The sequence below is a fragment of the Pantoea sp. X85 genome (genome assembly GCF_029623675.1).
Lineage (GTDB): Bacteria > Pseudomonadota > Gammaproteobacteria > Enterobacterales > Enterobacteriaceae > Pantoea > Pantoea leporis.
This window is the reverse complement of sequence record NZ_CP121108.1, coordinates 1,554,127-1,668,495: the sequence shown is the minus strand read 5'-3', so window position 1 is coordinate 1,668,495 and position 114,369 is coordinate 1,554,127. Positions and strand designations below refer to the sequence as shown.

Sequence of the window (114,369 nt, the reverse complement as noted above, 5' to 3'; positions counted from 1 at the left end):
CTACGACTTGGTGGTGCCTTCAACCTACTTCGTCGCCAAAATGCGTAATGAAGGCATGCTGCAAAAGATCGATAAAACCCAGCTCAGCAACTTCAAAAACCTCGATCCTAACCTGCTCAACAAGCCGTTTGATCCTAACAATGATTACTCGATCCCCTATATCTGGGGCGCGACCGCCATTGGCATCAACACTGACGAAGTGGATGCCAAAAGCATTACCCGCTGGGCCGATTTGTGGAAGCCTGAGTATAAGCAAAGCCTGCTGCTGACCGACGATGCGCGTGAAGTGTTCCAGATGGCGCTGCGTAAGCTGGGCTATTCGGGCAACACCCGCGATCCCAAGCAGATCGAAGCCGCTTATGAAGAGTTAAAAAAGCTGATGCCGAACGTGCTGGCGTTTAACTCCGATAATCCAGGAAATCCGTTTATGGAAGGCGAAGTGAACGTTGGGATGATCTGGAACGGTTCCGCCTACGTGGCGCGCCAGGCAGGTACGCCGCTGCAGATTATCTGGCCACAGGAAGGCGGGATTTTCTGGATGGATAACCTGGCGATTCCGGCCAATGCGAAAAACCGTGAAGGCGCGCTGAAGCTGATTAACTTCCTGCTGCGTCCGGATGTGGCGGCACAGGTGGCGGAAACCATCGGCTATCCCACGCCAAACCTGGCAGCGAAGAAGTTACTGCCACAGGAAGTGGCCAGCGATCCTTCGCTTTATCCTGCTGAGGATGTGATCAAAAACGGCGAGTGGCAGAACGATGTCGGTGACGCCAGCGTGCAGTATGAGACGTTGTTCCAGAAGCTGAAGGCGGGACGTTAACTCTCTGCGGCTTCCCCTCGCTCTGCCCTCTCTCGCAAGCGGGAGAGGGTTCCGTCTAGCCCCTTCTCCCTCTGGGAGAAGGTTGGGATGAGGTAAAGCGCGCACAAATCTACTTATACAACCCACGCAAAAACGTATGCACAAACTCCGGCACCACTTCGCTTGCTAAGCCGTAATGACGCTCGGCAAACTCATTGCCGACCTGGCTCGGTTCCAGATTCAGCTCCACAGTATGCGCGCCCTGCAGTTTCGCTTCGTGGACAAAACCGGCGGCGGGATAGACATGGCCCGACGTGCCAATGGCGATAAACAGATTCGCCTGCTCAATCGCCTGATAAATCTCTTCCATCCCCAGCGGCATTTCGCCGAACCACACGATGTGCGGGCGCAGCATGGCCGGGAACTGGCAGCAGGTGCAGCGATCGTCCGCGGTTAAATCTTCGGTCCAGTCCAGCACTTGTCCACTGCTGACGCAGCGCACTTTCAGCAGTTCACCGTGCATATGCAGCACGCGCTGGCTGCCGGCGCGTTCGTGCAGGTTATCGATATTCTGCGTCACCAGCAGGAAGTTATCGCCCAGCACCTGCTCCAGTTCCGCTAGCGCTTTGTGCGCGGCGTTGGGCTGAATTTCTGGCTGCTGCAGCTGTTGACGCCGCGCGTTGTAAAACGCCTGCACCAGCGCCGGATTGCGTTGAAAACCTTCCGGCGTGGCGACATCTTCTACGCGATGCTCTTCCCACAAGCCATCGGCGGCGCGGAACGTGCGAATACCGGATTCGGCGGAGATCCCCGCGCCAGTCAGCACCACCACGCGCGGTTGCGGATGCGCGGCCAGTTCAGCTTTGCGATCGCGCTCGAAGATGCGCTGGCGAAAGCGCTGATGCACCTTGCGGCGGTTTTTTTTGTCGCGGGCGAGTCGTAGGCGGCGGCGCGGTATGCGCATAAAAGCTCCTTATCTGCGGCGTTTATTGCCGCGCATCGGGGATTTTTCGGGCTACTCTGCCCGATAATAGCAGCCGCACAGCGGCTGCGTTTTATCTTTACTGACCGCTGAGTACGCGGGCCGGATCGATACGGCTGGCGCGTCGTGCCGGATACCAGCTGGCAATCAGGCTCAGGACAATCGCGGTGGCCAGCACCGAAATCACATCAATCCAGTGCAGTTCGGACGGCAGGAAATCGATAAAGTAGATATCGCCTGCCAGCAGCTGATGCCCGGTCAGGTGCTCAAACACGCGCATCACCGGCGTGAGATTGAGCGCCACCAGCACGCCGACCACCACGCCGCTGACGCTGCCGAGCAGGCCCGCCAGCAAGCCGTACCAGATAAAGATGGCGCGAATCAAACCATCTTTGGCGCCCAGCGTACGCAGCACCGCGATGTCGCTGCTCTTGTCTTTCACCGCCATCACCAGCGTCGAGACGATGTTAAAGCAGGCCACGCCAATCACCAGCACCATGGCTAAATACATAATGGCGCGAATCATCTGGATGTCACGGTACATGTAGCCGTAAGTGCCAATCCAGCTCTTGATGTAGACGTAAGAGTGCGTCACTTTACCGGCGTCATGTATCAGCTTCTGCGCCTGGAACGGGTCATTCATCTTCAGCGCAATACCGCTGACGCTGTCGCCCATATCCAGATATTTCTGCGCATCGGCCAGCGGCACCAGCGCCAGGCTGTGATCGAGCATGCCGCTCAGTTGCAGCACGCCGCTGACCTGCAGACGAATACGTTTCGGCTGCAGCAGCTTATTCTCGCCATCATTATTGGGGATCATGATGGTGATCCAGTCGCCCTGTTTCACGTTGAGCGATTTAGCGATGCCGCCACCCAGAATGATTTGCTGTTTACCAGCCGCGAACTGTGACCACGCATCTCCGGCCACAAAGCTCGGCAAGGCGCTGAGACGCGCTTCCTGCTGCGGATCGACGCCTTTCACCTGCAGCGCCTGCAGCTTTGCGCCGCTCTCAATCAGCCCGGTGAAGTTGATATAGGGCGCTGCGGCGGCAATGCCGGCCACCTGCTCAATCGGCGCGATCATCGGTTGCCAGTGACGGAACGGCTGATTCACCGGCTCGATTTCACCGTGCGGCACTACCGCCAGAATGCGGTTGTTGAGCTCACGCTCAAAGCCGTTCATGGCGCTCAGGCCGATGATCAGCACCGCCACGCCCAGCGCAATGCCGATGGTGGAGATGATGGAGATCAGCGAGACCATGCCACCACGCCGCCGACCGCGGCTAAAACGCAGCCCGAGCAGCAGGGATAATGACGAAGCCATCAGATCACTCCCAGCGTCAGTTGGTCGCTCAGCTCACCGTCGCGCATTTCCATCTGGCGGCTCAGGCGTTTCGCCAGCTGCAGATCGTGCGTCACTACCAGAAAAGCGGTGCCCTGTTTAACGTTCAGCTCGCCGAGCAGTTCAAAAATCGCGTCGGCGTTACGCGCATCTAGGTTACCGGTAGGTTCATCGGCCATCACCAGCCGCGGACGATTCACCAGCGCGCGGGCAATCGCCACACGCTGACGTTCACCGCCCGACAGCTCAGAAGGCCGATGCGCAGCACGTTTTTCCAGCCCGACCGCCGCCAGCATTTCACGCGCGCGTGATTCCGCTTCCGCTTTGCCAATTTTGCCAATCAGCAGCGGCATCGCCACGTTCTCCAGCGCACTAAAATCCGGCAGTAGATGGTGGAACTGATAGATAAAGCCCAGCTCGCGGTTGCGTAGCTCGGCTTTCGCGGCCGACGACATCGCATTCAGCGATTTACCATCAAAAATCACATCGCCTGACGTCGGCGCATCCAGACCGCCAAGCAGATGCAGTAAGGTACTTTTACCCGAACCGGAGCTGCCGACAATCGCCGTCAGTTCACCCGGCTGCAGGCTGAAAGCCACATTGCGCAGCACATCGGTCTGCACGCTGCCTTCCTGATAGCGTTTGCACAGGTCACGACACTGCAACAAAGGAGTATTACTCATAACGTAAAGCCTCAGCGGGTTGGACGGCGGCAGCGCGCCACGACGGATAAAGGGTAGAAAGCAGCGCGACGGCCATTGAGACCAGCGCAATGGTGATCACCTGCAACACGTTGATGTCGACCGGCAGCGCCGCGCCATCAAGGAACAGACCAATCACCGGCATCAAATTATTCAGCTGGCTGGCGAGCAGCACGCCAAGCACGGTGCCCAGCAGCGCGCCAATAATGCCCGCGCTGGCGCCCTGCACCATAAACACCGCAACAATCTGGCGGCGGGTTAACCCCAGCGTTTGCAAAATGGCCACTTCGCCCTGCTTCTCCATGATCAGCAGGCCCAGCGAGGTAATGATATTAAAAGCCGCCACCGCGATGATCAGGCTCAGCAGCAGCCCCATCATGTTTTTTTCCATACGTACCGCCTGGAACAAATCGCCTTTGCGTTCGCGCCAGTCTTTCCACGTCAGGCCCTCCGGCAGTTTCTGCTGGCTGAGCGCATCAACGCTTAACGGCTTATCCAGCCACAAACGCCAGCCGGTGATGTTGCCGAGCGGATAGCGCATCACGCGTGACGCATCCTGCTGATTGACCAGAATTTGATAGCCATCCACTTCGCTGTTGGCGGCATAGGTGCCAGCCACGGTGAAAATACGCTGGCTCGGCAAACGTCCTACCGGCGTGAACTGGCTGACCGATGGCACCATCAGACGCAGCTGATCGCCGCGCTTCACGCCCAGCTGTGCAGCCAGCTGTTCACCGAGGATGACGTTGTACTGGCCCGGCTGCAGCACGCTTTGTTGGGTGTTGACGAGGAATGGCGTTAGCGGATCCTGTTCGTCGGGATTGATGCCGAGCATCACGCCGACCGAGACGTTACGCGCGCTTTGTAGCACCACATCGGCGGTGGTCAGCGGTGCGATGCGCTTAACCCCTTGCAGTTGGAGATTATCGGCGGGCAACGCCTCCGGACTGATGCTGCCTTTTTCGCTGGTGATCAGCGCCTGCGGCATCAGGCCGAGTATATTGCCTTCCAGCTCGCGCTCAAAGCCATTCATCACCGACAACACGGTGACCAGCGCCAGCACGCCGAGCGTGATGCCGATAGTTGAGAGCCAGGAGACGAAGCGACCAAAGCGGTCTGAGGCACGTCCACGCATGTAGCGTAAACCGATGAATAACGCGACTGGTTGATACATGAGATCCGTCTTGGCAGTTGCCTGAAAATAAGTAGTGGGATGATAAAGGAGGCGTCCCCTTTATGAAACCTCTAACCCTCTGAGTCTGCGGCAAAGTTGTGTCAAAAACCGTCCCAGCCAACGCTTATGCATAAAATTGCGACAAATTAATGATGTTATTTGTACGTTTATTCGTCATTGGCTGGCGTAGACTTAAAGGTGAATTACCGCAGGCGACGAGGAGTACACCATGTTCAAATTCCCTAAGAACAGTATCGTGAAGCATAAATCGGGAGAAATCAGAGGCGAGATCGTCAACGTTTTTGAACAGGGAGATGCGCCAACCGGCTATTACGTGAAGTGGGACGATGGCAACCACAGCTACCATCTGGAGAAAGAGCTGTCCTGGGCCAATGTTGACCGCCCACGTATGCACTACACACAGCAATCGAGTAAGTAGCTCAACCGGCAAAAGTGTGAGAAATCGCACCACGACAGATGATCCTCAGGGCGGATTATGGAATGATGACGCCCTGTAATCCAAGGAGAGAATGTCGAGATCCCATGTCGGAACAGAGTCGTTATACCCTGCCAGTCAAAGCCGGCGACCATCGCCAGCTCGGCCAGCTCGTCGGCGCCGCGCAAGCGCTTGAGTGCGCCAGCATCACCGAACGCCACAGCGGTCCGGTGTTGATGATTACCCCGGATATGCAATCTGCCCTGCGTCTGCAGGAGGAGATTCGCCAGTTCACCGATCTGCCGGTCACCCATCTCGCTGACTGGGAAACGCTGCCCTACGACAGCTTCTCGCCGCATCAGGACATCATCTCAGCTCGCCTCTCCACGCTGTATCAACTGCCCAACTTAACGCGCGGGATGCTGATTATGCCGGTCAACACGCTGATGCAGCGCGTGTGTCCGCACAGCTTCCTGCACGGCCATGCGCTGGTGATGCAGCAAGGGCAAAAGCTGTCGCGCGATGCGCTGCGCGATCAGCTGGAGCAGGCCGGTTATCGTCACGTCGATCAGGTGATGGAGCACGGTGAATACGCCACGCGCGGTGCGCTGCTCGATCTGTTCCCGATGGGCAGCGACCAACCTTATCGCATCGACTTCTTTGACGATGAGATCGACAGCCTGCGTCTGTTTGACGTCGATACGCAGCGCACGCTGGAGGCGGTCAACGCCATCAACCTGTTGCCGGCGCATGAATTCCCCACGGATAAAGCCGCCATCGAGCTGTTCCGCAGCCGCTGGCGCGAAACCTTTGACGTACGGCGCGAGCCGGAGCATGTCTATCAGCAGGTGAGCAAAGGCACGCTGCCCGCCGGTATCGAATACTGGCAGCCGCTGTTCTTTGAGCAGGCGTTGCCGACGCTGTTCAGCTATCTGCCCGCCAATACGCTGCTGCTCAACAGCGGCGATTTGCTGGCCAGCGCCGAGCGCTTCTGGCTTGACGCCAACGCGCGCTTTGAGAATCGCCGTATCGATCCGATGCGCCCGCTGCTGGAGCCGGTCACGCTGTGGCTGCGTCCCGACACGCTGATGAGCGAACTGAAAGCCTGGCCGCGCATGCAGTTAAGCAGCGAGACGCTGCCGGAAAAAGCAGCGAATACCAATCTCGGTTATCAGCCGCTGCCGGAATTGACGGTGCAGGCGCAGGCCAAAGCGCCACTCGATCTGCTGCGTCAGTTCCTTGAACAATTCAGCGGTCAGGTGATTTTCTCGGTTGAGAGTGAAGGCCGCCGTGAAAGCCTGCAAGAGCTGTTGGCGCGCATTAAACTGCGTCCACAGGCTATCGATCACTTTGATCAGGCCGCCAATCAGCCGCTTAGCCTGATGATTGGCGCCAGCGAGCGCGGCTTTATCGATACGCAACGCCAGCTGGCGTTGATTTGCGAAAGCGATCTGCTTGGCGAGCGCGTCAGTCGTCGTCGCCAGGATAATCGCCGCACCATCAATCCTGATGTGCTGATCCGCAACCTCGCCGAGCTGCATCCTGGCCAGCCGGTGGTGCATCTGGAGCACGGCGTTGGGCGTTATATCGGCCTGACCACGCTGGAAGCCGGCGGCATCGTCGCTGAATATCTGATGCTCTCCTATGCGGGCGACGCTAAGCTATACGTGCCGGTTTCATCACTGCATCTGATTAGCCGCTATGCCGGTGGCGCGGATGAAAACGCGCCGCTGCATAAACTTGGCAGCGATGCCTGGTCACGCGCGCGGCAGAAAGCCGCTGAGAAAGTGCGCGACGTGGCGGCGGAGCTGCTGGATATTTACGCTCAGCGCGCAGCCAAAACCGGCTTTGCCTTTAAGCACGACCGCGATCAGTATCAGCTGTTCTGCGAAGGCTTCCCGTTTGAAACCACGCCGGATCAAGGCCAGGCGATCAACGCGGTGCTGAGCGACATGTGTCAGCCGCTGGCGATGGATCGTCTGGTGTGCGGCGACGTCGGCTTTGGTAAAACCGAAGTGGCGATGCGCGCTGCGTTTCTGGCGGTTGAGAACGCCAAACAGGTCGCGGTGCTGGTGCCCACCACGCTGCTGGCGCAGCAGCATTACGACAACTTCCGCGATCGTTTCGCTAACTGGCCGGTGCGCATTGAAATGCTGTCGCGCTTCCGCACCGCCAAAGAGCAGAGTCAGGTGCTGGAACAGGCGCGCGAGGGCAAAGTCGATATTCTGATTGGCACCCATAAGCTGCTGTCGAACGACCTGAAGTGGCACGATCTCGGCCTGCTGATTGTCGATGAAGAGCACCGCTTTGGCGTGCGTCATAAAGAGCGGATCAAGGCGATGCGCGCCGATGTCGATATCCTGACGCTCACCGCCACGCCGATTCCGCGCACCCTGAATATGGCGATGAGCGGCATGCGCGATCTGTCGATTATTGCCACGCCACCGGCACGACGCATGGCGGTGAAAACCTTTGTGCGTGAGTACGACAGCCTGGTGGTGCGCGAGGCAATCCTGCGTGAAGTGCTGCGCGGCGGCCAGGTTTACTATCTCTACAATGACGTAGAGAACATCGAGAAAGCGGCGCAGCGATTGGCCGATCTGGTGCCGGAAGCGCGCATTGCCATTGGTCACGGTCAGATGCGCGAACGCGATCTCGAGCGGGTGATGAATGATTTCCACCATCAGCGCTTTAACGTGCTGGTGTGTACCACCATCATCGAAACCGGTATCGACGTACCCAGCGCCAACACCATTATCATCGAACGCGCTGACCACTTTGGTCTGGCGCAGCTGCATCAGCTGCGTGGCCGCGTGGGACGTTCGCACCATCAGGCCTATGCGTGGCTGCTGACGCCGCATCCAAAAGCGATGACCACTGATGCGCAAAAACGTCTGGAAGCTATCGCGTCGCTGGAAGATCTTGGCGCCGGTTTTGCGCTGGCAACCCACGATCTGGAGATCCGCGGCGCGGGTGAGCTGCTCGGCGAGGATCAGAGCGGCCAAATGGAAACCATCGGCTTCACGCTGTATATGGAGCTGCTGGAGAACGCGGTCGATGCGCTGAAGGCGGGACGCGAGCCGTCGCTGGAAGATCTCACCAGCAATCAAACCGAAATTGAACTGCGTATGCCTGCCCTGCTGCCGGATGATTTTATCCCGGATGTGAATACCCGCTTGTCGCTCTACAAGCGCGTGGCCAGCGCCGCCGATGAGCAGGATTTGGCGGAACTGAAGGTTGAGATGATTGACCGCTTCGGCAAGCTGCCGGATGCCGCGCGTAATCTGCTGGATGTTGCCGGGCTGCGTTTAGTGGCGCGCGAGTTGGGGATTCGTAAGATTGAAGCCAGCGACAAAGGCGGATTCTTCGAGTTTGCGCCGCAGAATCAGGTTGATCCGGGCTGGCTGATTGGCCTGCTGCAGAAAGATCCTCAGCAATGGAAGCTGGATGGCCCAACGCGATTGAAGTTCACCCGCGATATGGCGGACCGGAAAATCCGTATGGAGTGGGTGCAGGGATTTGTTAGCGAGCTGGCGAAAAACCGGGTTTAGTGGATATCCGCATGGAATCGTAGCGGCGCGATTCATCGCGCGCCTTTGACTCCGTGCGCCATTGATGATGCGCAACAAATTGCGCCGCTACGAATCCGTGCGCGTTGAGGATCTCACACATAAAAAAAAGCGCCTTGCGGCGCTTTTTTCGTTACTGCTGCTGTGATGCATCTTTGCCCAATTAGGCCTGATTTGAATTGAGGATCAGCTGACCATTACGGTCGAGCGGAATGCGGGTACCAGGGTCGTTTTCCATGCGGATTTTGCCCTGCTGGTCGCCTATTTTATAGGTCACATCATAACCCAGCATTTTTTCCTGTTTGTCATATACCGTTTTGCAACGCTGCTCGTTGGTGGTGTACGTGTCGCGATCCTGCAACGCACCCTGCACCTGATTACCACCGTAACCGCCAGCTAACGCACCCGCTACCGTAGCCACATCGCGTCCGCGTCCACCACCAAACTGATGGCCCAACACGCCGCCGGCTACCGCGCCCAGCACCGAACCGGCAATGCGATTCTCATCCTGGACCGCACGACGATGGGTCAGCGTCACATTGCGACACTCCTGTCGCGGCTGCTTGATGCTCTCTTTAATCGGCGTCGCCGACAGGACTTGTGCAAACTGCGGGCCGCGATCGAAAACATCCATGCTGGCGACTGCGGCAACACCTAACGCTGCTGCCACGCCGATACCGATACCCGCTAACATTGATTTATTCACAGGAATATCCTCCTGAAGGTTGTTACCGCGCATTCCTGCCGCTACCAGATCCTGTGTAGCCGAGGCATAACCGGCGTGCGCGCCGCGCCGTGTTTGTTGGTGATAAGTTTTACAGATGGACCGTAATTGCAACATCAGATTAATGGAGGAAACGCAGCGGAAACCCATCAGGGCCAGCTTTTAGGAGAGTTCCGAGAGCGGATGAAATAGTGCCGTAACCTAAAGCTGAACGTGCAGTTTTCAGCGGGTTACGGCAGCTGGTGTGGCGTAGGGCGGCATTCACCGCCCGAAAATCATCAGTGCAGCTTGAGACGCGGACGCAGGACGCGGTTAAGACTGCCGACCAGCATCATAAGACCGGTCTTGAAGTATCCGTGGAGCGCAATCTGGTGCATACGATATAGAGAGATGTAGACGAAACGTGCAATGCGCCCTTCCACCATCATCGATCCGCGCATCAGGTTACCCATCAAACTGCCGACGGTGCTGAAGCGCGACAGCGACACCAGCGAACCGTGATCTTTATAAACATAGGCTTTCAACGGTTTGTCTTTACGCTGTGCAAGGATGTTCTCCAGCGCGCGCGACGCCATTTGATGTGCTGACTGCGCGCGCGGCGGTACAAATCCGCCCCCCGGCAGCGCACAGGAGGCGCAATCACCAATGGCGTAGATGTCGTCATCCAGCGTGGTTTGTAGCGTCTCTTTTACCACCAGTTGATTGATGCGGTTGGTTTCCAGACCGCCAATCTCTTTCAGGAAGTCTGGCGCCTTGATACCGGCCGCCCACACCATCAGATCGGCATCAATGAATTCGCCGCCTTTGGTATTCAAGCCATTTTCGGTGGCGCTGGTGACCATGGTTTGCGTCAACACGCGTACGCCAAGTTTGGTCAGCTCCTGATGCGCCGCCGCCGAGATACGCGCTGGCAGCGCCGGCAGAATGCGTTCACCGGCTTCCACCAGCGTGACGTTCAGCGAGCTGCTATCAAGACCTTTGTAGCCGTAGCTGTGCAGCTGTTTCACCGCGTTATACAGCTCTGCAGAGAGTTCCACGCCGGTGGCGCCGCCGCCGACAATGGCGATGTTGACTTTTTCCAGGCTGCCTTCGCTGGCCGAGAAACGCAGGAACAGGTTGAGCATTTCGTTGTGGAAACGACGCGCCTGATGCGGGTTGTCGAGAAAGATGCAGTGATCTTTTACGCCCGGCGTGCCGAAGTCATTTGAGGTGCTGCCAAGCGCGATGACCAGACGATCGTAGGCCAGCTCACGCTGCGGCACTAACAGTGCGCCTTCCGCATCGCGGATTTCGGCCAGCTCAAGGGTTTTGTTTTCACGATTGATTTGCGTCAGCGATCCCAGCTGGAACTGGAAGCCGTGATTACGCGCGTGCGCCAGATAGCTTAGCGCATCAATCCCTTCGTCCATCGAACCGGTTGCCACTTCATGCAGCAGCGGTTTCCACAGATGACTGTGGTTACGATCGACCAGGATGATCTCGGCTTTCTTCTTGCGTCCCAGCTTGTGACCGAGCTGCGTTGCCAGCTCTAAGCCGCCAGCACCACCGCCGATGATAACGATTTTTTCCATAGATGTAGTCAACAAGGACCCCCTCAAAGTTGTAAACCAATAGTTAATTAATGGTTAATAAAAACCTTAATAAACATAGGGTTGGCGACGTTAAATCGCGAGCTGAGGGCAGAATATCACGGCGTCAAAGACATAACATAAGAAAATTGATGTACATCAATCTTTCAGCTGCATTATCAGATTGTTACACATTTTATGCGCCGCATCACACGGCGCGCGGACGGTCAGGCGAGGAGTTTGAAGGCTTTGATGCGCTGCAAATGCGGCGCGATGTTCTTGAATTTGTGGCTGGCTGCGTCATCCCAGATGATTTCATAGAACGGCTGCAGGTACTTCGCGCTGCGCTGATTATCCAGCGCTTCATCTTGTCGAGACAAAATCGCCAGACACTTTTCGCGGTTCTTTTCGCGGAAATCGTTGACGCACTTAGTGGCGATATCGAGATACTCTTCCGGGCGATCGATTTTGCCTTCCATGTTCTCAAACGGGAACAGATTTGGATTGAAGATCACCTGACGCATGCCGCACAGGAAGCCAATGCGTTCGGCCCAATAACCCCCCAGCCCAACCCCGCAAATCAGCGGATGCGCATCGTCGCCCTGTTGCAGCAGCTTGTCGCACTCTTTCAGCAGAAACTGCATGTCGTGTTTGGGATGGCGGGTGCTGTAGCTGACTAATCTGACGTCCGGGTCAATAAACTGCAGCTGCAGCACCTTTTCATGGTTGCCCGGACTGTTGGAATCAAAACCGTGCAGATAGATGATCATGATTATCCTCAGCGTGGAGTGAAATCCGGGCAGCGATGCTTATCTGCCCGAGGCTTTGTGCGCCAGCCAGCGCTCTTGCAACGCGCTTAACTGACGCTGATTTTGCCGCCAGCGCTCGCTTGCCAGCAGGCTTTGACGGGTAAAACGCCCTTGATGGTATAACTGCGTCACGCGCTCTGCCCCGATCGGCGTCAAGTTATCCAGCACGCTCACCGCGCCCGCGCGTTGATTGCACACCAGGATCATATCGCAACCGGCATTCAGCGACTGCTGCGCGCGTTCGGCGTAGCTGCCCATCACCGCGGCACCTTCCATCGACAGATCGTCGGAGAAAATCACGCCGTTAAAGCTGAGCTCCTGGCGCAATACGGTTTGCAGCCAATACGGTGAACCGCTGGCAGGCAACGGATCCACCTCAGTATAGATAACGTGCGCCGGCATCACCGCATCAAGAAGCTGCTCGTCGATCAACTGCTTAAAGATCGCCATGTCATGCTGACGCAGCGTGGCGGCATCGCGGTTGTCGCGCGGCGTCTCTTTATGCGAATCGGCACTGACCGCACCGTGACCGGGGAAGTGTTTGCCGGTAGTTTTCATGCCGGCTTCATGCATGCCGTTGATAAAACGTCGCGCGACCTGTAGGGCGATGGCCGGATCTTCATGGAATGAACGATCGCCGATCGCCGCGCTGATGTGACCAATATCGAGCACCGGCGCGAAACTGATGTCGATGTCCATGGCGATCATTTCCGACGCCATCTGCCAGCCCGCCTGCTGCGCCAGTTCACCCGCGCTATTGAGATCGTGCAGCGCGGCGAAGGATTGCATCGCCGGCAGCTGCGTGAAGCCGTCGCGGAAACGCTGCACGCGACCGCCTTCCTGATCCACCGCCACCACCAGACGATGACGCGATGCCGCGCGAATCTGGCGCACCAGCTCTGCCAACTGCTCGACATCGTGGAAGTTGCGGGCAAACAGAATCAGTCCGCCCACCAGCGGATGCTGCAGAATTTCGCGTTCTTCGGCGTCCAGCTCATAGCTTTCGACGTCGAGCATCAGCGGTCCGGGTGTGTTCATGGTCATGATTAAAATCCTGAGTTAAAGGTCGTGCCAGCTAGCCTGCGCCAGCTGCAGTAAGGTGTCATCCTGGCTCTGCTCGGCACGCAGCTGATACCAGCTGGCCATCAACAGCTGCAGCCATGGTTGCCAGCGCTGCATCTGGCATGCCAGTGCTGGCTTATCCAGTTGCGCGCGCGCGGCGTAATCGGCAATCCACGCAGAACGCGTATCGCCATCAACCGCACACACCGCCGCCAGCTCCAGCGCCACATCGCCGTCGGCGGCATATTCCCAGTCGATCAAGCGTAAACCTTCCGGCGTGGCAATCAGGTTGCCGGCATGGACATCCATATGCAGCGGTGCCAGGCGCAGCGGCTGCGGTTCGCCCTGCTGTAATAAGCGTTGCAGACGACGCTGCCAGCGCCAGTGACGCTGCCGGCAAAGCTGCCAATAGCGCTGTAGCAGCGGGGCTAATTGTAAACGGTAGCCGGTGAGCGGCTGTTGATGCAGACGCTGCAGCAGCGCCACAATCGCCTGCCGCTGCGCGTTAAACTGCGCGGAGGTGAGCACCTCGCCCGGCAGCCAGCTTTGCAGCAGCCAGGGATGGCGCCACGCCAGCGGCTGCGGCCCCAGCTGTGCATGCCGGAACTGCTGCAGAATGCGGTATTCGCGCTGGCGATCGACAAACGGGATCGGCTGCGGCGGCGCTCGTCGCGCCAGCAATTCGCCCTGCGGCATCTGCACGCGCACGCTTTGCCCGCTCAGTCCCGGCAGCGCGAAAAAATGACCGGCAGCTTGCGCCGTCGGCCATTGTTGCTGAAGCAGGTTTTGCAGCTGTGGATCAGGGTTGAGCAACACCGTTTCCTGACCAGATGATTTCACCGGTTTGTACCAGCATCAGCTGCATTTGCAGCGTCGGTGATTTCACATCGCCCTGCGCATTGCTGTAGAGCACATACTGCGCGTTAACGTTGCGCGCCAGGCCAATCGCTTTACTGCGCGAGTTGAGGCTGTCATCCGGCGACAAGCCCAGCGTTTGCTTGGCCTGCGCCAGCTGTTCTGGGGTGATCAGCGTGAACTTGCCGTTGTTGGCCAGCGCATTCTGAATCGCATCGGTGGCTTTGTCGGTTTGCAGCGCGCCATTAGTACTGTTCTTGATGCGATCCACCAGCAGCACGCTGCCCGGATTCACGCCTGAAGATTGCACCATCTTGCCGACCAACGGCTGGACGCTGGCATCCCAGTTAATGGTTTTCAGCTTTGGTGGCTGCGGCACGGTTTGCGGCGGCGGCACTGGCTGCGGCGTAGGTTCAACCGGCTGAGTGGGCGTAGTCGGCTGCGTGGGTTCTACCGGTGCCGGCGTCTGTTGTTGCACCACACAACCGGTGAGCATTAGCGCAAATAACAACGCGCCCGAACGTTTTACACTGCGAATCACAGCTTACTCCTCAAAGATAAAGATAGAGACGCACCTTACTGGCGGTCGGATTGCCCATTTGTGAGGCCACTTCTACGCTGCCGTGCGCCGGAACGATTTGGCTTTGCGCCGGCTCTTCCGGCGTGATTTCCAATCCTTTGTCGTCGTACCAATAGAAACGATAGTGCACTTTCACCGGCGTTTCACGCTGGTTGTACAACATGCTCATGGCACGCTGCTGACCATCTTGTTCGGTCAACTTCGGATCATCGGTAATAATGCCCGCGGATAACACCGCCGATTCCATCACCAGCGACTGCGAGGTATTAATCATCGGCTTATCGCTGCTGCAACCTGCAAGGGTCAGCAACAGCAAGCCACTCAGCCATTGACGCATCACGTTGTCCGCCTGAGTTAGCTGGCCAGCATCGGGCCCAGCGGCTGACCGCCAACCAAATGCATATGGATGTGATAAACCTCCTGACCGCCATGGCTGTTGCAGTTGATGATCAGACGATAGCCATCTTCGGCAATGCCTTCTTCACGGGCAATTTTGGCGGCCACGATGATCATCCGGCCCAGCGCCTGCTCGTGTGCGGGCTGCGCATCATTGGCGGTGGGAATCAATACGTTGGGGATGATCAAGATATGGGTAGGCGCTTTGGGCGCGATATCACGGAAGGCGGTGACCAGTTCGTCCTGATAAACCACGTCGGCGGGAATCTCGCGACGGATGATTTTACTGAAAATGGTTTCTTCAGCCATGGTGCATTTCCTTAAGCCTGAGTTCAGTCAGGCAGTATGCGTGAGGAATTCCATTTCTTTCAACCTCAGGACCACAATTCCTGCATTAAATGGCTGCCTTTAAGCCGTTTTCTCACTTCGCCACGCATTGTGCTGCAGCTCGCATTTCTAACCTCTCATTAACCACAAAAATGAAACGCTGTTTTATAAATTAGAGATATCACGCCTTTTTCTTTGTGATTTTGCCACTCACCTGCAGGTCATTGCGAAATCACGAAGGTTTGCCAGCTTAAGCCGCTCTACTTTCAATCCAATCCGCGCAAGTTGTACGGAGTGATGAGGGATGTGTTTACCGACTAATTCAAGGAGAACCTGCCATGCGCTCTCGTAAGATTGGCCTGGGCCATTATCTGGCCTATGGGTCCGGGGATTTCCTCGGTGCAGGCACCACGGCGCTAACCGCCGCCTGGCTGCTCTACTTTTACACCACCTTTTGTGGGCTCTCGCCGATTCAGGCGACCTTCATTTTCGCCGCCGCCCGCGTACTGGATGCGGTGGTGAGCCCGCTGATGGGTTTCCTGACCGATAACTTCGGTTCGACCTGGCTCGGCAAGCGCTTTGGCCGCCGCAAATTTTTTATCCTGCTCGGTATTCCGTGCGTGTTCAGCTACAGCCTGATGTGGGTTGGCGACATGAGTTTTTGGTGGTATCTGCTGACTTATCTGCTGTTCGATATGGTCTACACCATGATTCTGGTGCCTTACGAAACGCTGGTACCGGAGATGACCGATGATTTCAAACAGAAAACCCGCTTCTCTGGCGCGCGTATTGGCCTGGCGCAGCTGTCGGCCATTCTGGCAGCGTTCCTGCCGGGCATACTGATTGGCTGGTTTGGCAAAGAGAATCCGATCTCCTTCTTCTACGCCAGCCTGGTGTTCTCGGTGATTTGTGCGCTGGTATTAACGTTGGTGTGGCTGTTTACCTGGGAACGCGATCCTGACGATTTCTCTGCCGAATCGCGCCGCGCCGAGCAGGAAAAATCACAGCTGACCTTGCTACAGAGCCTGAAGCGCCTCTACACCGAGCTGGCCTCAACGCTGCGCATTCGTATTTTCCGCCAGCATCTGGGCATGTATCTCGGCGGCTATATCGCGCAGGACGTTTTTAACGCGGTGTTCACCTGGTATGTGGTATTTGTGCTGATGCAAAGCGCGCAGATCGCCTCCAACCTGATGGGCACCATGGCGGTGATGCAGTTTATTGCGGTGATGGCGATGATTCCGCTGTGTATCCGCCTTGGGCCTGCGCCCGCATACCGTATGGTGGTGGTGCTGTTTGGGCTTAGCGCCCTCTCCTACGCCGGATTGTGGTACAGCGGCATGAACGACAACTTCGCTCTGCTGGTACTGATTTCCGGTCTTGCCGGTCTTGGTCGCGGCGGCATCAACTATGTGCCGTGGAATACTTACACCTATATCGCTGACGTCGATGAAGTGATTACCGGCCAACGTCGCGAAGGCATTTTTGCCGGCATCATGACGCTGACGCGCAAAGCCTCGCAAGCGGGTGCGGTGATGTTCGTCGGTATCGTGTTGCAGCTGGCGGGCTTCTCTTCCGGCCAGGCCACGCAGGTGCCGGCTGTCGGCCATACCATCCTGGCGATCCTCAGCGTGGGCACGCTCTGTGTGCTGGCCTGCGGCTTCATTATTTCACTGCGCTTTAAACTCAATCTGCAAACCCACACCGTGCTGCGCGAAGAGACGTTGAAAATGCGCGAAGCCGGACGCGTGGTGCCAGAGCGTATTTCGCCACAGGCGCGTGAAGTGGTCGAAATGCTGGCGGGCATGCCGTATGAAAATCTGTGGGGCAATAACAACGTCGGGTATCTCAACCGTCATAAGCCTGCCGCACCGCCGCTGCCGACGCAGCCACGATCTTTACCTTCTCTCTCTACCCTGATTAACGATAGGAATGAACCATGACTGTATTTCCTGTAAAGCACAGCGCGTTACTGCGCCAGCCTGAATATCTGTTGCCACGTACTGAGCTGGTGCAGTTGATTCAGCGGCTAACCCATAATCTGGTGAATATTACCGATCACAGCGGCGAGTTTTTGCTGCGCCTCGATGATGGCCGCGTGATCGATACCAAAGGCTGGGCCGGTTGGGAGTGGACGCATGGCATCGGCTTGTACGGCATGCTGCACTACTATCAGCAAACCGGCGATCAAGCGACGCTGAAGATTATCGATGACTGGTTCAGCACGCGCCTGGCGGAAGGTACGCCAACCAAGAACGTCAATACCGTTTGCCCGTTCCTGACGCTGGCGTATCGCTATGAAGAGACGCGAAATGCTGCGTGGCGGCCGGTGCTGGAGCGTTGGGCTGAATGGGTGATGTATGAGATGCCGCGCACCGAGCAAGGCGGCTTGCAGCACATCGTCTACAACAACGAAAATACCCAGCAGCTGTGGGATGACACCTTGATGATGAGCGTGATGGCGCTGGCAAAGATTGGTCAGCTGCTGGATCGTCCGGAGTTTGTCGAAGAAGCCAGTTATCAGTTCCTGATTCATACCCAATACTTAATGGATCGCCAAACCGGTTTGTGGTTCCACGGCTGGACGTTTGAGGGACGGCACAATTTTGCCAATGCACGTTGGGCACGCGGCAACAGCTGGTTGACTATAGTCATTCCTGATTTCATCGAGATGATGAACTGGCCGGAACAGCATGCCACGCGCCGTTTCCTGCAACAGGTGCTGGAAAGCCAGGTGAAGGCGCTGAGCGCCTGTCAGCACAGCAGCGGTTTGTGGCACACCTTGCTCGACGATCCCAACAGTTATCCGGAAGCCTCCGCCACCGCCGGTTTCGCCTATGGCATTCTTAAAGCGGTGCGCAAACATTATCTTTCGCCCGAATATTTGCCGCTGGCGGAGAAAGCGTTGCGCGGCGTGATCGGCAATATCGATGAGAATGGGGAATTGAAGCAGGTGTCGTTCGGAACAGCGATGGGCAGCGATCTGGCGTACTACCGCCAGATACCGCTCACCTCGATGCCGTATGGTCAGGCCATGGCGCTGCTGTGTTTGACGGAGTATTTGCGGGTTTATCTGTAAATAAAAAAATGCCCTCATTTGAGGGCATTTTTACGCACAGTAAGTAATGTGCGTTGAAGCGGCGGCAGAGGAGTAAAGCGTCCCAAGCCATGGATGGCTTGGGCCGAGCCCCAGGGATGGTTTATGGCGTCTTTACGATCTGACGCCGCTTCATCGCACCGGCTCTGCCCGCCTTTTTCCGTTACATGCTGCGGATATACTCATCCATTTCGGTTTTCAGGTTATCGGACTTGGTGCCGAAAATCGCCTGAACGCCTGAACCTGCTACCACCACACCACGCGCGCCGAGGCTTTTCAGTTCAGCCTGATCAACCTTGCCGACATCCGCCACGCTGACACGCAGACGCGTGATACAGGCATCAAGGTTAGTGATGTTCTCTTTACCACCAAACGCGGTAACCAGTTTACCTGCCATTTCGCTGCTGGTTGCGCTGCTCTGCTCCATCGCGGTCTCCTCACGGCCAGGGGTTTTCAGATTCAGTTTCACAATCAGGAAACGGAATACGGTGTAGTAAATCAGGCCGTAGATAATACCCACAATCGGGAACAACCAGATTTTGCTGCTGTTACCGCTCAGCACGATAAAGTCGATCAAACCGTGTGAGAAGCTGGTGCCATCACGCATCCCCAGCAGAATACAGATTGGGAAGGCCAGACCCGCCAGAATCGCGTGGATCACATACAGAATCGGCGCCACGAACATGAAGGCAAACTCGATTGGCTCGGTGATACCGGTCAGGAACGAGGTCAGCGCGGCGGAGATCATAATACCGCCCACTTTGGCGCGGTTTTCTGGTTTAGCCGTATGCCAAATCGCAATCGCTGCCGCTGGCAGACCATACATTTTGAACAGGAAGCCGCCAGACAATTTACCTGCGGTTGGGTCGCCTGCCATGTAACGTGGGATATCACCGTGGAATACCTGACCTGCGGCATTGGTGAACTCACCAATTTGCATCTGGAAAGGGACGTTCCAGATATGGTGCAGACCAAACGGCACCAGCGAACGCTCAATCAGACCGTACAGTCCAAAGGCGACGACTGGGTTTTGATAGGCTGCCCATTGTGAGAATTCCTGAATCGCCGTACCGATTGGCGGCCAAATGAATGACAGCACCACACCGGTGAAAATCGCCGCCAGACCGGAGATGATCGGCACAAAGCGCTTGCCGGCAAAAAAGCCGAGATACTCAGGCAGTTTGATGCGATAGAAGCGGTTAAACATATACGCCGCGATGGAACCGGCGATGATTCCGCCGAGCACACCGGTATCTGCAAGATGCTTAGCCTCAATTTCTCCGGCAGGCATATGCAGCACCAGCGGTGCAACCACCGCCATGGTTTTCACCATGATGCCATAGGCAACCACGGCCGCCAGCGCGGAAACACCGTCGTTATTGGTAAAGCCAAGCGCCACACCGATCGCAAAGATCAGCGGCATATTGGCAAACACCGAACCACCCGCTTCGGCCATGACGTGGGAAACCACTTCCGGCAGCCAGCTGAAGTTTGCAGAACCAACACCTAACAAAATACCGGCAATCGGCAGAACAGATACCGGCAACATCAGCGATTTACCTACTTTCTGCAGGTTCGCAAATGCGTTCTTGAACATAGAAACTCCTGAGTATGAGTGCAATTTTTTGCGCAGTGCGCATGGCTTAGGGGGAGGATCCTTCGCCGGGGTGACGCTGAGCGTCTTTTGATTTATTACGAAGAGTAAAATAAATCGCTAATTGTTAAATTGACGGCCATCACATTTCGCTAAGGACGTCCCTTTCCTTTCAGTCATTTCTTACTGACTTGCACTAATAAACAGCAATAAAACACTGCCTGCGTCCCGTAAGACGCAGTGCAGTAGAGTGATTTTTGATTAATTACAGCGTTTGAAATAAAGCGTTTAGCCGCCGAGGCGACTCATCGGGATGTGCAACAGGCGGGAGAAATTTTCGGTGGTGGCAGCGGCCAGCGTTTCGATATCAACGCCTTTTAACACCGCCATGTAATCCGCCACATCACGCGTATACGCCGGCTGATTCTCTTTACCACGGTGCGGTACCGGCGCCAGATACGGCGAATCGGTTTCCACCAGCATACGATCAAGCGGCACGTAGCGCGCCGCATCGCGGATCTGTTCGGCGTTGCGGAAGGTCAGAATGCCGGAGAAAGAGATGTAAAAACCGAGATCGAGCAATTTGGCGGCGGTCTCTTTATCTTCGGTAAAACAGTGCAGCACGCCGCCGCACTTCTCTACCTGCTCTTCGCGCAGAATCGCCAGCGTGTCTTCACGCGCATCACGCGTGTGCACGATGATCGGTTTATTTAACGCAATGCCGGTACGAATGTGCTCACGAAACGAAGCTTGTTGCTGCGCTTTGGTTTCCTGCTGATAGAAATAGTCCAGCCCGGTTTCACCCAGCGCGACCACGCGATCCTCTGCGGCCAGACGGCGGAACTCTTCGACGTCGTACGGCGCTTCCTGATTAAGCGGATGGACGCCACAAGCCAGCGCGACGTTTTCACGATCGCCCACCAGCTGTTTGATTTTGTAGTAATCCGGCAAGGTGGTGGCAATCGCCAGCATAAACTTCACATCGCGCGCCGCCGCTTTGGCGATGACATCATCCAGATCGCGATGGTGCTTTTCATAATCGAGGCCATCGAGATGGCAGTGGGAATCGACAATAAACATAGAGCTCTCTTTTCGCTTAGCCGACCGTTGCCGGAGCCAGTAAACGTCCCCAGGCGAGTAAACGATCGGTCAACATTAATTCTCGATTGAGTGCGGCGACATGTAACAGCTGTTCGCGACACTGCATCCATTGCTGCGCGCTGCTGTTGAGCGCACTGCTGTTCATTCTTTGCGCCAACTGTGTGACCACATCCGGATGATCACCGTTGCTTAGCCACTGACTTGCGTCCTGCTGCACTTTCATCGCATCCACCAGCAGTGAAATCAGCCAACTGAGACGTACGGCCACATCTTCGCTGTTTAGCGCGGGTAACAGCTGCAGCACATCGCCGTTGAGCGCTTTAATCAGCGTTTCACACAACGTTTCACGCGCCTGCCAGCGCTCGGGCTGCAACAGCGTCAAGGCGGCGGCGGGTGCGCCATTACTCAAACGCAAGGCAGCGCGCAGCTTCTCTTCCGGCTGCGGTTGCTGTTTCTGCAGCCATTGCAAACTATGCGCCTCTTCCGGCGGCGACAGATGCCACGTCATGCAGCGACTGCGCAACGTAGGCAGCAAGCGTGAAGGTTCGCGCACGCTGAGGAAAAACCAGCAATTGGCCGGTGGTTCTTCCAGCGTTTTCAATAATGCGTTGGCGGCGGCTTCCGTCAGCTGCGCCGCATCGGGCAACCAAACGATTTTTGCGCCGCCCTGCTGGGCAAAGTGATACAGCTTTTCAGTGACGTCACGCACAGCATCAATACCGAGCGAAGATTTCCCCTTTTCGGCTTCCAGGCGATACCAATCGGGATGCGTGTGCGCCTGCATTAACTGGCAACCGTGGCAATGGCCGCAACTTTTCAATCCTTCCGGCTGTAAACACATCAACCAACGGCTCACGCCCCAGATCAGCGCATCGTCACCCATGCCTGCAATGGCTTGTACCAGCAGCGCGTGATGCGCCTGGCCGCTTTGATGGCGGGCGATGATTTGTCGATAAGGCTGATTCAACCACGGATACCAATTCATGCGGATTGGCCTGCCAGCCAGCTACGCAAGGTGCGTTGAAGTGACGATGTCACGTTTGCAATGTTTTGCGTCGCATCAATGGTGAGTATCGAGGGATCCTGAGCAGCTAAGGTCAGATAGCGTTCACGCGTACGCTCGAAGAAGCGCAATGATTCCTGCTCAATGCGATCCAGCTCACCGCGTGCGCGGGCGCGTTGCAGTCCAATTTCTGGCGTGACGTCGAGATAGAGTGTGAGATCGGGACGGAAATCGCCCAGCACCGCATCACGTAGCGTGGTCATCAGTTGCGCATCCAGTCCGCGTCCGCCGCCCTGATAGGCTTGGGAAGAGAGATCGTGGCGATCGCCCACCACCCAGGCACCGCGTGCCAGCGCCGGTTTGATGACGTTCTCTACCAGCTGCACGCGCGCCGCGTACAGCATCAGCAGCTCGGCTTTATCGGTCACCTGCTCGCCGTCTATGCCCTGCTTGACCAATATACGCAATTGTTCCGCCAGCGGCGTACCGCCGGGCTCGCGCGTGAAGACGACATCATTAATCCCGTGCTCATGCAGCACGGCAACCAGCGCATCGCGTGCGGTGGTTTTGCCTGCACCTTCCAGGCCTTCAATGACGATAAACTTACTTTTCATTTTTTTCCTTCATTGCCAGCCGGTAAACCTGCACCGCTTTGTTGTGGCTGGCCAGATTGGTGGTAAAGGTGTGTCCACCTTTGCCATCCGCGACAAAATAGAGGTAATTGGTTTTTTCCGGATGCGCAGCCGCTTCCAGTGAAGCACGGCCCGGCATCGCGATCGGCCCCGGCGGTAAACCGCTAATGGTATAAGTGTTGTAGTCGGTCGGCGTTTCCAGATTTTTACGCGTTAGCGTGCCGGTGTAGCTGTCGCCCATGCCGTAAATCACTGTGGGATCGGTCTGCAGCTTCATTCCGGTCCGCAGTCGATTGATGAACACCGACGCCACGCGCGCGCGCTCTTCGCTCACGCCGGTCTCTTTCTCAATGATCGACGCCATGGTGACCATGTCCTGCGCTTTCTTATAAGGCAGATTTTCCATACGTCCCTGCCAAATCTCATCGACCAGCTTGTTCATGCGCGCGTGGGCACGCTCCAGCAGCGCCACATCGCTGGTATTGGCGGTATAGAGATAGGTATCCGGATAGAAACCGCCTTCCAGCTGGCCAACATCAAGCTTAAGCGCGGCGGCAACGGTGGCAAATTGATCGTCGCTCAGCGTATGTTTCAGGTATGGCGCTTTGCGCAGCTCGGCTAACCACTCGGTAAGACGCGACCCTTCAATAAAACGCACCGGGAACTGCGCTTCTTTACCGCTGGCCAACAGTTGCAGCAGCTGGCGCACCGTCATGCCGGTTTCCAGGCGATAGGTACCGGCTTTAAAACGTGCCAGTTCCGGTTCCAGTTTCAGCAGCGGCCCAAACCAGATACTTTGCGGAATGATCTTCTGACTTTCCAGTTGCGCTTCCAGTACCACGCGACCGCTGCCAGCGGGCAAGGTGTAAATGGTTTCTTGTTGCAGTGTTAAGGGCGTATCAGCTAAACGTTCAATCTGCCAATAGCCAAAGGCGGCGGTGAGTCCTGCGACAACGACAACGCCTGCGAGAATTTTTTTCATTCGAGTCATGATACTTCCATCGTCGGGCAACTGGCGCGCAGTTGCTGGTACAGCGAGCGTGCGGTAAATGAAACGTCGTCAATTTGTCGCACGGGTAAAACGGGCATCAGGGCGTTACATATCACCACTTCATCGGCGTTCAATACGTTGTCCCTGCTGCCATCAATCAGCTGACAAGTCTGGCCATTTGCGGCCATCTGCGCCATCAGATAACGACGCATAATGCCATCCACGCCAGCCTGCTCAAGCTGCGGCGTAAAAACATTGTTGCCCTTACGCCAGAACAAATTGGCCGCACAGCATTCCACCACCGTCCCGCCAGTGTCAAGCACCAGCGCCTCGTCACCGCCCGTCTGGTCAAGATGCTGGCGAATCAGCACTTGCTCAAGGCGATTTAGGTGTTTTACGCCGGCCAGCAACGGATTGCGCGCCAGACGTATTGGGCTGGTGTGGAGCACAGCGCCCTGCTGTTGCAACGTGGCGTAATGCTGCGGCCACGGCGAGAGCGAAAGAATGCGCGTAGGTGAGTGGCAGCCTGCGCGGCTGTAACCGCGTCCGCCTGCGCCCGGCGTCACGATCACCTTCAGCACCGCCTGTGTGTGTCCCGCAGCGGCATTATGCATTTCTGTAGCGAGCTGAACTAAATCCGGCGCATCCATCATTAGCCTTGCACAGCCCTCTTTGAGCCGCTGCAGATGCGCATCCAGCATCACAACATGGCCGTTAATCACCGCGGCGGTGGTGAAGCAGCCATCACCAAATTGCACTGCGCGATCGCGTGCTGAAAGCTCGGTTTGCGGTATGCCGTTTATCCACATGCTGTCCGCCTTGATTAGCCCGTTAAAAATATAAAAAAGGCCCGCATTGCGGGCCTCTGTATGGCTGAGGAGCGATTAAACCTTGCGGAAGATCAGCGAGCCGTTAGTGCCGCCAAATCCGAAGGAGTTACACAAGGTGTACTCCAGTCCGCTGACCTGGCGCGCCGTATGCGGCACGAAGTCCAGATCGCAACCTTCGTCAGGATTGTCGAGGTTGATGGTCGGTGGAATCGCCTGGTCGCGCAGCGCCAGAATCGAATAAATCGCTTCTACTGCACCCGCCGCACCCAACAGGTGGCCAGTCATCGACTTGGTAGAGCTGACCATCACACTGTGAGCTGCCGCACCAAACACCGATTTTACCGCCTGCGCTTCCGCTTTGTCACCGGCTGGCGTCGAGGTGCCATGCGCGTTGACATAACCGATCTGCTCAGCGTTCAGCTGCGCGTCACGTAGCGCGTTAACCATCGCCGCAGCTGCACCTGAACCGTCTTCCGGAGGTGACGTCATGTGGTAAGCATCGCTGCTCATGCCGAAACCAATGATCTCAGCATAAATCTTCGCACCACGTTTCTTAGCGTGTTCGTACTCTTCCAGTACGACAATGCCAGCACCGTCACCCAACACGAAACCGTCACGATCTTTATCCCACGGACGGCTTGCCGCCTGAGGATTGTCATTACGCGTGGAGAGCGCACGAGCAGCACCAAAACCACCGACACCAAGTGGCGTACTGGCTTTCTCCGCACCACCGGCCAACATCACATCAGCATCGTTATACGCAATGATACGCGCTGCATGACCAATGTTGTGCACACCAGACGTACAGGCAGTTGCGATAGAGATGCTTGGACCTTTCAGGCCGTACATGATGGTGAGATGACCAGCAACCATGTTGACGATGGTTGAAGGCACGAAGAATGGGCTGATTTTGCGCGGTCCACCGTTGACCAGCGAGCTGTGGTTATCTTCGATTAAACCCAGTCCGCCAATACCAGAACCGATTGCCGCACCAATGCGACCAGCATTCTCATCGGTTACGACCAGACCGGAGTCTGCCATAGCCTGAATACCAGCAACGATGCCGTATTGGATGAAGTCATCCATCTTGCGCTGATCTTTGCGCGAGATGAAATCATCGCAATTAAAATCTCTTACTAAGCCCGCAAAACGCGTTGCGTAGGCACTAGTATCAAAATGGTCGATCAGGCTAATGCCGCTCTGACCGGCAAGGAGAGCACTCCAGGTAGACTCTACGGTATTGCCGACAGGAGACAACATGCCAAGACCAGTCACAACTACACGACGCTTAGACACGCACGTCCTCCAGGGAGGGAAAAAATAACGCTATGTGGGGCAAACATAAAACTCAGGCGGTCGAGGTGACCGCCTGAAGATATTCATTAACCTTGATGGCTAGTGATGTAGTCGATCGCTGCCTGAACGGTAGTGATTTTCTCAGCTTCTTCGTCTGGAATTTCAGTATCAAACTCTTCTTCCAGAGCCATTACCAGCTCAACGGTGTCAAGAGAATCTGCACCAAGGTCTTCAACGAAAGAAGCAGTGTTAATCACTTCGTCTTCTTTAACACCCAGCTGCTCAGCTACGATTTTCTTAACGCGTTGTTCGATATCGCTCATACTATTTAATTTCCTATCAAAACTCGCTTTCGCGATGGTTTTCGTAGTGTATAAAATGTTGAAAAAGATGCAACAAAATCCCGGCTGGTCGAACCACGATTTTGCGTTATTCTGCGGTGTTTACCGTAGATAAAGCAAATGTTTTCGTGATTATCAGACCATGTACATGCCGCCATTGACATGAAGCGTTTCACCCGTGATATAGGCTGCTTCGTCAGAGGCTAAGAATGCAACAGCATTGGCAATCTCCTGCGGGTCACCTAAACGACCTGCGGGAACTTCTGCCAAAATACCCGAACGTTGATCTTCGTTCAGTGCACGCGTCATGTCCGTCTCGATAAAGCCCGGAGCCACGACGTTTACAGTAATGCCACGTGACGCAATTTCTCGCGCCAGTGATTTGCTAAAGCCAATCAAACCTGCTTTTGCAGCCGCATAGTTTGCCTGACCCGCGTTACCCATGGTCCCAACTACAGAACCGATGGTAATGATACGGCCCACGCGTTTTTTCATCATGGCACGCATAACCGCCTTAGAAAGACGGAAGACAGATGTCAGGTTGGTATCAAGGATATCCGCCCACTCATCGTCTTTCATGCGCATCAACAGATTGTCACGCGTAATGCCTGCATTATTGACTAAAATGTCCACTTCGCCAAATTCGGCGCGAACTTGTTCGAGGACGCTCTCAATTGAGGCGGCATCAGTAACGTTCAGCAGCAGGCCTTTGCCCTTGTCGCCGAGGTAAGCACTGATTGCTTCCGCACCGCTTGCACTGGTGGCGGTTCCCACCACTTTGGCACCGCGCGCAGCCAGCGTTTCCGCAATGGCGCGACCAATTCCACGGCTTGCACCGGTAACCAGCGCTACTTTACCTTCAAAGCTCATGTTTTTCCTCTTATTCCTGGGTAAGTGCAGCGCTCAGTGAAGCAGAATCGTTCACCGCAGCGGCACTCAGGCTATCCACAATACGTTTGGTCAGACCGGTCAGAACTTTACCTGGACCGACTTCCAGCAGCTGCTCAACGCCCTGCGCAGCAATAAATTCGACCGATTCGGTCCAGCGCACGGGGCTATACAGCTGACGGACCAGCGCACTTCGAATCGCAGCACCTTCAGTTTCACACTTCACGTCGACGTTATTCACCACCGGCACCGAAGGCGCACTAAAGGTGATCGCTTCGAGCGCTACTGCCAGCTTATCGGCAGCAGGTTTCATCAACGCACAGTGCGATGGCACGCTGACTGGCAGCGGCAATGCACGTTTGGCACCGGCAGCTTTACAGGCTGCACCCGCACGTTCAACCGCTTCTTTGTTGCCCGCGATAACCACCTGGCCCGGCGAGTTGAAGTTAACCGGTGAAACCACCTGGCCTTGAGCGCTCTCTTCACAGGCTTTACGGATGGATGCATCATCCAGGCCGATAATCGCCTGCATAGCGCCAGTACCTTCCGGTACCGCTTCCTGCATCAGTTTGCCGCGCAGCTCAACCAATTTAATGGCGTCAGCGAAATTCAGCACACCGGCACAAACCAGCGCTGAGTATTCACCAAGGCTGTGACCGGCCATCATGCTTGGCTGCACCGCATTTTTGCTCTGCAATACGCGATAGATGGCAACAGAAGCCGCCAGCAGCGCAGGCTGTGTCTGCCAGGTTTTATTCAATTCTTCAGCTGGTCCCTGCTGGACCAGCTGCCATAAGTCATAACCCAGTGCGTCAGAAGCTTCACGGAAAGTGGCTTCAACCTGCGGGTTTTCAGCGGCCAGCTCGGCTAACATGCCGACGGTCTGCGATCCCTGTCCTGGGAAAACATAAGCAAATTGCGTCATCTTTCGTTCCTGTCAATCAAAAGCGAACCAGCGCAGAACCCCAGGTGAAACCGCCACCAAAGGCTTCCAGCAGAATCAGTTGTCCCGGCTTGATACGGCCATCGCGCACCGCTTCGTCAAGTGCACTTGGCACTGACGCGGCCGAGGTATTACCGTGACGATCCAGCGTGACCACAACTTTCTCCATGCCCATACCGAGCTTTTTGGCGGTTGCGCTAATAATGCGCAGATTCGCCTGATGCGGCACCAGCCAGTCGAGCATTTCACGATCAAGATTGTTGGCTTGCAGAGTTTCATCCACAATGTGCGCCAGTTCAGTCACGGCCACTTTGAAGACTTCATTCCCCGCCATCGTCAGATAAGCAGGCTCATCCTGATGGGCACGATCCTGATACGGCAGCGTCAGCAGTTTGCTGTAACGGCCGTCGGCGTGCAGATGGGTAGAAAGGATGCCTGGCTCTTCGCTTTGACTCAGCACCACCGCGCCCGCGCCATCACCAAACAGAATGATGGTGCCGCGATCGTTAGGATCGAGCGTACGTGCCAGCACGTCTGCACCGATCACCAGCGCATGTTTTACCGCACCATTTTTAATGTATTGATCGGCAACGCTCAGTGCATAGGTGAAGCCCGCACAAGCAGCGGCCAAATCGAAGGCAGCGCAATCGTTAATCTCCAGCATTTGCTGGATCATGCATGCTGAACTTGGGAAGGCATGGCTGGAAGAGGTGGTCGCCACAATGATCAGGCCAATTTCGCTCGCATTCACACCCGCCATTTCCAACGCGCGCTGTGCTGCGGTGAAGCCCATAGTAGCAACGGTTTCTTCCGGAGCGGCAATACGACGCTCACGGATGCCGGTACGGGTGACAATCCACTCGTCCGTCGTCTCGACCATTTTTTCCAGATCCGCATTGGAGCGAATCTGCTCAGGCAAATAGCTGCCCGTACCGATAATTTTGGTAAACATCTACGCTTTGTCACTCCTGGCTAATACAGTGTCAAGGCGCGCCGCAATCCTTTCAGGGACTTGCTTTCGCACCGTCTGCTCTGCCTGCTCTATCGCCACGGCAAATGCACGTTGATTCGCCGCACCGTGGCTTTTGATCACTGTCCCGCGCAATCCTAACAGACAAGCGCCATTGTACTGGTCGGGGTTGAGATGGCCGAAACGCTTCGCCAGACGCTTTTGAATCCAGCGTCCCAGCAATGTTAGCCACCAGGCCCGTTTTTTTCCTTCCTCTGACGATTTAATCAGAGAGAGGAACATTCTTACCACGCCTTCCATGGTCTTCAACGTGACGTTACCAACGAAGCCATCACAAACCAGCACATCCGTCTTGCCGGTGAGGAGATCGTTCCCCTCAAGATATCCAATATAGTTGATTTGCGGTGACGCTCGCAGCACCGCAGATGCGGCGCGGATTGTTTCCAATCCTTTGGTCTCTTCCTGACCAATATTCAGCAGCGCAACACGCGGCTGGGCGATCTCCAATACTTCTTCGGCCATCACTGCGCCCATGATGGCAAACTGCACCAGCATGGCGCTGTCGGATTCAACGTTAGCGCCGAGATCCAGCACCACCGTTTTGCCATGCTGCTGATGCGGCAACACCGTCATCAACGCCGGACGCTCAATGCCATCCAGCGGTTTTAATAGCATTTTCGCCAGGCCCATCAGTGCGCCGGTATTTCCCGCACTGACACAGGCTTGTGCTTTCCCCTCTTTGACCAACTCTAACGCCACACGCATGGAACTGCCGCGGCTGTTACGAATCGCCTGAGAAGGTTTGGCATCACTTGCAATAACCGATTCGGCAGGAATAACCTGCACACGCCTCTGTAACGAGGAATCCGCTTTGGCAAGAAATGACGAGATGATGTCGGGATCGCCGACCAGAAGAAGAACCAGCTCCGAATGAGAGGCCAGTGCCTGCAAGGCTGCAGGCACTGTCACGCAAGGACCGAAGTCCCCGCCCATGGCATCAACTGCCAGGGTCAAACGTGTCAAGGTATCGCCTTGTGTAATCGCGAGGATTACTTGGTGATAACCTTGCGACCGCGGTAGTAACCATCCGCAGTGATATGGTGACGCAGATGAGTTTCGCCAGAAACTTTATCTACTGACAGAGCAGCAGTGGTCAGCGCATCGTGTGAACGACGCATACCACGCTTAGAACGGGTTGGTTTATTCTGTTGTACGGCCATGGACCTTACTCCTATTACTTACGCTTTAAACTGGCTAATACGGCAAAGGGATTTGGTTTTTCTGCCTCTGGAGGCAATTGACCAAATACCATGTCCGCGTCGGACACTTCACAGTGTTCAGAATCATGCACCGGAACCACGGGCAGCGCGAGGATGAGCTCATCTTCGATCACTGCCAGCAAGTCGATCTCACCAAAATCATTGACATCAACTGGCTCGTAGGCTTCCGGTAGTGCCTCGGCCTGTTCATCAGAAGAGACAGGACTGAAGCAATAGCTTACGTGAACATGACGTGGAAACGACTGGTTGCAGCGTTGACATGACAGAGTCACCTGCACTTCGGCTGTTCCTTGCAGAACGGCGAGGCGCTGGTTATCAACCGCAAACGACATATCGCATTCAACTTCACTGTCCACACTCACGACCGTTTCGGCCAAGCGCGCCACCAATTCAGGTGCATAAACACCATGATAATCAAGGCGTTTTTGCGCGGCGCGGACCGGATCGAGCGTCAGGGGTAATTTTACCTTTTGCATAGGGCGCGCATATTAACTTTGTAACGTCATAGAGTCAAAGAAAAAGGCCGGTTTACGGCATCTTTCACCCGTTAGTCGCATCCAGTGCGGCGCATAGTTTAAAATGACTGTCATCTTTACGCTATCTATTCTGAAAAAAAATGACGACACCTTTGGTTTTAGCTTCTACCTCCCCTTTTCGTCAGGCGCTGCTAAGCAAACTGGGCCTGCCTTTTATTACCGCCGCTCCCGATTGCGACGAATCCCCGCTGCCGCATGAATCAGCCTCCGAGCTGGTGCAGCGGCTGTCATTAGCCAAAGCGCAGGCGCTGGCCGCACGTTACCCGGACCGCTGGATTATCGGTTCCGATCAGGTTTGTGTATTGAATGGCGAAATAACCGGTAAACCGCATACCGTGGAGAAGGCCTGCCAGCAACTCGCGGCCGCCAGCGGTAACGCCATCACCTTTTATACCGGCCTGGCACTTCTGCAACCGCAGAGCGGCACCCAATCGGTCATTTGCGAACCCTTTACCGTGCATTTCCGCGAGTTGAGTGCCGAAGAGATTCGCGGCTATATCGAAAAGGAACAGCCGCTACAATGCGCCGGCAGTTTCAAAAGCGAAGGATTGGGGATTTGTTTATTTGACAAGCTAGAGGGTCGCGATCCTAATACCTTGATTGGCTTACCGCTGGTCGCGCTAAATGAGATGTTAAGAGCGGTGGGCATCAACGCATTGTGTTGATGCCCCTTCAATCAGTCTTTCTTCTGACGCAGCTGTGCGAGGCAGTGTTTCAGTGCGCCATCCAGTGGCGCTTCCATGCGCAGCACTTCTCCGGTGTTGGGATGGGTAAAGGTCAACGCAGCCGCATGCAGGAAAAGACGCGACAAGCCCGTCGAACCCAGCTGTGCATCAAAGTCGCGGTCGCCGTAACGATCGTCAAAAGCGATCGGATGGCCACCGTGCAGCGTATGCACACGAATCTGATGGGTACGGCCCGTTACCGGGCTGGCTTTCACCAAAGTCGCGAAACCAAAACGCTCTTCTACTTTAAAGCGCGTCTCGGAAGGTTTGCCCTCCGCACTCACGCGTACCACGCGTTCGCCGCTCTGCAAAATGTTCTTTAGCAGCGGAGCCTGCACCACTTTCAGATGCGACGGCCAGTCACCGCGCACCAGCGCCAGGTAATCCTTCTGCATGCCCTTTTCACGCAGTTGCTCGTGCAGCGAGCGCAAAGCAGAACGCTTCTTCGCCACCAGCAGAATGCCAGAAGTATCACGATCCAGACGATGTACTAACTCAAGGAAACGCGCTTCCGGACGCAACGCACGCAGCCCTTCAATCACGCCAAAACTCAATCCGCTGCCACCGTGCACCGCAGTGCCCGACGGTTTATTCAGCACCATCAGGTAATCATCTTCATACAGAATGGCATTGGTGAGCGCCGCCACTTTATCCAGTTTCGGTGAAACCGTGTTCTCTTCGCGTTCGGCAACCCGCACCGGCGGAATACGCAGCTCGTCGCCCTCCTCCAGCTTATATTCCGGTTTAACGCGCTTTTTATTTACCCGTACTTCGCCTTTACGCAAAATGCGATAAATCATGCTTTTCGGCACGCCCTTGAGCTGGGTGCGCAAAAAGTTATCAATTCGTTGTCCGGCATTTTCAGCCGTGATGGCGACATACTGTACGCCGGGATTCTCTGTTTTCATGGCGGCGATTCTAATTAGTGTCCCTGGATAGCGCCACCCCTTTTTCTGTGCTTAACTCTCTCTTTGTCGCGTATTGAAACGGTGAAAATGGCGACATTTTCAGCGATGCGATGATTAGCCCTGCAAATGAACAGGTTATGGATGAATAAACTTCTCAGCTTGGCAAAAGTCGCCTTGCTTAATGTGAGTTAGCAATGGAATAATGCAGGGGTTTCTGCCCTGGAAAGATTCAGGCAGGAAAAAGAGCGAAATAAGTCATTTTGCCGGATTTAACGGACACGCAGCAATGGCGTAAGACGTAATGTTAAATCAGGCACTTAGCGGGCTGCGGGTTGCGGCCTGGACGACAGACCAGGATGTGTGGATTTTTGAATACTCTGTAACATTTCCACCTTCAGGCGCTGGATTTCCTTATGAAAAACAGGCCACCGACAAGATTTGCGCCCCTTTAGCCGCCGACAACCGTGAGGTTGACGTCAGTGCATTAAGACACGGGGCCATCGGTTGATTCTCGTCCAGGGTAACGATGCCCGCAGCTAGATCACTCATGTGAGAATAACGAGTAAGTCACGATGAAAAGAATGTTAATTAACGCAACTCAGCAGGAGGAGTTGCGCGTTGCCCTGGTTGATGGACAACGTCTGTACGATCTGGATATTGAAAGTCCTGGACACGAACAGAAAAAAGCCAACATATACAAAGGTAAAATCACCCGCGTTGAACCCAGCCTTGAAGCTGCATTTGTCGATTATGGTGCAGAACGTCACGGTTTCCTCCCTCTGAAAGAAATTTCCCGCGAATACTTCCCCGCCAATTACAACGCACATGGTCGTCCGAATATCAAAGATGTGCTGCGTGAAGGCCAGGAAGTTATCGTTCAAATTGATAAAGAGGAACGCGGTAATAAAGGTGCAGCACTCACCACCTTTATTTCCCTGGCCGGTAGCTATCTGGTATTGATGCCGAACAACCCACGTGCCGGTGGTATTTCACGCCGCATTGAGGGCGACGACCGTACCGAATTAAAAGAAGCACTTTCCGCACTGGAACTTCCAGACGGCATGGGATTGATCGTCCGCACTGCGGGCGTGGGTAAATCTGCCGAATCACTGCAGTGGGATCTCAGCTTCCGTATGAAGCACTGGGAAGCCATTAAGAAAGCCGCAGACAGCCGCCCAGCGCCTTTCCTGATCCATCAGGAAAGCAACGTTATCGTGCGCGCCTTCCGCGACTATCTGCGTCAGGATATCGGTGAAATCCTTATCGATAATCCAAAAGTACTGGAACTGGCCCGTCAGCACATTGCTGCACTGGGTCGTCCGGACTTCAGCAGCAAAATCAAACTCTACACCGGTGAAATCCCGCTGTTCAGCCACTACCAAATCGAATCGCAGATTGAATCCGCCTTTCAGCGTGAAGTGCGTCTGCCATCAGGCGGATCGATTGTTATCGATAGCACCGAAGCCCTGACGGCGATTGATATCAACTCCGCACGCGCTACTCGCGGCGGTGATATCGAAGAAACCGCGTACAACACCAACCTGGAAGCGGCCGATGAGATTGCTCGCCAATTGCGTCTGCGCGATCTCGGCGGCCTGATTGTTATCGACTTCATCGACATGACGCCAGTGCGCCACCAGCGCGCGGTGGAAAATCGTCTGCGTGAGGCGGTACGTCAGGATCGTGCGCGTATTCAGATCAGCCACATTTCACGCTTCGGCTTGCTGGAGATGTCGCGTCAGCGTCTGAGCCCGTCACTGGGTGAATCCAGCCATCACGTCTGCCCACGCTGCAGCGGAACCGGCACCATCCGTGATAACGAATCGCTGTCGCTGTCTATTCTGCGTCTGATTGAAGAAGAAGCGCTGAAAGACAACACCAAAGAAGTGCATGCCATTGTTCCGGTTCAGGTCGCCTCTTACCTGCTGAACGAAAAGCGTGATGCCGTTAGCGCCATCGAAAAACGCCAGGGCGGTGTGCGTGCCATCATCGTGCCAAACGATCAGATGGAAACGCCACACTACTCGGTACTGCGTGTTCGTACTGGCGAAGAGACGCAAACGCTGAGCTATCACTTACCGAAACTGCACGAAGCGGAAATGGCGCTGCCTTCTGAAGAAGAGCACGCTGAGCGTCGTCGTCCGGAGCAGCCAGCTCTGGCCGCCTTCGCGATGCCTGATGCGCCGCCTGCGCCGGTTGAAGTGGTGAAAGAGTCTCAGCCAGCGGCAGAAGTGAAAACCAAACCAGCAGTTGCTGCGCCTGCGGTAACTCAAACTGGTTTCGTGGCTCGCCTGCTGAGTGGCTTGAAGAAACTGTTTGCCGGTGATGCACCTGCTGCGGCGCCTGCTGAAACTAAGCAGGAAACCCCAGCCGTTGTTGCCGCTGAATCTGAAAACACCCAGCAGCGTGGCGAACGTCGTAACAATAACAACCGTCGCAACAACCGTCGTGAACGTACGCCGCGTAATGGCGAGAACGGTCAGGTGCGCGAAGGTCGTGAACCGCGCGAGCCGCGTGAAGCACGTGAGCCACGTGAAGCCCGCGAACCGCGTGATAATCAGGACAACCGTCGTAACAAGCGTCAGAACGAGCCGCGTGAAGCGCGTCCAGTGCTGAGCGATGAAGCGCTTGAGCAACGTGACGAGCAGCAGCAACAGCGCCGCGAACAGCGTGCCGATCGCCAGCGTCGTCGTCAGGAAGAAAAACGTGCTCAGCAGCAGGATCAGAAAGCCGCTGAACCGGTTGTTCAGGCGCCTGCGGTTGACGAAAACGTTGAGCACGAAGAAGAACGCGTTCAGGTCATGCCGCGTCGTAAGCAGCGTCAGCTGTCACAGCGCGTGCGTGTTGGCGAAACGCCTGACATCACTGTCGAAGCGCCGGTGGTTCATGATGCTGCCGTTGAAACTGCGCCGCGTGCTCAGTACAAAGAGCATCCTGAAGCCAGCAATGACGAGCAAGATGATAGCGATAACCGTGATAGCGCCAATATGCCGCGCCGTTCACGTCGTTCACCGCGTCATCTGCGCGTAAGCGGTCAGCGTCGTCGTCGCTATCGTGACGAGCGTTACCCAACGCAGTCTGCAATGCCGCTGGAATCTGCTGCTGCTTCACCAGAAATGGCGTCAGGCAAAGTGTGGATCTCTTACCCGGTTGCGCAAGCGCAGGAAGAGTACAGCACGCAAGATGCGATGCATGAAGTGTCGGATTACGGTTACCAGCAAACACCGGATGCCGAGACTCAACCCGCTGCCGCTGTTGAACCGGCCGTTGAGCAGGTTGCCGCTGAAGAAGCCGTACATCAGGTTGAACCGCAGGCGCACACCGATGTGCCCGTGGTGAATACGGATGACGTCACGCCGATTGCCGCGCCCGTTAACGAAGAGCCATCAGTGATCTCTGCTGCTGACGAACAGGTTGCACAGGAAACCGCGGCTGAAGCGGAACCGGCTGCCGTGGCTGAAGAAGCGAAGCCTGAAGTAAGCGAAGTGGCTGCAGTTGCTGAACAGGCGCCGATCGATGTATCGCCAGCAGTTGAAGCTCAGGTTGAAGACGTGCTGGCTGCGCCAGTCGCCGCTGAAGCCGAAGTCACGCCAGTCACTGAACCTCATGCGCCGGTTGCGGCACGTGATACCGCAGTAACCACGGTTGAGACGCGCTTCAAGCATCACGCTACCGCACCGATGACCAAAGCACCGGCACCGGCGTGGGAACCTGAACCGGTTCGCAACAGCGACTGGGTCCGTCCAGCCTTTGGCTTCGAGGGCCGCGGCTCAGCCGGTGGTCACAGCGCGACGCATCAGGCAACCGCACCGGCAACCCGTCCGGAAAGCGCGTAACCTCTGGCAAGTCAGTCAACATCAAACCCCGGCCAGTCCGGGGTTTTTTATTGCCTGCAGGCGGCATTTATGGCGACCTGAATAACAGGCAAAAAAAATCCCACAGCCCCGAAAGGCGGTGGGAGAAACTAAGCGCACCCGGTTAAAGTACGCTCAAAGGTTCAGGTCAATTACGAATTAAGCTGGAACAGTGACAGCTTCGACATATCGGTGAAGGTCTTATACGAAGCTTGCAAGGCGGTTTGTTGCATGGTGTAGCTTGAAATGGCTTGGGTGTAATCAACCTGCACCAGATCCGTCATTTGCGATGCCATAATGGTGTCACGGTCATCACCCTGAGCGTCCAGCGTATCGAGTTCAGCCAGCTGTGAGCCCACGGCTGAACGCACTGCCAGCACGTTGTTCAAGGAGTTGCTCAAGCCACGGTTGGTTTTATCCATGGCATCCTGGAAAACCTGCTTGGTTGCATCATCAGCATCATCCTGCGGCGTTTTTAACGCTGCAATTGCACTATCGAGCATGTTAAACAGATTGGTCTCGCTGGCACTGCCGTCCGGCTCGGCTTTCGCGTTGCTGGTTATCGACATAAACACTGACGATCCTGTGCTACTCACCGCCATCGTGCGACCATCATCGACTTTCTGCGTAATGGCATCCGCGCCACCCACATAAGTGACACCGGCCGGCGCACCGGCATCGCTGAAAGGTGCGACATCAGTCTGATAGCCCGCAAAAATGTATCGTCCATTACCATCACGGCTATTGGCCTGGTTAAGTAATTGTGAGCGAATGCCTTCTAATTTGGTGGCAATGGAAGCACGGTCATCGTCGCTCAGCGTACCGGTAGAACCATACACAATCATGGTTTGCGCATCCTGGATGCTGCTGGTCACGCTGGAGAGTGCGTTCTCTTCCATCGACAAGCTCTGATCGGCAAAGCTGCGTGCCGTGGCATATTGGGTACTTTTCGCCTGCGATTGCGAAAGCACGACGGCACGTGAGGCGGCGATAGGATCATCTGAAGGATTGCTGACGCGCAGTCCGCTAGAGAGTTGCTCACCTACTTTTAACCAGGAAGCTTGCGAATCGGTGATCCCGCGCACCTGCTGGTTGAAAATCATATTGGTACTAAGACGCATGGTATTTATCCTCTATGCTTAGCCGCGGATGCCCATCAGCGCATTAAAAATGGTACTCGCTGTTTGCAGCACTTGCGCGTTCGCCATATAGAACTGCTGATACTTAGTCAGATTTGAATACTCTTCATCAAGGTTGACCCCCGATACTGACTGCTGGCGATCGCTGAGCTGTGTCACCACGTTCTCCTGGGTGGTGCTGGCGGTTTTTAATGTACTGGTTTTATTACCGACGGTGCTGACAATGCTGGCGTAAGCCTGGGCGATGGTCGCATTACCATTCACCAGCTTGCTATCCTGCAGATCCAACAATTTCTGCGCGTTACGGTTATCACTTTCACCGCTGGTTGCGCTGGATGCTGCAGCAATTTGCGACTCATCGGTGATCGCGACCGACATGCCCGCAATGACGTTCTGGACCGGTTTGACCAGGAAACTGTCTTTCGCGTTAGGCGCGGGTGAGGTGCTCACCGTCAGTTTCAGGCCATCAAAGTTGAGGGTGCCGTCGGTTGCATCTGGCGTAACGCTAAACTTCACGTTGTCAGACATGCGGGTCACCGACCAGTTGCTGCCATCATAACTTACGGTGTAGTTAGAGGCTTTCATCGCGCTGGTGTCCGACCATGCCGCCGTAACGGTAGCCGCTGAGGTATTTTTGCTGTTACCCACCACGGTTGGCGAACCGATATTAAAGAAGTTGCCCCCATGGTCGCCGTTGCTGTCATAACCTTCGCTGTGCACGGTATTAAAGCTGGTGGTGAACGCTGCCGCTAACTGGCCGAGCTGATTCTGCGCGGTATCCAGATCCTGGGTGCGGAACGCCAGCAAACCGCCGAGTGAACCGGTGGTTAGCGTCTTCTCAGGGATCTCAACGTTACCCGCCTGCTTATCGACATAACCGACAGTGGTACGTGTTGAATCGCTGCTGGACGGCATCGCCACTAAGCTGGTGGAGTTTTTACCATTCACCAACGTCACACTGCCCATCGAGACAATATAGCTGCCGTCCTGCTGGGATACGTTCACGCCCACCACATTGTTCAGGCTATTCACCAACTGATCGCGCTGATCCAGCAAATTGTTCGGCGCCGCGCCACCGCCGGTGGTCAGCTTGGCGATCTGGCTGTTCAGGTCGGCAATCTGGCTGGTGAAGGTGTTGATCTGATCGACGTTCGAGGCAATATCCGTGTTAACGCTATTTTGCATATTGTTGAGATATTGCGCGGTGGTCTGGAATTGGTTCACCAGGCCTTGGGCGTAGCTCAGCATTGACTGACGCGCCGACGGGTCGTTGGCGTTACTCACCACGTTCTGCACGTTGGTGAAGAAGCTTTGGATTGAGGTCGACAAGCTGGTGGTCGACGTCGACAGCAGATCGTCAATGTTGGAAATTTGGTTGTATTGCGTGTTCACCGCGCTGTAGTTGGCGCTGGAGCCACGCAGCTGGGCGGTGATGAACTCGTCATACTCACGCTGTACGCCGGAGAGCGTGACACCGTTGCCGTAATAGCTGTTGCCCTGCAAGGTGCTGTTCGACTGCGACAAAATCGCCGTCTGACGCGAATAGCCCGCTACCGTGTAATTACTGATGTTGTTACTGGTGGTGCTTAATGCAGCCTGTGCGGCGCTCAGCCCACTCATCGCTGAGTTAATTATGCTGGACATCTCGGTTCCTTAATTTCCCGTTAACCGGGCTGGCAGTCATCAGTGCGATTGCGCGGACGAGGACGCCCGCGGCATGTGATTGTTATCGGCGTGCTTAAGTGAAACTTGAGAGCAAAAATCAGAACAAATCGGTGATGTCGTTGCTGTACGCCTTCACCACTTTTTCGCCCATGTTTTTGAATTGCTGGATCATTCCCACCAGTTTCTGCGCATACTTTGGATCGGTAGCGTAACCGGCGGCCTGCAAGGCACGCGCGCCCTGCTCGGCACTCGGTGCGTTGGCAACGGCGGCATAACGAGGATTATTGGACAGCAGTTTGACGTAATCGCTGAGCGCTTCCATATAGGAACCATACACACGGAAACTGGCGCGCACTTTCTTCGCTGCCCCGCCTTCGTATTCGGTGGTCATGATATCGGTGGTTTCGCCCTTCCAGTCGCCGCTCGCCTTAATGCCAAACACGTTGTAACTCGGCTTGCCGTCGCGCGTCAGAATCTGTCGCTGGCCCCAGCCGGATTCCAGTGCGGCCTGCGCCAGAATCAGGTGATGCGGAATACCGCTCTGCTGGCTGGCGACCTGCGCCGGCTGCGCCAGCTGCGCGATAAAGTCGTTGCTGTCGCTCGGCAAACTGCTGGGCGAGACCGGCAAACGCGGCACCGCCTTACGCACCATCTGCTCCAGCTGATTCGACGGCAGGTTGCTATAGATGAAGCTGTTATCCAGCTTCATCGGCACCGTACCGGCGGTTTCGTCCGGCTCCTGAGCGGGCTGCATCTGCTTAACGATGATATCGGCCATGCCGAGACCACGTTTGCCTATGTCCTGTGCAATCTGCTGATCGTACATCGAGGTGAAAAGCCGCGTCTGATCGTTGCTCAGCAGGCCATCCTGCGGCAGCGCTGCACGCATGCTTTTCATCATCATCTGCACGAACATCCCTTCCACCTGTTTGGCCACCTGCATCGCCTTCCCTTTCGGGTCGGCGGCGGCTTCGCGTTTCAGGTCGTTCAGCGAGCGGCTGTCGTACGCCGCATTCACCAGCGATTGCGTATCGTTCATCAGATAATTTCCAGTTTGGCGCGCAAGCAGCCTGCGCTTTCCATCGATTGCAAAATCGACATCAGCTCAATCGGTGACGCACCCAGCGCATTCAGCGCACGCACCACGTTATTGAGGTTGGCGCTGGCGTTAACCCGTTGCAGCGCGCCGCCACTCTGACGCAGATCGATCTGGGTATTGTTGGTGGTCACAGTCTGCCCACCCGCCAACGGCGTATCCGGCTGACTGACGTTCTGCTGCTGATTGACGGTAACCGACAGATTGCCCTGCGCCACCGCACAGGTGTTCAGCGTCACTTCGCGGTTCATCACCACCGAACCGGTACGTGAGTTGATAATCACCTTGGCATCTTCGAGCGGCACCGCAACATCAAGGTTCTGAATTTCGGCCAGCAGACGCACCTGAGAACTGTTATTAGGCGAGACGCGAATCTGCACGGTACGGGCATCCAGCGGCTGCGCCGAACCAATCCCACGGCTGTTGATGGCGTCGGCAATGCGCTGCGCCATGCTGAAGTCTTCGTTATTCAGCTGCAGGTTAATGGTGTTCTGGCTACCAAAGTTGCTCTGCAGTTCACGCTCTACCGTGGCACCGCCGGTAATGCGGCCACCGTTCAGCTGGTTAACCTGCACGCTGCTGCCACCGGCAGAAGCGCCGGCACCGCCGACCAGAATGTTACCCTGCGCCAGCGCATAAACCTGGTTATCGACGCCTTTCATCGGCGTCATCAGCAGCGTACCGCCGCGCAAACTCTTGGCGTTACCCAGCGAAGAAACCACCACATCAACGGTTTGCCCCTGACGCGCAAAGGTTGGCAGCTTAGCGGTCACCATCACGGCCGCCACGTTTTTCAGCTGCATATTGGTGCCAGCCGGCACAGTAATGCCGAGCTGGGAGAGCATATTGCTCACGGTTTGGGTGGTGAACGGCGTTTGCGTGGTCTGGTCACCGGTACCATCAAGGCCCACCACCAAACCGTAACCGATCAGCTGGTTGTCGCGCACGCCCTGCACGGAGGTTAGATCGCGGATGCGGTCAGCATGCGCCAGTAAGCTGAAACCGAGCAGCATGCCAAGGCTCAGGCGGAGCAGAGTCGTCATATTCATTGTTACTACCTCTTACATCGGCGAGACGTTCAGGAAGAAACGCTGGAACCAGCCCATCGTCTGCGCTTCATTGATATAACCATTTCCGACGTACTCAATACGTGCATCGGCCACCTGCGTTGACAGCACCGCGTTGCTGGCGCTGATGGTGCGTGGGTTAACCACGCCCGAGAACCGGATAAATTCGGTGCCCTGGTTAATTTCGATCTGTTTCTCACCCACCACGCGCAGGTTGCCGTTCGACAACACCTGATTGACGGTGACGGTGATGGTGCCCGTAAAGGTGTTGTTGGCTGTCGCGCCACCTTTACCAGCGAAGTCATTTTTGCCATTGGCATCCAGCGTGGCTTTTTCGCCACCGGCACCCACCAGACCGCTCAGGCCGGTTGGTACACCCGTCACACCAAAACTGTTGCTGCCATCGCGGCTGGCATTGGCCGAAGAACTTTTGCTGGCGCTGACGTTTTCCTGCAAGGTGATCGTCAATGTATCGCCAATGTTGCGTGGACGACGATCCTCAAACAGCGGCTGATAGCCGTAGTTCAGCGGTGCGACGCCCTGAAAAATGGAACCGTTCACCACCGGCGGTGCGGATGGCGTCGGCTCTGCCGTAGTCGATCCCTGTACCAGTGGTGTGCGCGGAACCAGCGCACAACCGTTAAGCGTGAGTAGCAGCGTGGCTACCAACCAATGACCAGGCTTGAGAATCACTTGCTTCGCCACTTTTTGACCTTCTTCATGTTGCTTAATCAGGCCAGCAGAGCTGGCCCAACGACACCAGCATTACAGCTGGGTTAACTTCGCCAGCATCTGATCGGAGGTGCTGATCGCTTTACTGTTGATCTCGTAGGCACGCTGCGTCTGAATCATGGTGACCAGCTCTTCCGCCACGTTGACGTTCGAGGTTTCGACATAACCCTGATACAGCAGACCCGCGCCGTTCTGGCCTGGCGTACTCTGCGTCGCCGCACCGGATGCCTGTGTCTCCTGATAGAGGTTTTCACCCTGGCTGTTCAGACCCGCATCGTTCATAAAGGTGCTCAGCGTCAGCTGACCGACCTGCGCCGGGTTGGTCTGGCCCTGCTGCGTTACGCTCACCACGCCATCGCGCGAGATCGTGATGCTGGTGGCGTTGGCCGGAATAGTGATGCCTGGCTGTACCGGATAGCCGGCGTTAGTCACCAGCTGACCGTTCTGGTCAACCTGGAATGAACCATCACGGGTATACGCCGAGGTGCCGTCCGGCATCTGCACTTCGAAATAACCCTGGCCGTTAATCGCCACGTCTTTCGAGTTGCTGGTCTGCGACAGGTTACCCTGCTGATGCAGACGTTCAGTGGTGACAGGACGCACACCGGTACCGATCTGCAAACCAGACGGCAGCGTGGTTTGCTCTGACGACTGGGTGCCCGGCTGACGCAGGGTTTGGTACATCAAATCTTCGAATACCGCGCGCGAACGTTTAAAGCCGTTGGTACTTACGTTCGCGAGGTTGTTGGAGATGACGTCCATGTTGGTTTGCTGAGCGTCAAGACCGGTTTTGGCGATCCATAAAGAACGAATCATGGTGTTTTCCTTACGCCTTAGCTGCTCATGTTGAGCAAGCTGTTAGCTTTTTGTTCGTTTTCATCGACGTTGGAGATCACTTTCATCTGCATCTCAAAACGTCGGGCGTTGGCGATCATATCGACCATGGTTTCCACCGGCTTGACGTTACTGCCCTCCAGCACGCCGGGCATCACCGTCATGGTGGCATCATTTGCCAGCGCAGCGCCGCGCGTCGCCTGGGTTTGCTGATTAGGACGGAACATGCCGTCATCACCGCGCTGCATCTCTTTACCGGTGGCGCGCACCAGCTTCAGACGACCAATCTGCACCGTGGCATTGGGTGCATCACCGGCGTTACGCGAGGTGATGGTCCCGTCTGCCGCGATGGTCAATTCAGCGCCTTGCGGGATGGCGATCGGACCCCCATCGCCCATTACGGGATTGCCCTGAATAGTCAAAATACCGGTCGCGCTGATCTGCATGTTGCCGTTGCGGGTATAAGCTTCGGTACCGTCAGCGGCACGCACCGCCAACCAGCCGTCCTGCGCAACGCCCACATCCAGCGTGCGGCCGGTGTTGTCCATCGAGCCCGGTGACATATCGGCGCCCGGCGTGGAAGCGGCAACCAGCGTACGCGTCGGCAGCGACCAGCCGCTGACCGGCACCGCGCGCAACGCGTTGAGCTGAGCACGAAAGCCCGGCGTTGAGGCGTTGGCGAGGTTGCTGGCCGTTACCGACTGCTGATCCAACGTCTGACTGGCCGCGCCCATGGCGGTATATATTGCGTGATCCATAAAGCAATCCCGTTAGCGAATTAACGTAAGTTAACCAGGGTGTTAAGAATCTGGTCCTGAGTTTTAATGGTCTGGCTGTTGGCCTGATAGTTACGCTGCGCAACGATCATGTTTACCAGCTCTTTGCTCATATCGACGTTGGACGCTTCCAGCGCACCTGAAGTCAGGTTGCCGTAAGTACCGGTGCCTGCCAGACCAGTGGCGGCCTGACCTGATGAGCTGGTGGCAGACCAGACGTTGTCACCTTCAGACTTCAGACCTTCCGGATTAGAGAAACTCGACAAGACAATTTGTCCCAGAAGTTGGGTTTTCTGGTTGGAGTAAGTGCCGGTAATGGTGCCGTCATCATTGATGGTGTAGCTGGTCAGATCGCCAGGCTGATAACCGTCTTGCGTTGGGTTACCAAAAGTGGTCGCACCGGTATTTTGCTGCAGGCTACCCAACATGCTCAGGCTGATGTTCATGCCATTCGCCCCGTTGGTGCCGTCCACAACCAGGTTTGCCAGGGAAGCGCTGGTGGTCGTGGTATCCGGAATCGCAGTGCCTGGATTGGCCGGATCGTCAATCATTTTTGATACGCCGGTCAGTTTACCGTTGGCATCAAACTTCATCTGGTAGCCCAGGTTGTCACCGCCCGCAGTATTACCAACTTCATTACCGGTGGTGGAGTCAACCATATGCACGGTCCAGGTGTTATCCGCCGTTTTGATGTAGTACATGTCTAACTGGTGATCGTTACCCTGCGTGTCGTACACCGTCATGGTGGTTTTCGCGTTGTAGCTATCAACGTTGGACTTATCAAACGGGGTGACGGTCGGGGTGGTGCTGGTGGAGTTCAGGTTGGCAACCTGGGTAGCAGTTGTTGTTGCACGTGCCCCCATCTGCGTGGTTGGAATACTCAGCGCCACTGGGTTGGCACCGGTCTGAATGGTTGGCGGTGTGCCGCTGGCCGGATAGCCGGTGACGTTCAGACCCTGGGTGTTCACCAGGTTACGGTTGGCATCCAGCGTGAACTGGCCGTTACGGGAATAGAACACGCCGCCGCTGGCGTCGGTCATGCGGAAGAAACCGTTGCCGCTCAGTGCCACATCCAGTCCACGACTGGTTGACGTTGTGCTTCCATCACCAAAGTCCTGAATGACGGCGGCAACTTTGGTACCCAAACCCACGTTAGAGCCGGCAAACATATCGGCAAAAGCAATGGTGCTGGATTTAAAACCGGCTGTGGCGGAGTTGGCGATGTTGTTACCAATCACATCCAGATTGCTGGAGGCAGCATTGAGGCCGCTCACCGCTTGTGAAAAAGACATGTAATCTCTCCTGCTAAAAGGTTAATCAGAGAATCTGACGAATTTCATCGAGGGTTGCGGAGCCCATGGTGCCGAGATCCAGTTTTGTGGTGCCATCAGTGGTGCTGACGCCATTGACGTAGGCATAGTTCAGCGGCTGCGCCACCAGTTGCGTGCTGCCATTGCTGGCGGCCAGCGAGACAGAATATTTGCCATCCGCGGCGGTAGAACCGTCATCCAGCTTGCCGTCCCACGAGAAGGTGTGGACGCCAGAGCTCAGTTTGCCGAGGTCAATGGTGCGGACCGTGGCGCCGTTACTGTCTTTAATCGTGACACTGGTGGCCGTGGACGCTGTCGCCAGCTCAATGCCAAACGGCGTAGTCGTACCGCTGCCCACCAATACCTGTGAACCATTGACCATCACACCGTGACCAATCAGCGTTGAACTCTGCAGCGACTGGCTGGTAGTGATCTGGCCGGAGATGGATCCCAGCGTGGTATTCAGCTTTTCAATACCGCTCAGGGTGTTGATCTGTGCCAACTGCGTGGTGAGCTGGCTGTTATCCATAGGATTAGTGGGATCCTGGTTTTTCAGCTGCGCCACCAGCATGTTCAGGAACTGATTCTGCAGGTCGGCGGAAGAGTTACCGCTCGAAGCGCTACTGGAGGTCAGTACCGTTGGGTCCAGACTGTCTTTAATTCCTACTGCTACGCTCATATTCGTTCTCCGTTACTGACCGATAGTGAGAGTTTTCATCATCATTGACTTCACCGTGTTCAGCACTTCAACGTTGGCCTGGTAGCTGCGCGACGCGGACATGGTGTTAACGGTTTCGGACACCACATCAACGTTTGGCATCTTGACGTAGCCCTTCTGATCCGCCAGCGGATTGCCTGGGTCATACACCAGTTTTGCCGGGGTAGGATCGTTCACCACGCCAGCGACCTTCACGCCGCCGGTGGCAGCACCTTGTGCGGCGTCGGTCTGGAAAATCACCTGCTTCGCCACGTAAGGCTGGCCATCTGGACCGGTCACGCTGTCGGCGTTGGCCAGGTTACTGGCGCTGACGTTGAGGCGCTGTGATTGCGCTGTCATCGCAGAACCGGCGATATCAAAGATATTCAGCAATGCCATGCTTATTGCCCCTGCAGAACGCTCATCATGCCTTTGATCTGGCTACTGATGAGGGTGAGATCGGTTTGGTATTTCAGGCTGTTATCAGCAAACTGCGTACGTTCGCGATCCATATCCACGGTGTTGCCATCCGCGGCGGGTTGATCGGGAATGCGGTACAGCAGATCCAGTGACGGCTGAGAGTTGGTTTGCGCTTCAATGTGGCGTGAGGACGTCACATTCAGCGCCAGACTGCTGCCTTCGGCGCGACCGTTTTGCATCACCTTGCTCAGCTGGCTGGCAAAGTCGATATCCCGCGCCTGGTAGCCCGGGGTATCGGCGTTGGCAATGTTTGACGCCAGGATTTCCTGACGCTGAGCACGTAGGTTTAACGCTTCAGTACCAAATCGCAGCGCGGCATCGAGTTTGTCGAGCATGCTTCCTCCGCGAATGAGAATTTCGAGCTGACAGCTTAAGTGGACAAATGCAAGGGTGATCGTCTGAATAGCAGCAAAAATGACGGCTATTTTTGACATTGATTTTTTTGCGCGAGGCGTAGACTCAGTGCCATCTTCTCGTCAGGAGGCGTTATGCGGAGATATTCCACGTTGCTAGCCACACTTTTGCTGGCACTGGCGCTACCCAGTTCTGCTGCGGACCTTACCGCGCAGTTGACCCAATTTTTTAAAGCGCGCGACCCACAACATGCCGCCGGCATGACGGTGGTGGTGCGTACGCCACAGGCGCAGTGGCCAAACTGCGAAACCCCTGAACTGCAGCTGCCGGGCAATAGCCGTCAGTGGGGCAACATCAGCATCGCTGCTAACTGCGATCAAAATCGTCGTTTCCTGCAGGTTCAGGTGCAGGTCACCGGGCAATATCTGGTGGCGAGCCGTCAGGTGGCGCGCGGCAGTAATCTCAGCCCGACGGACGTGCGTCTGGCAACCGGACGCCTCGATGAACTGCCAGCACGCGCATTGATGGATAGCAGCGGCGTCATCGATGCGATCGCGCTACGCGATATCCCGCCAGGACAGCCGGTCACCGCCACCATGGTACGTCAGCCGTGGCGCGTAAAAGCCGGTCAAAATGTGATGGTAGTCGCCAGTGGAAACGGGTTTAATGCCAGCAGCGAAGGACGTGCGCTGAACAACGCCAGCGCGGCACAAATGGTGCGCGTAAGGATGGGAAATGGTCAGGTTGTCAGTGGTCGCGTCGACGCGGATGGGAATATTCTGATATCGCTATAAAGCGTTAAAGAACCCTGTTGTTCTGCCGATAGAGATATCAACAAAGACATTACCCTATGCTGACTCAGTTGGCTGACCCCCAACTGACCTTACAGGAGCCTTACCATGAGCATCGACAGAACGCAGCCTACGAATCCGGTTAGCACTGTTCAAACACGCGACAATAACGATAACAGCAGCAAAGTGCGTCAGAGCGCGACGCCAGCAGCCAGCACCACCAGCGAAAGCGGTGCGGAAGTGAAGTTGAGTACCGCGCAGGCGCAACTGATGCAGCCTGGCAGCAAAGATATTAATACAGCGCGCGTTGAGCAGCTGAAGACGGCCATTCGTAATGGCGAATTGAAAATGGATACCGGTAAGATCGCCGACGCGCTGATCGCCGATACCAAGGCGTATTTAGAGGGTAACTAATCCCAATGGACCATCTGCTGATCACCTTAGACAAAATGCAGGACGTGCTGACATCCCTTGCGGTGGTAATGGATGAAGAACAACAGCAACTTTCTGCAGGCCAGATCAATGGCAACCTGCTGCAGCGTATTTCTGAAGATAAAAGCGCGCTGCTGACGACGTTGAATTATCTGGACGAGATGCGCCGCACCACCGAGAAAACGCTCGGCACGCAGGCGCCCTATGGTGATCACAGCGATCGCGAAAGCCGCTGGATGCGTATTCAGCAGCACACGCGCCGCTTGCGCGATGCCAATACGCACAACGGGATTTTGTTGCAGCATCAAATTGGCTACACCAATGAAGCATTGGCGGTGTTGCGACCCCACCAAACCCAGGCGTTTTATGGCCCGGATGGTTTGGGTAAAGGTCAGGCGACGCTGAGTCGTAAAGGGTAGAAAAAAGTGGGTTTGAAGAGGCTGCTATCTTTTGGGATGGCGGCCTTTTTGTTGTGTGCGGGACCTACAGCATCTGCCGCTGCCGGGCGGTCCTCGCGCCGCTTACGCGGTACCTTCAGCTTCAACGTTGTGCCGACGGACCGTTCGGGATCGGGCTTCCTGCCCGGCCCGAACTGAGCCCCGCATCCATGCGGGTCTCTCCTGGCCCACCGTTTACGCTTCAGCGCTGCGGATTGCCCTTACGCAGCGGCAGACGCTGCATGTCCATTAAGAGAGTGCGGCCTTTAAACCAGCGTGCGGCGCGCGAAGTCGCGCGGGCGGAAGCCGAGCAGACCAAGCATCACAAAGTATGCGCCGCCGCCAATGGCGCAGACCGCCGCCAGACGAATCAGGCGCCACCACATCTGCCCCTCTTCCCAAGCCGGCATCACCTGCAGAATGCCAAACAGTGCTGCGGCCATTACCACTACGGCAATCAGCAAACGGGTCAGGAAACTGAACCAGCCAGGCTGCGGCTGGAAGATATCCTGCTTACGCAGTTGCCAGTACAGCAGCGCCGCATTCAGGCAAGCGGCCAGACCGATCGACAGCGACAAACCGGCATGTTTGAGCGGGCCGATAAACGCCAGGTTCATCAGCTGCGTCACAATCAGTGTCACGATGGCAATTTTCACCGGAGTTTTAATGTCCTGACGAGAATAGAAGCCGGGTGCCAGCACTTTCACCACGATCAGCCCCATCAAACCCACTGAATAGGCAATCAGTGCGCGCTGCGTCATCAGGGCATCAAACGCGGTGAACTTGCCGTACTGGAACAGCGCGACCGTCAGCGGCCCGGACAAAATGCCCAACGCCACCGCGCTCGGCAGCGCCAGCAGGAAGCAGAGGCGCAGGCCCCAATCCATCAACCGTGAATACTCTTCCTGATTACCGCTGGCAAAACTCTTCGCCAGCGAGGGCAGCAAAATGGTGCCCAGCGCCACGCCCAGCACGCCGGAAGGAAACTCCATCAGGCGATCGGCGTAGTACATCCACGAAACCGAACCTGAGACCAGAAAGGAGGCGAATATGGTGTTGATGATCAGTGAAATCTGGCTCACCGAAACGCCGAGGATCGCCGGCCCCATTTGACGCATTACGCGCCATACGCCCGCATCGCGCAGATTCAGGCGCGGCAAAACCAGCATGCCAATCTTTTTCAGGTGCGGCAGCTGATAAAACAGCTGCAACACGCCGCCGACCACCACGGCCCACGCCAGCGCCATCACCGGCGGATTAAAATGCGGCGCAGCGAAGACAGCAAAACCAATCATGCTGATGTTCAGCAGCGTCGGCGCAAACGCCGGCACGGAAAAACGGTTCCAGGTATTGAGGATCGCGCCCGCCAGCGAGGCCAGCGAGATCAGCAGAATATAGGGAAAGGTGACGCGCAGCAGTGCGCTGGTTAAGGCAAATTTATCGGCGGTATCGGCAAAGCCTGGCGCCGTCACCACAATCACCCAGGGCGCAGCGATCATCCCTAACACGGTTACCACCGCCAGCACTAGCGTCAGTAATCCGGAGACGTAAGCGACAAACACGCGCGTGGCATCTTCGCCCTGCTTGCTTTTATATTCCGCCAGAATCGGCACAAACGCCTGAGAAAACGCGCCTTCAGCGAAGATACGGCGCAGCAGGTTCGGCAGTTTGAAGGCAACAAAGAAGGCATCGGTTGCCATTCCGGCGCCGAAAACGCGCGCCACAATGGCATCGCGGGCAAAGCCCAGTACGCGGGAAAACAAGGTCATCGAACTGACCGCAGCCAGCGATTTCAACAAATTCATATTGAGTGGCGCATCCTGAAAAGTGTCGGAGAAATGAGCGACTTAGCGCGGACATCCCGTGATGTCCGGCGATAGTCTACTGCCACGGCGGGAAATGACCAGCATTGAGTGTTACAAGTAATTATTCACGTTCGGCATCGCGCCACAATTTTTCCACCAGACGCTGCGCCGCCAGCGCCTGTTCGCCACTGGTTTCAGGCATCGTCTGATTTTCAACGCACTGTATGAAATGGTGCGCTGCGCCGCTGAAACCGCGCTGAGTAAGGTGGCTTTGCCACGCGGGCGGCACATCACGCACCATGCCGCCGCGGTTTTCCTGCTGCCAGTCGCGCATCTCGTTAATTTCGATGTAATCACCGTCGCAGGTGGCGCTGACGACTTCGCGTTGCGTCCCGGCGCGACGATGCATGCTGGTGGTGATTTGCAGCGATCCGGCGGAGAAATGGTGTTCGGCGTACAGCATCGCGCCATCATCATTGGTCTCGATATGCCCTAACTCGCGCGTCAGGCTGCCGCCCGCCAGCCACAGCGCGGTGTCCACCACGTGCAGATAATCGTCCAGCAGGGTAAAACGCAAATCCTGTGGACCCACGCTATCCGCGCGGTGCTTTTCAATGCGCAGCGAGGCGGCGCGTGGCATGTCACTTTTCAACTGCTGATAACGCGGCGCAAAGCGGCGGTTAAATGCCACCATCAGCTTGCGCTTCTGCTTGTCCGCCAGCGCCACCAGCGCTTCGGCCTGTTGCAGCGTTTCGGCTAACGGTTTATCGACGCACACATCTTTGCCCGCCAGCAACAGCGCTTTAACCACTTCGTAATGGCTGGCGGTGCTGCTGTGAACAAACACCGCATCACTGGCGGCAGCCAGCGCATCCAGTTGACCAAAATAAGGTATGCGATAGCTATCGCAGATCGGTTGCGCCTTTGCCTGATTGGGCGAAAACGCACCCGCTAATTGCCAGCCGCTGGCTTGCGATAACACCGGCAGCCACGCTTTCTGCGCGATACCGCCCAATCCTACAATGCCAATACGCAGCGTCATATTAGTGCTCCTTTTGCAGCAGCTGTTGCAGTTGCGACTGCAACTCAGCAACCGTTTCTTCAAGTTGCGCGACACGCGCGGTTAAATCGCCGTTGTCATTGACGGTTTCTGCGCTGGCCGCGTCTTCCACTACTTCGCCACCGAAAAGATGCATATAGCGGCTTTCACGTTTGCCCGGTTCGCGCGCCAGTCGCACCACCATTGGGCCATCCTCGCGCGTGCTTAAACCGTTAAGCGTCTGCTCAACTTCATTCATATCGCTGAATTCATGCAGACGGCCGCTGCGGGTGCGCAGTTCGCCCGGCGTCTGTGCACCGCGCAGGAACAGCAACGTCAATACCGCGACTTCAGCGCTGCTCAGTTGCAGATTGCCGAAAGCGGAATTGCAGAAGCGCTGTTCATACTTGCTGACGCGCTGACCGAAGCCGTTATTGGCGGTCACCAGATGCTTTTTCACCAGCTCATCAAGCTGCGCTTGCACCTCCATCTCGCTGAGATTGAGCACCGGTTCGCGGTTGGATTTCTGATTACAGGCGGTGACAACGCCATTAAGGGAGAGCGGATATTGATCCGGCGTGGTGACCTGCTTCTCCAGCAGGCATCCAATCACGCGCAATGCCTGCGCGGATAAGGCCATTTTCATTGAGGTGATCCTTTATTATTGTCCACGACGATCCGGGGTCCACTCCCGGCAGGTCAACGCGGTGAGTACATGATCCTGCCAGCACCCATCGATCAACAAGTAATCTTTGGCGTAACCCTCTTTTTCAAATCCAAGACGCGCCAGCAGATCGCCACTGCGCTGATTGTGCGGCATATAATTAGCCATAATGCGGTGAATACGTTGCTGACGTTGCATATAGCGAAGGGTGGTAGTGAGCGCTTCAAACATCAGTCCCTGACCTTGCCACTTCTCGCCCAGTGAATAGCCGAGGTAGCAGGCGTGAAACGAGCCGCGCAGCACGTTGCTGTAATTCGCCACACCACGCACTTCGGTCTCTTCCGGGTCCATCAGCACAAAATAGTAGGCTGAGCCCTGTTTATGCATGTCGGCGATCAGTCCGAGGCGCGCTTGCCAGCCCGAAGGATAACAATGGCTCTCGTCGCGCACCGGTTCCCACGGCTTGAGAAACGCACGATTTTCAGCGTAATAATCCGCTAATCGCCAGGCATCGCGTTCGTGTACTAAACGCACCACTAAGCGATCGGTAGTGAGGCGCACGCGTGGGCCAGCAGAACGATAGCCAAACATCATGACTCCTGAAATCCATAACTTAAGAAAGATGTACGCCAGCGGCGATACTCCTCACTATAACCGTCACCCCGCTTGCGGTAAAACCCTTGAACGCGTTCCTCAGGATTCATCCTGATTTAGGATTAATATTTCTGCGGATTCGATGAAAAAATATCATCCTGAGAAAGCTGTTTTTCGCCGCTGAGCAGGCGGAAAATAGACCAATTGGTCTCTTATCTCCTCTCATTTGCTCAGGAATTAGCATGTCTCGGGTTGCGCGGGCACGACGCCTCGGTAAAACATTTCTTTTAGTGGATAACATGCTGGTTGTGATGGGCTTTTTCGTGGTGTTTCCCCTCATTTCCATCCATTTTGTCGAACAGCTGGGCTGGGCCGCGTTGATGGTCGGTATTGCGCTTGGCTTGCGCCAGTTCGTCCAGCAGGGATTCGGCATCTTCGGCGGTGCGATTGCCGACCGTTTTGGCGCGCGTCCGCTGATCGTCACCGGCATGCTGATGCGCGCGGCGGGTTTTGCCTGCATGGCGCTGGCGCATGAACCCTGGCTGCTGTGGTTTGCCTGTTTGCTTTCCGGTCTTGGCGGCACGCTGTTTGACCCGCCACGCAGCGCGCTGGTGATGAAACTGGTGCGCGCACGCGATCGCGGCCGCTTCTTCTCCCTGCTGATGATGCAGGACAGCGCCGGTGCGGTGCTGGGCGCGCTGATTGGTAGCTGGCTGCTGGCGTGGGATTTCCGTCTGGTGTGCTGGGTTGGCGCGGCGGTGTTTGTCACTGCTGCGCTGTTTAACGCCGTTTGGTTACCGGCGTGGCGCATCTCGACCGAACGCATTGCGATGCGTGAAGGGATGCAACGCGTCTGGCAGGACAAGCGTTTTCGCCTGTACGTGCTGACATTGACCGGCTACTACATTCTCGCCGTGCAGGTGATGTTGATGCTGCCGGTGATGGTGAATCAGGTAGCCGGGGCGCCTGCTGCGGTGAAGTGGATGTACGCGATTGAAGCGCTGCTGTCATTAAGCCTGCTCTATCCGCTGGCGCGCTGGAGCGAAAAACGCTTCCGCCTCGAAACGCGTTTGATGGCCGGCTTGTTCCTGATGACGTTCAGTCTGCTGCCGGTTGGCATGACCGATTCGCTGCCGTCGCTGTTTATGCTGATCGCCCTCTTTTATCTGGGCTCAATCATTGCTGAACCGGCGCGAGAAACGCTCAGCGCTTCGCTGGCCAGTTCGCGTGCGCGCGGCAGCTATATGGGCTTCAGCCGACTCGGCCTCGCGATTGGCGGCTTGATCGGCTACTCCGGCGGCGGCTGGATGTTCGATATGGGCCAGCTATGGGCGCTGCCGGAACTGCCGTGGATGCTGCTGAGCAGCGTTGGCATGATTACCCTTTTGGCGCTTTGGTGGCAGTTCCAGCCGCGTTCGGTGGCGCCAGCGATTTTCAGCAGCTAATTTGCCCCCGCCAAAGATCTCTTCCATACTTCCCGCACGTCCGAAAAAAGGGTGACCTCCGTCACCCTTAGAACCACAGGAGAAACGGGATGAAACTCTACATCTACGATCACTGCCCTTTCTGCGTCAAAGCACGCATGATTTTCGGCTTAAAAAATCTGCCATTAGAACTCATCGTTATGCTGAATGACGACGAGCAAACGCCGAAAAAATTGATCGGCCAGAAAATGGCGCCGATTCTGCAACAGGCCGACGGCAGCGCTGTACCGGAAAGTATGGATATTGTGCGCCTGGTAGATAAATATGATCACCAACCGCTGCTCAATGGCAAAAGCAATCCTGCGATCAGCGACTGGCTGCGCCACGTGAATGGCTACGTCAATAAGCTGCTGCTGCCGCGCATCGCCGATGCCTCCTTCGCCGAATTCGCTACGCCGGAAGCGCGTAGCTACTTCAGCGAGAAGAAGCAGGCCAGCGTGGGCGATTTCAGCGAGTTGCGTAAACACGCGCCGGGCTTAATCAAAAACATCAGCGACGATCTGCGTCAGCTCGACAAGCTGATCGTCAAACCCAATGCGGTAAATGGCGAACTGTCGGAAGATGATATTCATCTTTTCCCGCTGCTGCGCTCCTTAACGCTGGTCAACGGCATTGAATGGCCAAGCCGCGTTGCCGATTATCGCGACAACATGGCGAAACAAACCCAGGTTAATCTGCTCTCCTCCATCGCCGCATAATCTTCATCCCTGAGAGGCGCTGCGGCGCTTCTCATCTCTCTCCTGGTGACACATGCCGCTGATTCAGGCAGGCTATCGCTGTTTTGCCGTTTCGATCAGGATGAGGACAATATGAAAAAGGCGTTTACCGGGCTTTTCGCTCTGCTTTTTGCCGTGCTACTCAGCGGCTGTAACCAATTGACGCAATACACCATCAGCGAACAGGAAGTGAATCAGGCGCTGCAAAAGCGCAATAACTTCGAAAAAGATATCGGCGTTTCCGGGCTGGTGAATGCGCACATTGTGCTGAGCGATCTCAACAGCCAGATTGGCCGTGAAGAACCCGGAAAAATAACGCTCTCGGGTAAAGCCAATATCAATGTCAGCTCGCTGTTTGGTCCGCAGCAGGCCGAAATGCTGCTGAAGATGAAGGCGCAGCCGGTTTACAGCGCACAGGAAGGCGCGATTTATCTGCATGACATGGAGATTGTCAATGCGCAGGTGCAGCCGGAGAAAATGGCGTCGATCATGAAAACCCTCACGCCGTATCTCAATGAGTCGCTGAAGCGCTACTTTAATGAGAGACCTGCTTATGTGCTGAGTGCAGACCGCAGCAAAGGCGAAGCGCTGGCGAAGAAACTTGCTAAAGGAATTGAAGTGAAACCGGGCCAATTGGTGATTCCGTTTACAGATTAATCCGCGCAACCGCACCTTCCGGTGCGGTTTTTGTTTGTCACAATAAAATCCCGTGCAAACGGTTGCCCACATCCTTATGATTACTCCCCGGCCTAAACGTGCCTCTCGTTTTCTTCTCAGCCGGAGTCTTTTTGAATGACAGCCCAACCTCAGCACATTACCATCCGCCGCCCTGACGACTGGCACATCCATCTGCGCGATGGCGCGATGCTCAACGCCGTACTGCCTTATACCAGCGCAGTAAATGGTCGTGCGATTGTCATGCCAAACCTGGTTCCACCGGTTATCAGCGTGGCCGCTGCCGTGGCGTATCGCGAGCGCATCATGGCTGCGTTACCTGCTGAGCACGCTTTTACTCCGCTGATGACCTGCTATCTCACCGATTCACTTGATCCCGATGAGATCGAGCGCGGCTTCCGTGACGGCACTTTTACCGCCGCCAAACTCTATCCTGCGCACGCCACCACCAACTCCAGCCACGGCGTGACCAACATCGCCGCTATCGCTAAGGTGCTGGATCGCATGCAGCAGATCGGCATGCCAATGCTGGTGCACGGCGAAGTGACCGATTCTCACATCGATATATTTGATCGCGAAGCGCGCTTTATTGAAACCGTGTTGGAACCGCTGCGTAAACAGTTCCCGGCGCTGAAAGTGGTGATGGAGCACATCACCACGAAAGAAGCGGCGGAGTATCTGGCAGCCGGTAATGATCTGCTGGGCGCCACCATTACGCCACAGCACCTGATGTTCAACCGTAACCACATGCTGGTGGGCGGCGTGCGTCCGCATCTTTACTGCCTGCCGATTCTGAAGCGCAATATCCATCAGGAAGCGCTGCGTAAGCTGGTTGCTAGCGGGAATCGTCGCGTATTCCTCGGTACCGATACCGCGCCACATCTGCGTCACCTCAAGGAAGCCAGCTGTGGCTGCGCCGGCGTGTTTAATGCGCCGACCTCATTGCCGGCGTACGCCACCGTGTTTGAGGAGCTGAATGCGCTGGAACATTTCGAAGCCTTCTGCTCGGAGAACGGCGCGAACTTCTACGGTCTGCCGCTGAATGAAGGCACGCTGACGCTGGTGCGAGAATCCTGGCAGGTTGAAGAGAGCATTGCGCTGGCAGATGACACGCTGGTGCCTTTCCTTGCCGGTGAAACGCTGAACTGGCGCATCAAAGAATAATGATCTGCTGCTTGCCTTCGGGAAATTTATACTGTACAAATAAACAGTATATTATCCCGGAGGCTTCTATGCGTGTTGAAATTACCGTAGCAAAAACTTCGCCCCTTCCTGCGGGTGCACTGGATGCACTCAGCGTCGAACTGGTTCGTCGCATTACGCAGGATTTCCCCGACGACGATCATCACGTCAAAGTGCGTTATGCCGGCGGCAACCAACTCAGCGTGTTTGGTGGCTGTAAAGAGTCACGCGAACGCATCAGCGAACTGTTACAAGAAACCTGGGAAAGCGCTGACGACTGGTTCAATAACGATTAACTGCCACTGTGCCGTTTTTGCCGGGTATCGCTATCCGGCTTTTTTGTTTTTATTTCCCTCTCGCCAGAAAAACTTCCTGCATCTAGACTCATGTTAAACGATCCCCTATTCTTGCCTCGTCATGCTTACAGGAGGTGTTTTACATGACTACTGAAAAACCAGAAGAGGCGATGACCTTCGGAGAATTGCTGGCATTTATTGCTGAGCAACAGCGCCGCTTAACCGTATTAGAAAATGCGTTTGCCACCTTGACCTTCTGTCTCGACGATCGCGCCAATCAGTTGCTGGTCCACAACCTGACGCTGGAAGCGCAAAACCAGAACCATGACGAGCAGTTACAGCAGCATTTTACCCGGCTGGCGGAAGAGATTCAGAAACGTCACGGCCTGCTGCCGGTCGAGCCACACTCATAAAAGTGCCCCCTTTTTCGGCCTAAAGTTTTCCCTTATAAAAGCCGATAACTTCGTCAGTGTTGCCAGTAATAATTCCAATAAAATGCCTGATGCTGCGGGCATTTTATTATTCGATTAAACGGCAATGTTAACCGCGTTTATTTTTACTCTGTTTAGGTTCGTCATACCTTTTAACTATTGTACCCGCCATTTCATGTTATAATTGTTTCGCTAGTGCACGATACAGCCGCATTGAACCTCAAGAAGCACTTCGTTTAACGAGTAATACGGAGGTTATAATGGACAGAAATAAAGACGTCATCCAGACTCATCCGTTGGTAGGATGGGACATCAGCACCGTAGACAGTTATGACGCCATGATGATTCGCCTGCACTCGCTCTCCTCGCAGGGGCAGAAAGAAGAAGAAGCTGACGTAGGCCCGACCTACTGGCTGACTACTGACGTAGCCAGACAGTTCATCTCTCTACTCGAAGCTGGCATTGCAAAAATAGAGTCTACCGAGCAGTACCTACGCGACAATCAAAAGCATTAATTTCTACTATCGCGTGAAAGGGCACCCAACAGGGTGCCTTTTTCATGGGCGCTCTCTTTTGATATGCTGTTGAAAAATTTCGCTGTTTTGCTGGAGTGATGTCGTTATGGTTTATGATCTGATTGTGGTGGGAAGCGGTTCGGTCGGCGCAGCAGCCGGTTTTTACGCCACGCAGGCTGGCTTATCGGTGCTGATGATTGATAGCGCCCATCCGCCGCACAGCCAGGGCACACATCATGGGGAAACCCGCCTGATTCGCCATGCGTATGGTGAAGGTGAACGCTACGTGCCGCTGGTGCTACGCGCACAGACACTCTGGGATGAGCTGGAACGCCAGAGCGGCGAGCGCATCATGCATCGCAGCGGCATCCTCAACTTAGCGCCCATCACCTCCTCCTTTATTCAAAATGTTATCGATAGCGCGAAAGCGTGGCAGCTGGATGTGAAAATCCTGCAAGCCGATGAAGTGCGCGCGCGCTGGCCGCAGTTCACAGTGCCGGATGGCTACATCGGCGTGTACGAACCCAACTCCGGCTTCCTCAAATGTGAGCAAGCGGTGCGCAGCTGGGTGCAGCTGGCGGAACAGGCCGGTTGCGCGCAGCTGTTTAACTGTCCGGTGACAGAGATAGGTCGTGACGGCGATCTGCAGCAAGTCACTACCAGCGATGGCATTTTCCGCGCGCGTAAACTGTTGGTCAGCGCCGGTACCTGGGTGAGCCAGTTGGTCGCCGATCTGCCGGTTGCGCCCGTGCGCAAAGTTTTCGCCTGGTATCAGGCAGATGGTCGCTACAGCGAGAACAATAAATTCCCCGGCTTTACCGTGGAGATGAGCGATGGCAGCCACTTTTACGGCTTCCCGGCGGATAACAACGCGCTGAAAGTGGGACGTCACGATGGCGGACAGCTGATGCAAACGCCGGCCGATCGCAAACCTTTTGGCAGCATCGCGGTAGACGGCAACGAATCTTTTAGCTTCCTGCGTAAATTCCTGCCGGGTGTGGGCGTCTGTTTGCATGGCGAAGCCTGCAGCTACGACAATACGCCGGACGAAGATTTCATTATCGATACGCTACCGGGCGAACCTAATCGTCTGATCATCACCGGCTTAAGCGGACACGGTTTCAAATTCGCCAGCGTGCTGGGTGAACTTGCCAGTGAATTTGCGCAGAACAAACCGTTCTCTTTCGATATTGCGCCTTTCTCCCTCGCGCGATTTAACTAAACCATACTTGCCGGTACTAATCCTGTGCCGGCGAAATTGACACAAACTGACAGTTAATTACCTATATCAACATTCAGCGCAGCGCTATGCCGCATTTGGTGTAGTGAATATGCAATACTTCGCAATAAGCCCCACCTTTTAAGCTACCCCTTCAATTATTCTGACTGAGTTTTAATTAAATCCTCATTTATTCCGAAGATGATTTTCAACTTTATAGAAAAGTAAGGTTAATTGATCTTTCATTGCAAAATGTAGATGCTCATTACCACTTATTTCATTCCAGGTGATTTTAATGTGGCGTAATTCCACACAGCATTTCGGCGCTGTCTCGATTTTATTGCATTGGCTTATGGCGCTGGTTATTTACGGCATGTTCGCGCTGGGTTTGTGGATGGTCGGATTGGGCTATTACGATGGCTGGTATCACGATGCGCCCGAAATTCATAAAGGCATCGGCATTCTGCTGTTCGCTGCGCTGCTGCTGCGCCTCGGCTGGCGTTTTATTTCACCGCCGCCCAAACCGTTGGCGAGTTATTCGCCCGCCGTACGACGCAGCGCTACCGCCGCGCACTGGCTGTTATACGGCTTACTGTTGGTGCTGCTGTTCACCGGTTATCTCATCTCCACCGCCGATGGCAAACCGATCTCCGTATTTGGCTGGTTCGCGGTTCCCGCCCTGTTCAGCGGCGCCGCGCAACAAGCGGATCTGGCGGGTGACCTTCATCTTTGGCTGGCGTGGGGTTTGGTGCTGATCTCAGCACTGCACGCGCTGGCAGCCCTGAAACACCATTTTATCGACCGTGATGTGACACTGAAAAGGATGTTGGGTTACCGCATCCCGTTAATCTCTGAAAAGGAAAAGTAACATGCTAAAGAAGACATTATTGGCAGTAGCAGCGGCCGGATTATTGAGCGCCAGCCTGACGGCCAGCGCGGCTGATTACAAATTTGATAAGGAAGGCCAGCACGCGTTTGTGCAGTTCCGCATTCAGCACCTGGGCTACAGCTGGTTGTACGGCACCTTTAAAGACTTTGATGGCAGCTTCACTTTTGATGAAGCCAATCCTGCGGCAGATAAAGTCAACGTGACCATCAACACCAACAGCCTCGATACCAACCATGCTGAGCGTGATAAACACCTGCGCAGCGCGGATTTCCTCAACACCGGTAAGTTCCCGCAGGCAACCTTTGCTTCTACCGCCGTGAAGAAAGAGGGTAAAGATTACAAGATCACCGGTGACCTGACGCTGAATGGCGTGACCAAGCCCGTCACGCTGGATGCTAAATTGATCGGTGAAGGCAAAGATCCATGGGGCGGCTACCGTGCAGGATTTGAAGCCAGCGGTGAGATCGTGCTGAAAGAGTTCAACATCAGCAAAGATCTTGGCCCGGCATCGCAGAAAGCTGAACTGATTATTTCGGTGGAAGGCGTGCGTAAGTAAACGAAATACAGCCTGAAGTCCGCAGACCTCAGGCTGTTTTACGCTTATTTTTTATCTGGCGCCGGAATCGCCATCGTCATGTTCAGCAAACCACGTGATTTGTTGAACACTTTGTTGCCATTTTCACGGCCCGCACGGCGTGCGCGCTGCTCCTCTGGCGACAACGTTGACTCTTCCATGCAGATTGGGCTGCAGCAGTTGTTGTACTTTTCAGCGCAGCTTGGGCACTGAATAAACAGCAAATGACAGCCATCATTGATGCAGTTGGTGTGGCTATCGCAAGGCGTGCCGCACTGATGACAGCTGGAAAGAATATCGTCGGAAATACGCTCGCCCATGCGCTCGTCAAAGACAAAGTTTTTGCCCTTGAAACGCACCGGTAAACCCTGTTCGCGCGCCCGGCGGGTGTATTCAATAATCCCGCCTTCGATGTGATAAACATCTTTGAAGCCGTTGTGTTTCATCCAGGCGCTGGCCTTTTCACAACGAATGCCACCGGTACAGTACATAACAATCTTTTTGTCTTTCTGATCCTGCAGCATATCAACGGCCATCGGCAGTTGATCGCGGAAGGTATCGGCCGGCACTTCCATGGCGTTATCGAAGCGCCCCACTTCATATTCGTAGTGGTTACGCATATCCACAAACAGCGCATCCGGATCGTCGAGCATTGCATTAACGTCCGCGGCTTTCAGGTAAGCACCCACATCGCTGGCATCAAAGCTATTGTCTTCAATCCCATCCGCTACAATGCGTTCACGCACTTTCAGGCGCAGCACCCAAAAAGATTTACCGTCATCATCCAGCGCAATGTTCATGCGCAAGTTATTTAGCGCCGCATCAAAGGCATACAAAGCGGCCTTCATCTTTTCGTAGCGGCTGGCGGGCACACTGATTTGTGCGTTGATGCCTTCGTGCGCAACATAGACGCGACCAAACACCTTGAGTTTGGTTAACTCAACGTAGAGGGCATCACGGAAGGCTTTAGGATCGGCAATCTGGAAGTATTTATAAAAAGAGACTGTGGTACGTGGTTCGGTTTCCGCCAACATACGTTCCTTCAGCTCTTTATTGGAAACAAGGTTATGTAACACTGGCATGGTGTTCGTCCTGTTAGCAATCAGAGAAATTTAGCGCGCGTATGATACCCGAATTCTGCCTGATACAAAAATTTTGGTTTGATAAGCCTGCCGGCTGAAATTACACACGCATTTGTGCGCCACAATTGCGTTTTCGTGCGCATCCCTGCTGTAGGAAAGCCGTCCTCGGTCTATGCTTGATTTCAGCCAGAATGAAAAAATGGCATAATGACAAAAAATTACAGAAACCGGACTCTCTGGCATAAGACGCAGGATACTGACATTTCCATGACTCAACTTCCCCAACTCACCCGTGAACTCTTCTATCCACGCTATTGGCTGACCTGGCTCGGCATTGGCTTTCTTTATCTGCTGGTGCTGTTGCCCTATCCGGTACTGCATGCAATTGGCTGCGGATTGGGTCGCGTTGCCATGCGCTTTATGAAGCGGCGCGTTGAAGTGGCGCAGCGTAATCTTGAAGTGTGCTTCCCCACTATGCCGACCAATGAACGTGACGCGATGGTAAAGCACAACTTCGAATCGGTTGGCATGGGGCTGATTGAAACCGGGATGGCGTGGTTCTGGCCGGACTGGCGTATTCGTAAATGGGTCACCACCAGCGGGCTGGAGCACGTGACTAACGCGCTGGCAGAGAAGCGCGGCATATTATTAATTGGTATGCACTTTCTGACTCTGGAGTTGGGAGCGCGGGTATTTGGTATGCACAACCCAGGCATTGGCGTGTATCGTCCCAACGACAACAAGTTGATCGACTGGCTGCAAACCTGGGGCCGGATGCGCTCCAATAAAAGCATGCTGGACCGCAAAGATCTGAAAGGCATGATTCGCGCCATGAAGAACAACGACATTATCTGGTATGCACCGGATCATGATTATGGCCCGCGCAGCAGCGTGTTTGCGCCATTCTTCGCGGTTCAGGATGCGGCGACAACCACCGGCACCCATATGCTGATTCGTCTGGCAAACCCAAGCGTGGTGCCGTTCCTGGCGCGACGTCTGCCGAACGCGCGCGGCTATGAGCTGAAAATGATGCCAGATATCCGCGACAAATTTACGCTGGAATCTGAACTTGATACCGCTGTGGTGATGAACAAAGTGGTGGAAGAGACGGTGCTGCTGGCTCCAGAGCAATACATGTGGCTGCATCGCCGCTTTAAAACGCGTCCGCAAGGCGAACCATCGGTTTATTAATATCGGACGGGGCACCCTGTGTGCTCCACGGTTTATATGCACTAATTTGCCTTTTGGCGCGATCACATGCGGTAATTTATTAGTGAGCCGTGCCAGCCTGAACTTAGGCTGATAGTTGGCTTAGCGCCGCATTTAATCAGACATCACTTTTCTTCAGCACGCAATGTTGACGTAAAATTAACCTTTCCTTGCGCCATAGCAGCCAAATTCTGCGTTGATGCAGGATTACCGGAATTGTCACTCATTAATATTTATTCACCAAAGTTTAGCGTTTCGGACCTGATTTCTACAACTTCCAGGGCTATTCCTATTTAATATTGCTAAATCCTTCGGCATCACTTATCAATGAAGTAAAATTAACTTACTAAACAAGGTATTGTCTGATTAAAAAACCCCATATTCCTTTTCGTTAAAATAATCGCTTCGCTTATAACTTTATGGAATTGGTTCGTAAAATCGAATCCAGTTAATTTCGATTGCAGCACTTAGCTTCACCCGTTCACTTTTAAAAAATATAAAAAGATTACACACAGCAAATATATCTCAGGACAATATAATATGAATAAAGGTATCTACTACTACGTGACGATCAGTACCGATCAGGAAGGTTATCATCTTCTGCATCGGAAAGAGTGCAAACGCTTACCTGTAAAGGAGGATATGGTATTTATTGGCACTCTATATAATTTAAATCAGGCATTATCAACCGCGCGTATTAATTTTAAAAAGGTTAAGCCCTGTATTAAATGTTGTATTCGTTACTCTGCTCCAATTATTCACGAATCAGTACGCCCGGTATTGCATTTCCCGCAGAAAATAGCCTGACCGGTTGGGCGGTTGAATTTCACGCAACCGCCCAACTGATATTTCCTCTCCGCCCTGCACGTCACGATTTTTCGTCTATCCTTCTGTGAAATCCCTTTTTTACAGACATGGAGTTGATGATGAGCCTGTTTACCACCCTTGAAGAAGCCATTGAAGCCGCTCGTGAAGAGTTTCTCGCCAGCCAACCAGAGATCGCTGAAGAAGATGCCAGTGTAAGCCAGTTCGCCCTGCAGAAGTACGTGATGCAGGATGGCGACATTATGTGGCAGGCCGAATTTTTCGCGGAAGAGGACGGTCAGGGTGAATGCCTGCCAATCTCAAGCGGAGACGCCGCACAAGCCATCTTTGATGGCGATTTTGATGAAGTCGAACTGCGTCAGGAGTGGCAGGCGGAAAATACGCTGCACGAATGGGACGACGGCGAGTTCCAGCTGGAACCACCGCGTGACCTTGAAGAGGGCGAAGCGGCGGCACAAGAGTGGGAAGACGACAACAGCCCTTCTGACAACCTGTAATAGCGTTTATTCGTACGGACCGTGACTGGCATCGACGGGCAGTAACAGCGTGTCCATCACCAGCGACAGCGGCAAATCGATAATGGTTAGCACGCGCCACGGTCCGTCACGAACGTCCCACTGCACGCCGGGATAATATTGGTTGCCGTGACCTTGTCCAGGAAAGGTGCGGCTGATGATACTGCCACAACCGGTGAGCAGAAGAATGGCGGCGCTAAGCGCGGTTATTTTCAGGAAATAATTCACAACATTTACTCACAATGAACTGGCGTTAGTTTAACCATCTCGCAGGGACGATGACCACTCCTTAACACGTAAAGATTGCGACATATTTCTGGCGAAAAAAAAGCGGCATCTCTGCCGCTTTTTACTTTCTCATCCTCAGCGCTGTGGCAGCGCCTCTGGATTGAGCTTCAGCTTCTGATAGCTTTCCACCCACTGATGATATTTGTCCGCGCTTTCCCACAGGCGTGAGTGCACACGAGCCAGCACCACCGGATCGCTAATCAGCTGCAAACGCTGCTCGCGATTCAGTTTCTCTGGCGCATCGCTCAGTGCCTGATCGACACGACGGTCACGCGCATGATCCAGTAAATCGCTCTGCTTGTGACGTGATGTTGCCATCGCCGTCGCCAGCGCGTTAAATGCCGGGTTAAACAGTGCATGCATAAAGCCATTTTTCAGCGCGCGTTGACGGTTGATCTGCAGATAGTGATCGGTATCAACCAGCTCTTTAGGTGGCTCATACTCTTCCGGGATCAGGAACAGTTTGGCGTTCTTGCTCTTCTGCCCTACCGTTGCACGGCTCGACATCACCGATACAAACGGCGACAGGATCAGCGAGACGACGATCGGCGACAGCCACCACAGGAAGTTCAGATCGAGGAAGCCCATACCGCCCGCCCACACCAGACCCAACAGCATCTGTGAACCATGACGACGGAAAGCTTCGCTCCATGGCGTCGCATCATCATCACGCTGCGGCGAGTTCCACACCACTTCCCAGCCAAGGAACGCGCTGACCACAAACACGGTGTGGAACAGCATGCGCACCGGCGCCAGCAGCACTGAGAACAGCATCTCCAGAATCAGCGAGAAGAACAAGCGGATGGCGCCACCATAAGGTTTCGCTCCCTTGAACCAAATCAGCACCACGCTCAACAGTTTCGGCAGGAACAGCAGCACCAGCGTAGTTGAGAACAAGGCTATCGCCAAGTCGGGACGCCACTGCGGCCACACCGGGAACAGCTGGCGTGGTTGCAGGAAGTAGGTCGGTTCCATCAGCGTGTGCACCACCTGCAAGGCAGTAGAAAGCGCGAGGAACATGAACCACAACGGCGCGGAGAGATAGGACATTACGCCCGTCAGGAACACCGCACGGTGAACCGGATGCATCCCTTTTACCAGGAACAAACGGAAGTTCATCAGGTTACCGTGGCACCAGCGACGGTCACGCTTCAGCTCATCCAGCAGGTTCGGCGGCAGTTCTTCATAGGAGCCTGGCAGATCGTAGGCGATCCACACCCCCCAACCGGCACGACGCATCAGCGCGGCTTCAACGAAGTCATGCGACAGGATCGAACCCGCGAAGGAACCTTCACCCGGCAGCGGTGCCAGCGCACAGTGTTCGATAAACGGTTGCACACGAATGATGGCGTTATGGCCCCAATAGTGTGATTCACCCAACTGCCAGAAGTGCAAACCAGCGGTGAACAGCGGACCGTACACACGGGTAGCAAACTGCTGGCAACGCGCATACAGCGTATCCATGCCTGACGCTTTCGGCGAAGACTGGATAATACCGGCGTTCGGGTTAGCATCCATCATGCGCACTAAACCGGTAAGACACTCACCGCTCATTACGCTGTCGGCGTCCAGCACCACCATGTAGCTGTAGTTGCTGCCCCAGCGACGGCAGAAGTCATCGATGTTGCCGCTTTTACGCTTCACACGACGACGACGACGACGATAGAAAATCTTGCCGGCGCCACCGACATCACGCACCAGCTCCATCCAGGCTTTCTGCTCGGCGATGGCGATATCGGCATCATAGCTGTCGCTCAGAATGTAGACGTCGAAGTGTTCTGCATTGCCAGTACGTTTGACCGATTCCCAGGTCGCACGCAGGCCAGCAAACACGCGTTCTACATCTTCATTACAGATCGGCATGATCAGCGCAGTACGGTGTTCCGGATTCAGCGGCTCATCGCCGGTGGTCGAATACGAAATGCTGTATTTATCGCGACCGATCAGCAGCTGCAGGAAGCCCATTAGCGCGGTCCAGAAACCGGCTGAAACCCAGCAGAACAGGATGGCGAACAGGAACAGAATCCCGGTCTGCAGGATGTACGGCAGGATCAGCTCAACCGACTGCAGCCAGTTCTGGTTGAACATCTCGATAGGATCGATCAGCGTCCAGCCCTGATACGGCAGAATGGTTTTCATGTACCAGGTTGCCACCACGGTCTGCAGAATCGTCAGAATCAGCAGTACGTAACGACGCATGGAGCCAACGTGGCGCCACTTGTCCTCGTTTTTCTGCTCTTCAACGGTGGCATAGCGTGGAGTGGATTTCTGGCCGCGCAGGGAATCCCAGGCGCGCGCAATCGGGTTGGTGCGCCAGATCTCCGGGAACATCAGCGAACGCTTCACTTTCGGCATCGCCTTCAGTGTGGTGCGATCAAGATAATCCTTGCTGAGCTGCTGACCATCCGCCAGTGAGTCCGGCCAGGCCATTTGCACACGGGATGACACCGATTTCAGCGGTGCATCATCCGGGCGCTCGCTGGCGGCGTTATCTTGCCCCAGCGACGTATGAATAGCGTGGAACGCCTGCGCATTCTGCAGCGAATCGCTGAGACGGGCGCGCCCTGCCGCATCAAGCGGCAGAGCCTCCACGTAAGATTGAGGTAGAAATATCGATTTATTCATTGGCAGGTAGCTGATAGCTCCAGGTTTCCGTCAATGTCTTGTCGCCGCTCACCAGCGCCGCACGCATCTCAGTCGGCTGCTTGTTATCTTTCACACGCAGACGCAACACCAGACGCCAGCCTTTGGTCACCGGGTTGTAGCGCACACTCTGCTCAACCACGTCAGCGTTGTTACCCACGCTCACCTGCGGCGCCACTTGCGTATCTTCCGGCAGCTTGCTCATCGCTTTGCCAACGAAATCCACGGTGAAGGCGATAGAACCATCCGGCTGACGCACCAGATTCGACTGCTTCACATCACCGGCAGAGCGCAGCGTGTCTTTTACCCAGGCGATGTCGTCTGAGTGCAGCTGATTCTCGTCACGGGTGAAGTGCAGACGATACTGGAAGTTCATCTCTTTGCCCGGCTCTGGCAGTTTTTCCGGCGTCCAGAACGCAACGATGTTGTCGTTGGTTTCATCGGCAGTTGGAATCTCTACCAGTTCAACACGGCCTTTACCCCAATCACCCTGCGGCTCAACCCAGCCACTTGGGCGCAGGTCATAGCGATCGTCGAGATCCTGGAAACGGCTGAAATCACGCGTGCGCTGCAGCAGACCAAAACCTTTCGGGTTCTCAACGGTAAAAGTGCTAACCGCAAGATGTTTCGGGTTATTTAGCGGACGCCAAATCCACTCACCGTTGCCGGCATGAATCGAAAGACCATTCGAATCGTGCAGCTCAGAACGGAAGTTGGTCACTGGCGAAGGCTGGTTTGCACCAAACAGGAACATACTGGTCAGTGGCGCAACGCCCAGTTTGCCGACGTTATCACGCAGGTAAACTTTGGATTGCACATCAACCGTCGATTCTTTGCCCGGTTTGATGATGAAACGATAGGCACCGGACGCGCGTGGCGAATCCAGCAGCGCATAGATCACCAGCTGTTTGTCCTGCGGTTTTGGACGCTCAATCCAGAACTCTTTAAAGCGCGGGAACTCTTCGCCCGACGGCAAGGCGGTATCAATCGCCAGTCCACGTGCCGAAAGACCGTACACCTGGCCTTCGCCAATCACACGGAAATAGCTGGCGCCGAGGAAGCTGGTGATCTCGTCGTCTTTGCCCTTTTTATTTAATGGATACAACACCTTAAACCCAGCAAAGCCAAGGTTTTTGACTGCATCAGCATCGTGTTTTACGTTGCCGAAATTGAAGTAGTCAGGGTTATATTTAATTTCACGTACTGAAGACGCCGTCACTTCGTTGATTTTCACCGGCGTATCGAAATACATGCCCTGATGATAGAACTCAAGCTTAAACGGCGTGCGCAGTTTGCCCCAATAAGCTTTGTCGTGGTTAAACTGGATCTGCTGATAGTCAGCAAACTTCATTTCACGAAACTGAGAGGGTAAATTGCTTTTTGGCGCTTCGAAACTTTTCCCTGCCAACGCCTTGGCTTGTTTTGCAACATCATCAATGTTAAACGCCCAACTATTGTTGGCATACATAGCCAGCAGAACTGCCGCGCCTACCCAGCGCATCTTTACCAGTCCCACTTTATTATTCACATTATTCAGCACATCCCCCCCTTTCGTGTGCTTAGATCAAACCCGATTATCTTAAAGGATTATTCGGTTTTCCGACAGCGTATGTAATAGATTGTTCCGCTGATTTGTAAGCTGAAAATGTGCTTTTAGGATAATTAAACCCCGCAAAATCACATACAGATTCACCTGATAGTATACCCTGTTTACAGCCGGTAGAATTTTCCTTCGGCATAATCCGGTTTCAGGGCGAAACCGGCAAGTAAACTGACTATTGGAAGATTATGAGTTCAGCTAAACCCGAACGTGAATATTTCCTCGATTCGATTCGCGCGTATTTAATGTTATTAGGCGTGCCTTTTCACGTCTCTCTGATTTACTCCACGCAGAAATGGGCCGTGAACAGCCATGACGCCTCAATGTGGTTGACGGTGCTAAACGACTTTATTCACGCCTTCCGCATGCAGGTGTTCTTTGTTATTTCAGGCTATTTTTCCTACATGCTCTACTTACGCTACCAGCCGCAGCGCTGGTTGAAAGTGCGTCTGGAGCGTGTCGGCATCCCGATGTTGACTGCCGTGCCGCTGATTACCTTGCCGCAGTTTTTCATCACCAAAAATCTCACCGATAAAATCGGCGACTGGAACAGTTTCTCGCTGTACGACAAGTACAACACGCTGGCGTGGGAGCTGATATCTCATCTGTGGTTTTTATTGGTACTGGTGATTCTGACCACGTTCGGTATGGTGGCGTTTCGCTGGCTGAATAAGCAGCAGCGCAGCATCGATTATCAGCAAATTGGCTGGGGTAAATTGACGCTGGCACTACTGACTTATGCCTTAATTTGGTGTGCGTTCCGCCGCGTGCTGTTTTATTTCGTTCCGGCCGTGTTTGCCGATGGCCTGTTCAGCATTGCCGTGATGCAAACGCTGATGTTCCTGCCGTTCTTTATGCTGGGTGCGTTGAGCTGGAAGCATCAGGCGCTGAAAGCGTTGTTTGTGCGCTTTAATCCGGTGATGTGCTTTGGCGCTATCGCGGTATTCATCGCCTATAGCCTGAATCAGCGTTACAGCAGCGGTGAAGGTTGGCTGTATGAAATCGATATGATCATTTCGACGCTGATGGGGTTGTGCATGCTAAACGTCTGTTTTAGCTTCGGCCATAAGCTGCTGAACAGCCATTCGCCGCGCATCATGTATCTGGTGAATGCCTCGCTGTTTATCTATCTGGTACACCATCCGCTGACCATTTTGTACGGCATCTACATCACGCCGCACATCGGCAACAACACGCTCGGCTTCTTCGTCGGCTTACTGATGGTATTTGGCGTGGCGTTTACGCTGTATGAAATCCATCTGCGCATTCCGCTGCTGCGCTTCCTGTTCTCCGGTAAGCCGCAACGCAAATGAAAAAAGGGCCCGCTACGCTGGCCCTTTTTATCTAAAGCAGCCACTCAACCGGCAAGCGCCACACCAGTCGCACCAGCAAGCGCTGCAGCAGCGTGCATTGCGGTTCATGTTTGTGCACCACTTCGCCCTGCTCGTTAGCAAACTCGACCCAATTGACGCGTCCCCACTTATCCAGACGTAGCGTCCAGGCGCGATCGCGCATCCCGGCAATAAAGCGCTGATGCGTTTGCTGCGCCAGGGCTTCACTCTCAATCACCAACCCCATTTCGGTGTTCAGCATGGCGGAACGCGGATCGAAATTGAACGAGCCGATAAATACTTTGCGATTGTCCACGGTGAAGGTTTTGGCATGCAAACTGGAACCTGAATTACCGGTGATACCGCGATCGTGTGGCGCGGTTTGCGGATTGTCCTGCGGCTTCAGTTCATACAGCGCGATGCCGTGGCGCAGCAGTTTTTTGCGCCAGCGCGCATAACCGGCGTGCACCACCGTGACGTCATTGGCCGCCAGCGAATTGGTAAGGATGGCTATCTTCACCCCGCGCCGCTTCAATGCCAGCAGCTGCGCCACGCCAGATCGTGTCGGGACAAAATAGGCCGAGATAATATCGAACTGCTGCTGCGGCGTGCCGATGACCTCTAGCATGCGCTGCGGCAGTAAACTGCGGCGTTTTGCTTTGCCGAGCCCTTTACGCGGATCATCACTCAGCAGCCGCGATTCCGCCCACGTCATCTCCAGCTCGCCCTGCTCCATCTGGCTAATAAACGACGAGTGCTCCAACCGTGCCAGATAGCGCTCCACCGCTTCACTCTGCTGCCACTCTTGTGGCAAGCGCACTGCCTGATGCGCATCGCCGCTCACATCAACCACTTTGCGCAGCGGCGATACCGCTTTACTGCGCCAGTAGCGTTCGAAATCCTGCGTCACTTCGTCGACCACCGGACCAATCGCCAGGACATCGAGATCGGTAAACAGTGGTTCATCGCCGGTGCCAAAATATTCGTCGCCGATATTGCGCCCGCCCACCAGCGTCGCCGCGCCATCCACTGTCAGGCTCTTATTGTGCATACGTCGATTGAGGCGGGAAAAATCGGTGAGATAACCGAGCGCGCGCAGCGTGCGGAACGAGAACGGATTAAACAGGCGCACCGCGATATTAGCGTGGCGATCGAGTTCCGCCAGCGTCTCATCCAAACCCGGCGTGTTATTGTCATCCAGCAGCAATCGCACTTTCACCCCGCGCTCGGCGGCGTCCAGCAGCGCGCTGAACAGCAAGCGGCCGGACATGTCGTTGTGCCAAATGTAGTACTGCACATCAATGGTGTGCTGCGCCATGCTCATCAACTGATAGCGCGCAGCAAAAGCGTCCAATCCATCGTTAAGCGGATGAATGCCGCTCATGCCCGGATGTCGTGCGCAACGCGCCTCAACACTCGGTTTCAGCCGGTTGCCCGAATGTTCCTCAGGCGGCAAAGAGGTTGCTGCTTCACTCATAGTGAATCCCTGAAAGCTGTGGACCTATTATTGTTGGTATCAATGCGCTAAGAAGCAATCGGAGGCTTCCTTTTCTGCCCAATGGTGCACCGTCAATTTAGTCTAGACTTAGCCAGGCGTTCTGCATTCTGCATCCGGCGCTCAATGTGAGGAGAGGATTATGACTCAGCAATCCCTGCGCCATCACCCTCAGCTGTTCCGCAGTTTCTTTCAGGGCAGTTTTCCCTGTTCAACCGCCCGACGCGCAGGCGGACGTCGGCTCGATATGGTGATCAGCAGCGGCCACGACATGCTGCTGGAGAAAGATTATGCCGCACTGGCGCAGGAAGGTTTGCACACCGCGCGCGATGGCGCTCGCTGGCATCTGATTGAAGCCGTGCCCAACGAATATGACTGGCGCACCTTTCTGCCGATGGTGCACGCCGCGGCGCGTCACGATATGCAGATTATCTGGGAGCTGGCGCACTTTGGCTATCCCGATCACCTGGATATCTGGAAAGCCAGCTTTATCGATCACTTTGAACGCTTCGCCCGCGCCATGGCTCAACTGATGCGCGATGAAGGCATCGAAAAGCCCTTTTTCACGCCGATCAATCAGATCTCATTCTGGTCGTGGGCCGGCGCGGATGTTTCCTGGCTCGATCCCTACGCCAGCGATCGCGGTCGTGAGCTGAAGCGCCAATTAGTGCGCGCCTCGCTGGCGGCGATGCACGCCATTCGCGAGGTTTATCCCGATGCCCGCTTTGTGCTGACCGATCCGCTGGTGCAGGTGGCGACCGATCCCGATAACCCTGACAGCAAACCTTATGCCGACGCGCAGCATCAGGCGCAGTTTGAAGCCTGGGATTGGATTGGCGGACGCGATGCGCCGGAACTGGGTGGCCGCGCGGATTTCCTCGATATTCTGGGTCTTAATTACTATCCCGACAATCACTGGTTTTTCTCAGGCGAAACCATGCCAATCGACCATCCGACGCGCCAACCGCTGCACCGTTTGTTAATGCAGTGCTGGCAACGTTATCAGCGCCCGATGATTCTGGCCGAAACCGGAGCCGAAGGTGATGCGCGAGCGCCCTGGCTGCGGCAGATCAGTGAAGAAGCGCGTCTGGCGCTGGATCACGGCGTGGCGCTGGAAGGGATTTCACTCTATCCGGTGGTGGAGTATCCGGCGTGGGCCGACGATCGGCGTTCACCGGGTGCGCTGTTTGGCCTCGGCGATCCCAATGGCAATCGCACCCTGCATGAGGCGCTGGCGCTGGAGTTGCGCAGTCAACAGATTAAGTGGCAGAACTGGCAGACAAAAAGCTAGGACTGTTGCGTAGTGGCGGGTTTTTGCGGGCAGGTTTGCACATCGAGTGAAGGATCCGCGGGGTGACGCACGTCGGTGAGCCAGGTCATGGTGAAGAGAAACACCACGCCAATTAAACAGGCGGAGAGCAGGCCAATTATGGCGATCAGTTTGTCATCGCTGGATTCCATAGACATCTCCTTACAGGCTTCCTTTTCCCGGTGCTGACCTTAACTCATCCACAGCGTAATCATCAGGACGAAGATTATAAGCGTAACCGAAGTGACTGCAAGCACCACAATGGCGAAGAGCGCGTCGTCGAGCGGCTGCCGATAAGGTTCGTCGTGGTCGTCTGGTGGTGCAGGTGAACTCATGATGACTCAAAAATAAAGGCGAGTTTTCGCGCAGGATTGCCGCACAGAGTGTAATGCAATGCGCCCTAAGTTACAGGAAAATTTCTGGCGGAGAAATAATGGGGCGCAGGCGCGCCCCATTCGAGAGCAGATTAGAAATCGTAGCTGAGTGAAACCTTCACCGTGCGTGGTTCACCCTGCGACAAATAGGTGCCGCTGTCATCAACATTGGCCCAATATTTCTCATTCGTGACGTTATCCACGCCCACGCGCCACACCATATCGTTCTGGTTAACCTTCATGCGGTAACGCAGACCCAAATCCAGCGTGGTGTAATCATCCAGCTTCATGTTGTTTGCCAGGTCGGCATATTGTGAACCGGTGTAGTTCAGCAATGCTGTGGCGGTCAAACCGTCCACCGGCTTGATGTCATACTCCGCACCCAGCGCCGCAGTGAAGCGCGGTACGCCGATGGCGTTTTTGCCATCCTGATCGCTGTCACCGGTTTTGGTCATATCCGGATCGATCCAGGTGGCGCTGCTGTTAAGACGCAGGCCCAGCACCGGCTCACCGAATATGTTCAGCTCCACGCCACGGTTGCGCTGCTCGCCATTCAGCTGGTAGACCGAATTGTTCAGCACGCCAACCGGCTGTTTGATTTCAAACAGCGCCAGCGATCCGCCGACGCGACCAAAGTCCGCTTTGACACCCACTTCGTTCTGCTTCGCATGCACGATGCCGGTCACGCTACCGTAGTTGGTGGCGGTAAACGGCGCGGCGGTGCCCGGCGTCAGCGATTCAGTATGGTTGGCATACAGCGAGATATTTTGCGTGGCTTTATACAGCAAACCGTACGCCGGCAACCAACGGCTGCTGTCGAAACGTGTCGCGGTATCTTCAACGCCGTCATAACCGTAGTTACGCACCACCACTTTTTGATGACGCGCGCCGACGGTTGCCAGCAAGGTGTCATCAAAGAAGCCCAGCGTATCGCTCAGCAGGTAGCCTTGCGAACGTGAACGGTAAGTGGTCAGCGGATCGCTGAACTTAGCGCCACCGGCGAACACGCTATCCGGTTCAGCCACATCCTGCGGGTGATAAATATTTACGTTGGCATCGTTGCCCGACGACATGCGATAGCTGTTTTTCGCATTCGTGGTCATCGCCGAATAACCGAAATTCACTTTATGCGTCACCGGACCGGTAGTGAAATCACCACGCAGGCCAACCATGCCGCTCATGTTGTCCTGCACGCGATTGGTGCGGAAGCGACCAATGGTGGCGTTGCCGGCGCTGTCGAGGATCTTCGGAATGCCGTAATTGCCCACTTCATGTGTGTGCTGCGCGCCGAGGCCCGCATAGGCGGTCCAATGATCGGTCAGATCGTATTCGGCTTTCGCCAGACCAAACTCCGACTCGATATCGCTGAACACCCACTTCTGGCTGTAGTTTTTCGCGTTGGACGGCACATCAGGAATGAAATCGATGCCGCTGATGTTGACGCCGTTACGCGCATCGTGGAAGGTCTTTTTCTGGTAGCCAACGTCGAGCGACGTACGCAGACGATCGCCACGATAATCCAGGCCGAGTGACGCAGCGGTGGTGCGTTTTTTCTCGCCATCTACCTCGGTGCCGCCTTCGCGGTTAACCGCATTCAGCCGCACGCCAAACTGGTTGTTGTCGCCAAAACGACGACCAATATCGGCGGTGCCGCCCACCTGGGAACCGGACGTGTAATCCACCCCGATGCGCGTCAGCGGCGTATCATCAGCGTGCTTCGGCTCGAGGTTAATCATGCCGCCGACGCCGCTCTCCGCCGAACCGTTCAGCAAGGCGTTAGCCCCTTTAAAGATCTCCACGCGATCAATCAGCGAGGCATCCATCACCTGACGCGGCACGATACCCGCCAGGCCGCCGTAGGTCATGGCATCGCCGTCCAGCTTGAAGCCACGAATGCGATAGCTCTCGGCAAAGTTGCCGTAGCCTTTCAGATTCTGCACGCCAGCATCGTTGCGCACCACGTCACCGATGGTTTGCGCCTGCTGATCCTGAATCATTTTCGAGGTAAAACCGATGACATTAAACGGCACGTCCATGGCGTTCTGCTCACCCAGCATGCCGAGACGGCCGCCGTGTGCAACCTGGCCATCGAGGAAAGCCGGTACCAGATCGTTGCCGCCTGGTTTGAAATCGGTTTGCGGTGTCGCGGTCACGGTCAGCGTCTGCTGTTCGTTTTTCGCGTCAGTGGAGGTTGTGGTGTTGGTGGTAGCAGCCATCACTGGCAAACAACCGGCGCTGACCATTACGGCCAACAGCGTCGGTTTCAGTCCGGGATTGAAAGGCATAGCGCGCATGGGATCCCCTAATGCAAACGAAGTGATAATCATTATTATTGCGGTTTGCGATTATGCGCAGTCGTTGCCCGAAAGCAAGAAAAATCCCACTTTTTACCTTCATATCATGGAGGAGTGGTGCAATAGGTACCCTGCCCGGGCTTGTAGGGTCGCCATTCATTCATGGCGACCAATGCTTATCACTGAAGAAAGGGTTTTGCTTTGACTAGGTAGCGGGCTCTGACACATCTGCTGCGTCACGGGCCGTCCTCGCGCCGCTAGCGCGGTGCCTTCGGCTTCCATGTCGTGCCAACGGACCGTTCGCGGATCGGCCTTCCCTGGCCGACCCCGAACTGCCTCACGCATCCATACGTGAGGCTCCTGGCCCAACGTAAAAGCCTCAGCGCTGCGAATAGCCCTTTTGCCGCAGCAGACGCGCCAGCGCCTCTGGCAACTGTGCCCTTTTCAACAACATGTACCGAAGCATCCGGCATGCGTTCGTCGCGGACTTAACTAACAAGCGCCATTCATGGCGACCTGCTATCAGCCTTCGCGCCAGCGTTTAAACACCAGCGAAGTGTTAATCCCGCCAAAGGCGAAGTTATTGGATTGGATGTAATCTGTCTCAATCTGGCGCGCTTCACCGATGATGTAATCAAGTTCACCGCATTCAGCGGCCGGTTGTGACAAATTCAACGTCGGCGCAAACCAGCCTTCACGCATCATCTCAATGCTCATCCAGGCTTCCAGCGCCCCGCACGCGCCCAGCGTATGGCCAAAGTAGCTTTTTAGCGAAGAGATTGGCGTGCTGTTGCCATAAATCGCTGCGGTGGCCTGACTCTCGGCGATATCGCCGCGATCGGTGGCGGTGCCGTGGGCATTGATATAGCCAATCTGCTCCGCCGTGACACCGGCGGTTTTCAGCGCGCGCTCGATACAAATCTGCATGGTTTCACGCTGCGGCTGGGTGATATGCGCGGCATCGCAGTTAGTGTGGAAACCCACCAGCTCGGCATAAATGGTGGCTCCGCGCGCCTGCGCATGTTCCAGCGATTCGAGGATCAAGGTGCCTGCACCTTCGCCAATCACTAATCCGTCGCGCTGCTGGTCGAACGGCGCGGGCGACGTGTGCGGCGCGTCGTTACGCTGGCTGGTGGCGAACAGCGTGTCAAATACCGCCGCTTCGGATGGACACAGCTCTTCCGCCCCACCCGCCACCATCACGGTTTGATAACCGTGACGAATCGCTTCCCAGGCATAGCCGATCGCCTGGCTGCCCGACGTACAGGCGCTGGACGTCGGGATCACCCGGCCGCGCAGGCCAAAGAACAGGCCCGCGTTAACGGCGGTGGTGTGCGGCATCATCTGCACGTAAGTGGTGCCGGTAATGTTGTTGGTGTGCTTTTCCGTCAGCATAGTGGCAAATTCACTCACCGGTCCGGTGCTGCCGGTTGAGGAGCCGTAAGCAATGCCGGTTTCACCGCTGGTCAGCACCGGATGATCGATCAAACCGGCCTGCTCCAGCGCGAGTTCGGTGGCGCGCGTTGCCATCAGTGAGACGCGCCCCATCGAACGAATGCGTTTGCGCGTGTAATGCGCTGGCGGCGTAAAGTCGTCCACCGGCGCGCCGAGCAGCGTGTGCAAGCCGTCGTACACTTGCCATTCCGGCATATGGCGCACCGCATTTTTGCCCTGTTTGATCCGCTCAGCCACCGCGCTCCAGCGCTCACCAAAAGCGGTCACGCCGCCCATGCCGGTTACCACTACGCGCTGAATCACAGCATACCTCCATTGATTGAAATCACCTGACGCGTGACGTAGCCCGCGATGTCCGACATTAAGTAGCTGGCCAGTCCGGCGACTTCATCCGCCGCGCCCATGCGCTTCATTGGGATCAGCTTCATCGCCTCGTCAATCACCAGCGGCTCAAGATCGGTCATACCGGTATCAATCAAGCCGGGTGCGATGCAGTTAACGGTAATTTTGCGTTTCGCCAGCTCAATCGCCAGCGCTTTGGTGGCACCGATAATGCCGGCTTTGGCCGCGCTGTAGTTGACCTGGCCGCGATTGCCCATGATCCCCGAGACCGAGGAGAGCGTAATAATGCGTCCGCCCTTGCGCAGGCCAATCATCGGCATCACGCACGGATGAATCACGTTGTAGAAGCTGTCGAGATTGGTGTGGATCACGCTGTCCCACTCGTCATCGGTCAGCGCCGGGAACGCCGCATCGCGCGTGATGCCCGCATTGCTCACCACGCCGTAGTAGGCACCATGCGTGGCGATATCCTGTTCCAGTGCGCTGCGTGTGGCATCGCGCTGCGCCACGTCAAACTGCAAGGTGCGCCCACATCCGCCTGCCGCCTCAATCTCAGCCAGCGTCTGCGCGGCACCGGCGCTGTCGCGATGATAATGCACCACCATTTCAAAGCCATCCTGCGCCAGACGCAATGCGATGGCGCGGCCAATACCTTTACTTGCGCCGGTCACTAAAACGCTGCGTGTCATGGCTGAACTCCTTGTTGCAATTGAATTAACTCGTGTTCATTGGGCTGATAGGTATTCAGCCGCCCGCTGGCGATGATCGCCTCGCCGCAGCGGATCTCCCCTTCGAAGCTGCCCAATCGGTCGTCACGCATCAGCAGGCGCATCTCAACGCGCAGCGTGCTATTGGCGGCGAAAGCGGCGCGGCTGGCACGATAACCGCGTCCGCCAAGCAGCATGCCGAGACGAATCTCATCGCCGCCGCGCTGACGCACATGAAAGCCCGACCAGACGCCAACGGTCTGCGCCATGATCTCCACGCCGTACCACGCCGGTAAATCGCCCTGTGCGGTGAGAAAAGGGGCCAGCACGCCTGTCGCGTTGATACTGACTTCGCAGATCACGCTGTCGTCGCTAACCTGGATGACGCGATCCAGCAGCAGCATCGGTGCACGATGCGGCAGATAAGCATCTACCGGCAGAAAATCACTCATAAGGCTTTCCTACAATCAGGCAGGTATTGTTCCCGCCAAAAGCAAACGAATTTGAGGCAATCACCGGGCGCGCCAAAGGCTGCGGCGTGGTGATCAAACCGCACGCCGGCAGCGAAGTATCGTGTGCCGCCAGCGAGAAATCCTGCGGCGGCGGCGGCAGCTGCCGCTGCAGAATCAGTGCGGCTAAAGCCGCTTCGGTGGCGCCCGCCGCGCCCAGCGTGTGGCCGGTCAGGTGTTTGGTTGAACTGCACGGCACGCGTTCACCAAACAGGCGATGAATCACCGCAGATTCCACCTGATCGTTCAGCGGCGTGGCGGTACCGTGCAGGTTGATGTAACCAACATCCTGCGGCTGTAAACCCGCCTGTTGCAGCGCCATCAGCATAGCGCGCTCAGCGCCGACGCCTTCAGGATGCGGTGCCGACATGTGCCACGCGTCCGACGATTCACCGCAGCCGAGCAGCGCCAGCGGCTGCTTTTCGCGCGTCAGCAGCAGCAGCGCGGCAGCTTCACCAATCGAAATGCCGTCGCGATCGGCGCTAAACGGCGCGCAGTGACGTTCAGAGAGTGAATCCAGGCTGGCGAAGCCGTTAATCGGCATACGACTTAGCGAATCCGCGCCGCCCACCAGCGCCACGTCCGCTAAACCAGCATCAATCAAACGTTGGCCGCTAATTATGGCGCGCGCACTGGATGAGCAGGCAGTCGAAATGGTGTAAGCCGGACCGTCCAGCGCTAAAAAATGCGCCAGGAAGCGTGATGGATCGCCAAGCTCCTGCATGCGGTAATCGTAGCCCGACAAGGCGTCATCCACCTGACGATCGCCTTCATCCACGCCGGAGGTGCTGGTGCCAAGCACAATCGCCACGCGATCGCGCCCATATTGCGCGATCGCCGCATCCACTGCCGGGCGTATCTGCGCCAGCGCGGCCAGCAGCAGCTGATTGTTGCGGGTGTTATGCGCCGCCAGCGCGGCAGGAATCAGCGGCAACGCGCCCTGCACTTCGCCCAGCCAGCAGCGTTTGCCGTCTTGCAGCCAGCCGTCACGCGGTTGCATACCGGGCGCGTGGCCCGCTTGCAACTGTGTGGCGATGTGCGCCAGGTTGTTGCCCAGCGCATTCACCATGCCAAAGGCGGAGATGTAAATCATGATGAGGCATCCAGATGTTGGATTTGAATCTGATAACCAAACGCACGTTGATCGATGCTGATCGGCTCACGCAACTCGCCGCGTTGCAGATAGCGAATCAGCGTCACCACCTTGCCGGCGGGATCGCGCAGCTCGCGCCGATCGTCGATGTCGGTCAGCGTCCAGCCACGCGGCAACTGCGGCTGCCACGCGCTGATCGGCCAGTGGCTCAGCATCACATCCGCCAACACCTGACTGGCGGGCGGCATTTCCGGCAGCGCCATCATCTGCTGCGTGTGAATGCCGTTTTTATCATAGGTGACGCGGAACAGGCGAATGCCAAGCGATGACAAACCGGCGAGGCTCAGCTGCTGTGAATCCGCGCTCAGCAGCACCAGCAGCGACTGGGTTTTGCCTTTGGCGTGGCCGGTCAGCAACTGCTGCTGCTGAAACGCGGGCGAGATGCCCGGCGCCGGCAGCGTGACGCGCACGCCCGGTTTCAGCCACGCGGTTGGCCGATTGAGGTCGCTCTGATGCTGCGCGCAGCCGCTTACCAGCAGGCTTAACAGCAGCAAAATGCCCATTTTCATCGTTGCTTCCTTTTCCCCGGAGCCAGCGCCAACGGCGCCAGCAAGAATGCACAAAAAATCCCGCTGCACAGCACGGTACCAAAACCGCTGATGGCGGCGGTGCTGCTGAACACCAGCATGCCGAGCGTTAACAGTGTGGTCATCATCGCCAGCGTCACCGCCAGCATGGAGGTTAACGGCGTGCCGCGCGGATTGCTGAAGAACAGCGTGTAGTTGATGCCGATGCCCAGCACCAGAATCAGCGCCAGCAAGGCAAACAGATTGAGGCTCGCGCCGATCCAGCCCAGCGTCGCCAGCGCCGCCGCCAGCGACAGCCACGACGGCAGCGCGCTGCGCATCCCGGCTTTCACGCCCAACCGTAGCATGTAGCTGCCGGTAATCAGCAATAATGCCAACGCCAGCAATCCGCTCAGCAGCGTGCGCCAGAAGCGGAACAGTTCATCATAGCTGGCCTTGCGATCAACCCAACTGACGCCCACCTGCTGGGATGCCAGCTGCTGCAACGCGGCGCTGTTTTTAACGCCGCCGATCGGCACCAGCACGCTGCTGCGTCCGTCCGGCAGCGACAGCCACAGCAGCCGCCAGCCTTCACTCAGCGGGCTCGCCAGCCAGTCGGCGGCGGTCACCGGCATGGCGCTGAGATTAGCATTCGCTACAGTAATGCCCGCCTGCTTCAATCGATCCAGAATGGTTGGTGCAGCCTGCTGTAGCAGCGCTACATCCTGCTGCTGCTGCGCCAGCGAACTGAGCGGCAGCACGCGATAACTTTTGAACCAGCCTTGCTGCTGCGCCTGTTGCAGCTTGGGTGCCAGCGCGCTCAGCCGTTGCAGTGCTTGCTGTTCATCATCGCCCCACACCACAAACCAGGTTTGATCGGCCTGCTGACCGGTGAGTTGCGCCAGCTGACGATCCTGCGCTAACAGCTGCGCCGGGGCGCTTTGCAGATGGGCAATATCATCATCGACCTTGAGTTGTAGCATGCCGCTCAGCGCATAGATCGCCACCAGCGCCGGTAAGCCGCGCTTCAGCCCGTTATTGCGCCGCCACGCGGCCAGCCAGCGCGCCAGCCATACCATCGCCGGAATCGGCCGCACCGGTAAACCGCGTACCAGCCACGGATAAAAACAGATCACCGTCAGGCAGGAAGCACTTAATCCGCTGGCGGCAAATACCGCCAGCTGGCGCAAGCCGGGGAACGGTGCCAGCAGCATCAACAGCCAGGCAATCGCCGTGGTGCCGAGCGCCAGCAACAGCGTGCCGCGCACCTTATGCAAACTTTGCCACGGCGTGGCTTGCTCGCCGTGCACCATGCGTTCCGTCAGATAGTAGAGCGTATAATCGGCCGAAATACCGACAATGCTGAGGCTCATCACTAAGGTGGTGAGATGCAGCTCACCAAAACAGAGCAACGTCAGCACCGTGCCCGCCATCGCGCCCATCGCCACCGACAATGCGCACAGCGCCAGCGGCCGCAACGAACGGAAAACTAGCCACACCAGCAGCAACAATCCCGCTAACGTTGCGCTGCCGAGGGTTTCGACATCATGCTGCGCGCGCTGGCTGGCATCGTCGCTAAACAGCACCGTGCCACGCGTCAGCAGTTGCGCATCCGGCCAGCGGGTTTTCAGCTGTTGCTCCAGCTGATTGAGCGCGGTCACAAGTTGATGGCTCTCTTTGATACTGAAAGCATTGCTCGCCAGCTCGCCGTGCAGGAAATACCAGCGGCGCTGCTGCGCATCCTTGACCGTCAGCCAGCCGTTATGCAGCAGCATTTTATTGGCGTTCTGCTGCATCGTCAGCTGTGCGCCGCGCACCAGCAGCAGCGGATCGTGGCCGATCTCTTTGCTACCGACGCCCGCGAAAGCCGAGAACAGCTGCGCCAGAATCCAGTCGGCCTGCGCGTTACCACCGTTCTGCAGGCGCGCGCGCGTGGCCGCATCGATCAAGCCGTTGCGATGTTGAAACGCATAGGCGCCCCAGCGCTGCATCTGATCGTCATCCAGCGCTCCGCTCACCTGTTTCAGCATCGGCAAGGCTTGCAGCTGCGCTTGCCACCAGGCCGCAACCGCATCGCCGTCGTGATCGTTGGCACTTACCAGCCACACCAGCTGACGATCGAGGCGCTGCATAAAGCCGTGCTGGATCTCCGCTGGCGCCTGGCCGAGGTTTTGCTGCGGCAATAACGCCAGCACGCTGCTATTCAGCTGGCTGCGCGGCAGCAAAACCGCCAGCGCCACCGCTAACGTCAGGCACACCGCCAGCCACAGCAGCGCAACGGTTTTTTCACTGCGCTGGGGCAAAACGGGCTCGCTCTTCATCGGTTAACTGTTTCGGTTCGGTGCGGGTAGCGCTAAGGGTGATCTCGGTTTTATCGCCCTGCTTATCATCCAGCGTGATGCGATTAAGAAACGCCTCGCCTTGCAGATCGATACGGTTAAAGATCTTATTCAGCAGCGCGGCTTTCGGCGTCAAACCAAGTTGCCAGCGGTTGTTGCCCAGATCGTGGAAATCGAGCGCAAAATTCTCACGCAGCACCTTTTCATCTGCCTGGAACAGCGCGCGCAACAAATGGTTGAACTGGAACATCTGCGGATTGCTGTCGGCGGTGATCACCTGCGGCGGCTGGCCGCTCATGCTCTGCACCATGCGCTTATCATCAAGGATCAGCATCAGTGGGAACGGCGTGGCTTGCTGCCACCACAAACCCTGCTGCTGGGCGATCAGCAGCTGACCGCGTGACACCAGCGGCTGCGCCATCCCGGCAATGGTGCGCACCTGAACAAAATTGGCGCGGATCACCGGTTGGCTGGCGAAGCGCTGTTGCAACTGCTCGAGCGTGACCGCGCTGGCGTTGGCGCAGATCACCAGCAGCAGCAGACAAAGGGTTCTGATCACGGTTTCACTCCCAGGCGTTCAAACAGAATATCGGGCGAGACAAAACACATCTCTTGCGTCGCTGCATTGACTGCCACCTGCAGCGTGTGGGCTTTGGTGGTCACCTGCCCCGCCGCGTTGCGGATCACATAATCAATGCGTAAACGGTTTTCGTATTCGCTGATACTGGCGACGACGCGGACCACCTCTTCGCAGCGCAGCGGCTGGCGGTATTTCACATGGGTATCGACCACCGGCCAGACGTAGCCGCTGGCGGCCATTTCGCCGTAGCTGTAATTGACGCTGCGCAGCAAGGCTTCGCGCGCCACTTCAAAAAAGCGGAAATAGTTGCCGTGCCACACCACGCCCATCGGATCGCAGTCGTGAAACGACACGGTAATGTCCACCTCAGCGCGGTAGTTGCTTTCACTCATCGCGGCTTTTCTCCTCGGGCAACGTCCAGAAATCGTAAAAGTTAAACCAATCCAGCGGCGCCATCAGCGCGTGCTGTTGTAACCGTTCGGCGTAGCGATCGACGGTGGCCTGTAACGCCTGCTGGCGCTGGGCGCGCGGCAGCGAGAGCGGATCGGCAAAGGCTTCGCAGTGCACCCGCAATCGCCCCTGTTCGCGCAGGGCGAACATCAGCAGCACTGGACAGCGCAACGCCGCCGCCAGCACAAACGGTCCCTGGGGAAACGGTGCAGGATGGCCCATAAATTCACTCCACACCACGCGACGCTCGCCGCCGCGCTGGCGATGCACGGCGGTACGATCGCCAACAATCGCCACCCATTCACCGGCATCAAGTTTTTGCTGCAGCAGAATGGCGGTGTCCGGACCGATATCGGTGACCGGCAGCAGATTGACGCCCGCCTGCGGTGCAATGCTCTCCAGCACCTCGCGGAAGCGTTGCGCATTGTCTGTAAACACCAGCGCATTAATCACCAATCCGCTGACCTGTTTGGCCATCGCGCGGCAGGCTTCGATATCACCGAGATGCGAGGCCAGAATCAGATGGCCTTTGCCCTCGGCGGCGCGAATGGTGGCTTCCGCACCTGGCGCGAAATCAATGTCGCGCCCCCATTGCAGATCACCGCGCCAGCTCGCGACTTTATCCAGCATGCTGTAGCCGAAACGCAAAAAGTGACGATAGCTGCTGAGCGGCGCAGGCAGCGCGATGTTCTGCTGCTGCGCCATCGCCCGCACTCGCTTCAGCCACTGCTGCGAGGCGGCGCGCGCGGTGCGTCCGGTTAGCCAGTAAACCGCCACCACCGGCCACAGCAGCAAGATAAAAGGCAAGCGTCCGGCGCGGCGATAGAGCCACAGCATAAAGCGCAAACCGCTCTGCCCGCGTCGTTCCGGCGTTGCAGACCAGTGTTGCGCATCACTACGCTGACGCAGCAACTGCGGGATGCGTGGCAACATGCCGAAGAACAGCCGCGTGTGCATCCATGAGATGCGCAGGTTGTCACGCAGCGCATCAAAGTGCGATACGCCGCTGGCTGGATAGGTCACGCGCGTGGTGATAAAACGGCTCGGCGTGCCCTGCCAATAGAGGCGCACCATGATTTCGGTGTCGAAATCCATGCGCTGACCAATCGGACGGCGATCGCACAACGCCAGCGATGGCGCGAGCGGATAGACGCGGAAGCCGCACATGCTGTCTTTCAGCGAGAACGACAGCGTTTCCACCCACACCCAGAAATGGGTGATGTAGCGGCCATAGAGGCGCGATTTGGGAATCGAGGCGTCGTAAAGCGGCTGACCGGAGATCAGACAGTGCGGATAACGCTGCGCTTCGGCCAGCATACGCGGCGTGTCTTCCACCTGATGCTGGCCATCGGCATCGAGTTGCAGCGCGTGGCTGTAACCTGCCGCCGCCGCCGCACGCATCCCGGCAATCACCGCCGCGCCTTTGCCCTGATTGTGGGGTAGCGTCAGCACCCGCAACTGCGGTACCTCCAGCGCCGCAATCTGCTGTTTGGTGGTGGCATCGCTGCCGTCATCCACCAGAATCACCGGCAAGTTGAACGGTGCCAGCCGCGCCAGCACCGACGCCAGCATCGCGCCGTGGTTATAGCAGGGAATCAGCACACAAGGCGTGAAGTGAGAACTCAACACAGGCGGATCTTCCCGCTGCTGGCCACCGTCGCCACATCGCCGTTGATCAGGCTGTAGCTGAAACTGAGCAGCGATTTTTCTGCCTGCCACTGCAGCTGTAACGCCAGTTCGGCATCCGGCGGCACCGGCTGCTGGAACTTGATATTGTCAATCGCAGCGAAAGATTTACCGATGGCTAAACGCGTCAGGCCGTAATGCAGCGCCCAGTCGAGCTGCGCCACGCCGGGCAGAATTGGCAGCGTCGGGAAATGGCCGCGAAACCAAAAGAGATCGGCAACAACGTGCAGGCGCAATGTCAGTGCATCGCCCTGCTGTTCGGCATGCAGTTCAACCGGCAGCATCAAATAACTCCTCAATTTGTGGCCAGGCGCGTTTACTTTGTGCGGTGACAGGAATCGACGTCACCACGCGCCAATAGCGCGGAATCGCCACCGGCTCCAGCCAGGGTTGCAGGGCGCGTTTCCACTCAATTTTTAGCTGATGCAGCGTCGCCGCATCCAGCATCTCAGGCAGCGCCAGCACCACGCCAATCGCGTGACGACCGTGACGCTGAATCGCCAGCGCGGCGGCATCTTCCACGCCGGGCAACGCCAGCAGGCGGCGTTCAATTTCACTCAGCGATACGCGTTTATCTTCGATCTTCACCACGCGATCCTGACGTCCCGCCAGCTGAAACTGGCCGGACGGCTGCTGCACGATACGATCGTCGAGCGCGCAACCGTCATCGGTTTCCAGCAAGGCGGAAAACACCCGCCAGCGTCCGGCGTCCTGCTCACGCAGGGTAATCTGCGGGAAACAGTGCCACAGCGCGTTCTCCTCACGTGCAGAGCGCCAGCCAATCACGCCGGTTTCGGTGCTGCCATAGATTTCATCAACCGTACAGCTCAGCGCCTGTTGCGCATGCTGCGCCGCCGTCCACGGCAACGCGCCACCGGCGGACACGATCAGTTCGCAGCGCGGCCCGGCCAATGCAGGATCGAGACGCCGCAGAAACGCTGGGCTGCTGATAAACGCGTAGCGACGATCGGGTGAATGATCGGCCAGCTGTTCACTGTAGAAAATTTGCTGCGCGGCAAAGGGTAAACCCAACGCCATCGGCAGCACGATGCGAAAACTCAGGCCATACAGATGTTGATGGCTGACGGAGGCAATCACATGGCAATCACGTAAGCGTGCGCCCCACAAGCTGGAGAGCCAGCGGGCTTCAAGATCCAGCGCGCGCAGCGATTTCACTACGCGACGCGGCGTGCCGGTCGAACCAGAGGTGAACAATACCAGCGTGGCGTCGGCGGCGATTGGCGGTAACGCACCGCTCGCCAGTGCGCCGTCCCAGCGCAGCTGCGGCAGCGCGACTGCCAGCGGCATATCGCTGATCACGCCATCCAGGCTGTCGGCCATCTCTTCCAGCTGGGCCGCGCGACAGTGTCCGGGGATCACCGGCGTTTTACCGGCGTGCCACAGCGCCAGCAGCGCGGCGGTAAACGCATAGCTGTTATCAAAGCACAGCGCCCAATATTGGCCGGGCTGGTTTTGCAGCCGATCGGCCAGCGCCCGTACCTGCTGACGCAAGGTATGCAGCGTATGTTGCTGTTGGCCGTGCCAGGCCACCATGCGATCCGGCGCGCTGAACCAGTCGCGGAGGCTATGTAAGTTCATGCCTGTTTCCTTATGCGCTGACGCAGCAGCCATTCGCCGCCCATCAGCGTGCCCATCAACAGATAGCTGATGCACCCATTCCAGAGTGTCCAGAGCGTGACATCATTGAGCAGGCAGGTGAGCAGCGCCACGCTGCCGTTGAAGATGAAAAAGCCGCACCACACTTGCGTCACGCGGCGGGTATAACGCACCGCGCGCGGTGGCAGATCCGGTTCGCGCAGCCGTGCCAGCCGTTCCACCAGCGGCAGGGGGCTCCACAGCGACGCGCCAAACAGCAGCAGCATCGATGCATTGACCACCAGCGGATACCACAGCAGCAGATGTTGCGATCGCAGCAGCAGGCTGGCGAGGCATAACGCGCTGCCCACCAGCGCCAGCATCAGCATCACGCGCGCCATCGGCCCGGCGGCGCGGCGCAGCGTCCAGACGCGCAGCACAAACAGCAGCGCCAGCAGGCCCGTCACGCCGCGCCACTGTGGCTGGGTGAGGGTTAACCACACCAGAAACGGCCACGCCAGCAGCGCCGCTCCGTTTAGCAGCCGCAGCAGCATGCGATCAGGCTTCGTCGCGCATCAGTTGATCGACGGCATCCACCACATCCTGCACGGTACGCACCGCGCGGAAGGTTTCCGGTTTGATCTTACGGCCAGTACGCTTTTGCAGATGCACCACCATATCGACCGCATCGATGCTATCCAGCTCGAGGTCTTCATACAGGCGGGCGTCCGGACGAATATCATCCGGCTCAATTTCAAACAGCGAGGTGAGCAGCGAAGCCACTTCCTGGTAAATTTCGTTTTTGTTCATCATGTTGACTGCTCTCAGGCTTGCTGTTGTTCAACAAACGCGGCCAGTGTAGCCACGGAAAAAAAGTGCGCGCGCAGCGTTTCACTCTCGGCGGAGAGCTGTACGCCGAAGCGATTTTTCACCGCCAGTCCCAGCTCCAGCGCATCGATTGAATCGAGGCCCAGCCCCTCGCCAAACAGCGGTGCGTCGGTTTCGATGTCGTCAGGGCTAATATCTTCCAGATTCAGCGTGTCGATAATCATCTGTTTGATGTCGTTAATCAGTACTTGCATAACTTAGTTGGTCTCTTCAGGCACCAGCGCCTGTTGCAGATGACGCGTCAGACGACGTGCGGCCAGCGGCTGCGAATCCTCTTCGGCCTCACTAAAGGCGTGGCTGGCAATACGCGATTGTACGCGTACAGTAAAAATCGGTTTAACCAGCGGAATCTGATACCAGCGGCTTTGCTTATCGAGCATGCGCTCGGTGCAGCTGATGTGCACCACACGCAAATCGCAGCCCGCGCGCACCGCAATGTTGGCAGCACCGCGCTGCAGCTTCAGCGGCTCGCCATAACGTGTGCGCGTGCCTTCCGGGAAAATCAGAATGGTATCGCCGCGCGCCAGTCGCTGCTGGCTGTCTGGCAGCAGCGTATCGGCTTCGCTGTTAATCAGGTAATCGGCGGCGCGAATCACGCCACGGAAGAAAATGTTGTGCTGCAGCTCGGCTTTCACCAGGCAATCCATCTCCGGCAGCACCGACGCGATCATCACGTAATCGATCAGTGACGGATGGTTGGCGACGATCAGGCAGCCGCGATCCTGACGCAGCTGTTCTGCGCCGATGATCTGGTAATCGTAAACCCCGACAAAGCGGCAGAAACGCAGGAAGCAGCGGAAGCTCCAGGCGATGCTGCTGCGGGCGATATGGCGACGGCGCAGGCCATCGCGCTGCACCAGTAACAGCAGATTGAACCAAATCAGCGACAGTAGCAGGCCGCCCACGCTGAACAGCGTAAAGCTGACGGCGGTCATCACCAGCCGCCAGTAATAGTTGAAACCGGGACGCGCCTCGGTCAGCGAATTATCCACCATGCAGACGCTCCCAGTGCCACTGATGGCGCTCGCCGGCCACGCTAAAACGTGGCGTGTTGTGCAGCATCGCCGCCAGAAATTGCAGACTTTGCGGCAGAGGGTTGTGCAGCTCAGCGGGTTTGCCGGCCTGCGCTTCGCAACGCCATGCCTCGCCCGCCCGTAGCAGCAGCGCTACCGCGTACGGCGCATTAAAGCGATCGATTTCCGGTAGCCACGGACGGTAGTAATCCGGCACCACGCCGTCAAAATCCACCAGCAGCACCTGCGCATAACCCGCCTGATGCAGCGCCGCCACTTCTATCAATCCTTGCTGGAAGCTATCAATACCGGCCGAAACCGAGGATGAAACCAACGGCTGACGCGCGGCGATGGTCAAACTGCCCACCGCTGAGTTGTGAACCGACATGGCGAAATCGGTGGGCGACAGCGCTTGCTGTTCCGCCAGCGCGGTGAGAATGCGCAGATTACGCTCCAGTTCGCCGTGGCGACTGGTGAAGACGATGGCGTCCACGCTGTGCCGCGCCAATAACGCCAGCCCGCACTCAACCGCAGCACGGCTGCCGGCGCTGAGACGACGCGCGGTCATCATCGGCAAAAATTGGGGTTTCGCGATAGGTTGCGTGGCATCTAACGCCGGTGCCTGTTGCGCCCAACGTTGCCACTCTTCTGCGGTGCTGTTGCCCGGCGCGATGGCGTGCCAGTCAACAAGGGAGTAAGCGAGTTTCATACCTGTATTCTTTCTTCAGCCTCAGGGATGGTCCGGTTTTCGCTGCGCGGCATCCCTTCCTTGCTCTCTATACCCGTCATCCCATGCGGATGTCGCCGATTAACAAGGCGGGCACGTGGCCCGCCTGTTTCTATTTCGGCAGCGTTACGGCTAACTTTACAACATTATGTCAGCAATCACGCTTCGCGCTTATTTAGCGGCTTCGACCGCCAGTCGCGTCTGGATGCCCTGGCTCAGGTTCTGAATCCAGCGGTTATAGTTGCGGTGAATCTGACCGCTGCCTGCTTTCAGATTCTGGCTGCTGACATACTGAATTTGATAACTGTTCGCGGTGTAGTTCACGCGAATATCCGCGGTATGTCCGCGCTCGGCCAGGTGACCATTCATCACGCCCGGACCCGCTGGCGTCATCACCCAATGGTTAGCGGCGCCCGCCTGGACGATAGCTTGCTTCATTTGCTCATCCGAGTAGCTCTGACCCACGGTCTGGCTAACATTCTGGATCGGCGCGGTACGCGGCGCACAGCCGGTTAACAGGACCGCAGTAACTAACAACGCAAAACCGATTTTTTTATTCATCATTTCCTTTTCTTCCCCTGTCTTTGCATGCCGCTCAAGTGAGCGACCGCGCTGGTAAACTTACCAACACTGTTCCGTTCAGACTGTGTAAAGCGGGCGGATAATAACATTATTTGTAAAGACAAGTAAAAAGAAGCATGAATGACTTTAGAATCGTTTACTGCCGATTTAAAACCAGACGCAGGCCGTTTTACGGCGGAATTTCTACCGAAAAATGGCCTTGCGACATGATGTTTAACCCTGCCAGCCGCCGCCGAGCGAACGATATAGATCGATTTGCGCTAACAGCAGCGTATTTTTTACTGACACGATATTCAGCTGAGTGCTGAACAGCGTGCGCTGGGCGTCCAGCTCATCCAGATAAGAGGCGTAACCATTTTGGTAACGGTTGTGGGCAATGCGATACGCTTCCGCCACATAACTCTCCTGTTTCTGCAACTCCGCCAGCTGCTCCTCGCTACGGCGAATGGCATCCAGCGCGTTATCCACGTCGGAGAAGGCGTTACGCACCACTTTTTCATAACCGTACAGCGCCTGATTACGCGTCGCCATCGCCACATCCACCTGAGCAGTTAGCGCTTCGCGATTCAGCAGCGGAGCCAGAATGCTGCCGCCAATGCTCCACAGACGGAACGGATTATCCAGCAGCTGATGCAGTTCGCTGCTTTGCAAGGTGCCGCTGGCGGTGAGATTGAGCGACGGCAACAGTTTGGCCTGGGTTGACGCCAGTGACGCGTCGGCGGCCAGCAGCTGGCGCTGCGCCTGCACAATATCGGGACGGCGATTCAGCAACTGCGACGGCAGCAGCGATGGCAGGGTTTGCGGCTTGATGTGGTCGAACTGGCTGCTGCGCGCGATTTGGCGCGGGTTCATGCCCACCAGCACGCTAAGCGCGTTCTCCTGCTGCTCGATCTGATGCTGCAACTGCGGGATCTGCGCTTTGGCGGTTTGATATTCCGAGGCGGCCTGCATCCATTCAAGGCGCGAGGTGTAGCCGGTTTCAAACTGGCGCTGCGCCAGGTTGAGCGAGTTTTTGCGTGTCGCCAGCGTTGCCTGGGTTACGCGCAGCTGTTCATCCAGCGCGCACAAGCTGAGGTAGCCCGATGCCACCGAACTGGCGACGGTGAGCTCAGCAGCAGAAGCGGCAGCACGCTGCGCATCCAGCGAAGCTTCCGCAGCGCGAATGCTGTTGCTGCGGCTGCCCCATAAATCCACCTCGTAGTTGGCCTGCAGCAATCCCTGAAATACCGCGTTTTCATACGGCTGACCGGTGGCCGCCGACAGCGCACGCTGATGCGTAGCCGCCACGCCCGCCGACAGCGTCGGGAAATTATCGCCCTGCGCGGCACGTAATTCGGCACGGTATTGATCCACGCGCGAACGCGCGGTGAGGACATCGCTGTTGTGCTGCAGCGCTTGCGTGACAAGGCGATTGAGATTGGCATCGCCGAAGTTCTGCCACCATTGCGACTCGGGCAGCGCATGCGGGCCCACCTGCTGACGCCAGCTCTTAGGAATCGGCAACGATGAAGGCACTTTTTCCACTTCCGTTGCACAGCCGCTCACCATCCATGCCACACAGGTGGCTAACAATAAGCGCCTCATGGCGCATCCTTGTGCGGCTCTGCGGCGGTATCAATGCTTACTTCCACTGACATGCCCGGACGCAGTGCTTGCAGATCGTCATTCAAAATTTTGATGCGCACCGGAATGCGCTGGGCAATTTTCACAAAGTTGCCGGTGGCGTTATCCGGCGAGATAGCACTGAATTCGGAACCGGCGGCAGGCGAAATAAACTCGACGCGGCCATCGTAGTGCTTACCGTCCAGCGCATCGACGCGGATATTCACCGGTAAACCGGGACGCACGCGCGCCAATTGAGTTTCCTTGAAATTCGCGATGATCCATTTGTTTTCTGGCACCACCGATGTCAAACGCGTGCCGGCGGTCACATAGCTGCCTTTGCGCACCGACAGCTGACCGAGCTGGCCGCTGTCTGGCGCGATGATGCGCGTATTCGCCAGGTCGATATTTGCCAACTCCAGCGCCGCCTGCGCACTGGCAACATCGCCCTGCAGTGACGCGCGATTCACCACCACGGTTTGCAGATTCTGTTGTGAAACGGCCACCTGCGCATCCGCCTGACGCAACTGCGCCTGCGCCTGGGCATTTGCCGCGCGGGCGGCGTCGCGCTCACGTACCGACAGCGAGCCATCAGCCGCCAGATTCTCAACGCGCTTGAGATCGAGGCTGCTTTTCAGCGCCTGCGCTTTGGCATTTTCCAGCGCCGCTTTATTGCTGAGAATATTGGCTTCGGCACTTTTACGTTGCTGCTGGTTGTTGTTCTGCGCGGCGATTTTCATATCCAGCTGCGCCTGCGCCTGATGCACGCGCTGACGATAGATACGATCGTCGATGGTCATCAGCAGTTGGCCTTTGGTCACTGGCTGCAAATCCACCACGTTCACTTCGGTCAGATAGCCGTTCACCTGCGGGCTGATAAAGGTTACCTGGCCACGCACGTAGGCGTTTTCCGTGGACTGAACGGTGCTGGTGAACGGCCACAGCTGCCAGGCATAGAGGATCACCAGCACGCCGACGATGACAATGCCGCTGCCAGCGGCGATAGAAAGAATGCGTCGGCGGTTGGTGCGCTCGCGCTCCGCCGCCTGAATGTCGTCCTGTTGGCTCATGAATTCTCCGTCGGGGTTACTGGTTGTGCCGCATTCATTTTAGTCTGACGCCAGTTGATATAGCGTAAGCGCGTCAGGCGATACAGCACCCAGATTAAGGTGATGAAAGCCAGCGCGGCGGTAAGAAGATAAGTATCGTTATAGGCCAGCACGTTGGCTTGCAGCGTCGCCACCGTTTGCAGCTGGCTGCTGCTTTGCGCGCTGAGCAGCACGCTATCCGGCAACTGGCTGCTAAACAGCGAGCTGTACTGGCTGAGGCGTTCGGTCACGTTGGGATCCAGCTGCGACAGCTGATCGCCCAGCAGGCTGGAGTGGTATTTTTCGCGCCACGTCTGGAACGTGCCGAGAATGGCCGCGCCGATCAGGCCGCCTAAGTTTTGGCTCATGCCGAACAGCACCGAGAAGCTGACCAGGTTTTTCGGCTGCGTCACCACGCCGCCAATCCCCAGCAGCATGGCAGGCCCGAGAAAGAAGGCGCTGCCGAAACCGAGCAAAAACTGGCTAAAGTAGAGATTGTGGGCACGCGTCAGCGGGTTGGATTGCGCATCCATCAGCGAGGCGACGATCATCACCACTAACGACACGACAATTGGCCAGCTCAGATGCGTGGGTTTAATGGTTAGTGCGCTGGCGATCATGCCGCAAATCACCCCGGCAATGATCGCTAACGCCAGACCGCGCATCTGATCGTTGAGTAAGCCAAGCTGCTGCAGGAAACCCACCGCGCCGGTGTTTTGCTCGGCCAGCAGAATACGCATCATGATCATCACAATGCCCAGCCGCACAATCGTGCCGTTGCTGAGCCAGCGGGTATTCAGCAACGGATTCTTACGGTTGTGCTCGACGACAATCGCCGCCACGATCAACACCAGCGCCAGCGCTAATGCCACACCGAGCCACGGCGTGCTGAACCACCATTCGATGCGGCCCAGCGACAGCACCGCGCACAGCAGCGCCATGCCCGGCGCCATCAGCATAAAGGTGAGGAAATCCATCTTTTCAAAGGCTTTGATGCGGTCGCCGGGCGGCAGTTTCACCACCAGCACGCAGCCCAGCGAGATCATCGCCAGACCGAGTTCAAACAGGTATAAACCGCGCCACTCTTGCAGCTGCAGCAGTTCGGTGGAGAACAATCGTGCCAGCGGAATCGCCAGCTGCGATGCGGTGATGCCAATCACCAGGGCTTTAAGCCGATGCTTCGCCGGCCAGGCCTGAATCTGGTAATAGATGCCGAGCGAACTGAGCGCCGCGCCGACCATGCCATGCGCGGTGCGGACAATGATCGCCGAGCTGAGATCGTTAGCCAGCAGGTGGAAAAACGCCACGATCACATACAGCACCAGAAACGCTTCGGTGAACAGCCGCAGACCAAACTGCTGGCGGAACTTCACCAGCAGCAGGTTGATGGAGATGTTGCCCATCACATATACCGCGGGCAACCAGGCGATCTCATTGCTGTAAGCGCCGAAGGTGCCTTGCAGATTGGTGAGGTTGGCAGAGACCAGCGCGTTACTCAGCGCGCCGGTAATCGAGATCAATAAGCCAATGATGCCAAATGCGATGCGCTTCGAAGGCGAATGCAGCGGCGTTGAGGGCGAACCCGGCAGCATCGGCTTTTCATGCGGCAGCCATTCGCGCGGGGCATAAGGATTACGTTTTGCCACCGTTAAACGCTTCCCAGACGCGCGAGCAGCTGTTGCAGCACCTGTTCCGTTATCGCCAGCGATGCAGGATCGATATCTGCCAGCAACTGTGCACGTAGCGCATCGGCCTGCGTTTTCACTTCGGCAAAGGCCACGCTGCCCTGCTCAGTCAGAATCAGCAGGCGTTTGCGACGATCTTCCGGCGGCTGCATGCGCGCTAATAGCTGCTGCTTCACCAGACGATCCACCAGCGGCACGACGCTGGCCTCTTCCAGACCAAGCAACTGCGCCAGCGCTTTTTGTGTTGGCGGCTCGACGGCGGTGGCAACGCTGGCAATCGCCATCCAGCTGCTCATGCTCAATCCGCTCTCTTTGAGGCGACGATCAACAGCCAAACGCCACGCGTGCGCGGTGAGATGCAGCAAACGAGAAAAGGGTTGGGGATAGTCGCTCAAAACGTAGTGGCCTAATGGTTAGGTATCTAACTAAACGGGAGCGTTATTATAAGGTAAGCCGCTCGCCAATGAAAATTTTGCTTACACCTGCAAACGTAGTTGGCAGCACAAAAAATCTCCAGCTTTCTTTATCAGTTGTACAACTCACCGAAAATTTGGCGGTTTGGGCTTATTCTTGTATAGCTTTTAGAAAACATTACAAATCATAAGTAACTGCTAAATAAGGACTAGCACAAATTGCTTAAAATCCAGGTTGTACAAGTTGTGCTGGATTGTATAAGTTTACGTCCCGTGAGCCAGGAGATGGCTCCGTAACGAATGATGCACTTTGCGTCGCCTCTGAAGGTGTTGTGGATTTCCACCTTCAGAGGTGTCTTTTTGCGTTGGTTGATGAGTTGGGTGTTGCGCGCCTGTCCGCGTGCAAATTTTTTCATCATGGAGCTGAAGGCACATTGCCATCAGGCCGATCTTAAGGGCTTCACATATGCAAAACGCCGCAAACAGTAGCGCTGCCATCGCTGACTATTTCAAACTGGCCGGTAACAGCGACAGCAGTGAAATGGAAGTTTTCGGGCAGATCATCGCCGAAATCCTGCAAGCCGGTATGCCGGTTTCTAATAAAGCGATTATTGCTTCGCTGATTAACCGTCTTGAGATGGAAAGCGATGTGATTCAGCTGGATATTTATCGCCATCTGCTTGAATTGGTTGTGAATAAAACACCTGACGATCTCGCGGTCTAAAGCCGGATTCCAGGGATGGAATCACCCTCACCTGCCCCAACGCGCTAGCGTCTCACCTTATTGCCCGGTAACATCCCCTTTCGGAAAATCCTAACTGGTTACTGCCGTACCGCGACGGTATGCGCACAATAATAAAAGAGCCTGCACAATTTATGAGTCAACCAACTGAGCGCACCACTGCGGTGGAGAGCGATATCACCGTGGGGCGCGTTTTACGTTCGCCTGCCCTGCTAACCCGCGAGTGTCTGGCCGGCATTATTACCGCGCTGGCGCTGATCCCGGAAGTTATCTCCTTCTCCGTGATTGCCGGTGTCGATCCTAAAGTCAGCCTTGTGGCCTCGGTGGTGCTGTGCCTGACGCTGTCGATTCTGGGCGGTCGTCCGGCGATGGTCACCGCAGCGGCCGGTTCGGTGGCGCTGGTGATCGGCCCAATGGTGCATGCGCACGGCGTTGAATACATCCTGCCGGCGGTGATTATGGGCGGCATTATCCAGATTATCTTTGGGCTCGCTGGGTTGTCGCGCATGATGCGCTATATCCCGCGTTCGGTGATGATCGGCTTCGTTAACGCCCTCGGCGTCCTGATCTTCTTTGCGCAGGTCCCGCACGTTTGGGGACAATCCGCGTTGGTGTGGGTGCTATTCGCCGTTACGCTGGCCATCGTGCTGCTGCTACCGAAAGTGCTGAAAAGCGTCCCTTCACCGCTGGTGGCGATTGTGGTGGTGACGGCGGTCGCGTTGCTGCTTGGCTATCGCGTACCGAACGTGAGCGATGAAGGGCCAATGACCGCCGGTCTGCCAGGCTTCACGACGCTACTGGTGCCAATCAATCTGCACACGCTGCAAATCATCTGGCCCACCGCCTTGAGCATCGCCTTTGTGGGTTTGATGGAATCGTTACTGACCGCCAAACTGGTGGATGACATTACCGATACGCCTTCCGCTAAACGTCGCGAATCCTGGGCGCTGGGCGTCGGCAATATTCTTGCGGGCTTCTATGGCGGCATCGCCGGTTGCGCGATGATTGGCCAAACCATCGTTAACGTCGAGCTGGGCAAAGCACGTACGCGTGTTTCTACGGTCGCGGCGGGTATCGTGCTGCTGTTATTAGTGACCGGACTGAGCCAGATTATGGCACAGATCCCGATGGTAGTACTGGCGGGCATTATGATGGTGGTAGCGGTGAAAACCGTGAACTGGCACAGCCTGCAGCCGGCTACGCTTAAACGCATGCCGTGGTCGGAAACCTTTGTGATGGTGCTGACGGTTGCTGTCACCGTGTGGACCGGCAACCTGGCGATTGGCGTGCTGGTTGGTGTGATTCTGGCGATGATGCTGTTCGCACGCCGCATCGCTCACGTCATTCACGCTGAACGCCAGCTGAGCGAGGATGGCCAACAGGTCAATTACACCGTGCGCGGCCCGCTGTTCTTTGGTAGCAGCAATGATTTGTTTGAACACTTCAATTACGGCCACGATCCAAAAACTGTCACCATCGATTTGACGCATGCGCAGATTTGGGACGCTTCCAGCGTGGCGGCCCTTGATGCTATCGAATATCGCTATCAGCGCCATGGAGCGAACGTCACCTTTATCGGGCTGGATAACCGCAGCAGCGATTTCCGCGAGCGGCTGAGTGGCAATCTGGGATAGAAATATTAGGATTGAGACGAAAAACGCCGGAAATCCGGCGTTTTTTATGGTTACTGCCGCGCTTCGCTTACGTAATTTGCTGTCACTTACTTTGCTTAACTCATGGTCAATCCTTTGATCTCTTTGGGATTGATTACTCAATCGCTTAATTATAAGGAGCAGCAGATGAACGTTTTAGCAAAAGCAGCATTGGTGACGTTAACCTTGGTATCGCTGGCGGGTTGTATGCACAAAAGTGATGCGGTCGGCAACGATGGGCGCCCACATGCGCCAAGTAACCAACCGGTGCCGGGTGCCAGCGAAGGTGCAGGTCCGGTGGGACAACCGCAATCGTAATGACTTGCCCGGCTTTGCCGCCAGAATATACCTATTAAAACTGCGGAGAATGTTGTAACACATTCTCCGCATACTTAAGCCATTGGCTGGATTGTTGCCCTTTTAATAAATTGCACGTGAATATAATTCTATCTTATACAATATATCACGCAGGTTATTCCTGACTGGCTTCGCTTTCTAATTTGGCCCGTTTAAAATTATCGCCATCTTTAACAAATTCATAGCAATCCATAATTACTCCAGATATGCGTAATATATCGCTAGGTTCATTAATAGTTAGTCGCTTTCCATCAAACTCTAATCGAGCCCTTTTGATCTCATTTTTTTGCAGGTCATTAAGCTCAATAGGAAAGTTAACATATGAGCTTTTTTTATCGTAGAACCGAATTATCCATCTTGTTGTCTTACCCTCAAAAAGAATGCCGAAATAAGACTCTGTATCTTTATATCTGATGTCAGCTTCACTTCCCACGATGCTTTTTACTTTCTCAAACATATCGAGTTCGATAGCTGTGGTTATGATATTTGGATTGTCTGGGTCGATTATGTTTTCAGGCTGCTTAGCTAGCTCGGTTTGAACCTCGTCCTCAACCTCCTCGGAAGCCAGCTCCTTCTTCGATGTAGATAGACCAGACACAACCATGTCACTTACAGACTTCTCAACAGCCAGCTTAACTAAAGGCGTTATCGAATCCAGAAATCTTTGATTTAACTGCCGCTCAATATTTGATCTTGAGGCAACATACCTGACAAATTCACTATCGACATCTCTTAGACTCGCTCTGATAGTTTTAGTGAAAGCACTAAGATACACACTCTCTTCGGCAAGCGTTCTCAATGCTTCTGGTTTAAATTTGTCATAACGGAATCTAAAAAGTTGCTGAATATCTGAGTCAGATAATGAATCAATTTTAATAGTAAGAAAGGGTTTATGATCCATGATGTTTTTCTGCTTTAGATCAGTAAAAAACCGCCACTCTTTGCCATTAGTTATAGCCGAGACTGTCACTTCAGGTGTTGAATTGAAATACCTTGAAAGTTGAGGGCAATGATTTTCAATCTGTTCGTTGAATCCCTTCGCTTCAATAAACATCACCGGAACACCCTGGCAGAAGAGAGCATAATCTACTCTCTCATTAGCCTTAACACCGACGAAGTCTGCGTAATATTCCGCTTTAACTTTTGTAGGATCATAAGGTGTGAACCCAAGAATATCTAAAAGAGGCATTATCAAAGCTTGCTTTGTTGTCTCTTCAGTGGTGCAGAACTGGCCCATCGTTGCTACATGGTTTGCGTGCGAAGCTAATTTTGCAGTGAAATTTTCCACCCTAACTCCTTGGTAGTTATGTCGAATAAGATTAAACAAAACGTTACAAATAGAAACATTACACCCAAGAAAGAAGGTTTTCAATCTTGCCGATATTAATTCGCAAAAGTTAAGAAAAATTATGATTCGCCAGGCATTTGTAGCCCATTTAGGGCGTTACAGCAAAGGAGGTGTTTTGAGGACAGCAACGTTTAATTTTGAGAGGTAATGGATTGAGCAGCGTTACCGTATGCAATAGAACTTGCGCATAGAAAGGTTAACAAAAAACAAAAAAACCGCCCTTAGGCGGTTACGACATTACTGCATATTGCTTTGATTTTATTTGGTTTTTAACAGCTTGAAATATGGTGCCCGGGGCGGGACTTGAACCCGCACAGCCATAAGCCGAGGGATTTTAAATCCCTTGTGTCTACCGATTTCACCACCCGGGCAGGGTGTAAATTGGAGGCGCGTCCCGGAGTCGAACCGAGGTAGACGGATTTGCAATCCGTTGCATGGCCACTCTGCCAACGCGCCTTTAATCTGGTATGTAATTCGTTGAATACGAACCACTAAATTTGGAGCGGGAAACGAGACTCGAACTCGCGACCCCGACCTTGGCAAGGTCGTGCTCTACCAACTGAGCTATTCCCGCATAACCATCGTATTTGAGTTTGCCACTGCGTTGGCTGCCTTCACTCACCCAGGTCACTTACCAATGTAAGCTCCCAGGGATTCGTTCAGTTGCCGCCTTGTCGCCAACTCAACTACTCGGTTCTGGTATTTCTTCATCGAACTCGCTGATTTTATTCAGCTTCTTGCAGGCTTGCTGCCGTTCGATGCGATGCATTCTACTTATCTGACGCAGTGAGTCAACAGAATTATCCACACACTGCGTCCGTTTGCTGCTTTTTAAATCGCATCGATCAGCTATCGAGCAAATCGCCGCGCGCTGCGCTTAAATACTGGAACATTGACCAGAACGTCAGCACGGCTGCGATGTACAGCGCGACCACACCCACGCCAACCACCGTGGCTTCTGGACGCCACAGCAGGGCAAACAGCGAGAACATCTGCGCGGTGGTTTTCACCTTGCCGATCCACGACACTGCCACGCTGCTGCGTTTGCCGATCTCCGCCATCCACTCACGCAGCGCAGAGATAATGATTTCACGCGCGATCATCGTTGCCGCAGGCAGCGTAATCCACCACGCGTGGAAATGCTCCGCCACCAGCACCAGCGCAATCGCCACCAGCACTTTATCCGCAACCGGATCGAGGAACGCGCCAAAACGCGTGGTCTGCTTCCAGCGACGCGCTAAAAAACCATCAAACCAGTCAGTAACCGCAGCAATCACAAAGATCAGTGCAGTAGCAAAGGGAGCCCATTGAAATGGCAGATAAAACGCCAGGACAAAAAAGGGAATAAGTACGACTCGAAACAGGGTAAGACACGTCGGAATGTTAAATTGCATATGCCAGTAACTGTCTGGTGTGAGTAGGGTTTCATGTATGTTGCTACATTGCCCCCCCTCTTTCAACGTTAGTGTTTCAGTGAGTAGTAGATTTTTTCCGCCAGCGCGGTGGAAATTCCCGGCACTTTAGCAATCTCGTCGACGCTGGCATTCATCAGCGGTTGCAGGCCACCCATATACTTGAGCAGCTGCTGGCGCCGTTTGGGCCCCACGCCTTCAATACTTTCCAACGCGCTGGTGTTCTTCACTTTGGCGCGTTTTTTCCGATGACCTGAAATCGCATGATTGTGAGAGTCATCACGAATATGCTGAATCACATGCAGCGCAGGCGAGTCCGGCGGTAAGGAAACGCCCTCACCTTCCGCTTCAAAGAACAGCGTTTCCAGCCCGGCTTTACGATCGCTACCCTTCGCCACGCCGAGTAAAATCGGACGATCTTTATCCCAGGGTACATTCAGCTCGGCAAAAACCTGTTTCGCCTGCGCTAACTGACCTTTACCGCCGTCGATGATGATCACGTCGGGGATTTTGTCCTCTTCCAGCGCTTTGCCGTAACGACGGCGCAGCACCTGATTCATCGCCGCGTAATCATCGCCCGGCGTGATGCCCTCAATGTTGTAGCGACGGTAATCCGAACGCAGCGGACCATCACGGTTGAACACCACGCACGACGCAATGGTCTGCTCGCCCATGGTGTGGCTGATGTCGAAGCACTCCATGCGATGAATGGTGTCGAGCTCAAGGAACGTCGCCAGCGCCGCCAGACGCTGCTGAATGGTCGAATGCTGCGACAGCTTGGTAGTCAGTGCCGTTGCCGCATTGGTGCGCGCCAGTTTCAGGTAGCGTGCACGGTCACCACGCGGCTTACTTTGAATGTTCACTTTACGTCCCGCCAGCGCGCTCAGCGATTCCGCCAGTAGCTCACGTTCCGGTAGTGTAAAGTCCAGCAGAATTTCCGCCGGCAAAGTGCGCGCTTCACTGCCTTGCAGATAGAACTGCCCGACAAAGGTTTGTACCACTTCGGTCAGTTCGGTATCGGCAGGTACTTTCGGGAAGTAGCTGCGGCTGCCGAGCACTTTGCCCTGACGGATAAACAGCACGTGCAAGCAAGCCATGCCAGCATCAAAGGCCACGCCCATCACATCCAGGTCTTCACCCTGATTGGAGACAAACTGCCGCTCGGTTACGCGCCTTACCGCTTGAATCTGGTCGCGTAAAATCCCGGCCTCTTCAAAACGCAGTTCCTCACTGGCATTTTCCATGCGCTTGACCAGCTGATTAATCACCTGATCATCTTTCCCCGCGAGGAACAAACGCACGTAATCGGTTTGCTGCGCATACTCCTCTTCGCTAACCAAGCCGGAAACGCAGGGTCCAAGGCAGCGGCCAATTTGATACTGCAAACACGGGCGCGAGCGGTTGCGATACACGCTGTTTTCACACTGACGAATCGGGAATACCTTCTGCAGCAGCGCGAGGGTTTCACGCACCGCATAGCCGTTCGGAAACGGGCCAAAGTATTCGCCTTTGGCGTGCTTCGCGCCGCGGTGCATCGCCAGACGCGGATGGCTATCGCCACTGAGGAAAATGTAAGGATAGGATTTGTCATCGCGCAGCAGCACGTTATAGCGCGGCTGGTAGAGCTTGATGTAGTTATGCTCCAGCAGCAGCGCTTCCGTTTCGGTGTGCGTCACGGTAACGTCGATGTTCTGGATGTTGCTGACCAGCACTTCAGTTTTGCGACTGCCCACCTGCGTACGGAAGTAGCTGGTCAGGCGCTTTTTGAGGTCTTTGGCTTTACCAACATAGATCACCGTGCCGGTCGCATCGTACATACGGTAGACGCCGGGTTGGCTGGTCACGGTGCTGAGAAAGGCTTTGGAATCGAAAACGTCACTCACTACTGATTAATGGCTCCGCATTGAATAAGCCATGTCGAATGGCCAAATGCGTTAACTCGACGTCGCCACTGATATTCAACTTGCTGAACATGCGATAGCGGTAACTGTTAACGGTTTTCGGGCTGAGACTGAGTTGTTCGGAAATTTCCGTCACTTTCTGCCCGCGTGTGATCATCAGCATAATCTGCAATTCCCTTTCCGACAAACAGCTGAAGGGGGATTCGGCTTTTTGCGGTTCGATCTGGCTGAGTGCCATTTGCTGGGCAATATCCGAGGCGATATAGCGTTGCCCTGAATGCACCGAGCGAATCGCACTCACCACTTCCTGCGGCGCGGCGCCTTTACTGAGATAACCCGCTGCGCCCGCCTGCATTACCTTCGCCGGCAGTGGATTTTCAGTATGAATGGTGAGCATGATGATGCGGATATCCGGGTTAAAGCGCACAATTTTGCGTGTCGCTTCCAGGCCGCCAATACCGGGCATGTTCATGTCCATCAGCACTACGTCAACCGGATTGCTGCGGCACCATTTCACAGCGTCTTCACCGCACGCCGCTTCACCCGCAATAACGAGGCCTTTCATATCTTCCAGAATGCGGCGAATACCGGCGCGTACCAGTTCATGGTCATCAACAAGAAGCAGGCTGATCAACGGGACGTACTCCGCAGGTTAAGAAAGGGAAATATATTTCAGAACGGTCATCTTACCGGTTTTCAGGTGGAAAAAACATCTACAGTCACAGATAAATCTCAAATGAACTGATGCAAATCAATAACATTTCTTTGATCCAGCTTTTACTGCACAGGGCAATAACATGCAAAATGAGATAAGTTAAATTGTTAATAATATCATTAAGTTATAATTTATAGCTCGATTTTATTGTCGCATTCCGATCGCCTGGTAAATAACAGCTAAACGCCAATTCTGGTTGCTGACAAATAGCGCAATGCGCAATTAAAAAGCGGTCTGACTTTTACCGCTTCGCTTCATTAAAATTCATCTGAAAACCCTATGATATACTCTCTTTCTTACGCACAGGAAGAATGTGTCAACATTGAGTAATACCCCAAGGAGTCAATTATGAGTGATGAAGATTTCGCAACTTCACGAGACACGCAGGCGCTGGCCGACGAAGTCGCCTGTCTGAAAATGATGGTGACGCTGATTCTGAAAGGAATGGGTCAAGCCGATGCCGGTAAGGTGATCATCAACATGGAGCGTTATGTGCAAGCTTCGTTAGGCGATAAGCCGCAGGCGGAAGTGTTTAATAATACAATTCGTCAGATCAAAACCGCTTACCGTCAATAAGCGATGTGCCCCGCGCGAAATGCGCGGGGTATTTAGGTGTGTGATTGCCAGTTTACTGAAACACCCAGCGACGGCAGCACCTCTTCCGGGCTAAAGCGTCGTGTACCCCGATATTTCTCCGCCAGCGCCGGTTGATCAACCGGAATGCGAATGGCAAACAGATTGTCTTCAGATTGGATCAAGCCCGGTGAGAGCGGCTCGTAGACTACCTGATGCTGTTCGAACATCTTCTCAAGCATTGGCGTCGCCGAACTGATCAAATACTCCATGCCGCTCAGTTCTGCTAATTGCACCGAGTGCCACAAAATACTCAGCGGCAGCTCCGCGTCCACCTCAAGGCGCGCCGAGAAGCGCGACATTTCCCATACCTTTTCCTGATCGAAAGGCAGAATAAAACCTTCCGGCACCTCAGGTTCATGCCACGGCAACAGACGTGCGCAGCCGCAAATACCCTGACGAGCGTTCCAGGCAATCAACCAGGTGACATCCGAACGATCAAAACGATCGTACTCTTGCCCTGGCGTACTCAATCGCGGTGGAATCGACCACCCTTCGCCGCGCGCAAACACGCTATAGCGATACGTTCCCAGTTCTGCCAACAGTGAGGACGGCATATCCTTAAGCTGTGTTTGAATTACTTTCATCATGCGCCTCTGACATCCCCATGTATGCAATGATTTCTTTGAGCCAGCCTGGCAACGTTGCGCGCAGGGTAGACAACTGACACGGGAGAAGGAACTACTAAAATTAGTAGTTGCTTTTTCGCTATATCAGGCCAACCGCAGCGGCATAACAGGCAATCTGCGTTTTATTGGAAACATTAAAACGCTTTTGCATATTCTTTTGGTGAAAATTCACCGTATGTTCAGATATGGCTAAAATAAGTGAAATTTCCGCCGACGTTTTTCCTTCCGCCGTCCATTTCAGGATTTCTAATTCACGCTGACTAAAATCGTTAGATAAAACGACCATAGAATCGTCATTCAAACGCTCCAACACGCGCAAACTCAGTTCCGCCAGAAGATGCAGTTTCACCTCAAGCTCTATGCGCAAGTGTTGGGTCTTACTGTGAAGTGTCGATGCAATAGATAATATACCAATGGTACGATTTGGTGCCATTGCTGAGCAGGAAAAGCCGCTCATTAATCCCGCGGCGTTGGCTTCTGCCCACAAATTACCCGCACCGGTAAATAAATCGCGCGTCCATTCAACACCCCGTCCCGGCCGCTGACAGAGTAATAGCACCGGATCGACCTTATAATAGTTCTCGCTTTCGTAGCGTTTTACCCAGCCTTCCGGGTATGTACTGAACAAAAACAAGCGCGGCCGGGTAAAGGGCACCGGATGCTGAACCAAAAAAGCGAAGTAATCGAAACCCAGCTTTTCAATCTGCTGTTGCAACAGGGATTTCAATTGCGTCACTTGCGTTAGCGCCAGAAATTCATTTTCCATTTCGCCTCGCCAGACGAAATAATTATCGGTCGTCATTATTGCCTTAGCGCTGTTTCACGCTTTTACATTCTGAAATTAGTTCGTGTTAACGCAAAAAATAAATTAGCCAGACAAAAAATATTGATTGAAAAAGGAGCAAATTTGCCAGCAGCTAGCATAACTCTTCTACTGTCAATGCGTTAACGTAATGAAAATGTGTAAGTTCACGTTAATTGTTAACAGGTTCACAAGTTTAATTCCTCAGCAGATTAGAATAGGATTTTTCTGAAGTAGTTTCAATCACCCAGTTGATTGAAAATGATCGTTAGATTGATAAATTTTTAGCATCGTCATTAACTAAAATTATTGATGCAAAAAGCAGATTGTTTTGCTGTGAAAGGGGTTTGTACGGTAAATGAGTTTTGACTTAATGTTAATCCCACCTATTTCTGCGGTTAAGATAATACATTAAGTAATGATGTGATTTCTCTCACGCTGATTAACGGCTACGCTTAATGCTAGCGGAGTGAAAAGATGCATTGGAAGACAGTGCTGCAGTAAGGCTCAGGCGCATTGTCGCATGTAGGTGGGAAACTTAGCGGAACTGACTATGTTGAACCAGTTTGCATTACCTTTCCTTGTTCTGGGCGTCTGCACTGCCCTGATGATTTTAAAAGATCTTTTTCGCCATCCACATCCGGTGGCGGTGATGAATATCATTTGGCCATTAACCGGTTTGTATATGCCTTTTATTGGCTGGATCGTCTGGTGGTACTTAGGCCGTAAACCATCACAACAGCAAAAACTTGCGCTGTTGGTTTCACAAAAAATACGCAGTAACGCCAGCTGGCAAACTATATTTATTTCCACGTCATTATCCGCAGCGGCTTGTATATTTGGCGATATAATGACAATCCCGATAGTCACTTTACTAAAACAATTTGCCATTAATCCGACGATAGGCATGCAGGCGCTTATTTGCGTTATCGCTTCATTGTTTATGGGATTACTTTTTCAATTTCTGGCGATTCGCCAACGTGAAAAACATTCATTTGGCAGCGCATTATTATTGGCGTTAAAAACCGAAATTTTCCCCCTGCTGATTTTTCAATTAGGTATTTTTATCTTTATGGCGTTGGCCCTAAAGTTTGTGCTGAACGAGCAGGTCAACCCGCTGGTGGCGGCATTCTGGTTTATGCTGCAACTGGCCATAATGACTGGCTTTATTTTCTCCTGGCCGGCTAATCATTTCCTGATAAAACGTGGGCTTAATCCTGCGGTATAGCTAACGGCAGTAACCCGAACCGCGCATGCCAAGATGAAAATGGCTGGCATGCGCGGCGTTATAATCGGGCCCCAGCGCATTACCGAACGTCGCACAGCCGTTACGCCACAGCGCATGCAGTCCAGCCGCCGCATCCTCTGGCTGTTGCCAGTTTTTTCCTACCTGCAACCAACGCCCATTTGCCAGCTGAAATCCGGTAATATCCCAGGCATCGGCGCTGGCGTGCTCACTCAAACGCCCTTCCTGACGATGATAAATATTGCGACAGGCGTAGCTGCCAACATGGGCAATGCGTTTCAGCGGACTGTTGAAACCGGCCTGACGTAATGCGCTGTCGCTGTTAATCACAAACATGGTGCTGGCCACCGCCATCGGACAGCTGGCGAGAAAACTGCTGCTCAGCGTGACGTCACCGTAGCCGCTGATGCGTAGCGGCTGCTCAATCGGGCAATTCCCTTGCATTGGCGGCACGGCACGAAACTGCACCAGCCGCTGTTCACTGGCTTGCCGCATCACCGCCAGGCAGGCAGCCGGATCGCCACTCAGCTTTTTTAGCTTGTAACGCGTCATCCAACCGGGCGGATCGGTAACGTTGAGCGGTGTAAAGGGGTTCCACTGAGGCGGCAGATGCGTTTTCAACCACGGCAAACTAAACCAGCCGCATACAGCCAGCAACGCGACGGCGAACAGAGCGCGCACAATGCCTCACTTTTCCTGATGAAATGAACTAATAAGTGTAGAAGTCAAGCGCGCGGAAAGTGACGTAAATCGCTTAATTGTTGAAGATTTACGCAAAATGACTGCGCTTTAAACTCTGTAAATAATTACTGACAGAGTAAAGCACGTAAAAGGTCACAAAGGGGGAAAAACCATTACCGAAACGGGTTGCCTTTCCACTATCTTATGCCACTTGCCTGGACAAAGGCTCATAACGAATGCCCTAAATAATTTGCGCCGCAGGAAGCAGGCAAGTGTGTGAATCATGGGGAGCTTAATTTAGTCAGTTCCTGGGTGAACACGCGTAGCCAACGCATCTGCGGCTTGAAGTATGACGGGCAAAACAGCCAATAGAGCTGACACAACATCTCGACAGGAAAGAAAAATTTATGGTTGATCAATCAAAAGAGGCGCTCGCTACGGCCGAACAGCCGGATAAACTCCAGCGTAACCTGCATAATCGTCACATTCAGTTGATTGCTATCGGTGGCGCGATCGGCACCGGGCTGTTTATGGGCTCGGGTAAAACCATCAGCCTCGCGGGCCCGTCGATCATTTTCGTCTACATGATCATTGGCTTTATGCTGTTCTTCGTCATGCGCGCCATGGGCGAACTGCTGTTATCCAACCTCGAATACAAATCCTTTAGCGATTTCGCTGCCGATTTACTCGGTCCGTGGGCGGGCTATTTTACCGGCTGGACGTACTGGTTCTGTTGGGTGGTGACCGGCATTGCCGACGTGGTGGCCATCAGCGCCTATTTCCAGCTGTGGTTCCCGGACTTCTCCATCTGGATGAGCGCCCTGCTGTGCGTCTTTGTCTTCCTGGCTTTGAACATCGCTACGGTGAAGCTGTTTGGTGAGATGGAGTTTTGGTTCGCGATTATCAAAATCGTCGCCATTGTGGCGCTGATCATCACCGGCATTGTGCTGGTGAGCATGCATTATCCGTCGCCGAACGGTGGCACCGCGTCCCTGAGCAACATCTGGGATCACGGCGGCATGTTCCCGAAAGGCTTGAGCGGCTTCTTTGCCGGCTTCCAGATTGCGGTTTTCGCCTTTGTCGGCATTGAGCTGGTCGGCACCGCGGCGGCAGAAACCAAAGATCCGCACAAAGTTCTGCCGCGTGCGATTAACGCTATTCCGCTGCGCATTATTATGTTTTACGTGCTGGCGCTGATGGTGATCATGGCGGTGACGCCGTGGAATCAGGTGCTGGCGAATCGCAGCCCGTTCGTTGAGATGTTTGTGCTGATCGGCTTGCCTGCCGCCGCCAGCATCGTCAACTTCGTGGTGCTGACCTCCGCCGCCTCGTCCGCCAATAGCGGTATCTTCTCCACCAGCCGCATATTGTTCGGCCTGGCGGAACAAGGCGTGGCGCATAAAGCCTTTGGTCGCCTCTCGGCGCGTGCGGTGCCAACCACCGGCCTGTTCTTCTCTTGTCTGTGTCTGCTGGCGGGTGTGGCGCTGATCTACCTGATTCCGGATGTGATGACGGTGTTCACCATGGTCACTACGGTGTCGGCGATTCTATTTATGTTCGTCTGGACCATCATCCTGTGCAGCTATCTGGCGTATCGTAAGCAGCATCCACAGCGTCATGCTGAATCGAAGTTCAAAATGCCGCTGGGCAAGTTTATGTGCTGGGTATGCATGGCGTTCTTCGCCTTTGTGCTGGTGCTGCTGACGCTGCAGGAAGATACCCGTCAGGCGCTGATGGTCACGCCGCTGTGGTTTGTGATGCTGACCATGGGCTGGTTGTTACGTCGTCGTAAAGCCTGATTTATCACGGCTACGTTAAGGCTGCCTTTTGAAAGAAAGTGCAGCCTTTTTCTTTTTTGACAGAAAGCGCACCTCATCAGCAAACGCGCTTCACCACGAAGTCACAATCTCTCCCGCAGCTTACGCCACGCCTCACCCAATGCAGGACGCACCAAAGGTTCACGCTGCGGTGCTAGCTCCGGCGACTGCGGTGATCCCAGATCAAAGGTAAAAGTGTAACTCGGCTCCTCCCCCATCCTTAAATCGCTGATCAACGTGCGATCGCCCTGCTGCTTCATTGCGTAAAAACCATGACTAAACCACGCTACACGCTCGGCGTGCCATTGCCCTTTGAACGGCGCAAACAGCGCAGGTTGACGATCGTGCCAGCTTATCTGCAGCGAACGCCCCGGTGACAACAGCGACCAATAGGCTTCGCCATAACGCTCTGGCGTCATGATCACCGTGCGCCACACCAGCGTATTAAACGCGGTTGGCGTCACCAGTAGTTGCTCCGGTTGCACTGATTGCTGCGCCAGCGCTTGCTCAATGTGTTGCGTCGCCATGCTCTGTGCCACCATGCTCCAGCCGAGATAAAGCGTACTCACCAATAATCCCGCCTGATTCCAGCGCAAGCCCACAGCATCGCGTCGCCACAGGGCGACGAGCAGCGCAATCAGCAACGGCAAGGTATACAACGGATCGATGATGTACATGCTGCCAATGGCATAAGGGAAATCGGTGAGCGGCAGGCCCAGCTGCGTACCGTAAACGGTGGTGAGATCCAGCAGCGGATGCGTCACCAGCGCCAGCCACATCGCCAGCGTCCAGCCGCGCCAGTGCGCGCGACTGCGTGTCGCACCGGCCACCAGCCAGCCGAGCAGCGGTGCAATTAAGGTGAGGATTATCAGCGCATGACTTTCGGTGCGATGCAGCGTCATATTGCGGATGGCATCGCCGTGATCGATAAACACGTCGAGATCCGGCAAGGTGCCCGCCACCGCGCCCACCAGCGCCGCTTGCCACAGCGGGACGCGCTTGCCCATCACCGCAACGGTGACCGCCGCGCCTAACGTCAGTTGTGATAACGAATCCATGCACTCTCCTTGAAAACGCGGGATCAGCGCACGCGGATCCCTTCAATTATCATGCGCTGCACATTTTCCAGCGTCTGTTCAAAAAACGCCGCATCGTTCAACGTCTGGCCGGTAATCGCTTCCACCTGTGAGGCGAAATCCGCATAGTGCTGCGTAGTCGCCCATAGCAGGAAAAACAGGTGCTGCGGCTGCACGCCCGCCAACCGACCTTCGGCGATCCACTGTTCGATAATCGCCGCTTTCTTATCCACCAGCGCTTTTAAATCACCGGCCAGTTCACCTTTCAGCAGCGGCGCGCCCTGCAACATCTCAAGGCAGAACAACCGTGACGCTTGCGGATGATCACGCGAGACTTCCAGCTTAAGGCGAATGTATTGACGTATCGCGGTCAGCGGATCGTGATCGTGCTGCAGCGCGCGCAGCGGCGCCAGCCACACATCAAGAATCTCTTTTAAAACCGCCACATACAGCACTTCTTTCGACGGATAGTAATACAGCAAATTGGTTTTGGAGACGTCGGCGCGCTCCGCCACTTTATCCAGGCTGGTACCGTGAATACCGTATTGCGAGAAGAAGGTTAACGCCGCTTCCAGAATGGCTGCCCGCTTTGCGGCGACCGCTCGCGAACGGCGTCCCGGTTTTTTTTCATCGCTTTTCACACTGTTACCTCTTCCGTCCTGCGTCAACGCATCATAACAAAGGCCTTCTTTCCTGCCTAATCGCCCGCCTGCACCTTTTTTGACCACGCGGCGCATGAAAAACGTGCAGAACGTTTTGACCAAACGGTCTGAAATGGACCAATTACTCCAGTTTAGAACAGGCGTTACTTTTAACACATTGTTATTTATCTCTTTTAAAAATGTGGCACAGCATTTGCAATTTTGTGATGGAGCGCCGCCCGCAGGATGCGTGCAGGAAGCAGCGCAGCGCGTGAAGCAGTCCCCGTCTAATGCAGAGAGGTTTCACATGAAAATTGGCGTCTTTATCCCGATTGGTAATAACGGCTGGCTGATCTCCACCCATGCGCCGCAGTACAAACCGACTTTTGAACTGAACAAAGAGATCGTGCTGAAAGCAGAGCATTATCATTTCGACTTTGCCCTTTCGATGATCAAACTGCGCGGCTTTGGCGGCAAAACCGAGTTTTGGGATCACAACCTCGAATCCTTCACGCTGATGGCGGGACTCGCGGCGGTGACCTCACGCATCGAAATCTACGCCACCGCCGCCACGCTGACCTTGCCGCCCGCGATTGTGGCGCGTATGGCCTCCACCATTGATTCCATCTCGAATGGCCGCTTCGGCGTCAACCTCGTTACCGGCTGGCAGAAACCCGAGTACGAGCAGATGGGCTTGTGGCCGGGCGATGCTTACTTCTCCAGCCGCTACCAATATCTGACCGAATACGTCACCGTGCTGCGCGATTTGTGGGGCACCGGCCAGAGCGACTTCAAGGGCGAGTTCTTTACCATGAACGATTGCCGCGTCAGCCCGCAGCCGCAGAAACCGATGAAAGTGATTTGCGCCGGTCAGAGCGATGCGGGCATGGCGTTCTCGGCGCAGCACGCCGATTACAACTTCTGCTTTGGCAAAGGCGTCAACACGCCAACTGCCTTCGCGCCAACTGCCGCGCGTATGAAGCAAGCTGCCGATAAAGCGGGGCGCGACGTCGGTAGCTATGTGCTGTTTATGATCATTGCCGCCGAAAGCGACGAAGCCGCACGCGCCAAATGGGAACACTACAAAGCCGGCGCCGATGAAGAGGCGCTCGCCTGGCTCACCACGCAAAGTCAGCAGGACACCAAATCTGGCAGCGACACCAACGTGCGCCAGATGGCCGATCCGACCTCCGCCGTCAACATCAACATGGGCACATTAGTGGGTTCTTACGCCAATGTGGCACGAATGTTGGATGAGGTTGCTTTAGTCGATGGCACGCAAGGCGTGTTGCTCACCTTCGATGACTTCCTGCAAGGCATCGAAGATTTCGGTGAACGTATCCAGCCCTTAATGCAGTGTCGCCACGATTTAATCGCATCCCAGCAGGAGGTTGCCTGATGAGTACCGTTGTTTGCGCCCATACCTCAAGTTTACCGAACGTCACCTTGCCGGCGCGCCCGGAAGCCATCGCGCTGCCGCCCGCGCAAAGTGCGCTGATTGTGGTGGATATGCAGAACGCCTACGCCACGCAAGGCGGCTATCTCGATCTGGCGGGCTTTGATGTCTCCGCTACCAAGCCGGTGATTGCCAAAATCCATCAGGCGGTCACCGCAGCGCGGGCCGCCGGGATGCAGATCATCTGGTTTCAGAACGGTTGGGACGACCAATACGTTGAAGCCGGTGATGCCGGATCCCCCAACTTCCACAAATCTAATGCGCTGAAAACCATGCGCAAGCGCCCGGAACTGCAAGGCACGCTGCTGTCAAAAGGCGGCTGGGATTATGCACTGGTCGATGAACTGGTGCCGCAGGCCGGCGATATCGTATTGCCGAAACCGCGCTACAGCGGCTTCTTCAATACCTCGCTCGACAGCATGCTGCGCAGCCGTGGCATCCGCCATCTGGTGTTTACCGGCATCGCCACCAACGTCTGCGTGGAATCGACGCTGCGTGACGGCTTCTTCCTGGAATATTTCGGCGTGGTGCTGGAAGACGCGACCTATCAGGCGGGCCCGGCGTTTGCCCAGCAGGCGGCCATTTTCAATATCGAAACGTTTTTTGGCTGGGTCAGCGATACCGACACGTTCTGCGAAACGCTGAAAAGCTAACGCCTCGATTCACCTGCAAACCGATAAGAAGAGGATTTCGCCATGCCTAAAAGTGTGATTATTCCGCCCGGCACCGGTACGCCCATTGCGCCATTCGTGCCCGGCACCTTAGCTGACGGCGTTGTCTACGTCTCCGGCACCTTGCCGTTCGATGCCAACAACAACGTGGTGCACGTCGGTGATGCCGCCGCGCAAACGCGTCACGTGCTGGAGACCATTAAAAAGGTGATCGAAACTGCCGGCGGCACCATGGACGACGTGACCTTCAACTCGATTTTTCTCACCGACTGGAGCAACTACGCAGCGATTAATCAGATCTACGCCGAATACTTCCCCGGTGATAAACCGGCGCGCTTCTGCATTCAGTGCGGCTTAGTGAAACCGGATGCGCTGATCGAAATCGCCACCGTTGCGCATATCGGCAAACAGGAGGCCTGATGCATCTGGAGATCCAGGGTTTAACCGCTGAAGATGCGCCGACGCTGGTGCTCGCTTCCGGTTTAGGCGGCGTCGCCGGTTTCTGGGAACCGCAGCTGGCGGCGCTGACGCCGCATTATCGCGTGGTGACGTACGATCAGCGCGGTACCGGCCGCAGCGCAGATACGCTGCCGGACGGCTACAGCATGACGATGATGGCGGCGGAACTGGCAGAAACGCTGGAACAGCACGGCATTCAACATTACGACATTATCGGCCATGCGCTGGGCGGCTTAATCGGCCTGCAGCTGGCGCTGGACTTCCCGCAGCGCGTGGGCCGCGTGGTGGTGATCAACGGCTGGCTTTCGCTGGATGCGCACACGCAGCGCTGCTTCCAGGTGCGTCAGGATCTGCTGATGAACGTCGGCGTCGAAGCCTTTGTGCGTGCGCAGCCGCTGTTCCTCTATCCCGCGGAATGGCTGGCGCGCAATCAGGAGCGCATTAACGCTGAAGATGCGCACCATGTCGCCCATTTTCAGGGCATGGAAAACCTGCTGCGTCGCTTGCATGCATTGAAAAGCGCGGATTTCCGCGCACATGTGGCGCGCATCTCCCAGCCGGTGTTGGCGATCTGCAGCCAGGACGATCTGCTGGTGCCGTGGAGCTGCTCACCGCAGCTGGCGCAGGCGCTGCCCAACGGCAGCCTGATTGAGATGGCCTGGGGCGGACACGCGATGAGCGTCACCGATGCCGACAACTTTAATGCGCTGCTGCTGCGCTGGCTGGCCGATACGGCTGCGCCTGCCCAGCGAGCGGCCAGCTAATCACAGGAGCCGCCAATGAGCGTGCATGAACTGCCAATTTTGCCCGGTGTAGAACGCGATGCGTTTCGTAACGCGATGGCGTGCTTAGGCGCGGCGGTGAATATCATCACCACCGACGGTCCCGCTGGACGCGCCGGATTTACCGCCTCGGCGGTGTGCAGCGTTACTGATACGCCGCCTACGCTGCTGGTTTGTCTTAATCGCTCAGCGTCGGTGTGGCCGATTTTTCGCGACAACGGTTATCTGTGCGTTAACACCCTGGCCGCCGGGCATGAAGATCTCTCGACGCTATTTGGCGGCAAAACGCCGATGGCAGAACGCTTTGCCGCCGCTGACTGGCACACGCTGGCCAGCGGTTCACCGCTATTAGACGGCGCGCTGGTGTCGTTTGACTGCAAAGTGGCACAAGTAGTCAGCGTGGGCACGCACGACATTCTGTTTTGCGAAGTGCAGGCGCTGGTACGCAATGATGAAACGCACGGTCTGGCATGGTTTGACCGTGGCTATCATCACCTTTTACGGCAGGACGCCCGCTAACGCCGCCTTGTGCGGCCCGCTTTCACTGACACCCTGGAGATGACGATGGCGAGTTCCTGGTTCCCCCGCTGGCAGAAAAAGTCAGCCATGACCGATGATGGGCTGATTGCGCCGGACGAAACGCTGCCGTTTGCGCAGACGGTCGTGCTAGGCCTGCAGCATGCTGTGGCAATGTTTGGCGCAACGGTGCTGATGCCGTTGCTGATGGGACTGGACCCCAATCTGGCGATTCTGGTTTCGGGCATCGGTACGCTGCTGTTCTTCCTGGTCACCGGCGGGCGCGTACCCAGTTATCTCGGATCCAGCGCGGCGTTTGTCGGCGTAATCATCGCGGTAAC

General features: G+C 55.5%; 116 protein-coding genes and 3 tRNA genes (2 of these 119 cut by a window edge). 37 read left to right on the top strand and 82 right to left on the bottom strand.

Annotated features, from left to right (window positions below; translation table 11 throughout):
• Positions 1-820 carry the 3' portion of a spermidine/putrescine ABC transporter substrate-binding protein PotD gene (gene potD, locus P6287_RS07745; protein ID WP_101760815.1) on the top strand. It extends 224 nt beyond the left edge of the window, so only the last 820 of its 1,044 coding nucleotides appear in the window; its start codon lies beyond the left edge, outside the window; the stop codon is at positions 818-820.
• Between the two features lie 109 nt (positions 821-929).
• On the opposite strand, the gene cobB is transcribed toward potD, so the two are convergent.
• The 4 genes from cobB to lolC form a co-directional block, all read right to left on the bottom strand.
• On the bottom strand, positions 930-1,763 hold the full coding sequence (cobB, locus tag P6287_RS07740; protein WP_101760816.1) for a Sir2 family NAD+-dependent deacetylase: 834 nt from the start codon (positions 1,761-1,763) through the stop codon (positions 930-932).
• A 97-nt stretch (positions 1,764-1,860) separates the two neighbouring features.
• Positions 1,861-3,105 carry a lipoprotein-releasing ABC transporter permease subunit LolE gene (lolE, locus tag P6287_RS07735; RefSeq protein ID WP_277974745.1) on the bottom strand — a complete coding sequence of 415 codons (1,245 nt, stop codon included), beginning with the start codon at positions 3,103-3,105 and terminating at the stop codon, positions 1,861-1,863.
• Positions 3,105-3,806: a lipoprotein-releasing ABC transporter ATP-binding protein LolD gene (lolD, locus tag P6287_RS07730; protein ID WP_008103026.1), complete on the bottom strand. Its 702-nt coding sequence runs from the start codon at positions 3,804-3,806 to the stop codon at positions 3,105-3,107. Before lolD ends, lolE begins: the two co-directional genes overlap by 1 nt.
• Entirely contained in the window at positions 3,799-4,998 is a 1,200-nt protein-coding gene (lolC, locus tag P6287_RS07725) for a lipoprotein-releasing ABC transporter permease subunit LolC (RefSeq protein ID WP_277974744.1), read from the bottom strand. The genes lolD and lolC overlap by 8 nt, the downstream gene beginning before the upstream one ends.
• Before the next feature lie 229 nt (positions 4,999-5,227).
• Here lolC and P6287_RS07720 point away from each other — a divergent pair, with 229 nt between their 5' ends.
• Together P6287_RS07720 and mfd are read left to right on the top strand one after the other, a co-directional pair.
• Positions 5,228-5,437, top strand: coding sequence for a hypothetical protein (locus P6287_RS07720; protein ID WP_064740896.1), 210 nt, complete (start codon positions 5,228-5,230; stop codon positions 5,435-5,437).
• A gap of 104 nt (positions 5,438-5,541) precedes the next feature.
• The gene (gene mfd / locus P6287_RS07715) at positions 5,542-8,985 is read left to right on the top strand and encodes a transcription-repair coupling factor (protein WP_222181813.1); all 3,444 of its coding nucleotides are present in this window, start codon (positions 5,542-5,544) and stop codon (positions 8,983-8,985) included.
• A 181-nt stretch (positions 8,986-9,166) separates the two neighbouring features.
• Here the strand turns inward: mfd and P6287_RS07710 are convergent, their stop codons facing one another.
• The 8 genes from P6287_RS07710 to hinT all read right to left on the bottom strand — a co-directional run bounded on the left by P6287_RS07710 (position 9,167) and on the right by hinT (position 15,306).
• Positions 9,167-9,709 (bottom strand): glycine zipper 2TM domain-containing protein, encoded by a 543-nt coding sequence (locus P6287_RS07710; RefSeq protein ID WP_007885735.1) that lies wholly within the window; start codon positions 9,707-9,709, stop codon positions 9,167-9,169.
• A gap of 296 nt (positions 9,710-10,005) precedes the next feature.
• Complete coding sequence (locus tag P6287_RS07705) at positions 10,006-11,310, bottom strand: NAD(P)/FAD-dependent oxidoreductase (RefSeq protein ID WP_277974743.1); 1,305 nt, start codon at positions 11,308-11,310, stop codon at positions 10,006-10,008.
• A 212-nt stretch (positions 11,311-11,522) separates the two neighbouring features.
• Positions 11,523-12,065 (bottom strand): alpha/beta hydrolase YcfP, encoded by a 543-nt coding sequence (gene ycfP, locus P6287_RS07700; RefSeq protein WP_277974742.1) that lies wholly within the window; start codon positions 12,063-12,065, stop codon positions 11,523-11,525.
• Between the two features lie 39 nt (positions 12,066-12,104).
• Positions 12,105-13,148, bottom strand: coding sequence for a beta-N-acetylhexosaminidase (gene nagZ, locus P6287_RS07695; protein WP_222233264.1), 1,044 nt, complete (start codon positions 13,146-13,148; stop codon positions 12,105-12,107).
• A gap of 15 nt (positions 13,149-13,163) precedes the next feature.
• A complete protein-coding gene (thiK, locus tag P6287_RS07690) occupies positions 13,164-13,979 on the bottom strand; it encodes a thiamine kinase (RefSeq protein ID WP_277974741.1) in 816 nt (271 codons plus the stop codon).
• Complete coding sequence (gene lpoB, locus P6287_RS07685; protein ID WP_101760823.1) at positions 13,966-14,562, bottom strand: penicillin-binding protein activator LpoB; 597 nt, start codon at positions 14,560-14,562, stop codon at positions 13,966-13,968. Before lpoB ends, thiK begins: the two co-directional genes overlap by 14 nt.
• 10 nt (positions 14,563-14,572) lie before the next feature.
• Complete coding sequence (locus P6287_RS07680; RefSeq protein ID WP_110865934.1) at positions 14,573-14,938, bottom strand: YcfL family protein; 366 nt, start codon at positions 14,936-14,938, stop codon at positions 14,573-14,575.
• A 17-nt stretch (positions 14,939-14,955) separates the two neighbouring features.
• A complete protein-coding gene (gene hinT, locus P6287_RS07675; RefSeq protein WP_137385568.1) occupies positions 14,956-15,306 on the bottom strand; it encodes a purine nucleoside phosphoramidase in 351 nt (116 codons plus the stop codon).
• Between the two features lie 356 nt (positions 15,307-15,662).
• Between hinT and P6287_RS07670 the strand changes: the two genes are divergently transcribed.
• Entirely contained in the window at positions 15,663-17,267 is a 1,605-nt protein-coding gene (locus P6287_RS07670) for an MFS transporter (protein ID WP_277974740.1), read from the top strand.
• The gene (locus P6287_RS07665; protein ID WP_277974739.1) at positions 17,264-18,403 is read left to right on the top strand and encodes a glycoside hydrolase family 88 protein; all 1,140 of its coding nucleotides are present in this window, start codon (positions 17,264-17,266) and stop codon (positions 18,401-18,403) included. Before P6287_RS07670 ends, P6287_RS07665 begins: the two co-directional genes overlap by 4 nt.
• 181 nt (positions 18,404-18,584) lie before the next feature.
• Here the strand turns inward: P6287_RS07665 and ptsG are convergent, their stop codons facing one another.
• The 14 genes from ptsG to yceD all read right to left on the bottom strand — a co-directional run bounded on the left by ptsG (position 18,585) and on the right by yceD (position 30,766).
• Positions 18,585-20,018, bottom strand: a complete 1,434-nt coding sequence (gene ptsG, locus P6287_RS07660; RefSeq protein WP_277974738.1) for a PTS glucose transporter subunit IIBC — start codon at positions 20,016-20,018, stop codon at positions 18,585-18,587.
• Positions 20,019-20,303: 285 nt separating this feature from the next.
• On the bottom strand, positions 20,304-21,095 hold the full coding sequence (locus P6287_RS07655) for a metal-dependent hydrolase (protein WP_192413657.1): 792 nt from the start codon (positions 21,093-21,095) through the stop codon (positions 20,304-20,306).
• Positions 21,096-21,111: 16 nt separating this feature from the next.
• Positions 21,112-22,101 carry a DNA polymerase III subunit delta' gene (gene holB, locus P6287_RS07650; RefSeq protein ID WP_277974737.1) on the bottom strand — a complete coding sequence of 330 codons (990 nt, stop codon included), beginning with the start codon at positions 22,099-22,101 and terminating at the stop codon, positions 21,112-21,114.
• Positions 22,098-22,733, bottom strand: a complete 636-nt coding sequence (tmk, locus tag P6287_RS07645) for a dTMP kinase (RefSeq protein ID WP_192234285.1) — start codon at positions 22,731-22,733, stop codon at positions 22,098-22,100. The genes holB and tmk overlap by 4 nt, the downstream gene beginning before the upstream one ends.
• A complete protein-coding gene (gene mltG, locus P6287_RS07640; RefSeq protein WP_277974736.1) occupies positions 22,723-23,742 on the bottom strand; it encodes an endolytic transglycosylase MltG in 1,020 nt (339 codons plus the stop codon). The genes tmk and mltG overlap by 11 nt, the downstream gene beginning before the upstream one ends.
• Positions 23,739-24,551, bottom strand: coding sequence for an aminodeoxychorismate lyase (pabC, locus tag P6287_RS07635; protein ID WP_277974735.1), 813 nt, complete (start codon positions 24,549-24,551; stop codon positions 23,739-23,741). Before pabC ends, mltG begins: the two co-directional genes overlap by 4 nt.
• A gap of 75 nt (positions 24,552-24,626) precedes the next feature.
• Positions 24,627-25,868: a beta-ketoacyl-ACP synthase II gene (gene fabF, locus P6287_RS07630; RefSeq protein ID WP_101760834.1), complete on the bottom strand. Its 1,242-nt coding sequence runs from the start codon at positions 25,866-25,868 to the stop codon at positions 24,627-24,629.
• A gap of 86 nt (positions 25,869-25,954) precedes the next feature.
• Positions 25,955-26,191, bottom strand: a complete 237-nt coding sequence (gene acpP, locus P6287_RS07625; protein ID WP_101760835.1) for an acyl carrier protein — start codon at positions 26,189-26,191, stop codon at positions 25,955-25,957.
• 153 nt (positions 26,192-26,344) lie between these two features.
• On the bottom strand, positions 26,345-27,079 hold the full coding sequence (gene fabG, locus P6287_RS07620) for a 3-oxoacyl-ACP reductase FabG (protein ID WP_007885776.1): 735 nt from the start codon (positions 27,077-27,079) through the stop codon (positions 26,345-26,347).
• Between the two features lie 10 nt (positions 27,080-27,089).
• The gene (gene fabD / locus P6287_RS07615; protein WP_110865926.1) at positions 27,090-28,022 is read right to left on the bottom strand and encodes an ACP S-malonyltransferase; all 933 of its coding nucleotides are present in this window, start codon (positions 28,020-28,022) and stop codon (positions 27,090-27,092) included.
• A 16-nt stretch (positions 28,023-28,038) separates the two neighbouring features.
• Positions 28,039-28,992, bottom strand: a complete 954-nt coding sequence (locus P6287_RS07610; RefSeq protein ID WP_110865925.1) for a beta-ketoacyl-ACP synthase III — start codon at positions 28,990-28,992, stop codon at positions 28,039-28,041.
• On the bottom strand, positions 28,993-30,033 hold the full coding sequence (gene plsX / locus P6287_RS07605; protein ID WP_008103068.1) for a phosphate acyltransferase PlsX: 1,041 nt from the start codon (positions 30,031-30,033) through the stop codon (positions 28,993-28,995).
• 26 nt (positions 30,034-30,059) lie between these two features.
• Positions 30,060-30,230, bottom strand: a complete 171-nt coding sequence (rpmF, locus tag P6287_RS07600; protein WP_007885783.1) for a 50S ribosomal protein L32 — start codon at positions 30,228-30,230, stop codon at positions 30,060-30,062.
• 14 nt (positions 30,231-30,244) lie between these two features.
• Complete coding sequence (gene yceD / locus P6287_RS07595) at positions 30,245-30,766, bottom strand: 23S rRNA accumulation protein YceD (protein WP_007885785.1); 522 nt, start codon at positions 30,764-30,766, stop codon at positions 30,245-30,247.
• A gap of 140 nt (positions 30,767-30,906) precedes the next feature.
• On the opposite strand from yceD, the gene P6287_RS07590 reads away from it, so the two are divergent.
• Positions 30,907-31,491, top strand: coding sequence for a nucleoside triphosphate pyrophosphatase (locus P6287_RS07590; RefSeq protein WP_277974734.1), 585 nt, complete (start codon positions 30,907-30,909; stop codon positions 31,489-31,491).
• Between the two features lie 11 nt (positions 31,492-31,502).
• On the opposite strand, the gene rluC is transcribed toward P6287_RS07590, so the two are convergent.
• Positions 31,503-32,459: a 23S rRNA pseudouridine(955/2504/2580) synthase RluC gene (gene rluC, locus P6287_RS07585; protein ID WP_137385558.1), complete on the bottom strand. Its 957-nt coding sequence runs from the start codon at positions 32,457-32,459 to the stop codon at positions 31,503-31,505.
• Between the two features lie 572 nt (positions 32,460-33,031).
• Here rluC and rne point away from each other — a divergent pair.
• Positions 33,032-36,295, top strand: coding sequence for a ribonuclease E (gene rne, locus P6287_RS07580; RefSeq protein WP_277974733.1), 3,264 nt, complete (start codon positions 33,032-33,034; stop codon positions 36,293-36,295).
• Positions 36,296-36,465: 170 nt separating this feature from the next.
• Here rne and flgL read toward each other — a convergent pair whose 3' ends face one another.
• The 11 genes from flgL to flgB all read right to left on the bottom strand — a co-directional run bounded on the left by flgL (position 36,466) and on the right by flgB (position 46,444).
• Positions 36,466-37,434: a flagellar hook-associated protein FlgL gene (gene flgL / locus P6287_RS07575; RefSeq protein ID WP_137385556.1), complete on the bottom strand. Its 969-nt coding sequence runs from the start codon at positions 37,432-37,434 to the stop codon at positions 36,466-36,468.
• A gap of 18 nt (positions 37,435-37,452) precedes the next feature.
• A complete protein-coding gene (gene flgK / locus P6287_RS07570) occupies positions 37,453-39,096 on the bottom strand; it encodes a flagellar hook-associated protein FlgK (RefSeq protein ID WP_277974732.1) in 1,644 nt (547 codons plus the stop codon).
• A gap of 118 nt (positions 39,097-39,214) precedes the next feature.
• Positions 39,215-40,156 carry a flagellar assembly peptidoglycan hydrolase FlgJ gene (flgJ, locus tag P6287_RS07565; protein WP_192413667.1) on the bottom strand — a complete coding sequence of 314 codons (942 nt, stop codon included), beginning with the start codon at positions 40,154-40,156 and terminating at the stop codon, positions 39,215-39,217.
• Complete coding sequence (locus P6287_RS07560) at positions 40,156-41,262, bottom strand: flagellar basal body P-ring protein FlgI (RefSeq protein ID WP_101760846.1); 1,107 nt, start codon at positions 41,260-41,262, stop codon at positions 40,156-40,158. Before P6287_RS07560 ends, flgJ begins: the two co-directional genes overlap by 1 nt.
• A 12-nt stretch (positions 41,263-41,274) precedes the next feature.
• The gene (locus tag P6287_RS07555; protein ID WP_097094260.1) at positions 41,275-41,985 is read right to left on the bottom strand and encodes a flagellar basal body L-ring protein FlgH; all 711 of its coding nucleotides are present in this window, start codon (positions 41,983-41,985) and stop codon (positions 41,275-41,277) included.
• A gap of 60 nt (positions 41,986-42,045) precedes the next feature.
• Entirely contained in the window at positions 42,046-42,828 is a 783-nt protein-coding gene (flgG, locus tag P6287_RS07550; protein ID WP_007885801.1) for a flagellar basal-body rod protein FlgG, read from the bottom strand.
• Between the two features lie 17 nt (positions 42,829-42,845).
• Positions 42,846-43,604: a flagellar basal body rod protein FlgF gene (locus tag P6287_RS07545; RefSeq protein ID WP_101760847.1), complete on the bottom strand. Its 759-nt coding sequence runs from the start codon at positions 43,602-43,604 to the stop codon at positions 42,846-42,848.
• Between the two features lie 20 nt (positions 43,605-43,624).
• The gene (gene flgE, locus P6287_RS07540; RefSeq protein WP_217546982.1) at positions 43,625-44,914 is read right to left on the bottom strand and encodes a flagellar hook protein FlgE; all 1,290 of its coding nucleotides are present in this window, start codon (positions 44,912-44,914) and stop codon (positions 43,625-43,627) included.
• Between the two features lie 25 nt (positions 44,915-44,939).
• Entirely contained in the window at positions 44,940-45,611 is a 672-nt protein-coding gene (flgD, locus tag P6287_RS07535; protein ID WP_110865917.1) for a flagellar hook assembly protein FlgD, read from the bottom strand.
• A gap of 12 nt (positions 45,612-45,623) precedes the next feature.
• Complete coding sequence (gene flgC, locus P6287_RS07530; RefSeq protein WP_064740862.1) at positions 45,624-46,028, bottom strand: flagellar basal body rod protein FlgC; 405 nt, start codon at positions 46,026-46,028, stop codon at positions 45,624-45,626.
• 2 nt (positions 46,029-46,030) lie between these two features.
• On the bottom strand, positions 46,031-46,444 hold the full coding sequence (flgB, locus tag P6287_RS07525) for a flagellar basal body rod protein FlgB (protein WP_008103091.1): 414 nt from the start codon (positions 46,442-46,444) through the stop codon (positions 46,031-46,033).
• 153 nt (positions 46,445-46,597) lie between these two features.
• Here flgB and flgA point away from each other — a divergent pair, with 153 nt between their 5' ends.
• From flgA to flgN, 3 genes are all read left to right on the top strand, one after another.
• On the top strand, positions 46,598-47,257 hold the full coding sequence (gene flgA, locus P6287_RS07520) for a flagellar basal body P-ring formation chaperone FlgA (RefSeq protein WP_101760850.1): 660 nt from the start codon (positions 46,598-46,600) through the stop codon (positions 47,255-47,257).
• A 105-nt stretch (positions 47,258-47,362) separates the two neighbouring features.
• Positions 47,363-47,668: a flagellar biosynthesis anti-sigma factor FlgM gene (gene flgM / locus P6287_RS07515; RefSeq protein ID WP_101760851.1), complete on the top strand. Its 306-nt coding sequence runs from the start codon at positions 47,363-47,365 to the stop codon at positions 47,666-47,668.
• A gap of 5 nt (positions 47,669-47,673) precedes the next feature.
• Positions 47,674-48,105, top strand: a complete 432-nt coding sequence (flgN, locus tag P6287_RS07510; protein WP_101760852.1) for a flagellar export chaperone FlgN — start codon at positions 47,674-47,676, stop codon at positions 48,103-48,105.
• 284 nt (positions 48,106-48,389) lie between these two features.
• Here flgN and murJ read toward each other — a convergent pair whose 3' ends face one another.
• From murJ to rimJ, 4 genes are all read right to left on the bottom strand, one after another.
• The gene (gene murJ / locus P6287_RS07505; RefSeq protein WP_101760853.1) at positions 48,390-49,928 is read right to left on the bottom strand and encodes a murein biosynthesis integral membrane protein MurJ; all 1,539 of its coding nucleotides are present in this window, start codon (positions 49,926-49,928) and stop codon (positions 48,390-48,392) included.
• 121 nt (positions 49,929-50,049) lie between these two features.
• The gene (locus P6287_RS07500) at positions 50,050-50,970 is read right to left on the bottom strand and encodes a Gfo/Idh/MocA family oxidoreductase (RefSeq protein ID WP_192413669.1); all 921 of its coding nucleotides are present in this window, start codon (positions 50,968-50,970) and stop codon (positions 50,050-50,052) included.
• Between the two features lies 1 nt (position 50,971).
• The gene (locus P6287_RS07495; protein WP_192413671.1) at positions 50,972-51,613 is read right to left on the bottom strand and encodes a DUF480 domain-containing protein; all 642 of its coding nucleotides are present in this window, start codon (positions 51,611-51,613) and stop codon (positions 50,972-50,974) included.
• A 15-nt stretch (positions 51,614-51,628) separates the two neighbouring features.
• The gene (gene rimJ / locus P6287_RS07490; protein ID WP_277974915.1) at positions 51,629-52,222 is read right to left on the bottom strand and encodes a ribosomal protein S5-alanine N-acetyltransferase; all 594 of its coding nucleotides are present in this window, start codon (positions 52,220-52,222) and stop codon (positions 51,629-51,631) included.
• Positions 52,223-52,467: 245 nt separating this feature from the next.
• Here rimJ and mdtH point away from each other — a divergent pair, with 245 nt between their 5' ends.
• The 10 genes from mdtH (at position 52,468) to P6287_RS07440 (ending at position 60,188) form a co-directional block, all read left to right on the top strand.
• Positions 52,468-53,670 carry a multidrug efflux MFS transporter MdtH gene (gene mdtH, locus P6287_RS07485; RefSeq protein WP_277974731.1) on the top strand — a complete coding sequence of 401 codons (1,203 nt, stop codon included), beginning with the start codon at positions 52,468-52,470 and terminating at the stop codon, positions 53,668-53,670.
• Between the two features lie 89 nt (positions 53,671-53,759).
• Entirely contained in the window at positions 53,760-54,407 is a 648-nt protein-coding gene (gene grxB / locus P6287_RS07480; RefSeq protein WP_101760858.1) for a glutaredoxin 2, read from the top strand.
• 111 nt (positions 54,408-54,518) lie between these two features.
• Positions 54,519-55,082 (top strand): lipoprotein, encoded by a 564-nt coding sequence (locus tag P6287_RS07475; RefSeq protein ID WP_277974730.1) that lies wholly within the window; start codon positions 54,519-54,521, stop codon positions 55,080-55,082.
• A gap of 135 nt (positions 55,083-55,217) precedes the next feature.
• Positions 55,218-56,264, top strand: a complete 1,047-nt coding sequence (pyrC, locus tag P6287_RS07470) for a dihydroorotase (protein ID WP_101760860.1) — start codon at positions 55,218-55,220, stop codon at positions 56,262-56,264.
• Between the two features lie 68 nt (positions 56,265-56,332).
• Complete coding sequence (dinI, locus tag P6287_RS07465; RefSeq protein ID WP_101760861.1) at positions 56,333-56,578, top strand: DNA damage-inducible protein I; 246 nt, start codon at positions 56,333-56,335, stop codon at positions 56,576-56,578.
• A gap of 143 nt (positions 56,579-56,721) precedes the next feature.
• Positions 56,722-56,991: a hypothetical protein gene (locus P6287_RS07460; RefSeq protein WP_101760862.1), complete on the top strand. Its 270-nt coding sequence runs from the start codon at positions 56,722-56,724 to the stop codon at positions 56,989-56,991.
• Between the two features lie 278 nt (positions 56,992-57,269).
• Positions 57,270-57,524 (top strand): biofilm formation regulator BssS, encoded by a 255-nt coding sequence (gene bssS, locus P6287_RS07455; protein ID WP_008103119.1) that lies wholly within the window; start codon positions 57,270-57,272, stop codon positions 57,522-57,524.
• Between the two features lie 106 nt (positions 57,525-57,630).
• The gene (solA, locus tag P6287_RS07450; protein ID WP_192234320.1) at positions 57,631-58,746 is read left to right on the top strand and encodes an N-methyl-L-tryptophan oxidase; all 1,116 of its coding nucleotides are present in this window, start codon (positions 57,631-57,633) and stop codon (positions 58,744-58,746) included.
• A 292-nt stretch (positions 58,747-59,038) separates the two neighbouring features.
• Positions 59,039-59,611 (top strand): cytochrome b, encoded by a 573-nt coding sequence (locus P6287_RS07445; protein ID WP_192234322.1) that lies wholly within the window; start codon positions 59,039-59,041, stop codon positions 59,609-59,611.
• 1 nt (position 59,612) lies between these two features.
• On the top strand, positions 59,613-60,188 hold the full coding sequence (locus P6287_RS07440; RefSeq protein ID WP_101760864.1) for a YceI family protein: 576 nt from the start codon (positions 59,613-59,615) through the stop codon (positions 60,186-60,188).
• 44 nt (positions 60,189-60,232) lie between these two features.
• On the opposite strand, the gene P6287_RS07435 is transcribed toward P6287_RS07440, so the two are convergent.
• Positions 60,233-61,288, bottom strand: a complete 1,056-nt coding sequence (locus tag P6287_RS07435) for a rhodanese-related sulfurtransferase (protein ID WP_101760865.1) — start codon at positions 61,286-61,288, stop codon at positions 60,233-60,235.
• A gap of 267 nt (positions 61,289-61,555) precedes the next feature.
• Between P6287_RS07435 and P6287_RS07430 the strand changes: the two genes are divergently transcribed.
• The 3 genes from P6287_RS07430 to P6287_RS07420 all read left to right on the top strand — a co-directional run bounded on the left by P6287_RS07430 (position 61,556) and on the right by P6287_RS07420 (position 63,819).
• The gene (locus P6287_RS07430) at positions 61,556-62,479 is read left to right on the top strand and encodes a Kdo(2)-lipid IV(A) acyltransferase (RefSeq protein WP_101760866.1); all 924 of its coding nucleotides are present in this window, start codon (positions 61,556-61,558) and stop codon (positions 62,477-62,479) included.
• A 558-nt stretch (positions 62,480-63,037) separates the two neighbouring features.
• Positions 63,038-63,304 carry a hypothetical protein gene (locus P6287_RS07425; protein WP_008103132.1) on the top strand — a complete coding sequence of 89 codons (267 nt, stop codon included), beginning with the start codon at positions 63,038-63,040 and terminating at the stop codon, positions 63,302-63,304.
• 119 nt (positions 63,305-63,423) lie between these two features.
• The gene (locus P6287_RS07420; RefSeq protein ID WP_101760867.1) at positions 63,424-63,819 is read left to right on the top strand and encodes a MysB family protein; all 396 of its coding nucleotides are present in this window, start codon (positions 63,424-63,426) and stop codon (positions 63,817-63,819) included.
• Positions 63,820-63,825: 6 nt separating this feature from the next.
• Here the strand turns inward: P6287_RS07420 and P6287_RS07415 are convergent, their stop codons facing one another.
• From P6287_RS07415 to P6287_RS07405, 3 genes are all read right to left on the bottom strand, one after another.
• A complete protein-coding gene (locus P6287_RS07415; RefSeq protein WP_110865906.1) occupies positions 63,826-64,065 on the bottom strand; it encodes a YceK/YidQ family lipoprotein in 240 nt (79 codons plus the stop codon).
• Between the two features lie 135 nt (positions 64,066-64,200).
• Positions 64,201-66,750: a glucans biosynthesis glucosyltransferase MdoH gene (gene mdoH, locus P6287_RS07410; protein ID WP_101760869.1), complete on the bottom strand. Its 2,550-nt coding sequence runs from the start codon at positions 66,748-66,750 to the stop codon at positions 64,201-64,203.
• Complete coding sequence (locus P6287_RS07405) at positions 66,743-68,278, bottom strand: glucan biosynthesis protein G (protein ID WP_192234533.1); 1,536 nt, start codon at positions 68,276-68,278, stop codon at positions 66,743-66,745. The genes mdoH and P6287_RS07405 overlap by 8 nt, the downstream gene beginning before the upstream one ends.
• 278 nt (positions 68,279-68,556) lie before the next feature.
• On the opposite strand from P6287_RS07405, the gene mdoC reads away from it, so the two are divergent.
• Positions 68,557-69,681, top strand: a complete 1,125-nt coding sequence (mdoC, locus tag P6287_RS07400) for a glucans biosynthesis protein MdoC (RefSeq protein WP_101760871.1) — start codon at positions 68,557-68,559, stop codon at positions 69,679-69,681.
• Positions 69,682-69,712: 31 nt separating this feature from the next.
• Here mdoC and P6287_RS07395 read toward each other — a convergent pair whose 3' ends face one another.
• Positions 69,713-71,176 carry a phospholipase D family protein gene (locus P6287_RS07395; protein WP_101760872.1) on the bottom strand — a complete coding sequence of 488 codons (1,464 nt, stop codon included), beginning with the start codon at positions 71,174-71,176 and terminating at the stop codon, positions 69,713-69,715.
• Positions 71,177-71,336: 160 nt separating this feature from the next.
• Between P6287_RS07395 and P6287_RS07390 the strand changes: the two genes are divergently transcribed.
• Positions 71,337-72,485, top strand: coding sequence for a beta-glucosidase (locus P6287_RS07390; RefSeq protein WP_101760873.1), 1,149 nt, complete (start codon positions 71,337-71,339; stop codon positions 72,483-72,485).
• Here the strand turns inward: P6287_RS07390 and P6287_RS07385 are convergent.
• The 23 genes from P6287_RS07385 to P6287_RS07275 form a co-directional block, all read right to left on the bottom strand.
• Positions 72,482-72,655, bottom strand: coding sequence for a hypothetical protein (locus P6287_RS07385; RefSeq protein ID WP_167391168.1), 174 nt, complete (start codon positions 72,653-72,655; stop codon positions 72,482-72,484). The genes P6287_RS07390 and P6287_RS07385 overlap by 4 nt on opposite strands.
• A gap of 314 nt (positions 72,656-72,969) precedes the next feature.
• The gene (locus P6287_RS07380) at positions 72,970-75,171 is read right to left on the bottom strand and encodes a TonB-dependent siderophore receptor (protein ID WP_192413683.1); all 2,202 of its coding nucleotides are present in this window, start codon (positions 75,169-75,171) and stop codon (positions 72,970-72,972) included.
• Between the two features lie 522 nt (positions 75,172-75,693).
• Positions 75,694-76,929, bottom strand: a complete 1,236-nt coding sequence (locus tag P6287_RS07375; protein ID WP_192413685.1) for a beta-ketoacyl-ACP synthase — start codon at positions 76,927-76,929, stop codon at positions 75,694-75,696.
• Complete coding sequence (locus P6287_RS07370) at positions 76,926-77,657, bottom strand: 3-ketoacyl-ACP reductase FabG2 (protein ID WP_192413687.1); 732 nt, start codon at positions 77,655-77,657, stop codon at positions 76,926-76,928. The genes P6287_RS07375 and P6287_RS07370 overlap by 4 nt, the downstream gene beginning before the upstream one ends.
• A complete protein-coding gene (locus P6287_RS07365; protein ID WP_192413689.1) occupies positions 77,654-78,127 on the bottom strand; it encodes a hotdog family protein in 474 nt (157 codons plus the stop codon). The genes P6287_RS07370 and P6287_RS07365 overlap by 4 nt, the downstream gene beginning before the upstream one ends.
• Entirely contained in the window at positions 78,120-79,277 is a 1,158-nt protein-coding gene (locus P6287_RS07360) for a beta-ketoacyl-[acyl-carrier-protein] synthase family protein (protein ID WP_192413691.1), read from the bottom strand. The genes P6287_RS07365 and P6287_RS07360 overlap by 8 nt, the downstream gene beginning before the upstream one ends.
• Positions 79,274-79,846: a DUF3261 domain-containing protein gene (locus P6287_RS07355; protein ID WP_101760878.1), complete on the bottom strand. Its 573-nt coding sequence runs from the start codon at positions 79,844-79,846 to the stop codon at positions 79,274-79,276. Before P6287_RS07355 ends, P6287_RS07360 begins: the two co-directional genes overlap by 4 nt.
• Positions 79,843-82,164, bottom strand: a complete 2,322-nt coding sequence (locus tag P6287_RS07350) for an MMPL family transporter (RefSeq protein ID WP_277974729.1) — start codon at positions 82,162-82,164, stop codon at positions 79,843-79,845. Before P6287_RS07350 ends, P6287_RS07355 begins: the two co-directional genes overlap by 4 nt.
• Entirely contained in the window at positions 82,130-82,741 is a 612-nt protein-coding gene (locus tag P6287_RS07345) for an outer membrane lipoprotein carrier protein LolA (RefSeq protein ID WP_277974728.1), read from the bottom strand. Before P6287_RS07345 ends, P6287_RS07350 begins: the two co-directional genes overlap by 35 nt.
• Complete coding sequence (locus P6287_RS07340; RefSeq protein ID WP_101760881.1) at positions 82,738-83,154, bottom strand: thioesterase family protein; 417 nt, start codon at positions 83,152-83,154, stop codon at positions 82,738-82,740. The genes P6287_RS07345 and P6287_RS07340 overlap by 4 nt, the downstream gene beginning before the upstream one ends.
• Positions 83,147-84,841, bottom strand: coding sequence for a glycosyltransferase family 2 protein (locus tag P6287_RS07335; RefSeq protein WP_277974727.1), 1,695 nt, complete (start codon positions 84,839-84,841; stop codon positions 83,147-83,149). The genes P6287_RS07340 and P6287_RS07335 overlap by 8 nt, the downstream gene beginning before the upstream one ends.
• Positions 84,835-85,182, bottom strand: a complete 348-nt coding sequence (locus tag P6287_RS07330) for a beta-hydroxyacyl-ACP dehydratase (protein WP_110865895.1) — start codon at positions 85,180-85,182, stop codon at positions 84,835-84,837. The genes P6287_RS07335 and P6287_RS07330 overlap by 7 nt, the downstream gene beginning before the upstream one ends.
• Entirely contained in the window at positions 85,169-86,497 is a 1,329-nt protein-coding gene (locus tag P6287_RS07325) for an AMP-binding protein (protein WP_277974726.1), read from the bottom strand. The genes P6287_RS07330 and P6287_RS07325 overlap by 14 nt, the downstream gene beginning before the upstream one ends.
• Positions 86,494-87,048 (bottom strand): hypothetical protein, encoded by a 555-nt coding sequence (locus P6287_RS07320; protein WP_277974725.1) that lies wholly within the window; start codon positions 87,046-87,048, stop codon positions 86,494-86,496. The genes P6287_RS07325 and P6287_RS07320 overlap by 4 nt, the downstream gene beginning before the upstream one ends.
• Positions 87,049-87,052: 4 nt before the next feature.
• Positions 87,053-87,307, bottom strand: a complete 255-nt coding sequence (locus P6287_RS07315) for an acyl carrier protein (RefSeq protein WP_101760886.1) — start codon at positions 87,305-87,307, stop codon at positions 87,053-87,055.
• Positions 87,308-87,318: 11 nt separating this feature from the next.
• Positions 87,319-87,576 (bottom strand): phosphopantetheine-binding protein, encoded by a 258-nt coding sequence (locus tag P6287_RS07310; RefSeq protein WP_007887282.1) that lies wholly within the window; start codon positions 87,574-87,576, stop codon positions 87,319-87,321.
• A 3-nt stretch (positions 87,577-87,579) separates the two neighbouring features.
• Positions 87,580-88,377 carry a 1-acyl-sn-glycerol-3-phosphate acyltransferase gene (locus P6287_RS07305; RefSeq protein ID WP_110865892.1) on the bottom strand — a complete coding sequence of 266 codons (798 nt, stop codon included), beginning with the start codon at positions 88,375-88,377 and terminating at the stop codon, positions 87,580-87,582.
• Positions 88,367-89,104, bottom strand: coding sequence for a beta-ketoacyl synthase chain length factor (locus P6287_RS07300; protein WP_137385538.1), 738 nt, complete (start codon positions 89,102-89,104; stop codon positions 88,367-88,369). Before P6287_RS07300 ends, P6287_RS07305 begins: the two co-directional genes overlap by 11 nt.
• A gap of 189 nt (positions 89,105-89,293) precedes the next feature.
• Complete coding sequence (locus P6287_RS07295) at positions 89,294-89,683, bottom strand: hypothetical protein (protein WP_167391170.1); 390 nt, start codon at positions 89,681-89,683, stop codon at positions 89,294-89,296.
• Between the two features lie 234 nt (positions 89,684-89,917).
• Entirely contained in the window at positions 89,918-91,288 is a 1,371-nt protein-coding gene (locus P6287_RS07290) for an efflux transporter outer membrane subunit (protein ID WP_277974724.1), read from the bottom strand.
• Positions 91,285-92,376: an HlyD family secretion protein gene (locus tag P6287_RS07285; RefSeq protein ID WP_110865890.1), complete on the bottom strand. Its 1,092-nt coding sequence runs from the start codon at positions 92,374-92,376 to the stop codon at positions 91,285-91,287. The genes P6287_RS07290 and P6287_RS07285 overlap by 4 nt, the downstream gene beginning before the upstream one ends.
• Positions 92,373-94,040, bottom strand: a complete 1,668-nt coding sequence (locus P6287_RS07280; protein WP_101760892.1) for an MFS transporter — start codon at positions 94,038-94,040, stop codon at positions 92,373-92,375. Before P6287_RS07280 ends, P6287_RS07285 begins: the two co-directional genes overlap by 4 nt.
• A gap of 2 nt (positions 94,041-94,042) precedes the next feature.
• Entirely contained in the window at positions 94,043-94,474 is a 432-nt protein-coding gene (locus tag P6287_RS07275; protein WP_277974723.1) for a MarR family transcriptional regulator, read from the bottom strand.
• Between the two features lie 484 nt (positions 94,475-94,958).
• On the opposite strand from P6287_RS07275, the gene P6287_RS07270 reads away from it, so the two are divergent.
• The 3 genes from P6287_RS07270 to P6287_RS07260 all read left to right on the top strand — a co-directional run bounded on the left by P6287_RS07270 (position 94,959) and on the right by P6287_RS07260 (position 97,204).
• On the top strand, positions 94,959-95,216 hold the full coding sequence (locus P6287_RS07270) for a biofilm/acid-resistance regulator YmgB/AriR (RefSeq protein ID WP_008102310.1): 258 nt from the start codon (positions 94,959-94,961) through the stop codon (positions 95,214-95,216).
• Positions 95,217-95,368: 152 nt separating this feature from the next.
• Positions 95,369-96,868: a SulP family inorganic anion transporter gene (locus P6287_RS07265; protein WP_277974722.1), complete on the top strand. Its 1,500-nt coding sequence runs from the start codon at positions 95,369-95,371 to the stop codon at positions 96,866-96,868.
• Positions 96,869-97,033: 165 nt separating this feature from the next.
• Positions 97,034-97,204, top strand: coding sequence for a hypothetical protein (locus P6287_RS07260; RefSeq protein WP_167391169.1), 171 nt, complete (start codon positions 97,034-97,036; stop codon positions 97,202-97,204).
• A gap of 154 nt (positions 97,205-97,358) precedes the next feature.
• On the opposite strand, the gene P6287_RS07255 is transcribed toward P6287_RS07260, so the two are convergent.
• The 7 genes from P6287_RS07255 to uvrY all read right to left on the bottom strand — a co-directional run bounded on the left by P6287_RS07255 (position 97,359) and on the right by uvrY (position 102,538).
• A complete protein-coding gene (locus P6287_RS07255; protein ID WP_192413710.1) occupies positions 97,359-98,531 on the bottom strand; it encodes a type I restriction endonuclease in 1,173 nt (390 codons plus the stop codon).
• A gap of 345 nt (positions 98,532-98,876) precedes the next feature.
• Positions 98,877-98,962, bottom strand: a tRNA-Leu gene (locus tag P6287_RS07250).
• An 11-nt stretch (positions 98,963-98,973) separates the two neighbouring features.
• Positions 98,974-99,047 (bottom strand) — tRNA-Cys (locus tag P6287_RS07245).
• 42 nt (positions 99,048-99,089) lie between these two features.
• Positions 99,090-99,165 (bottom strand) — tRNA-Gly (locus P6287_RS07240).
• Positions 99,166-99,436: 271 nt separating this feature from the next.
• On the bottom strand, positions 99,437-99,985 hold the full coding sequence (gene pgsA / locus P6287_RS07235; protein WP_008102316.1) for a CDP-diacylglycerol--glycerol-3-phosphate 3-phosphatidyltransferase: 549 nt from the start codon (positions 99,983-99,985) through the stop codon (positions 99,437-99,439).
• A 68-nt stretch (positions 99,986-100,053) separates the two neighbouring features.
• A complete protein-coding gene (gene uvrC, locus P6287_RS07230; RefSeq protein WP_192234346.1) occupies positions 100,054-101,886 on the bottom strand; it encodes an excinuclease ABC subunit UvrC in 1,833 nt (610 codons plus the stop codon).
• The gene (uvrY, locus tag P6287_RS07225) at positions 101,879-102,538 is read right to left on the bottom strand and encodes a UvrY/SirA/GacA family response regulator transcription factor (RefSeq protein WP_008102320.1); all 660 of its coding nucleotides are present in this window, start codon (positions 102,536-102,538) and stop codon (positions 101,879-101,881) included. Before uvrY ends, uvrC begins: the two co-directional genes overlap by 8 nt.
• 429 nt (positions 102,539-102,967) lie before the next feature.
• On the opposite strand from uvrY, the gene P6287_RS07220 reads away from it, so the two are divergent.
• The gene (locus P6287_RS07220) at positions 102,968-103,195 is read left to right on the top strand and encodes a DUF2594 family protein (RefSeq protein ID WP_007887303.1); all 228 of its coding nucleotides are present in this window, start codon (positions 102,968-102,970) and stop codon (positions 103,193-103,195) included.
• A 32-nt stretch (positions 103,196-103,227) separates the two neighbouring features.
• On the opposite strand, the gene P6287_RS07215 is transcribed toward P6287_RS07220, so the two are convergent.
• Entirely contained in the window at positions 103,228-103,839 is a 612-nt protein-coding gene (locus P6287_RS07215) for an acyl-homoserine-lactone synthase (protein WP_192413974.1), read from the bottom strand.
• Between the two features lie 121 nt (positions 103,840-103,960).
• A complete protein-coding gene (gene sdiA / locus P6287_RS07210) occupies positions 103,961-104,683 on the bottom strand; it encodes a transcriptional regulator SdiA (RefSeq protein WP_101760898.1) in 723 nt (240 codons plus the stop codon).
• A 553-nt stretch (positions 104,684-105,236) separates the two neighbouring features.
• Between sdiA and P6287_RS07205 the strand changes: the two genes are divergently transcribed.
• The gene (locus P6287_RS07205; RefSeq protein WP_222233230.1) at positions 105,237-105,911 is read left to right on the top strand and encodes a DUF4396 domain-containing protein; all 675 of its coding nucleotides are present in this window, start codon (positions 105,237-105,239) and stop codon (positions 105,909-105,911) included.
• On the opposite strand, the gene P6287_RS07200 is transcribed toward P6287_RS07205, so the two are convergent.
• Positions 105,912-106,610 (bottom strand): extensin family protein, encoded by a 699-nt coding sequence (locus P6287_RS07200; RefSeq protein ID WP_101760900.1) that lies wholly within the window; start codon positions 106,608-106,610, stop codon positions 105,912-105,914.
• A gap of 407 nt (positions 106,611-107,017) precedes the next feature.
• On the opposite strand from P6287_RS07200, the gene cycA reads away from it, so the two are divergent.
• Positions 107,018-108,409 (top strand): D-serine/D-alanine/glycine transporter, encoded by a 1,392-nt coding sequence (cycA, locus tag P6287_RS07195; protein ID WP_277974721.1) that lies wholly within the window; start codon positions 107,018-107,020, stop codon positions 108,407-108,409.
• 101 nt (positions 108,410-108,510) lie between these two features.
• Here the strand turns inward: cycA and P6287_RS07190 are convergent, their stop codons facing one another.
• Both P6287_RS07190 and rutR read right to left on the bottom strand, forming a co-directional pair.
• Entirely contained in the window at positions 108,511-109,485 is a 975-nt protein-coding gene (locus tag P6287_RS07190) for a metal-dependent hydrolase (protein ID WP_277974720.1), read from the bottom strand.
• A 23-nt stretch (positions 109,486-109,508) separates the two neighbouring features.
• Positions 109,509-110,144, bottom strand: a complete 636-nt coding sequence (gene rutR / locus P6287_RS07185) for an HTH-type transcriptional regulator RutR (RefSeq protein ID WP_277974719.1) — start codon at positions 110,142-110,144, stop codon at positions 109,509-109,511.
• Between the two features lie 307 nt (positions 110,145-110,451).
• Here rutR and rutA point away from each other — a divergent pair, with 307 nt between their 5' ends.
• The 6 genes in view from rutA to rutG are tightly spaced (at most 45 nt apart) and all read left to right on the top strand, a layout consistent with a single transcriptional unit that may run on beyond the window.
• Positions 110,452-111,543: a pyrimidine utilization protein A gene (rutA, locus tag P6287_RS07180; RefSeq protein WP_049851054.1), complete on the top strand. Its 1,092-nt coding sequence runs from the start codon at positions 110,452-110,454 to the stop codon at positions 111,541-111,543.
• Positions 111,543-112,253 (top strand): pyrimidine utilization protein B, encoded by a 711-nt coding sequence (gene rutB, locus P6287_RS07175; RefSeq protein WP_110865881.1) that lies wholly within the window; start codon positions 111,543-111,545, stop codon positions 112,251-112,253. Before rutA ends, rutB begins: the two co-directional genes overlap by 1 nt.
• Positions 112,254-112,295: 42 nt before the next feature.
• Complete coding sequence (rutC, locus tag P6287_RS07170; protein ID WP_110865880.1) at positions 112,296-112,691, top strand: pyrimidine utilization protein C; 396 nt, start codon at positions 112,296-112,298, stop codon at positions 112,689-112,691.
• Positions 112,691-113,494, top strand: a complete 804-nt coding sequence (gene rutD, locus P6287_RS07165) for a pyrimidine utilization protein D (RefSeq protein ID WP_277974718.1) — start codon at positions 112,691-112,693, stop codon at positions 113,492-113,494. Before rutC ends, rutD begins: the two co-directional genes overlap by 1 nt.
• A gap of 15 nt (positions 113,495-113,509) precedes the next feature.
• Positions 113,510-114,031: an NADH-dependent FMN reductase RutF gene (rutF, locus tag P6287_RS07160; protein WP_110865878.1), complete on the top strand. Its 522-nt coding sequence runs from the start codon at positions 113,510-113,512 to the stop codon at positions 114,029-114,031.
• A gap of 45 nt (positions 114,032-114,076) precedes the next feature.
• Positions 114,077-114,369, top strand: the 5' portion of a protein-coding gene (gene rutG, locus P6287_RS07155) for a pyrimidine utilization transport protein G (RefSeq protein WP_110865877.1). 1,033 nt of this gene lie beyond the right edge of the window; only the first 293 of its 1,326 coding nucleotides appear in the window; it begins with the start codon at positions 114,077-114,079; the stop codon falls past the right edge of the window.

What these genes read in the sequence shown, in the direction of transcription:
- cobB (WP_101760816.1), bottom strand. Translation starts at nt 1,763, where the DNA reads ATGCGCATACCGCGCCGCCGCCTACGACTCGCCCGCGACAAAAAAAAC.
- lolE (WP_277974745.1), bottom strand. Translation starts at nt 3,105, where the DNA reads ATGGCTTCGTCATTATCCCTGCTGCTCGGGCTGCGTTTTAGCCGCGGT.
- lolD (WP_008103026.1), bottom strand. Translation starts at nt 3,806, where the DNA reads ATGAGTAATACTCCTTTGTTGCAGTGTCGTGACCTGTGCAAACGCTAT.
- lolC (WP_277974744.1), bottom strand. Translation starts at nt 4,998, where the DNA reads ATGTATCAACCAGTCGCGTTATTCATCGGTTTACGCTACATGCGTGGA.
- P6287_RS07720 (WP_064740896.1), top strand. Translation starts at nt 5,228, where the DNA reads ATGTTCAAATTCCCTAAGAACAGTATCGTGAAGCATAAATCGGGAGAA.
- mfd (WP_222181813.1), top strand. Translation starts at nt 5,542, where the DNA reads ATGTCGGAACAGAGTCGTTATACCCTGCCAGTCAAAGCCGGCGACCAT.
- ycfP (WP_277974742.1), bottom strand. Translation starts at nt 12,065, where the DNA reads ATGATCATCTATCTGCACGGTTTTGATTCCAACAGTCCGGGCAACCAT.
- nagZ (WP_222233264.1), bottom strand. Translation starts at nt 13,148, where the DNA reads ATGACCATGAACACACCCGGACCGCTGATGCTCGACGTCGAAAGCTAT.
- P6287_RS07680 (WP_110865934.1), bottom strand. Translation starts at nt 14,938, where the DNA reads ATGCGTCAATGGCTGAGTGGCTTGCTGTTGCTGACCCTTGCAGGTTGC.
- hinT (WP_137385568.1), bottom strand. Translation starts at nt 15,306, where the DNA reads ATGGCTGAAGAAACCATTTTCAGTAAAATCATCCGTCGCGAGATTCCC.
- P6287_RS07670 (WP_277974740.1), top strand. Translation starts at nt 15,663, where the DNA reads ATGCGCTCTCGTAAGATTGGCCTGGGCCATTATCTGGCCTATGGGTCC.
- P6287_RS07665 (WP_277974739.1), top strand. Translation starts at nt 17,264, where the DNA reads ATGACTGTATTTCCTGTAAAGCACAGCGCGTTACTGCGCCAGCCTGAA.
- ptsG (WP_277974738.1), bottom strand. Translation starts at nt 20,018, where the DNA reads ATGTTCAAGAACGCATTTGCGAACCTGCAGAAAGTAGGTAAATCGCTG.
- P6287_RS07655 (WP_192413657.1), bottom strand. Translation starts at nt 21,095, where the DNA reads ATGTTTATTGTCGATTCCCACTGCCATCTCGATGGCCTCGATTATGAA.
- holB (WP_277974737.1), bottom strand. Translation starts at nt 22,101, where the DNA reads ATGAATTGGTATCCGTGGTTGAATCAGCCTTATCGACAAATCATCGCC.
- tmk (WP_192234285.1), bottom strand. Translation starts at nt 22,733, where the DNA reads ATGAAAAGTAAGTTTATCGTCATTGAAGGCCTGGAAGGTGCAGGCAAA.
- mltG (WP_277974736.1), bottom strand. Translation starts at nt 23,742, where the DNA reads ATGACTCGAATGAAAAAAATTCTCGCAGGCGTTGTCGTTGTCGCAGGA.
- pabC (WP_277974735.1), bottom strand. Translation starts at nt 24,551, where the DNA reads ATGTGGATAAACGGCATACCGCAAACCGAGCTTTCAGCACGCGATCGC.
- acpP (WP_101760835.1), bottom strand. Translation starts at nt 26,191, where the DNA reads ATGAGCGATATCGAACAACGCGTTAAGAAAATCGTAGCTGAGCAGCTG.
- fabG (WP_007885776.1), bottom strand. Translation starts at nt 27,079, where the DNA reads ATGAGCTTTGAAGGTAAAGTAGCGCTGGTTACCGGTGCAAGCCGTGGA.
- fabD (WP_110865926.1), bottom strand. Translation starts at nt 28,022, where the DNA reads ATGACGCAATTTGCTTATGTTTTCCCAGGACAGGGATCGCAGACCGTC.
- P6287_RS07610 (WP_110865925.1), bottom strand. Translation starts at nt 28,992, where the DNA reads ATGTTTACCAAAATTATCGGTACGGGCAGCTATTTGCCTGAGCAGATT.
- rpmF (WP_007885783.1), bottom strand. Translation starts at nt 30,230, where the DNA reads ATGGCCGTACAACAGAATAAACCAACCCGTTCTAAGCGTGGTATGCGT.
- yceD (WP_007885785.1), bottom strand. Translation starts at nt 30,766, where the DNA reads ATGCAAAAGGTAAAATTACCCCTGACGCTCGATCCGGTCCGCGCCGCG.
- P6287_RS07590 (WP_277974734.1), top strand. Translation starts at nt 30,907, where the DNA reads ATGACGACACCTTTGGTTTTAGCTTCTACCTCCCCTTTTCGTCAGGCG.
- rluC (WP_137385558.1), bottom strand. Translation starts at nt 32,459, where the DNA reads ATGAAAACAGAGAATCCCGGCGTACAGTATGTCGCCATCACGGCTGAA.
- rne (WP_277974733.1), top strand. Translation starts at nt 33,032, where the DNA reads ATGAAAAGAATGTTAATTAACGCAACTCAGCAGGAGGAGTTGCGCGTT.
- flgL (WP_137385556.1), bottom strand. Translation starts at nt 37,434, where the DNA reads ATGCGTCTTAGTACCAATATGATTTTCAACCAGCAGGTGCGCGGGATC.
- flgK (WP_277974732.1), bottom strand. Translation starts at nt 39,096, where the DNA reads ATGTCCAGCATAATTAACTCAGCGATGAGTGGGCTGAGCGCCGCACAG.
- flgJ (WP_192413667.1), bottom strand. Translation starts at nt 40,156, where the DNA reads ATGAACGATACGCAATCGCTGGTGAATGCGGCGTACGACAGCCGCTCG.
- P6287_RS07560 (WP_101760846.1), bottom strand. Translation starts at nt 41,262, where the DNA reads ATGAATATGACGACTCTGCTCCGCCTGAGCCTTGGCATGCTGCTCGGT.
- flgG (WP_007885801.1), bottom strand. Translation starts at nt 42,828, where the DNA reads ATGATTCGTTCTTTATGGATCGCCAAAACCGGTCTTGACGCTCAGCAA.
- P6287_RS07545 (WP_101760847.1), bottom strand. Translation starts at nt 43,604, where the DNA reads ATGGATCACGCAATATATACCGCCATGGGCGCGGCCAGTCAGACGTTG.
- flgE (WP_217546982.1), bottom strand. Translation starts at nt 44,914, where the DNA reads ATGTCTTTTTCACAAGCGGTGAGCGGCCTCAATGCTGCCTCCAGCAAT.
- flgD (WP_110865917.1), bottom strand. Translation starts at nt 45,611, where the DNA reads ATGAGCGTAGCAGTAGGAATTAAAGACAGTCTGGACCCAACGGTACTG.
- flgC (WP_064740862.1), bottom strand. Translation starts at nt 46,028, where the DNA reads ATGGCATTGCTGAATATCTTTGATATCGCCGGTTCTGCGATGACAGCG.
- flgB (WP_008103091.1), bottom strand. Translation starts at nt 46,444, where the DNA reads ATGCTCGACAAACTCGATGCCGCGCTGCGATTTGGTACTGAAGCGTTA.
- flgA (WP_101760850.1), top strand. Translation starts at nt 46,598, where the DNA reads ATGCGGAGATATTCCACGTTGCTAGCCACACTTTTGCTGGCACTGGCG.
- flgM (WP_101760851.1), top strand. Translation starts at nt 47,363, where the DNA reads ATGAGCATCGACAGAACGCAGCCTACGAATCCGGTTAGCACTGTTCAA.
- flgN (WP_101760852.1), top strand. Translation starts at nt 47,674, where the DNA reads ATGGACCATCTGCTGATCACCTTAGACAAAATGCAGGACGTGCTGACA.
- murJ (WP_101760853.1), bottom strand. Translation starts at nt 49,928, where the DNA reads ATGAATTTGTTGAAATCGCTGGCTGCGGTCAGTTCGATGACCTTGTTT.
- P6287_RS07500 (WP_192413669.1), bottom strand. Translation starts at nt 50,970, where the DNA reads ATGACGCTGCGTATTGGCATTGTAGGATTGGGCGGTATCGCGCAGAAA.
- P6287_RS07495 (WP_192413671.1), bottom strand. Translation starts at nt 51,613, where the DNA reads ATGAAAATGGCCTTATCCGCGCAGGCATTGCGCGTGATTGGATGCCTG.
- rimJ (WP_277974915.1), bottom strand. Translation starts at nt 52,222, where the DNA reads ATGTTTGGCTATCGTTCTGCTGGCCCACGCGTGCGCCTCACTACCGAT.
- mdtH (WP_277974731.1), top strand. Translation starts at nt 52,468, where the DNA reads ATGTCTCGGGTTGCGCGGGCACGACGCCTCGGTAAAACATTTCTTTTA.
- grxB (WP_101760858.1), top strand. Translation starts at nt 53,760, where the DNA reads ATGAAACTCTACATCTACGATCACTGCCCTTTCTGCGTCAAAGCACGC.
- P6287_RS07475 (WP_277974730.1), top strand. Translation starts at nt 54,519, where the DNA reads ATGAAAAAGGCGTTTACCGGGCTTTTCGCTCTGCTTTTTGCCGTGCTA.
- pyrC (WP_101760860.1), top strand. Translation starts at nt 55,218, where the DNA reads ATGACAGCCCAACCTCAGCACATTACCATCCGCCGCCCTGACGACTGG.
- dinI (WP_101760861.1), top strand. Translation starts at nt 56,333, where the DNA reads ATGCGTGTTGAAATTACCGTAGCAAAAACTTCGCCCCTTCCTGCGGGT.
- P6287_RS07460 (WP_101760862.1), top strand. Translation starts at nt 56,722, where the DNA reads ATGACTACTGAAAAACCAGAAGAGGCGATGACCTTCGGAGAATTGCTG.
- bssS (WP_008103119.1), top strand. Translation starts at nt 57,270, where the DNA reads ATGGACAGAAATAAAGACGTCATCCAGACTCATCCGTTGGTAGGATGG.
- solA (WP_192234320.1), top strand. Translation starts at nt 57,631, where the DNA reads ATGGTTTATGATCTGATTGTGGTGGGAAGCGGTTCGGTCGGCGCAGCA.
- P6287_RS07445 (WP_192234322.1), top strand. Translation starts at nt 59,039, where the DNA reads ATGTGGCGTAATTCCACACAGCATTTCGGCGCTGTCTCGATTTTATTG.
- P6287_RS07440 (WP_101760864.1), top strand. Translation starts at nt 59,613, where the DNA reads ATGCTAAAGAAGACATTATTGGCAGTAGCAGCGGCCGGATTATTGAGC.
- P6287_RS07435 (WP_101760865.1), bottom strand. Translation starts at nt 61,288, where the DNA reads ATGCCAGTGTTACATAACCTTGTTTCCAATAAAGAGCTGAAGGAACGT.
- P6287_RS07430 (WP_101760866.1), top strand. Translation starts at nt 61,556, where the DNA reads ATGACTCAACTTCCCCAACTCACCCGTGAACTCTTCTATCCACGCTAT.
- P6287_RS07425 (WP_008103132.1), top strand. Translation starts at nt 63,038, where the DNA reads ATGAATAAAGGTATCTACTACTACGTGACGATCAGTACCGATCAGGAA.
- P6287_RS07420 (WP_101760867.1), top strand. Translation starts at nt 63,424, where the DNA reads ATGAGCCTGTTTACCACCCTTGAAGAAGCCATTGAAGCCGCTCGTGAA.
- mdoH (WP_101760869.1), bottom strand. Translation starts at nt 66,750, where the DNA reads ATGAATAAATCGATATTTCTACCTCAATCTTACGTGGAGGCTCTGCCG.
- mdoC (WP_101760871.1), top strand. Translation starts at nt 68,557, where the DNA reads ATGAGTTCAGCTAAACCCGAACGTGAATATTTCCTCGATTCGATTCGC.
- P6287_RS07395 (WP_101760872.1), bottom strand. Translation starts at nt 71,176, where the DNA reads ATGAGTGAAGCAGCAACCTCTTTGCCGCCTGAGGAACATTCGGGCAAC.
- P6287_RS07390 (WP_101760873.1), top strand. Translation starts at nt 71,337, where the DNA reads ATGACTCAGCAATCCCTGCGCCATCACCCTCAGCTGTTCCGCAGTTTC.
- P6287_RS07385 (WP_167391168.1), bottom strand. Translation starts at nt 72,655, where the DNA reads ATGGAATCCAGCGATGACAAACTGATCGCCATAATTGGCCTGCTCTCC.
- P6287_RS07380 (WP_192413683.1), bottom strand. Translation starts at nt 75,171, where the DNA reads ATGCGCGCTATGCCTTTCAATCCCGGACTGAAACCGACGCTGTTGGCC.
- P6287_RS07370 (WP_192413687.1), bottom strand. Translation starts at nt 77,657, where the DNA reads ATGACACGCAGCGTTTTAGTGACCGGCGCAAGTAAAGGTATTGGCCGC.
- P6287_RS07365 (WP_192413689.1), bottom strand. Translation starts at nt 78,127, where the DNA reads ATGAGTGATTTTCTGCCGGTAGATGCTTATCTGCCGCATCGTGCACCG.
- P6287_RS07360 (WP_192413691.1), bottom strand. Translation starts at nt 79,277, where the DNA reads ATGATTTACATCTCCGCCTTTGGCATGGTGAATGCGCTGGGCAACAAC.
- P6287_RS07355 (WP_101760878.1), bottom strand. Translation starts at nt 79,846, where the DNA reads ATGAAAATGGGCATTTTGCTGCTGTTAAGCCTGCTGGTAAGCGGCTGC.
- P6287_RS07350 (WP_277974729.1), bottom strand. Translation starts at nt 82,164, where the DNA reads ATGAAGAGCGAGCCCGTTTTGCCCCAGCGCAGTGAAAAAACCGTTGCG.
- P6287_RS07340 (WP_101760881.1), bottom strand. Translation starts at nt 83,154, where the DNA reads ATGAGTGAAAGCAACTACCGCGCTGAGGTGGACATTACCGTGTCGTTT.
- P6287_RS07330 (WP_110865895.1), bottom strand. Translation starts at nt 85,182, where the DNA reads ATGCTGCCGGTTGAACTGCATGCCGAACAGCAGGGCGATGCACTGACA.
- P6287_RS07325 (WP_277974726.1), bottom strand. Translation starts at nt 86,497, where the DNA reads ATGAACTTACATAGCCTCCGCGACTGGTTCAGCGCGCCGGATCGCATG.
- P6287_RS07320 (WP_277974725.1), bottom strand. Translation starts at nt 87,048, where the DNA reads ATGCTGCTGCGGCTGCTAAACGGAGCGGCGCTGCTGGCGTGGCCGTTT.
- P6287_RS07315 (WP_101760886.1), bottom strand. Translation starts at nt 87,307, where the DNA reads ATGATGAACAAAAACGAAATTTACCAGGAAGTGGCTTCGCTGCTCACC.
- P6287_RS07310 (WP_007887282.1), bottom strand. Translation starts at nt 87,576, where the DNA reads ATGCAAGTACTGATTAACGACATCAAACAGATGATTATCGACACGCTG.
- P6287_RS07305 (WP_110865892.1), bottom strand. Translation starts at nt 88,377, where the DNA reads ATGGTGGATAATTCGCTGACCGAGGCGCGTCCCGGTTTCAACTATTAC.
- P6287_RS07300 (WP_137385538.1), bottom strand. Translation starts at nt 89,104, where the DNA reads ATGAAACTCGCTTACTCCCTTGTTGACTGGCACGCCATCGCGCCGGGC.
- P6287_RS07295 (WP_167391170.1), bottom strand. Translation starts at nt 89,683, where the DNA reads ATGAATAAAAAAATCGGTTTTGCGTTGTTAGTTACTGCGGTCCTGTTA.
- P6287_RS07290 (WP_277974724.1), bottom strand. Translation starts at nt 91,288, where the DNA reads ATGAGGCGCTTATTGTTAGCCACCTGTGTGGCATGGATGGTGAGCGGC.
- P6287_RS07285 (WP_110865890.1), bottom strand. Translation starts at nt 92,376, where the DNA reads ATGAGCCAACAGGACGACATTCAGGCGGCGGAGCGCGAGCGCACCAAC.
- P6287_RS07270 (WP_008102310.1), top strand. Translation starts at nt 94,959, where the DNA reads ATGCAAAACGCCGCAAACAGTAGCGCTGCCATCGCTGACTATTTCAAA.
- P6287_RS07265 (WP_277974722.1), top strand. Translation starts at nt 95,369, where the DNA reads ATGAGTCAACCAACTGAGCGCACCACTGCGGTGGAGAGCGATATCACC.
- P6287_RS07260 (WP_167391169.1), top strand. Translation starts at nt 97,034, where the DNA reads ATGAACGTTTTAGCAAAAGCAGCATTGGTGACGTTAACCTTGGTATCG.
- pgsA (WP_008102316.1), bottom strand. Translation starts at nt 99,985, where the DNA reads ATGCAATTTAACATTCCGACGTGTCTTACCCTGTTTCGAGTCGTACTT.
- P6287_RS07220 (WP_007887303.1), top strand. Translation starts at nt 102,968, where the DNA reads ATGAGTGATGAAGATTTCGCAACTTCACGAGACACGCAGGCGCTGGCC.
- P6287_RS07215 (WP_192413974.1), bottom strand. Translation starts at nt 103,839, where the DNA reads ATGAAAGTAATTCAAACACAGCTTAAGGATATGCCGTCCTCACTGTTG.
- sdiA (WP_101760898.1), bottom strand. Translation starts at nt 104,683, where the DNA reads ATGACGACCGATAATTATTTCGTCTGGCGAGGCGAAATGGAAAATGAA.
- P6287_RS07205 (WP_222233230.1), top strand. Translation starts at nt 105,237, where the DNA reads ATGTTGAACCAGTTTGCATTACCTTTCCTTGTTCTGGGCGTCTGCACT.
- cycA (WP_277974721.1), top strand. Translation starts at nt 107,018, where the DNA reads ATGGTTGATCAATCAAAAGAGGCGCTCGCTACGGCCGAACAGCCGGAT.
- P6287_RS07190 (WP_277974720.1), bottom strand. Translation starts at nt 109,485, where the DNA reads ATGGATTCGTTATCACAACTGACGTTAGGCGCGGCGGTCACCGTTGCG.
- rutA (WP_049851054.1), top strand. Translation starts at nt 110,452, where the DNA reads ATGAAAATTGGCGTCTTTATCCCGATTGGTAATAACGGCTGGCTGATC.
- rutB (WP_110865881.1), top strand. Translation starts at nt 111,543, where the DNA reads ATGAGTACCGTTGTTTGCGCCCATACCTCAAGTTTACCGAACGTCACC.
- rutC (WP_110865880.1), top strand. Translation starts at nt 112,296, where the DNA reads ATGCCTAAAAGTGTGATTATTCCGCCCGGCACCGGTACGCCCATTGCG.
- rutD (WP_277974718.1), top strand. Translation starts at nt 112,691, where the DNA reads ATGCATCTGGAGATCCAGGGTTTAACCGCTGAAGATGCGCCGACGCTG.
- rutF (WP_110865878.1), top strand. Translation starts at nt 113,510, where the DNA reads ATGAGCGTGCATGAACTGCCAATTTTGCCCGGTGTAGAACGCGATGCG.